Annotated in this window: 96 protein-coding genes, 1 other RNA gene and 1 pseudogene (2 of these 98 running past the window's edge); 40 read left to right on the forward strand and 58 right to left on the reverse strand. The window is 47.3% G+C overall.

Annotated elements, in window-relative coordinates; all coding sequences use genetic code 11:
- The 5 genes from ACLHR0_RS23245 to ACLHR0_RS23265 form a co-directional block, all read right to left on the reverse strand.
- A protein-coding gene (locus tag ACLHR0_RS23245; RefSeq protein ID WP_436489905.1) for a TonB-dependent receptor crosses the window boundary here: on the reverse strand, positions 1–11 show its beginning. The gene continues 2,869 nt to the left of window position 1, outside the view; the window shows 11 of its 2,880 coding nt (coding positions 1–11); its start codon is at positions 9–11; the stop codon falls past the left edge of the window.
- Between the two features lie 89 nt (positions 12–100).
- Positions 101–1,213 carry a FecR family protein gene (locus ACLHR0_RS23250; protein WP_436489906.1) on the reverse strand — a complete coding sequence of 371 codons (1,113 nt, stop codon included), beginning with the start codon at positions 1,211–1,213 and terminating at the stop codon, positions 101–103.
- A gap of 63 nt (positions 1,214–1,276) precedes the next feature.
- On the reverse strand, positions 1,277–1,882 hold the full coding sequence (locus tag ACLHR0_RS23255; RefSeq protein WP_370910262.1) for an RNA polymerase sigma-70 factor: 606 nt from the start codon (positions 1,880–1,882) through the stop codon (positions 1,277–1,279).
- A 164-nt stretch (positions 1,883–2,046) separates the two neighbouring features.
- Entirely contained in the window at positions 2,047–2,406 is a 360-nt protein-coding gene (locus ACLHR0_RS23260) for a DUF2200 domain-containing protein (RefSeq protein WP_436489908.1), read from the reverse strand.
- Between the two features lie 22 nt (positions 2,407–2,428).
- On the reverse strand, positions 2,429–3,049 hold the full coding sequence (locus ACLHR0_RS23265; protein ID WP_436489910.1) for a dihydrofolate reductase family protein: 621 nt from the start codon (positions 3,047–3,049) through the stop codon (positions 2,429–2,431).
- 93 nt (positions 3,050–3,142) lie between these two features.
- Between ACLHR0_RS23265 and ACLHR0_RS23270 the strand changes: the two genes are divergently transcribed.
- The 4 genes from ACLHR0_RS23270 (at position 3,143) to ACLHR0_RS23285 (ending at position 6,944) form a co-directional block, all read left to right on the forward strand.
- Positions 3,143–4,339 (forward strand): metallophosphoesterase, encoded by a 1,197-nt coding sequence (locus ACLHR0_RS23270; RefSeq protein ID WP_436489911.1) that lies wholly within the window; start codon positions 3,143–3,145, stop codon positions 4,337–4,339.
- Between the two features lie 87 nt (positions 4,340–4,426).
- A complete protein-coding gene (locus ACLHR0_RS23275; RefSeq protein ID WP_436489913.1) occupies positions 4,427–5,947 on the forward strand; it encodes a family 43 glycosylhydrolase in 1,521 nt (506 codons plus the stop codon).
- Between the two features lie 89 nt (positions 5,948–6,036).
- Positions 6,037–6,399, forward strand: coding sequence for a VOC family protein (locus ACLHR0_RS23280; protein WP_429047586.1), 363 nt, complete (start codon positions 6,037–6,039; stop codon positions 6,397–6,399).
- 89 nt (positions 6,400–6,488) lie between these two features.
- Entirely contained in the window at positions 6,489–6,944 is a 456-nt protein-coding gene (locus ACLHR0_RS23285) for a hypothetical protein (protein WP_370910267.1), read from the forward strand.
- A gap of 78 nt (positions 6,945–7,022) precedes the next feature.
- Here ACLHR0_RS23285 and ACLHR0_RS23290 read toward each other — a convergent pair whose 3' ends face one another.
- The 5 genes from ACLHR0_RS23290 to ACLHR0_RS23310 form a co-directional block, all read right to left on the reverse strand.
- On the reverse strand, positions 7,023–8,354 hold the full coding sequence (locus ACLHR0_RS23290; RefSeq protein ID WP_370910268.1) for a glycoside hydrolase family 71/99-like protein: 1,332 nt from the start codon (positions 8,352–8,354) through the stop codon (positions 7,023–7,025).
- A gap of 73 nt (positions 8,355–8,427) precedes the next feature.
- Complete coding sequence (locus ACLHR0_RS23295) at positions 8,428–9,117, reverse strand: DUF3823 domain-containing protein (protein ID WP_436489916.1); 690 nt, start codon at positions 9,115–9,117, stop codon at positions 8,428–8,430.
- 23 nt (positions 9,118–9,140) lie between these two features.
- Entirely contained in the window at positions 9,141–11,024 is a 1,884-nt protein-coding gene (locus ACLHR0_RS23300) for a RagB/SusD family nutrient uptake outer membrane protein (RefSeq protein ID WP_429047594.1), read from the reverse strand.
- Positions 11,025–11,035: 11 nt separating this feature from the next.
- Positions 11,036–14,176, reverse strand: coding sequence for a SusC/RagA family TonB-linked outer membrane protein (locus tag ACLHR0_RS23305; RefSeq protein WP_436489918.1), 3,141 nt, complete (start codon positions 14,174–14,176; stop codon positions 11,036–11,038).
- A gap of 152 nt (positions 14,177–14,328) precedes the next feature.
- Positions 14,329–14,454, reverse strand: a complete 126-nt coding sequence (locus ACLHR0_RS23310) for a hypothetical protein (RefSeq protein ID WP_436489920.1) — start codon at positions 14,452–14,454, stop codon at positions 14,329–14,331.
- Between the two features lie 543 nt (positions 14,455–14,997).
- Here ACLHR0_RS23310 and ACLHR0_RS23315 point away from each other — a divergent pair.
- Positions 14,998–17,490 (forward strand): hypothetical protein, encoded by a 2,493-nt coding sequence (locus ACLHR0_RS23315; RefSeq protein ID WP_436489922.1) that lies wholly within the window; start codon positions 14,998–15,000, stop codon positions 17,488–17,490.
- Positions 17,491–17,494: 4 nt separating this feature from the next.
- On the opposite strand, the gene ACLHR0_RS23320 is transcribed toward ACLHR0_RS23315, so the two are convergent.
- The 6 genes and pseudogenes from ACLHR0_RS23320 to ACLHR0_RS23345 form a co-directional block, all read right to left on the reverse strand.
- Positions 17,495–17,785 (reverse strand): DUF1330 domain-containing protein, encoded by a 291-nt coding sequence (locus ACLHR0_RS23320; RefSeq protein ID WP_429047602.1) that lies wholly within the window; start codon positions 17,783–17,785, stop codon positions 17,495–17,497.
- Positions 17,786–17,805: 20 nt separating this feature from the next.
- A pseudogene (locus ACLHR0_RS23325) lies at positions 17,806–17,877 on the reverse strand (DinB family protein); the annotation flags it as partial.
- Positions 17,878–17,934: 57 nt separating this feature from the next.
- Positions 17,935–18,774, reverse strand: coding sequence for a helix-turn-helix domain-containing protein (locus ACLHR0_RS23330; protein ID WP_429047605.1), 840 nt, complete (start codon positions 18,772–18,774; stop codon positions 17,935–17,937).
- A gap of 31 nt (positions 18,775–18,805) precedes the next feature.
- Positions 18,806–20,044 (reverse strand): RNA polymerase sigma factor, encoded by a 1,239-nt coding sequence (locus tag ACLHR0_RS23335; protein WP_436489924.1) that lies wholly within the window; start codon positions 20,042–20,044, stop codon positions 18,806–18,808.
- Positions 20,045–20,049: 5 nt separating this feature from the next.
- On the reverse strand, positions 20,050–20,391 hold the full coding sequence (locus tag ACLHR0_RS23340; RefSeq protein ID WP_429047609.1) for a YciI family protein: 342 nt from the start codon (positions 20,389–20,391) through the stop codon (positions 20,050–20,052).
- A 107-nt stretch (positions 20,392–20,498) separates the two neighbouring features.
- Positions 20,499–20,978 (reverse strand): GNAT family N-acetyltransferase, encoded by a 480-nt coding sequence (locus tag ACLHR0_RS23345; RefSeq protein ID WP_436489926.1) that lies wholly within the window; start codon positions 20,976–20,978, stop codon positions 20,499–20,501.
- A 240-nt stretch (positions 20,979–21,218) separates the two neighbouring features.
- On the opposite strand from ACLHR0_RS23345, the gene ACLHR0_RS23350 reads away from it, so the two are divergent.
- Positions 21,219–23,162 (forward strand): alpha-L-arabinofuranosidase C-terminal domain-containing protein, encoded by a 1,944-nt coding sequence (locus ACLHR0_RS23350; RefSeq protein ID WP_436489928.1) that lies wholly within the window; start codon positions 21,219–21,221, stop codon positions 23,160–23,162.
- Between the two features lie 212 nt (positions 23,163–23,374).
- Here the strand turns inward: ACLHR0_RS23350 and ACLHR0_RS23355 are convergent, their stop codons facing one another.
- Positions 23,375–23,800: an SH3 domain-containing protein gene (locus ACLHR0_RS23355; protein ID WP_429047615.1), complete on the reverse strand. Its 426-nt coding sequence runs from the start codon at positions 23,798–23,800 to the stop codon at positions 23,375–23,377.
- Positions 23,801–23,824: 24 nt separating this feature from the next.
- Positions 23,825–24,316 (reverse strand): BON domain-containing protein, encoded by a 492-nt coding sequence (locus tag ACLHR0_RS23360; RefSeq protein ID WP_370910282.1) that lies wholly within the window; start codon positions 24,314–24,316, stop codon positions 23,825–23,827.
- 197 nt (positions 24,317–24,513) lie between these two features.
- On the opposite strand from ACLHR0_RS23360, the gene ACLHR0_RS23365 reads away from it, so the two are divergent.
- The gene (locus ACLHR0_RS23365; RefSeq protein ID WP_436489929.1) at positions 24,514–25,776 is read left to right on the forward strand and encodes an alpha/beta hydrolase; all 1,263 of its coding nucleotides are present in this window, start codon (positions 24,514–24,516) and stop codon (positions 25,774–25,776) included.
- Here ACLHR0_RS23365 and ACLHR0_RS23370 read toward each other — a convergent pair.
- Positions 25,773–26,465 carry a sulfite oxidase-like oxidoreductase gene (locus ACLHR0_RS23370; RefSeq protein ID WP_429064812.1) on the reverse strand — a complete coding sequence of 231 codons (693 nt, stop codon included), beginning with the start codon at positions 26,463–26,465 and terminating at the stop codon, positions 25,773–25,775. The genes ACLHR0_RS23365 and ACLHR0_RS23370 overlap by 4 nt on opposite strands.
- A 172-nt stretch (positions 26,466–26,637) precedes the next feature.
- On the opposite strand from ACLHR0_RS23370, the gene ACLHR0_RS23375 reads away from it, so the two are divergent.
- Positions 26,638–27,666 (forward strand): sterol desaturase family protein, encoded by a 1,029-nt coding sequence (locus ACLHR0_RS23375; RefSeq protein WP_436489932.1) that lies wholly within the window; start codon positions 26,638–26,640, stop codon positions 27,664–27,666.
- Here ACLHR0_RS23375 and ACLHR0_RS23380 read toward each other — a convergent pair.
- Positions 27,654–28,754 (reverse strand): metallophosphoesterase, encoded by a 1,101-nt coding sequence (locus tag ACLHR0_RS23380; protein WP_436489934.1) that lies wholly within the window; start codon positions 28,752–28,754, stop codon positions 27,654–27,656. The genes ACLHR0_RS23375 and ACLHR0_RS23380 overlap by 13 nt on opposite strands.
- A 109-nt stretch (positions 28,755–28,863) precedes the next feature.
- Complete coding sequence (locus ACLHR0_RS23385; protein WP_079469927.1) at positions 28,864–29,325, reverse strand: cold-shock protein; 462 nt, start codon at positions 29,323–29,325, stop codon at positions 28,864–28,866.
- A 301-nt stretch (positions 29,326–29,626) separates the two neighbouring features.
- On the opposite strand from ACLHR0_RS23385, the gene ACLHR0_RS23390 reads away from it, so the two are divergent.
- Positions 29,627–32,893, forward strand: coding sequence for a S41 family peptidase (locus ACLHR0_RS23390; protein WP_436489936.1), 3,267 nt, complete (start codon positions 29,627–29,629; stop codon positions 32,891–32,893).
- 57 nt (positions 32,894–32,950) lie between these two features.
- Here the strand turns inward: ACLHR0_RS23390 and ACLHR0_RS23395 are convergent, their stop codons facing one another.
- Positions 32,951–33,931 (reverse strand): DUF6268 family outer membrane beta-barrel protein, encoded by a 981-nt coding sequence (locus tag ACLHR0_RS23395; RefSeq protein WP_436489938.1) that lies wholly within the window; start codon positions 33,929–33,931, stop codon positions 32,951–32,953.
- A 255-nt stretch (positions 33,932–34,186) separates the two neighbouring features.
- On the opposite strand from ACLHR0_RS23395, the gene ACLHR0_RS23400 reads away from it, so the two are divergent.
- On the forward strand, positions 34,187–35,527 hold the full coding sequence (locus ACLHR0_RS23400; RefSeq protein WP_436489940.1) for a DUF3472 domain-containing protein: 1,341 nt from the start codon (positions 34,187–34,189) through the stop codon (positions 35,525–35,527).
- Positions 35,528–35,580: 53 nt separating this feature from the next.
- Here the strand turns inward: ACLHR0_RS23400 and ACLHR0_RS23405 are convergent, their stop codons facing one another.
- The 4 genes from ACLHR0_RS23405 to ACLHR0_RS23420 form a co-directional block, all read right to left on the reverse strand.
- Positions 35,581–36,828, reverse strand: coding sequence for an alpha/beta hydrolase-fold protein (locus ACLHR0_RS23405; protein WP_436489941.1), 1,248 nt, complete (start codon positions 36,826–36,828; stop codon positions 35,581–35,583).
- A gap of 342 nt (positions 36,829–37,170) precedes the next feature.
- Positions 37,171–38,412, reverse strand: a complete 1,242-nt coding sequence (gene fabF, locus ACLHR0_RS23410; protein WP_436489943.1) for a beta-ketoacyl-ACP synthase II — start codon at positions 38,410–38,412, stop codon at positions 37,171–37,173.
- Between the two features lie 6 nt (positions 38,413–38,418).
- Positions 38,419–38,976 (reverse strand): TetR/AcrR family transcriptional regulator, encoded by a 558-nt coding sequence (locus tag ACLHR0_RS23415; protein WP_429047632.1) that lies wholly within the window; start codon positions 38,974–38,976, stop codon positions 38,419–38,421.
- A gap of 142 nt (positions 38,977–39,118) precedes the next feature.
- The gene (locus ACLHR0_RS23420; protein WP_436489945.1) at positions 39,119–41,500 is read right to left on the reverse strand and encodes an ABC transporter permease; all 2,382 of its coding nucleotides are present in this window, start codon (positions 41,498–41,500) and stop codon (positions 39,119–39,121) included.
- Between the two features lie 282 nt (positions 41,501–41,782).
- Here ACLHR0_RS23420 and ACLHR0_RS23425 point away from each other — a divergent pair, with 282 nt between their 5' ends.
- On the forward strand, positions 41,783–43,105 hold the full coding sequence (locus ACLHR0_RS23425; protein ID WP_436489946.1) for a cytochrome P460 family protein: 1,323 nt from the start codon (positions 41,783–41,785) through the stop codon (positions 43,103–43,105).
- Here ACLHR0_RS23425 and ACLHR0_RS23430 read toward each other — a convergent pair.
- Positions 43,102–46,311 carry a hypothetical protein gene (locus ACLHR0_RS23430; RefSeq protein ID WP_436489947.1) on the reverse strand — a complete coding sequence of 1,070 codons (3,210 nt, stop codon included), beginning with the start codon at positions 46,309–46,311 and terminating at the stop codon, positions 43,102–43,104. The genes ACLHR0_RS23425 and ACLHR0_RS23430 overlap by 4 nt on opposite strands.
- Before the next feature lie 112 nt (positions 46,312–46,423).
- On the opposite strand from ACLHR0_RS23430, the gene ACLHR0_RS23435 reads away from it, so the two are divergent.
- Positions 46,424–47,407, forward strand: a complete 984-nt coding sequence (locus ACLHR0_RS23435) for a glycoside hydrolase family 43 protein (RefSeq protein ID WP_429047641.1) — start codon at positions 46,424–46,426, stop codon at positions 47,405–47,407.
- A gap of 90 nt (positions 47,408–47,497) precedes the next feature.
- Positions 47,498–49,933: a TonB-dependent siderophore receptor gene (locus tag ACLHR0_RS23440; protein ID WP_436489948.1), complete on the forward strand. Its 2,436-nt coding sequence runs from the start codon at positions 47,498–47,500 to the stop codon at positions 49,931–49,933.
- Positions 49,934–49,979: 46 nt separating this feature from the next.
- Here the strand turns inward: ACLHR0_RS23440 and ACLHR0_RS23445 are convergent, their stop codons facing one another.
- A complete protein-coding gene (locus ACLHR0_RS23445) occupies positions 49,980–51,227 on the reverse strand; it encodes an MFS transporter (protein WP_436489950.1) in 1,248 nt (415 codons plus the stop codon).
- Between the two features lie 117 nt (positions 51,228–51,344).
- Here ACLHR0_RS23445 and ACLHR0_RS23450 point away from each other — a divergent pair, with 117 nt between their 5' ends.
- A complete protein-coding gene (locus ACLHR0_RS23450) occupies positions 51,345–52,232 on the forward strand; it encodes a LysR substrate-binding domain-containing protein (RefSeq protein WP_370910299.1) in 888 nt (295 codons plus the stop codon).
- 64 nt (positions 52,233–52,296) lie between these two features.
- On the opposite strand, the gene ACLHR0_RS23455 is transcribed toward ACLHR0_RS23450, so the two are convergent.
- From ACLHR0_RS23455 to ACLHR0_RS23470, 4 genes are all read right to left on the reverse strand, one after another.
- Positions 52,297–53,280: a hypothetical protein gene (locus tag ACLHR0_RS23455; protein ID WP_436489952.1), complete on the reverse strand. Its 984-nt coding sequence runs from the start codon at positions 53,278–53,280 to the stop codon at positions 52,297–52,299.
- A gap of 25 nt (positions 53,281–53,305) precedes the next feature.
- Positions 53,306–54,400: a FecR family protein gene (locus tag ACLHR0_RS23460; protein ID WP_429047649.1), complete on the reverse strand. Its 1,095-nt coding sequence runs from the start codon at positions 54,398–54,400 to the stop codon at positions 53,306–53,308.
- A gap of 36 nt (positions 54,401–54,436) precedes the next feature.
- A complete protein-coding gene (locus tag ACLHR0_RS23465; RefSeq protein ID WP_370910302.1) occupies positions 54,437–54,994 on the reverse strand; it encodes an RNA polymerase sigma factor in 558 nt (185 codons plus the stop codon).
- A gap of 352 nt (positions 54,995–55,346) precedes the next feature.
- Complete coding sequence (locus ACLHR0_RS23470; protein ID WP_429047652.1) at positions 55,347–56,678, reverse strand: DEAD/DEAH box helicase; 1,332 nt, start codon at positions 56,676–56,678, stop codon at positions 55,347–55,349.
- A 96-nt stretch (positions 56,679–56,774) separates the two neighbouring features.
- Between ACLHR0_RS23470 and ACLHR0_RS23475 the strand changes: the two genes are divergently transcribed.
- Positions 56,775–57,701: an NADP-dependent oxidoreductase gene (locus tag ACLHR0_RS23475; protein WP_436489955.1), complete on the forward strand. Its 927-nt coding sequence runs from the start codon at positions 56,775–56,777 to the stop codon at positions 57,699–57,701.
- A 33-nt stretch (positions 57,702–57,734) separates the two neighbouring features.
- Here ACLHR0_RS23475 and ACLHR0_RS23480 read toward each other — a convergent pair whose 3' ends face one another.
- The gene (locus ACLHR0_RS23480; protein ID WP_436489956.1) at positions 57,735–58,121 is read right to left on the reverse strand and encodes a winged helix-turn-helix transcriptional regulator; all 387 of its coding nucleotides are present in this window, start codon (positions 58,119–58,121) and stop codon (positions 57,735–57,737) included.
- A 105-nt stretch (positions 58,122–58,226) separates the two neighbouring features.
- Between ACLHR0_RS23480 and ACLHR0_RS23485 the strand changes: the two genes are divergently transcribed.
- A complete protein-coding gene (locus ACLHR0_RS23485; protein ID WP_436489958.1) occupies positions 58,227–58,934 on the forward strand; it encodes a DsbA family oxidoreductase in 708 nt (235 codons plus the stop codon).
- A gap of 327 nt (positions 58,935–59,261) precedes the next feature.
- Here ACLHR0_RS23485 and ACLHR0_RS23490 read toward each other — a convergent pair whose 3' ends face one another.
- On the reverse strand, positions 59,262–59,828 hold the full coding sequence (locus tag ACLHR0_RS23490; protein ID WP_436489960.1) for a DUF6934 family protein: 567 nt from the start codon (positions 59,826–59,828) through the stop codon (positions 59,262–59,264).
- A gap of 125 nt (positions 59,829–59,953) precedes the next feature.
- Here ACLHR0_RS23490 and ACLHR0_RS23495 point away from each other — a divergent pair, with 125 nt between their 5' ends.
- On the forward strand, positions 59,954–60,910 hold the full coding sequence (locus ACLHR0_RS23495) for an ion channel (protein ID WP_436489962.1): 957 nt from the start codon (positions 59,954–59,956) through the stop codon (positions 60,908–60,910).
- A 45-nt stretch (positions 60,911–60,955) separates the two neighbouring features.
- On the opposite strand, the gene ACLHR0_RS23500 is transcribed toward ACLHR0_RS23495, so the two are convergent.
- Positions 60,956–62,398, reverse strand: a complete 1,443-nt coding sequence (locus ACLHR0_RS23500) for a sodium:solute symporter (protein WP_429047663.1) — start codon at positions 62,396–62,398, stop codon at positions 60,956–60,958.
- A 317-nt stretch (positions 62,399–62,715) separates the two neighbouring features.
- Here ACLHR0_RS23500 and ACLHR0_RS23505 point away from each other — a divergent pair, with 317 nt between their 5' ends.
- A complete protein-coding gene (locus tag ACLHR0_RS23505; protein ID WP_436489965.1) occupies positions 62,716–63,648 on the forward strand; it encodes a bifunctional helix-turn-helix transcriptional regulator/GNAT family N-acetyltransferase in 933 nt (310 codons plus the stop codon).
- Positions 63,649–63,681: 33 nt separating this feature from the next.
- Here the strand turns inward: ACLHR0_RS23505 and ACLHR0_RS23510 are convergent, their stop codons facing one another.
- A complete protein-coding gene (locus ACLHR0_RS23510; protein ID WP_370910310.1) occupies positions 63,682–64,143 on the reverse strand; it encodes a DinB family protein in 462 nt (153 codons plus the stop codon).
- A 114-nt stretch (positions 64,144–64,257) separates the two neighbouring features.
- Between ACLHR0_RS23510 and ACLHR0_RS23515 the strand changes: the two genes are divergently transcribed.
- The 5 genes from ACLHR0_RS23515 to ACLHR0_RS23535 all read left to right on the forward strand — a co-directional run bounded on the left by ACLHR0_RS23515 (position 64,258) and on the right by ACLHR0_RS23535 (position 73,237).
- Positions 64,258–65,895: an acyl-CoA carboxylase subunit beta gene (locus ACLHR0_RS23515; protein WP_436489967.1), complete on the forward strand. Its 1,638-nt coding sequence runs from the start codon at positions 64,258–64,260 to the stop codon at positions 65,893–65,895.
- Positions 65,896–65,964: 69 nt separating this feature from the next.
- A complete protein-coding gene (gene rnhA / locus ACLHR0_RS23520; protein WP_429047668.1) occupies positions 65,965–66,426 on the forward strand; it encodes a ribonuclease HI in 462 nt (153 codons plus the stop codon).
- Between the two features lie 69 nt (positions 66,427–66,495).
- Positions 66,496–68,214 carry an aspartate-alanine antiporter gene (gene aspT / locus ACLHR0_RS23525; protein WP_436489969.1) on the forward strand — a complete coding sequence of 573 codons (1,719 nt, stop codon included), beginning with the start codon at positions 66,496–66,498 and terminating at the stop codon, positions 68,212–68,214.
- A 431-nt stretch (positions 68,215–68,645) separates the two neighbouring features.
- Positions 68,646–71,735, forward strand: a complete 3,090-nt coding sequence (locus tag ACLHR0_RS23530) for a SusC/RagA family TonB-linked outer membrane protein (RefSeq protein ID WP_436489971.1) — start codon at positions 68,646–68,648, stop codon at positions 71,733–71,735.
- Positions 71,736–71,746: 11 nt separating this feature from the next.
- Positions 71,747–73,237, forward strand: coding sequence for a RagB/SusD family nutrient uptake outer membrane protein (locus ACLHR0_RS23535; RefSeq protein WP_370910315.1), 1,491 nt, complete (start codon positions 71,747–71,749; stop codon positions 73,235–73,237).
- Between the two features lie 74 nt (positions 73,238–73,311).
- Here ACLHR0_RS23535 and ACLHR0_RS23540 read toward each other — a convergent pair whose 3' ends face one another.
- Complete coding sequence (locus tag ACLHR0_RS23540) at positions 73,312–73,875, reverse strand: methyltransferase family protein (protein ID WP_436489973.1); 564 nt, start codon at positions 73,873–73,875, stop codon at positions 73,312–73,314.
- Positions 73,876–73,970: 95 nt separating this feature from the next.
- Here ACLHR0_RS23540 and trxA point away from each other — a divergent pair, with 95 nt between their 5' ends.
- Positions 73,971–74,267 carry a thioredoxin gene (gene trxA / locus ACLHR0_RS23545; RefSeq protein ID WP_370910318.1) on the forward strand — a complete coding sequence of 99 codons (297 nt, stop codon included), beginning with the start codon at positions 73,971–73,973 and terminating at the stop codon, positions 74,265–74,267.
- A gap of 141 nt (positions 74,268–74,408) precedes the next feature.
- On the opposite strand, the gene ACLHR0_RS23550 is transcribed toward trxA, so the two are convergent.
- The 4 genes from ACLHR0_RS23550 to fbaA all read right to left on the reverse strand — a co-directional run bounded on the left by ACLHR0_RS23550 (position 74,409) and on the right by fbaA (position 78,264).
- Complete coding sequence (locus tag ACLHR0_RS23550) at positions 74,409–75,560, reverse strand: hypothetical protein (RefSeq protein ID WP_436489975.1); 1,152 nt, start codon at positions 75,558–75,560, stop codon at positions 74,409–74,411.
- A 46-nt stretch (positions 75,561–75,606) separates the two neighbouring features.
- Entirely contained in the window at positions 75,607–76,044 is a 438-nt protein-coding gene (smpB, locus tag ACLHR0_RS23555; RefSeq protein WP_079467455.1) for an SsrA-binding protein SmpB, read from the reverse strand.
- A gap of 101 nt (positions 76,045–76,145) precedes the next feature.
- On the reverse strand, positions 76,146–76,994 hold the full coding sequence (gene accD, locus ACLHR0_RS23560) for an acetyl-CoA carboxylase, carboxyltransferase subunit beta (protein WP_429047680.1): 849 nt from the start codon (positions 76,992–76,994) through the stop codon (positions 76,146–76,148).
- A 202-nt stretch (positions 76,995–77,196) separates the two neighbouring features.
- On the reverse strand, positions 77,197–78,264 hold the full coding sequence (gene fbaA / locus ACLHR0_RS23565; protein ID WP_079467453.1) for a class II fructose-bisphosphate aldolase: 1,068 nt from the start codon (positions 78,262–78,264) through the stop codon (positions 77,197–77,199).
- Between the two features lie 136 nt (positions 78,265–78,400).
- On the opposite strand from fbaA, the gene ACLHR0_RS23570 reads away from it, so the two are divergent.
- Positions 78,401–79,213 carry an alpha/beta fold hydrolase gene (locus tag ACLHR0_RS23570; protein ID WP_436489978.1) on the forward strand — a complete coding sequence of 271 codons (813 nt, stop codon included), beginning with the start codon at positions 78,401–78,403 and terminating at the stop codon, positions 79,211–79,213.
- Here ACLHR0_RS23570 and ACLHR0_RS23575 read toward each other — a convergent pair.
- The 3 genes from ACLHR0_RS23575 to ACLHR0_RS23585 form a co-directional block, all read right to left on the reverse strand.
- Positions 79,210–79,647 carry a ubiquinol-cytochrome c reductase iron-sulfur subunit gene (locus ACLHR0_RS23575; RefSeq protein ID WP_370910323.1) on the reverse strand — a complete coding sequence of 146 codons (438 nt, stop codon included), beginning with the start codon at positions 79,645–79,647 and terminating at the stop codon, positions 79,210–79,212. The genes ACLHR0_RS23570 and ACLHR0_RS23575 overlap by 4 nt on opposite strands.
- A gap of 68 nt (positions 79,648–79,715) precedes the next feature.
- Positions 79,716–80,492 carry a helical backbone metal receptor gene (locus ACLHR0_RS23580; RefSeq protein WP_436489980.1) on the reverse strand — a complete coding sequence of 259 codons (777 nt, stop codon included), beginning with the start codon at positions 80,490–80,492 and terminating at the stop codon, positions 79,716–79,718.
- A gap of 9 nt (positions 80,493–80,501) precedes the next feature.
- Positions 80,502–81,860 (reverse strand): pyridoxal-phosphate dependent enzyme, encoded by a 1,359-nt coding sequence (locus ACLHR0_RS23585; protein WP_429047686.1) that lies wholly within the window; start codon positions 81,858–81,860, stop codon positions 80,502–80,504.
- Positions 81,861–82,146: 286 nt separating this feature from the next.
- Between ACLHR0_RS23585 and bioD the strand changes: the two genes are divergently transcribed.
- The 10 genes from bioD (at position 82,147) to ACLHR0_RS23635 (ending at position 92,672) form a co-directional block, all read left to right on the forward strand.
- Positions 82,147–82,791: a dethiobiotin synthase gene (bioD, locus tag ACLHR0_RS23590; RefSeq protein WP_436489982.1), complete on the forward strand. Its 645-nt coding sequence runs from the start codon at positions 82,147–82,149 to the stop codon at positions 82,789–82,791.
- Positions 82,788–83,363, forward strand: a complete 576-nt coding sequence (locus ACLHR0_RS23595; RefSeq protein ID WP_436489984.1) for a 5-formyltetrahydrofolate cyclo-ligase — start codon at positions 82,788–82,790, stop codon at positions 83,361–83,363. The genes bioD and ACLHR0_RS23595 overlap by 4 nt, the downstream gene beginning before the upstream one ends.
- A 6-nt stretch (positions 83,364–83,369) precedes the next feature.
- Entirely contained in the window at positions 83,370–84,443 is a 1,074-nt protein-coding gene (lpxK, locus tag ACLHR0_RS23600; RefSeq protein WP_429047691.1) for a tetraacyldisaccharide 4'-kinase, read from the forward strand.
- Between the two features lie 12 nt (positions 84,444–84,455).
- Positions 84,456–87,407 carry a ribonuclease R gene (gene rnr, locus ACLHR0_RS23605; RefSeq protein WP_436489986.1) on the forward strand — a complete coding sequence of 984 codons (2,952 nt, stop codon included), beginning with the start codon at positions 84,456–84,458 and terminating at the stop codon, positions 87,405–87,407.
- A 17-nt stretch (positions 87,408–87,424) separates the two neighbouring features.
- Positions 87,425–88,396, forward strand: coding sequence for a polyprenyl synthetase family protein (locus tag ACLHR0_RS23610; RefSeq protein WP_370910330.1), 972 nt, complete (start codon positions 87,425–87,427; stop codon positions 88,394–88,396).
- A 57-nt stretch (positions 88,397–88,453) separates the two neighbouring features.
- The gene (locus ACLHR0_RS23615; RefSeq protein WP_436489988.1) at positions 88,454–90,088 is read left to right on the forward strand and encodes an amino acid permease; all 1,635 of its coding nucleotides are present in this window, start codon (positions 88,454–88,456) and stop codon (positions 90,086–90,088) included.
- A 47-nt stretch (positions 90,089–90,135) separates the two neighbouring features.
- A complete protein-coding gene (locus ACLHR0_RS23620; protein WP_370910332.1) occupies positions 90,136–90,600 on the forward strand; it encodes a DoxX family protein in 465 nt (154 codons plus the stop codon).
- Positions 90,601–90,744: 144 nt separating this feature from the next.
- The gene (locus ACLHR0_RS23625) at positions 90,745–91,794 is read left to right on the forward strand and encodes a Smr/MutS family protein (protein WP_429047697.1); all 1,050 of its coding nucleotides are present in this window, start codon (positions 90,745–90,747) and stop codon (positions 91,792–91,794) included.
- A 25-nt stretch (positions 91,795–91,819) separates the two neighbouring features.
- Positions 91,820–92,194, forward strand: an RNA gene (rnpB, locus tag ACLHR0_RS23630) — RNase P RNA component class A.
- Positions 92,195–92,261: 67 nt separating this feature from the next.
- Positions 92,262–92,672 (forward strand): DUF4870 domain-containing protein, encoded by a 411-nt coding sequence (locus ACLHR0_RS23635; RefSeq protein ID WP_370910334.1) that lies wholly within the window; start codon positions 92,262–92,264, stop codon positions 92,670–92,672.
- Positions 92,673–92,740: 68 nt separating this feature from the next.
- Here the strand turns inward: ACLHR0_RS23635 and ACLHR0_RS23640 are convergent, their stop codons facing one another.
- Positions 92,741–94,435: a S8 family peptidase gene (locus tag ACLHR0_RS23640; protein ID WP_429047699.1), complete on the reverse strand. Its 1,695-nt coding sequence runs from the start codon at positions 94,433–94,435 to the stop codon at positions 92,741–92,743.
- A 358-nt stretch (positions 94,436–94,793) separates the two neighbouring features.
- On the opposite strand from ACLHR0_RS23640, the gene ACLHR0_RS23645 reads away from it, so the two are divergent.
- Positions 94,794–95,327 carry a phosphoglycerate mutase family protein gene (locus tag ACLHR0_RS23645; protein ID WP_370910336.1) on the forward strand — a complete coding sequence of 178 codons (534 nt, stop codon included), beginning with the start codon at positions 94,794–94,796 and terminating at the stop codon, positions 95,325–95,327.
- Positions 95,328–95,686: 359 nt separating this feature from the next.
- Here the strand turns inward: ACLHR0_RS23645 and amaB are convergent, their stop codons facing one another.
- The 9 genes from amaB to panC all read right to left on the reverse strand — a co-directional run bounded on the left by amaB (position 95,687) and on the right by panC (position 106,364).
- Positions 95,687–97,213 (reverse strand): L-piperidine-6-carboxylate dehydrogenase, encoded by a 1,527-nt coding sequence (amaB, locus tag ACLHR0_RS23650; protein WP_436489992.1) that lies wholly within the window; start codon positions 97,211–97,213, stop codon positions 95,687–95,689.
- Positions 97,214–97,236: 23 nt separating this feature from the next.
- The gene (locus ACLHR0_RS23655; RefSeq protein ID WP_436489994.1) at positions 97,237–98,127 is read right to left on the reverse strand and encodes a DUF1338 domain-containing protein; all 891 of its coding nucleotides are present in this window, start codon (positions 98,125–98,127) and stop codon (positions 97,237–97,239) included.
- Between the two features lie 18 nt (positions 98,128–98,145).
- Positions 98,146–99,216 carry a saccharopine dehydrogenase family protein gene (locus ACLHR0_RS23660; protein WP_436489996.1) on the reverse strand — a complete coding sequence of 357 codons (1,071 nt, stop codon included), beginning with the start codon at positions 99,214–99,216 and terminating at the stop codon, positions 98,146–98,148.
- A 432-nt stretch (positions 99,217–99,648) separates the two neighbouring features.
- Positions 99,649–100,464 carry a 3-methyl-2-oxobutanoate hydroxymethyltransferase gene (panB, locus tag ACLHR0_RS23665; RefSeq protein ID WP_370910340.1) on the reverse strand — a complete coding sequence of 272 codons (816 nt, stop codon included), beginning with the start codon at positions 100,462–100,464 and terminating at the stop codon, positions 99,649–99,651.
- Positions 100,465–100,559: 95 nt separating this feature from the next.
- Entirely contained in the window at positions 100,560–101,447 is an 888-nt protein-coding gene (locus ACLHR0_RS23670) for a Ppx/GppA phosphatase family protein (RefSeq protein ID WP_429047706.1), read from the reverse strand.
- A gap of 44 nt (positions 101,448–101,491) precedes the next feature.
- Complete coding sequence (gene ppk1, locus ACLHR0_RS23675) at positions 101,492–103,636, reverse strand: polyphosphate kinase 1 (RefSeq protein WP_429047709.1); 2,145 nt, start codon at positions 103,634–103,636, stop codon at positions 101,492–101,494.
- A gap of 355 nt (positions 103,637–103,991) precedes the next feature.
- Positions 103,992–104,996: a lysylphosphatidylglycerol synthase transmembrane domain-containing protein gene (locus ACLHR0_RS23680; RefSeq protein WP_436489999.1), complete on the reverse strand. Its 1,005-nt coding sequence runs from the start codon at positions 104,994–104,996 to the stop codon at positions 103,992–103,994.
- A 46-nt stretch (positions 104,997–105,042) separates the two neighbouring features.
- Complete coding sequence (panD, locus tag ACLHR0_RS23685) at positions 105,043–105,387, reverse strand: aspartate 1-decarboxylase (protein ID WP_133811105.1); 345 nt, start codon at positions 105,385–105,387, stop codon at positions 105,043–105,045.
- Positions 105,388–105,500: 113 nt separating this feature from the next.
- A complete protein-coding gene (gene panC, locus ACLHR0_RS23690) occupies positions 105,501–106,364 on the reverse strand; it encodes a pantoate--beta-alanine ligase (protein ID WP_429064764.1) in 864 nt (287 codons plus the stop codon).
- Positions 106,365–106,474: 110 nt separating this feature from the next.
- Here panC and ACLHR0_RS23695 point away from each other — a divergent pair, with 110 nt between their 5' ends.
- The 4 genes from ACLHR0_RS23695 (at position 106,475) to ACLHR0_RS23710 (ending at position 111,994) form a co-directional block, all read left to right on the forward strand.
- Entirely contained in the window at positions 106,475–107,293 is an 819-nt protein-coding gene (locus tag ACLHR0_RS23695) for a glycogen/starch synthase (RefSeq protein WP_079467430.1), read from the forward strand.
- A gap of 97 nt (positions 107,294–107,390) precedes the next feature.
- Positions 107,391–108,752, forward strand: coding sequence for a DUF4270 family protein (locus ACLHR0_RS23700; protein ID WP_429047715.1), 1,362 nt, complete (start codon positions 107,391–107,393; stop codon positions 108,750–108,752).
- Positions 108,753–108,773: 21 nt separating this feature from the next.
- Entirely contained in the window at positions 108,774–110,030 is a 1,257-nt protein-coding gene (gene metK / locus ACLHR0_RS23705) for a methionine adenosyltransferase (protein WP_370910346.1), read from the forward strand.
- A 557-nt stretch (positions 110,031–110,587) separates the two neighbouring features.
- Positions 110,588–111,994, forward strand: coding sequence for a right-handed parallel beta-helix repeat-containing protein (locus ACLHR0_RS23710; RefSeq protein WP_436490003.1), 1,407 nt, complete (start codon positions 110,588–110,590; stop codon positions 111,992–111,994).
- A gap of 79 nt (positions 111,995–112,073) precedes the next feature.
- On the opposite strand, the gene ACLHR0_RS23715 is transcribed toward ACLHR0_RS23710, so the two are convergent.
- The 4 genes in view from ACLHR0_RS23715 to ACLHR0_RS23730 are tightly spaced (at most 59 nt apart) and all read right to left on the reverse strand, a layout consistent with a single transcriptional unit that may run on beyond the window.
- Positions 112,074–113,015 (reverse strand): alpha/beta fold hydrolase, encoded by a 942-nt coding sequence (locus tag ACLHR0_RS23715; RefSeq protein ID WP_436490005.1) that lies wholly within the window; start codon positions 113,013–113,015, stop codon positions 112,074–112,076.
- A 6-nt stretch (positions 113,016–113,021) separates the two neighbouring features.
- The gene (locus ACLHR0_RS23720) at positions 113,022–113,789 is read right to left on the reverse strand and encodes a prolyl oligopeptidase family serine peptidase (RefSeq protein ID WP_436490006.1); all 768 of its coding nucleotides are present in this window, start codon (positions 113,787–113,789) and stop codon (positions 113,022–113,024) included.
- Positions 113,790–113,848: 59 nt separating this feature from the next.
- Positions 113,849–114,565, reverse strand: coding sequence for a TolC family protein (locus ACLHR0_RS23725; protein WP_370910350.1), 717 nt, complete (start codon positions 114,563–114,565; stop codon positions 113,849–113,851).
- On the reverse strand, positions 114,562–115,343 hold the 3' portion of the coding sequence (locus ACLHR0_RS23730) for an O-antigen ligase family protein (RefSeq protein ID WP_370910351.1). 652 nt of this gene lie beyond the right edge of the window; only the last 782 of its 1,434 coding nucleotides appear in the window; its start codon lies off the right edge, out of view; the stop codon is at positions 114,562–114,564. The genes ACLHR0_RS23725 and ACLHR0_RS23730 overlap by 4 nt, the downstream gene beginning before the upstream one ends.

Here is a 115,343-nt window from a genome sequence, read left to right on the forward strand (position 1 = left end):
TCAAATTTCATGTGGAATTTTTTTTAATAAAAAGTAAAGGTCTGTATCAGTATGACTGAAGGTTCATCCTGCAGGATGCAATTATTAACGTGTTATAATACTACTTGCTGATGATGAAAACGCTATCCTTTTTGGTGATCGTTAAATTGTGAAGGATGGCAATTTCTTTTAAAATGTTCTCTAAAGAATCTGTTCTATTGTATTTGGCTGTAAAATATATGTTTTGAATATCCTTCTTCTTATACACTATTTGCACATTAAATAGCTGCGACAGGTGATCAAACACTTCTGACAGCAATTGATTGTTGAACTGATACCACGAACCCTCGGTATTTTCAGGCAGGGAAGGCTTATCATCAGATAACTCATCATTGATGATCTGCTCGGGAGCAGCCTTGTTGTTTAGTTTAAATGACTTCACATTGGCCGCGTTTTGATTGCCGTAAACGAACGACTGTCCTGGTAACAGGTACACATCTTCTTCCATTTTACTGTTCGATGTATCTACGGCCTTTACTACCACTTTACCTTTATATAAACGGACTATCACCTGGTTGGAATTGCCAAAAGAAGTAACGGTAAATTCAGTTCCCAATGCAGTAGTTGAGATATCACCACTGGTCACGGTAAAAGGTCTTGCCTTGTCGTGCGCTACTTTGAAGTATGCTTTACCCACCAGTGATATGTCGCGTTTATCCGTAAACGGGTCCGGGTAAGTTACTTCGCTGTTGTTCGCCAGAACGATCAAAGAGCCATCTGCTAACTGAATTCTTTTCTCTTTACCAGTCGTATTCACTTCATGCCGCACAACAAACCTTACGCTTTCCGTCTTTTCCGGTGTATGTCCGGCAACAGGATTTTCTGCGTTGTTGTTGCGGGAAAGCAGCCAACCTACACCAATTACTAAAAGGATGGATGCTGCCACAGCTGCTGCAAGCCACATGTTGACAGGCTTGGAAATTTCCCGGACTTCCACCTCCGGGAAATTTTGTTCCAAGCGATTCCACTTATCTTCCAGTTTCGTTTCATCCACCAGATATGTTAAGTCGTGCTTTAGCTCCGTAAGTTGCCAGACTTTTTTCAAATGATTAAAGTAGCGCTGGTTCTCTTCACTTGCATTGAGCCAGTTTTCAACAAATACTTTCTCCTCAGCAGTTTCCTCATTAAACAAGTATCTGACTAAAAGCTCGTCATATTGATTATTATGTTCCATGTGCGCTATATTATTTATACACCTGATGATGAATTCTTCCCTACAAGCGGGAAAAAAATATTTTTACTTTTTTAACAAGAGGCTGAAAATCAATACAATAATAAAGAGGAGAAACTTCGACAGCTTTTCCTTCAATTTGATCATAGCCCTGCTTATCTGGGTGTCCACTGTTTTTACAGATATATTTAACCGGCTGGCTATTTCCGCGTACTTTAACCCTTCAGATTTTCTGAGTTCAAATATGATGCGCATCTGTTCAGGGAGTTCTGCAATAGCGGCGTCTATTGCGGAACTTAGCTGCTTTAAATCAATACTGTTAAAGTCCGTTTCAGCAATATCTTCAGAAGTTGTTCTCAACAGATGGACTGCATACTGTTGCTTTACTTTTTCATGCCTGAGCGTATTTAAACTGAGATTGTTAACAATTTTATACAGATAAGATATTGGAGATATGTCAGGGGCAAGCGTTTGGCGGATTTCCCAAAGTTTGATGAAACCTGAATGAACAATCTCCTCTGCTGCATGAATGTCGAAGCCATATTTCAACTTACAGTAAACACAAAGAGGTGGATAATGTTGCTTAAATAACTCCTTAAAGGCAGCTTTGTCGAACCGTGGATTATCAGGAGGTACGCCATCCGGATTGTTTTGTGTGTAATTGATGCTCATTGGCAAGTGCTCACCTTTAAGTGAAAAGATAATTTGAGTATAGCGGTTGGATCGGTAAAATGTAGCTCCGACAATAATAATAAATATATATAACCTGGGAAATAAAATTTCCAAAGGCGATGTTTGGGATATCAATTTTAATGGCTTGCGAAAACAGGTAGCTTTTATTGCTGGCCGCGCAAAATTTTCTCCATCTTTCTGCCTTTCGCCAATTCATCTACCAGCTTATCCAAATACCTGACCTGTTGCGTTAAAGGATCTTCGATGTCCTCCACACGGTATCCGCAGATGACGCCTGTGATGAGGTTTACGTTGGGATTCAGCGAAGCCTGTTGGAAGAATGCAGCGAAGGTTACATTTTCTTTTATCAGCTCCTGCAGCTTTTTATTGTCGAAGCCGGTCAGCCAGGTTATCACCTGATACAATTCTTCTTTTGTTCTGCCTTTCCTTTCCACTTTTGCGAGATACAACGGATAGACGGAGGCAAATGTCATTTTTGCGATACGCTGATTGGCGTTGTCCATACTGTCTGTTTAGGGTGTTATGTTATTTTTTTAAAATAATATGTGTGGCTCTTTCTCCGTTAAATTTTTCGATTTGATGGAAGCCCATGGCGGGAATATCGATTCCTGAAAACAGGTGTTCTCCTGAACCGAGAAAAATGGGAGCGAATGCCAGGTGCATTTCGTCGATACAGCCCGCCTGTAAGAACTGGTGTATTGTTGAAACGCCACCACCGATACGGATATCTTTTCCATTTGCCGCCTTTTCAGATTTTTCGAGCGCTGCTTCAATACCGCCGGTGACAAAGTGAAAGGTGGTTCCTCCTTCCATCTCAAAAGATTCCCTTGGATGATGGGTTAAAACAAATACCGGAACATGATAGGGTGGTTTTTGGCCCCACCAGCCTTTCCATTCAGCATCTGGCCAGGGGCCTCGAACCGGTCCAAACATATTGCGCCCCATTATCCAGGCGCCTATATTTTCCATTGACTTCTTAACGAAGTCATCATCCACGCCGGTGTTTTCAACATTACTGGTCCTTTCAAACATCCAGGTGTGAAGTTCTTCGCCCCTGATACCGAGCGGATTTTCTACATCCTGATGGGCTCCTGCACCGAACCCGTCCAGGGAAACCGAAAATGCGGCTACTTTGACCTTACTCATAACTTATTTTTAAGTATTTCATAACGATGCGGTCCGTGGATAAAATATTCCTGCTAGTTGTTCGTCTACTAATTTACACATGTTTTTATCTATATGGCCAGAAGACTTTTCCTGATATTATTACTTTTCCTGATAGGCGATACTTATTTCTACCAGGCTGTTATTACACTTACACCGGATCCCGTTATCCACCTGAGCTACTGGCTGATTGATATTTTACTGATTGCCGGGATTATATCGGCGATATCTATGCTGAGGGCGCGTAAGCCGGCGCAGCGTCTGCTTTCCGGGCTAATGACGGCCATGCTGCTGATTTTCATTCCAAAATTATTCTCTTCTCCTATTTTGCTGGCAGAAGATATCCTCCGTTTGTTCCGGGGCTTCCCGCCTAGAAGCTTTTACATCAGCGAGGCGGCGCTTGCGCTGGCCGGCCTGATTTTTCTTATCATCGTTTTTGGTGTTACCCGTGGCAAGCACTTTTACAAGATAAGAAAGGAAACGATCTATTTCCCGGACCTCCCCGAGGCATTTGACGGTTTTACCATCACCCAAATATCGGACTTGCATTCCGGAAGCTTCAGCGATGCTAAAGGCGTACAAAAGGGACTTGACCTTGTAAATTCCCAGAACAGCGATTTGCTGGTGTTTACAGGGGATCTTGTCAACAACATGGCTTCGGAAATGGATCGATGGATTCCTATGTTTACGAAACTGAAGGCGCCTTATGGGAAGTATTCCGTATTGGGTAACCACGACTATGGCGATTATATCAGGTGGGACAGTAATGCGGCTAAGGAAGCCAACCTTAAACGCCTAAAGGAAATTCATGCGGAAACCGGCTTTAAATTATTGCTTAATGAAGCGGTGGAAATAAACAAGCAGGGAGAACATGTTGCTCTCATCGGGGTGGAGAACTGGGGGAAAGGCGGTTTTCATCAATATGGCGATCTGAAAAAAGCGACCGCCAGGGTACATGATAACGCTTTTAAAATCCTGATGTCCCATGACCCATCCCATTGGGATGAAGTAACGGTGGACCATGAACAACATGTACATCTTACCCTGGCGGGGCATACGCACGGTATGCAGTTTGGCATTGAACTGTTTGGTTTCAAATGGAGTCCGATAAAGTATTTCTACAAGCAATGGGCTGGCCTTTACAAACAGGCGGGTAAATATCTCTATGTAAACAGGGGCTTTGGTTTTCACGGGTTAAAAGGCAGGATTGGCATATGGCCTGAAATAACGGTGCTTACCCTGAAGCGGGCTGGCGCTGCCTTAATGCAGTAGTTTGAAGTGACGATAACTGTACGGATAATTTAGTATATTAGAATAGCGTATTCTATTTTCCGCGTTAACCGTTAATCCGCTTCGTCCATGAAAAAAAAAGCACCCTATTTGTTTGCCTGGTTATGCCTTGCACTTTGTTCCGCGTGTAAAAAAAATAATCCCGAAAAGCTGGTGGGCCATCCCCTGGCTATAGGGGCTAATGAAGTGACTGAGGCAAATTTTACTATCGAGAACACCTTCACCAATCCGCTGATACCACGGGGTGCTGATCCCTGGGTCACCCAAAAGAATGGGATATATTATTTCATGTATACACAGGGGAGCAAACTGGTGCTTTACAAAACAAGCGCCATGACCGAACTGGCTTTGGCAACTCCGCATGATGCATGGATTCCTCCACAGGGCATGCCGTATTCCAAAAACATCTGGGCGCCCGAGCTTCATGAAATTGATAACAAATGGTACATCTATTTTGCCGCCGATAACGGCACTAATGCCAATCACCGTATGTACGTGGTGGAAAACAGCTCCGCCGATCCAACGCAGGGATCCTGGGCATTGAAAGGAAAGGTTGCTGATTCGTCGGATCAATGGGCAATAGACGGAACTGTTTTTAAGCATAACGGACAAATGTATATGTTATGGTCCGGCGGCAATGCGGGCGCTGCACCGCAGCGTATCTACATCGCCCGGATGAGCAATCCCTGGACCATCACGGGCGCGAAAGTAGCCATCTCCAGCCCCACCTACTCCTGGGAAATGAATGGCAATGCCATTAACGAGGGGCCGCAGGTGATCGTCAACCCGGACGGGCGCCTGTTCATTGTGTATTCAGGCAGCGGCTACTGGGTGGATACCTATTGCCTGGGATTACTTAGTCTTAACCCGAACGGTGATCCCATGAACCCGGCGGATTGGGTGAAAACATCAACGCCCGTTTTTTCAATGAACGCCGATAGTGGTGCTTTTGGTCCCGGTCATAATGGTTTTTTCAAATCACCCGACGGTACGGAAGACTGGCTTATCTACCATGCGCGCAGTGCGGCTGGCGGGGGAGCCCGGAATGCCCGGATACAGCGCTTTACATGGAAAACAGATGGCACGCCTGATTTCGGGGTACCGGTTAAAATCGGCTCGTTTGTGCAGAAGCCTTCCGGTGAACCGGTACGGAAGATGTATACCAAAGAGAATTGGTCAATTGCCGGATTCAGCTCGGAGGAGCTTAACAACAGCAGGTTGGCTATACGAATAATAGACGATGACTCGTCTACAGTTTGGATAGCCCGCTATTCCGCACCCGCCACCAGCTACCCTGACCATTGGATTGCAGTAGACATGGGCGATACGCTTGCAGTAGATGGGTTTGTTTTTATCCAGAAGAGTGGCGACCGGAAAATAAAAGAGCTGCAGATACTCGCGGGCAATGATAATCAGAACTGGGAAAATTTGGGTACCGCTGAACTGCTTAATCTCCATCCTAATAAACAGTATTTTAATCTTCCCGCCAGAAAGCATTTCAGGTATTTTAAACTGGTGCCGGTATCAGGGCTCGACAGTCAGCCTCAACCCGGCCTGGCCGAAGCCGGTACTTTTATTATTGATAACTAGGCGAAGTTGAAATTCATGTGTAACGTTGTCGTTTTTTTACAAACAGGTAAAAACGGTCGTTTCTTATCTTTACAAAAAGCATAAGATCTATGGCAGACACACATTCTGAAAGCAAATTAAAACACGAGCAGGTACAGTATCTCGAATTCCTGTCAAAAGACATCAGCCGCGCCAAAGCATTTTATACCAAAAGTTTTGGCTGGAAGTTCACTGACTACGGTCCCGACTATACGGCGTTTGAAGGGGATTATGTAGATGGAGGATTCACCACCGGTAAACCGGTGAAAGGAACTGTGTTGGTTATCCTTTATTCAAACAATATTGAAGCAACCCAGCAAAAGATTGTAGCAGCAGGAGGGACCATTGTAAAAGACATCTTCAGCTTCCCCGGCGGCAAACGGTTCCATTTCACGGATCCTGACGGGTACGAACTGGCAGTTTGGTCTTTGTAAGCGTTTGTTCCGTTTTGTACAATTTTAAAGTTTAGGGCTATCCTAATTTTACATCGTGAAACACAAAATCACCTTTAAACTTTAAAATTATGAAACGGAATTTTCGCGGTATAAGTAAAATACTCCTCATCATGATAACCGCTACACTGTGGTTATCCCATGCAATGGCAGCGCCCAATGATACGGTACTCCGGGTGTTCAGTCAAACATTCCCGGATGCGAAATCCACCTCGTGGATGGAAGATAGCGAGTATTATATTGTTTCCTTCACCAGAAACGATACGCAATGCAGGATATGGTATGATAAAGCAGGCGCACTGGTTTATGCTTTAAGGTACTGCCAGGAGAGTGAATTGCCGCTGAGCGTGCTGCTGACGGTAAAGAAAGAGTATCATAATAAGCATATAGAAGGGGTTACAGAGCTTACCAACAAAAGCGGCGTTACATACGAGCTTTTGCTCAGTGACAACAAAAAGTGGTATGTGGTTAATTCCACTTCTAACGGTGACGTATATCTGAAATATGCGATGAAGAAACAGCCTTAGCAGATAAGGTGTTGTACCGGAAGCGCCTCGCAGGTTTACCTGCAAGGCGCTTTTATGATTTAACAGAAATGAACTGTTTTATCTGGCCGGCTTGGTGGCACTGAAGCCGCTTTCACCATGAAACCAGCGACCAGCCTGACCGGTAAGCCATAAATAATAGTCGGACGACAGATCTTTTTCAATACCGACGAACTTTTTATCGCCATGTAGTGGCAGTTCGCCTTCCCTGGCACACTTGTAAATAGCGGTGCCTTCATCTACTTCGTCAAACATAGCTACGTATAACGACTGCGCCCCGGATATCCGTGCGCCTGCCACCTGCTTCCATAAGAAGTCGCCTTTCAGCCGCGGAATGGAATTGTAGGCTGCCACGTCGTTCTTTAAATTACCCCAGCTGAAGCCCGGAAACACCAGCGGCACATAATCTACTTTATTCGTGTTACACCACTGGATATCAGCCGCCAGCTCCGCGCCGGCCACGTTGTTGTAGCTGTTGTTGTCGTACCGGCCTACGGCCCAGGGCATAATAATATCGGAACGTTTGATGAGGGAATGCAGCAGGGAAGAATTTTCTGTATCATTTTTCAGCGAGCGCCAGTAATAAGGCACACCCAGCATAATGGATACCTTGTTGCCTTTTCCTTTGAGCTTTGTTACCAGTTGATCTACATTGGCAATGGTATACTTCCTGTTATCATTGAATCCCACGCCCCAGATGGATAACAACGGTTTGCCGTTGTGCCTTACATAGGAAGGGTGCTTTTTATTGTCGAAGAGGGAAAATAACGTTTGCAGTTCATTCCAGTCCTGCTCAATATACGCCACATCTTCACTGGTGCAGCCGCTGAGGTCATACATCACGCAGATAGCGCGCTGGTACTTATTGGCCGCTTTCAGTGCATTTTCCAGCACTTTATTGAAATGCCGTTTCCCTTTCGGGTTGGAGTTTTTGATCTCCACCACAAAACGTTGCATGAAAACGCCGTCGATGCCGTAATCTTTCATCCATTTAAAGTGAAGGTCCACGCTTTCTTCATCGTAGGGACTGTACAAATATGCGTCGGTGCCATCGGCGAAGCTGAAAGGGGATTTATATTTTTTCACATATTCGCCCATGTCCGGCCAGAAATCAATTGCAGAACAACCTGGCAAAAAGCCGCCACAGCTGCCATTCTGATAATGATACCATCCGCGGTCAGACGCATCGCCTGCGGCTGCAAACCAGCCCTGGTAGCCAGCCATCACCAGGTTCTTGTAACTCTTGTACAAACAACCGGTTTCGTCATACACTACATTTTCCGTATCTGATGGAGGACCTGGAGGCGGGGTGTCAACTTTTTTTTCTTTTTTGGAACAACCGCAAGCCATGTAAAGCGCCAATACACAAAAGAGCCAACTTAGTTTTTTCATAATATTTATTTTTGAGAACAACGATTGATGAAGTCCCGCAGGGAGGCGGAACTTCATCAGTCGTTATAATGGGTTAAATATCCAGTCGAACTGCCGGGCGGTAATTAGGTTTCGCTTCACCGGCATCAATAAGCGCACCTACCCGGAAATAGTATTTGTTGCCGGGTTTCAGTATAGAACTGTTGGCAGCCAGATCAATCTCCAGTGTATATACCTGTGCCGGATCGCTTACCGCATTTAACTGTATCTCGGAGGCCACCAGGCGCATAGGTTCCCCGACCCTTGCATCGGAATGTGCATATAGCCCGATTTTCTTTACGTTGTTGATCACATTCTGTTCCAGCTTAAAGGTAGCGGTTACCTTGGTGCCGTTTTTTACAATATTTACATCCTTCACACGGATGTAGGGCGTTACCGCAAAATCAAGGGTTACCTGGCCATTGATGTTTACCACCTGCGAATCCACCGGGATAAAGTTACCCCTCACCGGTGTAACGGTATAGGTGTTGGCAAAGAGCATGGTGTTGGCGTAAGTGCCGTCGGTTTTTACGATCAGCGGTTGCGGTGTGCGGGAAGCATAACCATGTTCAATAATTTCAATGGTAGTGCCCAGGATGATGTCCTGTTCTATCAGTTCACCGCTTTTAACATCCCGGAAGCTGCCGGATAATCCTGCAGTGGGGCCATCGTAGTTATCCTTTTCACAGGACATCATTCCCAGTGCCAGTGCGGCGATGAAGAAAAAATATCTTAGCTTATTCATAATCATTTTTTTAGAATCACACATTAATACTGCGGGTTTTGGATCAAGCCATTTGAACCGATACCCGGAATAGGTCTGTAATAGGATTTAGGCTGGAATGTTTTGGTATTGGTATTAGGTACGTTTACGCGGACGAAGATGTATTTCGTGGCCGGTAATGCGCGGAGGTCCCGTAATGGTAACAGCGAGTGCAGCATCCGGTTATTGAATTCGGTATGATACTCTCTTCTGCGGATCAGGTCCCAGAAGCGTTTGTTTTCAAATGCCAGCTCTACTTTTCTTTCCCGCTGTACGTTAGCGGCGGTTAAGGGGATATCTGTAGTATGACCGGCCCTTTTACGGATATCGTTCAGCGCCTTTACAGCGATGGACGCATCACCTGTTCCGCTTTCCACAACAGCTTCCGCATAGTTGAGTAATATTTCTGCGTACCTGAAGTCAATAAAGTCGGTGGTACTCTGGTTCCATCCCGGTATAATAGGCGCGTTCTGATTCATGAATTTTTTGAAAGAGAAGCCTGTGCGGGTGTTATTGCCGCCGTAGGTATCAAAGCCGGAATACAGGCTGGTGCTGGCGGCGCCGTATGTATAATAGGTGGTGCCATTGATGGTGATGTGATCATTGGTGCGGATCACTGCGGTGCCATCCGGTTTTACGTAACCTGCCTGTATGATGATCGGGATATTTTTCCAGAGCGTAGAGGGTAATATAGCGGTTCCCCAGAGGCGGGCATCTTTATTTTTAAAGATGTCGTTGGGAGAATCGAACTGGATATACGTCCTGGAAGGGTTATAGCCGTTATAGTCTGTCACGTTTGCATCTGTAGAGGTAACAACGGGTGATGAATGACCGGGATTATCATAGCTTTCGTAAGTGTCTACGAGATCCAGCGTAGGGTTCATCCTGCCGGGATGCGGCCAGCCATTGGCGACCTGGGCGGGCTGGTACCAGATATCGTAGTTATGACCCAGGAATGCGCCGGGAAGTGTATATCCTTTTGCAAAGATGACTTCCTTATTTCCAGGGTCCTGGAACAGGAGCCGGTAATTTTCTGCTGCTGCTTCCCGGTTTGCCGGGCTAGCCGCATACAGTTCAAACTTGTTGGCATTCATAATCGCCAGGGAAGCGCTTTTACAGGCCTCATAATAACCATTGGCCAGGGAGGCTTCGAGTCCTATCAGCTTTTCATTTACTGCTTGTCCGGACATAGGCGCCAGGCTGCCGAATTTTGCAAGCGAAGCAGCATGTAATGCTACTCTCGACTTCAGCGCATAAGCCGTCCATTTGGAAGCTCTTCTGCTCACCCCATCTCCGAGGTTACTGATCGCCTGATCGCACAATTCCAAGGTATAATCCCATGTTTGCTGTTCGGTGCTCCTGGGCACTTTCAGGCTTTCTGCGTCACCGGTATATTGCTGGGATGCTTTAATGAGCGATACGCCGCCATATCTCTTTGCCAGGGCGAAATAAGCGTATGCTTTAATAAAGGCGCTTTCGCCAATTAAAGCCGCACGTTCCTCTTCACGGATCTTTAATGTTGGAATGGCATCTATCAGGAGGTTTACATCGCGGATCAGCTTATAAGCGCTCTCCCAGCAATTAAAATCACCGTCGCCAACGAAGTCGCCGAACTCGGTATGCACGGCTTCATCTGTAGCCATGGCAGGAGCGAACCCACCGTTGTTGGGATCTCCGCTGTTCCAGTTAAACCCGTTCCGGAAATAGGTAAAGTCTTCCACCGGTAACTGGTAATAGAGATTGGCCATATATATTTTCACCCCTTCCGGGTCGCCAAACAGGGCTTCTGCCTGGATTTTGTCGGTAGGCTTCAGATCCAGTACTTTATTACAGCCGGAAAAGAGGATGCCTGTCAACAGTATAATAAAAGAGAATTTATTGGTAGTCATGTTGCGTGCTTTTAGAAGTTGACGTTGATCCCGAAATTGTAATTCTTCGTGAGGGGATAGTTGAAGCCGGCGTTGAAGAGGCCTTCCAGTCTTTCGGGATCAAACGCTTTTACGAATGGATCTGCAATCGTGAAGAGGTTGAAGCCGTTGGCATAGATCCTGATCTTCTGGATGCCGCTTCCACGGAGCAGGTTGGGACCGAAGGTGTATCCCAGTTCCAGGCTTTTTAACCTGACATAGGAGGCGTCTTTTCTCCACACGGAGCTTTCCGCATACATTTTACCTACGTCGCCATTGAATCGGGAGGCTGGCCATTTGCCCGGCACCCATTCGCTGTTTGGATCATAGGGATCTGCCTTATGCCATCTGTCGAAGAAGTAGGCGGGGGTGTTACCGCGGAACGCCAGTATTTCTGCATACACTTCGCTGAAACGTACGGTATACATGGCAGAGCCCTGCAGCAGCAGGTTCAGGTCGAAGCCTTTGTAGGCGGCGCCGATAGAAAGACCGTAGTTTATTTTCGGATTTTTGCCGCTTGGATTTTGATTGTCGTTGTTACCCACGGCGCCGATGAAAGAGGGCGTCATATCTTTATCATCCACAACGCCATCATTGTTGAGATCAGCGTATTTGAAATCACCGGGCAGCTCACGGATGTTAGCCTGACCGCCGTTCTGCAAAGGCCAGTTGGCGATTTCGTCTAAATTCTGGAACTGGCCCAGGTACTGGTATCCCCAGATCACATCGTTATACCGGTAGTCGTTACCATTTCTCCATTTGTCGTAGCTGTTCTGGTAAGCGCCTCTTTCTACATACAGATTTTGTGCACGGTAGAAGTTGAAGTTGGCAGAGATATTATAGGAGAATTCACCGATGCGGTTGTTGTGCGTGATGGTAAACTCCACGCCCTGTACGCGATCGCTGTTCAGGTTTTCTTCCGGTAATCCTGCGCCAAAAGTATTGGGCAATGATACATTTCTCCGGGCGGGCAGACCGGTCCGTGTTTTCCGGTAAACGTCCGCTTCCAGTCCGAGTTTGTTGTTCCATAAACCGATATCGATGCCCAGATCGGTGGTAGTGTTGGTAGCCCAGGTGAGGTTGGGATTGGTGATACCGGGAGCCGCGGCGCCGTTGGTAAGAATTCCGTTTGCAAATTCATATCGTCCACCGCCTGAAGTGGAGAATCCCTGGATCCATTGGAAAGGCTGACCGGCATCTTCGCCCATTTTACCATGGGAGGCGCGTAACTTCAGGTTGGAGATCGCTGGTATCTTGTTTTTAAGAAAAGGTTCTTCAGAAATTCTCCAGCCGCCGGAGATCACCGGGAAGAAGCCCCATCTACTGTTGCTGGGATACGCATAGTTGCCCATGTAACGGAAGGCAAATTCTACCAGGTATTTGGATTTGTAGTCGTAATTGAAACGGCCCAGCAACGACTGGTAGGCAGATTGCCCTTCCTGGCCGGAGTTGGTCATGCCGGCTTCTGAAGCGCCATTGATCTGGTCGGTGGTATAAAAGGAATACAGTCTTCTCAGGTCCGCATTGCGGCTCCAGGATTGCTGCTGCTCAAATACGAGGGAGCTGCCGATATTATGGGCGCGGGCAATGCTGGTGGAATAATTCAGCTGTGTTTGTAACGTAAGACGGTTACCATTACCGTAGCCGTTGCTGATAGCGCCGGCGCCTACACGTTGCGGAGCCACGAGGTATTCGTCGTTTACATACGTGTAGAGATTATAAGGTTTGGATACGTCTTTACCCTGGTAGCTGTTCATGTCATAGGCTGCCAGTCCTTTTACCGAAAGTCCCTGCAGGAAAGGAAACGTGTAGGTGAGCGCGAGGGAAGTCTGCACACTCCTGTTCACGGTTTCACTGTAGCCGGTGGCGCCTCGCTGCGACAGCAGCAGCGGATTCTGATTAGAAGGGGTTACTACCGCCGGGTATTCAGGATTGCCGTTGGCATAGGGTTGTTCCGTGGGGAGGGTAACGCGGGTACCTTTAAAGATGTTGAAGAAGTTTTCTCCCGGCGCTTCTTTTTTATCGTACCGGCCGCCGATCAATACTTCTGCTTTCAGGTTTTTGGTGAGCTCCGTAGTGATATTGGACCGCAGGTTAAAGCGTTGGTAGTTCAGGTCGTTACTACGCAGCAAACCGCCTTCCTGGAAATATCCCAGGCTTACAAAGTACTGTGTTTTGTCGGTGCCGCCGGTGGCCGACAGGTTATGTTGCTGCTGGGTAGCGGCTTTCTTCATGGTTACGTCGTACCAATCGGTGGTACCGTAGCCCGGAGCCCCATCGATGTATTTTTGTAACTCTTCTTTTGTTACAAAGGGTGCGCCGGTACCTAATACGGCTGCGTCGTTGCGCATCTGCATCCACTCGGAGGCACTGGCCATGCGGGGTACGTCTGTAGGTTTCATCATGCCTACGGTACCTGAATAGTTGAAAGCGGTTTTTCCCTTTGCGCCCTTCTTCGTAGTTACGATGACCACGCCGTTGCCGGCGTTGAACCCGTAGATGGCGGCGGAAGCATCTTTCAGGAAGGAAATGCTTTCCACATCTTCCGGGTTGATACGCTGAAATTCGGAGGAGCCATCTCTTACAATGCCATCAATAACATATAGCGGCGTTCCGAAGCCACGTATATTGATCATGTTATCGAAGTTACCCGGCTCGCCGCCTAACTGGCGGACCATCAGGCCGGCTACTTTACCCTGGATCTTTTGCGCAAGGCTCACATTGGTGGAGGTTTGTATTTCCCTTGAAGTGATATTGGACACAGCGCCGGTAAGGGTTTCCTTCCGTTTGGTGCCATATCCCACCACCACTACTTCTCCCAGCTGGTCTTCGCCGGCCGACAAACTAACGTTGATGGTAGTACGGGCATTGATCTTTTCGATGGCGCCTTTCATGCCCATGAAAGAAAAGGCCAGTTCCGTAGCGCGGGCATCTACGGTGATATGGTAGATCCCTGCTGTATTGGTAGTAGCGCCGGAACGGACAGGAGCATTGTCGTTCACCGTTACGCTCACTCCCGGTATGGGGCTGCCATCTTTGGCATCCGTTACTTTGCCGGTGATGGTCCTTTGCTGGGCCAGCACACTTAACGGACAGATACATATTAAAAGGAATAGGTAGTAGATTCTTTTCATAACGTTACTATTGCATTGGATAAATTTGTTTTCGCCAGAAAGTCGTCAGGAGAGGAGTGCCTGATGATTCTTCCGGGATTACGGTGGAAAAAAATGAGTACAATACATCATATCAATACTTGATTTTGGTTAATACGCGAAACAGGAATATGCTACCTGATGGCAGGCAAGGTGATATGCACAAACGAAGCTGAAGTGTAAGGATGTTTTCTGATGGCTGGCACGCAGGAGTAAACCAACACAAACAGGTGTACTGAAAGGAATATAAGTCGCTTCATAATCGTGGAATCGTTTTGCTGCAATAAGCTGCTGCAATAAATCGGAGAGCTTCTAATAAACCGGTTAATGAACCGACTAACTGAAAAATTAATTTTCTGTAAGAATGATAACTAGTTGGTTTTCACTATATTGTAGTCGATAAAAAATAAGACAAAAAATGGGTCATCTTCAATATTTAAAAAACCGATTATTCTTTGGATTAATTTTATAATATTGCCTCAGGGATAATATGACAGGAGGATCTGTGGCTGAAAACACTGTGCTGAAAGCATCCTGGAGGTAGTTTACCTATGATTATCTCTCATCAACCAAAGTAAAAGATTAATTTATCCTGCTGGCGCAAAACAGGGCAGATGCTGTCCGCTGGTTAATTGTTTATTGTAACTGTTCACGTTGATTAAAAATTCCGACATTAATTCCACCAGCGTATTAGCCAGGAAATTATTGTAGTCCTTATTAGAATGGATCTAATGTTAAGATATATCTTATGTATATGCGGTGTGTTGTTAGCTGGCCACGGGGGGTATTGTCAATCACACGGATTGCAGTTCCGGAGCCATGAGGTGGTACAGGAGAAACGGACATCCCTTCATCTAACCCCCACTGCCCCCATATGCCTGCAACATAACACGGAAATATCCTTCGATCTTACCTTTCTGCCTTACCATGAAACTTATTTCGGGTATATCATGCGGCTGATTACCCCCACCAATCAGAGTATCGACCTGGTATATAACCAGCGGCTGGCGAGGTTGAATTTTGTTATCGGGGAAAACTATATAGGGGGGTATGATATCGACTCTGCTAAATTATTCGGGAACTGGAGCCAGGTCCGTATAAGATTTGATACAGAGCGGCAGGAAGCTTCTTTTTATATGAATGGCCGGCTAATCAGTAAAGGCAAAGGCAACTTTTCCGCCGGTACCTGTTGCAATATCTATTTTGGCGCCAACAGTTTTGAGGGATTCCAGATGCTGGATATCCCTCCCATGAATATCCGGGATATCAGGATCAGTGAAAACGGGCAGCTGACGCATTATTTCCCTTTGTCAGAAGAGAAGGGCAATGAAGCCCATGATGAGATCGGGAAAAGGGTGGCCCGCGTGGGCAACCCTGTTTGGATCAGTCCCAAACACCGGAAATGGGAAAAGGCAGTGGACTTTGACACAAAGGGCGCTGCCAGTATTGCCTTCGACGGTAAGCGGGAAGTGCTCTATGTAGTGTCGGTTGATTCCATTTATGAATTATCGTTCAGCAATATGCAGCTGAAAGGCGAAAGATTTACCCGCAGCCGTCACCTGCTGCCTCCCGGCAACCAGTCCGTTTTTGATCCGGTAAATAACCGGTTGTATAATTTTTATGCAGATGAAAAAAAGGTAAGCACATTGGATCCTGCCAAACCGGAGTGGGACGTTAACTTTACCACGGATTCCCTGACCGTATTCTGGCAGGTCAACAAGTTCCTTTCTCCCACTGACTCTTCCCTATATGTGCTGGGCGGCTACGGGCAACTGCAGTATAAAAACCTGTTGCAACGCTATCATTTTCCCAGTAAAACCTGGGAAGTGGTTCCCTACGGAGGAGAACGTCCCATGCCGCGTTATCTCACCGCACTTGGTATGAATGCGGCAAAGGATACCGCGTATATTATAGGTGGCTACGGCAGTAAATCCGGCGACCAGGGGATCAACCCGCAATATTGCTACGACCTGATGGCTTATAGCATCAGGGACCGGACCTTTCACCCGGTTTTTGAATTTAAAAAGCCGGAAAGACAATTCTGTTTTGCCAACAGCATGATCACCATACCGGGGACCAATGATTTCTATGCACTCATTTATCCAACGGATAAGTTCAATACCACCCTGCAGCTGATCAAAGGTTCCTTAAACTCCCCGGAATATCAGCTGATGGGAGATTCCATCCCTTATTCCTTTTATGACATCGCCTCTTTTGCCGACTTATATTATTGTCCGGTTAGTAAAAAACTGGTAGCCGTAACCTTATACAATTCCAAAGGGAATGTTACCAACGTGAAAGTACATACGATCTTTTTCCCGCCAAACCAGGCAGGCCTGTGGGCGGCCGTTCCGGCAACCGGCAGGACTTACTGGTGGTACCTGTTGCTGCCACTTGCGGCAGCGGGTCTTATATTCCTTTATTACCGGAGCCGGAAATCTGCTTTCCCAAAAGCCGCGGAGAGTGCCGTGCCGGCTATGGTGCCTCCTCCCGTCAGCAGCAGCGCAGCGCCGGTTGTTCCCGTACCGGAGCCACCCGCCGCTCCTTTGCCGGAGGAGAACCCCGAAATTGCTGCCATATTTCTTTTTGGATCCTTCGAAGTATTTGATGCCAACGGTCAGGATATTACGCAACATTTCACCCCGCTGCTGAAAGAGCTTTTCCTGTTACTGCTCATTTATTCCCTTAAAGACGGAAAAGGCATTTCTCCCGAAAAACTCTATAGTACGCTATGGCCGGATAAGTTACAGAAAGACGCCAAAAACAATTACTCCGTAAACATCTTAAAACTGAAAAATCTCCTGGAAAAAGTAGGCGACTACCAGGTAGTAAAAGAAGCAGGTAAATGGCGGCTTGAAATACTGAATAACTCCATCCGGGTGGATTACCAGCAGTATATCCAGCTGGTGGGCGCAAAGGCGCCTGTTAACCGCGACTGGATATTGGAACTGCTGCGCATAGCGGGCAGGGGAGCCTTTCTTAAAACAAGCCAGTACGAATGGCTGGATCATATCAAAGCAGACGTTTCCAACCAGGTGACGGACGTTATACTATCTTTTATTAACCATGCTGATATGAGTGCAGATGCAGAGCTTATTGTGCGGCTCAGCAACTGCATCTTCTTTTTCGATACACTGAATGAAGAAGCATTGGTGCATAAAAGCAAGGCGTTAATCCTGCTGGGAAGGCATGGCACCGCCAAAGATGTTTACCAGCGCTTTGCAAAGGAATACAAGGAAAGTTACGGGCAGGATTTTGAAAGGTCGTTCCAGGAAATTACGGGGCATCCGCATTGATACACTACTCCCATCCATGCACCAGCGTCATCGTACAATTTTCAGTAGAACGCCACCTAATGGCCTTTAGCGGCTGATATTCCGGGTCATGGTAACATTGCAGCGCAGCTGCCTCCGACGGGAATTTAATAATGGCAGTCATCTTCTTCACCGTTCCTTCTACAGCGATGGCTTGGAGGTCTGATGCCAGTACTTCCGCGCCATATTTATGCAATAATTGAACTACCGGCGGGCCATACTTTGCATATTCTTCTTCATTGATGATGTCGTAGCTATTGATATAATATACAGGCATATGATTTTTTATTTGAAAGATCAGTAAACGTATTCAGGAGGAACAATACCCTGTGTGCGGAGATAGACAGTCGCCTGTCCGCGGTGATGCGTTTGTTACCGCAAAATTAACCGGAAGGGGAAGCATCTGTTTAAGGAAAATTGCTCTCTTTAAGAACGCATGGCGGAGGGTGATTGGCCAAATTGTTTTTTATAGGCGGCAGAGAAATGTTCGAGGCTGTTAAAGCCTGTGGAGAATGCAATGTCGGTTACCGGTAGCCCTGTGTTGCAAAGTTGCAGCGCAGCTTGTTTGAGCCTTACCTGCAGCAAATAACTGTAGGGAGTGGCGGCGGTGATCTGTTTAAAAAGACGGTTAAAATGAAACGGGCTCATATTTCCCTGCGCTGCAAGTTGCGGAAGCGTAACATTGTCTGCATAGTTTTCATGGATAAACGCTTTCACCTTTTCTATCACCGGCAGGTAATTCCTTTTTTGTTTATCATTCAATACGGGCAGGGGATGGCGCGGATCTCCGGCAGACAACACCAGGTGGAAAAGCGCGGTCATCAGCTGCTCTGCCCATAAAGAAGGGTAGCGTGTTTTTTGCAGCAGGCTGAATATGCGCTGATGCAGGAACTCCATTTCCGGCGTAGCTTTTACCAGGATGGATTGGATGTCGGGGTTATTGAAGAACCAGGAAAAGTTGGCAGCATGTTCCATCAACAGGCCTTCACTTGCGGGTGTAAAAGAAAAAATGGTGCATTGATCCGGTATGTTGTGCACGTGCGCTACCTGGTGTTCGTAGCCGGGTTTACAGAGCAGGAAAAGACCGCTGTAAGCATCCAGCTCATTCCTGAAAACCCGGAAGCGGAAGTTTCCTTTCCGGATATAAGCAATGGAAAATGTTTCCTGGTATTCTTTTGCAGACACGGAACATTCCTGGCACCGGCACAGAAAATTATGTACGGTGCAAACGGGAGATTGATAGAGTATTTGAATATCCGCCTGCATAATATAAAGTTATCAAAAAAAAGTGATCCTGTTACAGGAGAAGCCGTTGTATTTCCTTCATCAGCGTTTTCTTTTCTGCGGTTGATTTTGTAAGATGGATGGCTTGTTGATAATGCGCAACCGCTTTTGCTGTATTGGTTTCCGCGTACAGATAACCCAGCAGGGAATGATAATGGCTGTTGTTGTGTAAGCCAAGTTTTTCCGCTTCCTGTATGCCGGCGGGGTGTCCGTAAACTTTTGCAAAGGCAAAGGTTCTGTTCAGTGCGGTCATAGGAGAATATTCAATTAATATCAGCTGGTTATACAGCTGCAGGATATGCGTCCATTTATTATGATCGGTGGGCGTGGTATGCCAGTAGGCGATGCCTGCTTCGAGGTGATACTTCGATATTTCATTGCCGGAGCAGGCATTTACGAGGTAGTAGTTGCCCTGTTGGATGAGTTCTTTGCTCCACAGGTTTTTATCCTGTTGCTCATACAGCACGGTTTCTCCTTTGTTGTCTCTTGCATCCAGCCTGGAACTGTGAAAGCACATCAGTGCCAGCAGTGCGTTGGATTGAGTGGTGTTGGTGAGCGGGTTTTCGGTGAGTATCAGCGCCAGCCTGATGGCTTCTGAGCAGAGGTCTTTCCGGATGAGGTGATTATTGGATTTAGAAAAGTATCCCTCATTAAATAAAAGATAGAGGGTTCTTAAAACAACGTCCAGTCTTTCTTTTATGGTTGCTTCCTGCAGTTGCCTGATCTGGAAGTTGTCGTTGCGCAGATTGGCCCTTGCCCGGAGCAATCTTTTTTTGATGGTCGCTGTTTTAGAAAGAAAGGCATCCGCAATTTCTTCGATGCTGAATCCGCACAGGATCTGGAGGGCGAGGCAGACCTGCGATTCAGTGGAGTTAGCGGGATTGCAAACCGCAAAAATCATGGCCAGCTGGCTGTCGCTGATAGTTTGCGGGGTGAAATCAAAGTCGGGTGCTATTTGCCATTCGCTGGCTGTAAGAGCGCCTTTTACCTGTGTTTCGAAGATGGAGAGATGTTTGAGATAATCTTTCGTTTTATTTTTTGCTACGGTGTACAGCCAGGCGGTAGGGTTTTCAGGGGTGCCCTGCACGCGCCATACTTCGGTGGCTTTCAGAAAGGTTTCGCTCACAATGTCTTCGGCTGTTTCCATATGCTTCAAGCCAAAAAGACGGCATAATACAGCCGTCATTTTGGAATATTCCAACCTGAATAATTGAGGTAAAAGCTCCGGGTGGGGAGGGGTGCTTGCTGCCATGGGCGTTAGCTTTTCTCTTCCGGTCTGAGTATGGCCCTTACTTCTACATTGCCGCCGGCTTTAAGTACCGGGTTGGCCTGGGCAAATGCCACCGCTTCTTCAATATTGGCTGCCTTTACAATCATATAGCCACTGATAAATTCTTTGATTTCCGTGTAGGGGCCGTCTGTTACCATATCGGGCTTCACGGTTTTGGCGTCGCTGGCGGATAACCGGTTTCCTTTATCTGCCAGTTTGTTTTGGGCGGCAATACCAGCCAGCCAGTTCATCCTTTCCTGTAACTGTTCGGGAGATGGGTTGTCGTGCGAGTTGGTACTGTTTCTGAAAATTAACATGAATTCTTTCATTGCATAATGTTTTATGGTTTCGTTTTAGTAACGACTGAATATTCATGAGGGGGACAAATAACTTCATTTTTTTGTCCGAAAAAAATATTTTCCATCCGGTGTGCGGATTATGCATGCTGTTCCATATCGTACCGGTGGAGTCCCGGACCATAAGCATCTTTCGTGATGCGGGTAACCACAAATCCGAGTTTCTCGAAAAAAGGATAAACGTGTTGCGTAGTGTCAAGCCTGATGCTGCATTGCGGGCATACCGACCGGATCACCTGTACGCGGTACAGGAATAATTGTCTGCCATATCCCTGTTTATGTAATGCCTGTGTGATGAGGCCCCAGGTCATTGCAGCTTCCTGTTTTGCAGTATCGATATAATAACCTCCGCAGCCGATTATCTGTTCCTGCAGGGTGGCTACATAATATTGTTCGTTGTTATTTTTTTGGGGAGATGCATACCGTGCATCCTGTTCCCGGAGCCATTCTTCAAAATCGGGTAATTCTGCCGGTGCAAAAAAGCCAGGCATATTACTTTTAAAAGCAGCCATGCAGGCTGGTTTATCGGAGGGCATATATGGTCTGATGGTCATGCTCATTAACAACGATAAAATGAATAACGGGAAGTTAAGTTTTATATACCAGCCGGAGAAAAAAGAACCGGAAGCGGAGCGGGGCTTTTATTGCTGTCAACAAAAATATAACAACAAAACACAGGCATCTTCCGGAATTATAAAAATTAATTGTCAAATTGACGATTAATAAAATAGTTTTATTATTTTTCCTGTCAGAAGTAAGCCGGCGCACCTGCCAGGCAGCTACAAAAATTAGTACGCGTTATGAAAAAGCATGTAAGAAAAGAGATCCTCTTTATGTTCTTTATTGGCTTGTTGGGTACACACCTGGCGGGTGCACAAACGAAGCACAAAGCCGGCAAAGCTATTTCCCCCGATCTGTTCGGAATTTTTTTTGAAGACATCAGCTATGCGGCAGATGGCGGCCTGTATGCAGAATTAATCCAGAACCGTTCGTTTGAGTATACACCGGCCGACAGGCGGGAGTGGCATGCTTTCACGGCCTGGGAATACGTAACAAAAGGCTTCGGCTACGGAGCGGTGAACGTGGAAAGTAAATCGCCGGTTCATCCCAATAACCCGCATTATGTAGTACTCACCATTGAGGAACCCGGCCAGGAAGGCATCGGGCTGCAAAACAACGGGTTTGATGGCATTGCCATCAAAAAAGGAGAACAGTATAACTTTTCTGTATTTACCCGGCTACTGTCGGCAACTCCTATTCCAGTGTCTGTGCAGCTGCGCGGCCGGAAAGGGGAGGTGTATGGAGAAGTAAGCATCACGGCAGATGCAAAGGAGTGGAAGAAGAGCAGTGGCGTTCTTACCGCACAACAAACAGACGATAGCGCCGTGCTGGTACTGGTGGCCAAAGCGAAAGGCAGCCTGGCGATAGATATGGTTTCCCTGTTCCCGGTAAATACTTTTCATGGCAGAACAAACGGGCTAAGAGCCGATCTCGGACAGGCCATCGCGGATCTGAAGCCCAGGTTCATGCGCTTCCCGGGAGGTTGCCTCGTGCATGGCGACGGCCTCGAAAACATGTACCGCTGGAAAAACACTATCGGTCCTGTAGAAGAAAGAAAAGCACAGCGGAATATATGGAACTATCATCAGTCGCTCGGACTTGGCTACTTCGAGTACTTCCAGTTTTGTGAAGATATTGGCGCCAAACCCTTACCGGTAGTACCTGCGGCGGTGAGCTGCCAGAATTCCGGCGGCACCTGGCGCATTGGCGGCACCGGGCAAAAGGGATTGCCACTGGAAGAAATGCCCGCTTATATCAATGAAATACTGGACCTGGTTGAATATGCCAATGGACCAGCCACCTCCACCTGGGGCGCCAAAAGGGCTGCTGCAGGTCATCCTGCGCCGTTCCACCTGGAATACCTGGCCATTGGCAACGAGGATAAACAAACGCCTGAATTCAGGGAGCGCTTTAAATTAATTGAAGCGGCTGTAAAAGAAAAGCACCCGGAAATTACCCTGATCGGAACCGTCGGCCCGGCTCCGGCAGGAGAAGACTTTGAGGCAGGATGGGCATTTGCCGACAAAAATGCTTTGCAGATCGTAGATGAACACTATTACGAAAAACCGGAGTGGTTCCTGGAAAATAAAAACCGCTACGATTCCTATAACCGCAAGAAATCCAAAGTATACCTCGGTGAATATGCTTCAAGAGGAAACACCTGGTTCAATGCCTTAGCGGAAGGCGTATACATGACCGCGCTGGAACGCAACGGCGACATCGTACGGTTATCTTCCTACGCTCCGCTGCTGGCCCGTACCGGTCATACTTCGTGGAACCCGAACCTCATTTATTTCACGGGCACTACAATCACCCGTACGCCTAATTATTACGTACAGCACCTGTTTTCAAATAATGCCGGCGATATCTGCTACCCGGATATCGTTACGCTGAATAATAATACCAATACAGGCGTATCTTGCGTGAAAGACAGTAAAACCGGTGATCTCATTATTAAACTGGTGAATGCCGGTGAAACCGGTGTATCCGCCAAAGCCAATGTGGCCGGCCTCGTAGCCCGGCATACAAATGCAGCAGTAACGGTACTTACAGAAAATGCAACGGATAAAAATGCGCCCGCAGTTCAATCTGCTACCAGTAATCTCGAAATTGACAAAGTGATTAGTTATGAAGTTGCGCCCCGCTCGGTGGCGCTTATCCGTATCCCGGCGCCGCGTAGATAAGAGCGGGTTTTGTCTTACTCAGGATTACGCTGATTATACTGATTAGCTGGATTTTTACTTTTGGATTTTAAGATTTAATAATATCTAATAATAATTAAGGGAGATAAGAGCGAATATCCGCTTCTATCTCCCTTAATCCTTTATAAAATCAAAAAAGTAAAAATCCAGCTAATCAGTATAATCAGCGTAATCCTGAGTAAGACAACATCCGCTTATTCCACCGGTTGCAGATACTGCGCATAGGCATAGCCTTCTTCGCCTGCATCTGTGCGGATCAGCCACCACTGATCGCTTTGTTTACTGATCAGCGAAACAATTTCATTGTGTGCTGCTTTTCCTACAACAGGCTGGTCGGTGCCGGGGCCCTTGCGGATATTCAGGTTAGTTGATTCTGTGATCACTTTCAGTTTAGCGCCTGCTACAGCAGTAGCTACATTGATATTCATTACTACGTCGCCGGTGAGGAAGTTGGGATCAATCTTTCCGTAGATGTTCCACAGTTGGTCCTTTACGGCGCCGGTAGGTGCTTCTCCTTCGATATGCAATACGCCATCCAGTTCGTTTACTTTCAGGTTGCTGGTGCCTGCAGCTTGTGCTGCATCAATCAGCTCTTTATATTTATCCTGTAATGCTGCCATGATTATTGTATTTAAAGAGAAAGATTATTTTACTTTTAAACCGGAAGCATCTACCTTTTTAGGCTTCAGGGCATCCAGCGCCATTTTCAGTTTTTTCCAACGGTCTGCTTTCTGTTCGCCGGTAATAGTAATTACTCCGTCTTTAACATCTGCCTGGATACCAGGGAAATCTTTCACAATACTTGCTACGGCTGTTTTCAGTGAATCGTCGGCAGTAACTTCTACCGGTGCGGCTGGCGGCGGCGGAGGAGGGGCTACGGTAACATTGTTAACAACACTCTTAACACCCTGGTTCAGCTTAACAGCAGCTTCTGCGGCATCTTTGTCAGCCTGGGTGGCAACAGATCCGGAAAGGGTTACTACGCCATCCTTCACATCTGCACTAACGCCGGGCGACGATTGTAATGCAGTGGTTACTGCAGCCTGTATGTCTGCATCCTTAGGTTTCGATTTGCAGGAAATCATGAACAATAGTCCCACGGAGAGGATCACTGTGGTCAGGTGTTTCAGTTTCATAATCATACTGAGGTTTTAATGATGAAAAAATACTTTCTTAAGTTAAGTATCTTTTTTCATCCGGCAATAAGACGGTAAGAGTTGTTTATTTTTTAATACAGACGTCCCGGTCTCTATTAATGTGATTTTAATTTTGACTGTCAGGCGTATTCAATAATTTAGGCCCAGCAAAAAATAATGCAGTAAATTCCGGACCTATGAAGAAATGGTACCTGTTATCACTCCTGTGCATCCTGCTTTGCACGGCATCTGCGCAACAAAATGATCAGATAGCGACTCATTTTTTTGAGCAGCTCGGTAAAGGGAACTGGGACGGCGCAAAAGAAAATATGGATGCCACCATGACGGCAAAGGTAACGCCGGACATGCTGAAAGGGATCTGGCAGCAGATGGAACAGTCCCATGGGAAGTGGGAAACTGTTATCTCCCTGAAAACAGCAAAGGAAGGTGCATATGATATGATACTGGCGGATAACAGGTTTGGCAAAGCCATTATCACCTTTCGTGTGGTGTTCGACACCAATCACCGGATTGCCGGCTTTTTTATTGCAGGTACCAAACTCCTGACTACCGCACTGTTGCCTTATGAAGAAACGGATACGGTGATTACTCCGGACGGTGGTATCCTGTATGGCGTTCTTACAAAGCCCGTGGAAAAACAACCCTGGCCGGTGGCATTGATCATCGCAGGTTCCGGGCCAACTGATCATAATGGTAATAATCCATTATCAGCGGCTGCCAACGGTAACTCTTATCAGCAGCTGGCAGCAGCTTTAGCGGCCAATGGCATTGCCTCTTTGCGTTACGATAAACGCGGCATCGGGCAAAGCACCGGCTTCAAAAAAAGCAGCAGCGCCACCTCACTCGACGATTTTACGGATGATGCCATCGCCTGGATAGATCATCTCCAAAAAAATACGCAGCAATTTAAAAGTGTGGCAGTTATTGGGCATAGCGAAGGGGCTTTAATAGGCCTGATGTGTGCCGGCCGCAGGAGCTTTAACAGCCTGGTATCATTATCCGGACCGGGGGAATGTATGGATAAAGTATTGCTGACACAGTTAAGGCCAATGCTGGCTGATTCGTTATATGATAGGGCGACCGTGATTTTAAATGAACTCCGGCAGGGCAATAATCCGCAGCAGGTACCGGCGGTATTAAGCACGCTTTTCAATCCTTCCCTGTATACTTTCTGGAAAAGTACTTTTCATTATGATCCCTGTACCTTGCTACCCGCTGTAAAAATGCCGTTCTTAATTATTGGCGGTACCAGCGATACACAGGTGCCACCTGTACAAGCCGATATTCTCCATCACTGTAAGCCGGGTTCGCAGCTGCTGATGATCAAAGGAATGACGCACGCGCTGAAAGACACCGCACCCGTTCCCGCAGGGAATAAGACGCCGTTACCACTGTCGCCGCAGCTGGTACCGTCGTTGGCAGCGTTTATAAAGCATTAGCTATACCGGTCGTTTCTCCAGGGGTAAGCGGTATTGGAGTAACCTCTTTCTTCCCAGAAGCCCAGCCTGTTGGCAGTGAGGAATTCAATGCGCCGTATCCACTTGGCGCCTTTCCAGGCATATAGTTCAGGGGTAATCATTCTTACCGGTCCGCCATGTTCTTTTGGTAATGGCGCGCCTTCAAATGTATGTACCAGCAGCACATCCGGTTTCAATGCTTCTTCCAGTGACACGTTGGTGGTGTAATCGTCGTATCCGTAACAGAGTATATGCGTGGCCGTGTCTTTGGGTTGTACCAGCGCGGCCAGGTCCAGCAGGCGAACGCCCACCCAGTTCATATTCAGCTTCGACCAGGTGGTAACGCAATGAAAGTCCGAGGTATCGGATGTTTGCGGCAGTGCGAGGAAATCTTCCCAACTCAAAGTCACCGGGTGTTCCACAGCACCATCGAGGACAAGCTGCCATTCTTCTTTTTCAATTTCCGGCTGTATGCCCAGGTCCAGTACCGGCCATTTATGCGTGATGGTTTGTCCTACCGGTAATACGGGCATGCCATGCCGGTTGGGATTGCCGCTGCCTTTGGGTTTATTATCGGCTACAGATGGGGTGAGCCGCATCTTCTCCTCAAAACGGGATTTGAGCTTCATTCTCGCTTCTACGATACGCTTTAGTTTATCCGCCTCTTCCATAAAGTAATTTTTGGGTCTCAGGGCATAAATATACGGATTTGCGCCTATCCGGGCGGTAGGGCCTGGTGTACCGGGCGCGGCATTATCTGAAAAAAAGTAACCGTTTGGCTATACTTTGTTCATACAAAGTTGTATATTGTACGAACAAAGTAAACTTAAATAAAGGCGCGTTATGGAGGTCATTCAAACGGTATTCAAGGAGATCATCGGGTTCCTGGGTATCTCGCAACTAATAGAAGTATGTAAAACGGGGAATTATAAGGTGCTGCTTACGTTAAACGGGATCTTCTCGGTTATCTCACCGCTGGTACCTTTTCTGCTGTTGCTGGAAATAGGCAGGGCTGTTTTTTATAAGAAATTCAAGATCGAAGACTATAAAATGCCTTTCCTGATCTTTGTAGCCAACCGGTTCATTTCCCGGTTCATCTCTATTGCGGCAGTTGCTTTCTGTATCGGGTTGCTGGAGAAATATGCGTTGATCAATACTTCCCTTAAATGGTACTGGTTTATTTATGGATATGTGATCTGGGAATTCTCTCACTTTATTTACCATTACTATGGACATAAGGTGCGTTTATTCTGGTGCCTGCACTCTACTCATCATGCGCCGCAAACCATGAACCTATCAGTTACTTATGCGCACTTCTTCCTGGAAGCGCCCTATGCAGACGTAATCCGCACCAGTATCTGCATCCTCATGGGCGTGAATCCGCCATTGCTTTTTATCATTATGTTCATCGACGGCACCTGGGGATCTTTCATTCATGTGGGTGAAAACCTGGTTAAAGACGGGCGTCTTGGCTTTCTCAATAAAATCATTCTCACGCCATCGCATCACCGGGTGCATCACGCAAAGAATCCTTTGTACATGGATACCAATTTCTGTAACCTGCTGAACATCTGGGACAAGGTATTTGGCACTTTCCAGCATGAAAAGAGGGATATGCAGATCGAATATGGTATTTCCAGGGAAATGAATCCCAATAATTTCCTGGATGTTTATTTTGGTGAATTGTACGGGTTGTGGAAAGATATACGGAAAGCGCCTGGCATAAAAAACAAGCTGTTGTACATTGTAATGCCGCCGGGATGGAGCCATACAGGGGATCATAAAACCGCGAAAGTGGTGAAACAGGCTTTCCTGGAAGAGGTGCAGCATCAGCAACCATTGCGGCAGCCCACAGCAGATCAGGTCATCTGATCAAACAGGTAATACAGCGGCGATTCTTCGAGCACCACCCGGGAATTCCCCTGCGGTGCATCGTTTTTCCATTTGATCAGCCGGATCGCGCCATCTGCTATTTCAATCCCCGTAATATCGCCATCATTGAAACAGCAACAGCCCGTATTGAAATAAGAGGGATGCGCCATTGTTTTTACCACCTGTTTACCGGCATATTCTGCTTGTCTGGCTGCTAATGCTTTTTGTAAGATGGCTATCTCGCCGGTGTCTCCCTGGGCGCGGGCTTTATCCAGTTGTTTCGTGAGCTTGTCGATATGATCCAGTGATGCAAATACCGGTTTGTGGGTGTGCCCGGAAATGAGGAAGGTTTTCTCGTACCGGATACTCCATTCGTACATCATGATATTGTGGCGGTCGGCCAGGTCAAAGGAATCGGAGAGGGTATCCATCCGGATATCAAAAAAGCGCTGTACGGGTGTCCATATAGCGGCTACAAACCATTTACTGAAAGCATTGCCATCGCTGCGCAGGTCGCCCTGGTGGCCATGTGTGAGATAAATTCTGTAGTCGTGGTCCTGGTAGCGGGTTTGCAGGATAAGTCCTTCATAAACTCTCAGTTTCTTCCCGAAGATTCCTTTCAGAAATTGCTGCCGGGGTATGGCATAATGCCATTCCAGGTCATGATTCCCGAATATCCGGAAATAACGTTGCTGCTGCAGGAACCGGGCTTCTTCCAGCAATGTGTCGCGGTTTTCCCGGATCACGGTAGCCGGCGTGCATTCCCACAATTCCTCGCAATCGCCCAGGTTAATAAATGTGTAGCCTTTGTCGTAGTAATAACGGAGTGCAGCCACATAATTGGCTTCTGCGGCCATAAAGTCGTCCGCACCATCTTTACCTCCTTTATGTTGATCGGAGAAAATAATAAAGCGGCTATGCTCGTAATCAAAAGGAACAATGAGTCCCTTTTGACGGTTGCCTTTGAGGATTTCCTCGTGAAGCTGGGATAGGGAGGTAAATACCTGGGATTTGTCCGGCTGGGAAGAAAACCTGTTTGAAAGCCAGATAACAGGACGCTGGAAGAATTTTTTCACTGGATGCGGCACGCTGTATTTTTTTAGAAAGGTGGCTGAGTACCTTACCACGCACAAAAATGAGCGATTATCAATAACCGCTCAGATTTTTTTATTTCAATAAAGCCAGACCTGTTACAGTTTAGCTTTTTACTTCTTTCTTTACGTTAACCGCACTTGGACCTTTCTGTCCTCTCTCCACTTCAAAAGTTACCTTGTCTTTTTCTTTAATAAGTTCAGTCAGCTGGTTAATGTGAACGAACACACTATCCTGTGTCTGCTGATCGATAATAAACCCGTAACCTTTGGACTCATTGAAAAATTTCACCACACCTCTGCGGATCAGTTCTGCTGGTTCCTCCGGCAATTGTCTGCCTGGTCCGAGCTGAATGTCTTCCACATTGATTTCCCTTTTCCTGCTTGGATCGGGCGGAGTAGAAGAGATATTACCATTCTCATCTATGTAAGCCATCATGTCTTCCAGACTCTTTCCTTTTCCGCTTTCTCTCTTTCGTTCTTCCTTTCTTTCCTGTTTATCCAGTCTTTGTTTCGCTTTTTTCTTTTCTTTTTCTTTTTTACCAACTGTTTCCTGGGATCTAGCCATATTTATGTATATATTTTGATACCTTACAAAGATCGGCTTTTTTTGCGTAAAAGGCCCGGAATATAAAGCAGCACAGCCTTTATGCACAGGTATTTTGCCCCAGGACTCCCCATAGCGGCTATTCTATATTTTTTGCACATTGAAAATAATTCGCATCACGTTGCAGATTATCATGATATTTTATTTGTGACCAGGGGTAATTATGGTGTCATGGGATTTCCATAGATTAGCAAATTGGTTTTAGTGCGCAACAAAATTAACCACCTGGAAGTGGACCCGTCTAAAAAAATTTAAAACGCTTATGATGAAGAAAACGGCCCTGGTTTTCCTTGCTGCTATTGCAGGAAAACAGGCAGTGGCACAGGTAGACGCCGGCCTGTTCCGCTATCCTGATGTATCCCGGTCGCAGATCGCATTTTCCTATGCCAATGATATCTGGATTGTCCCGAAAACGGGTGGCACTGCCATCAAACTGATTTCTCCACCGGGAGTGGAGGCCTTCCCGAAATTTTCCCCGGATGGCAACAAACTCGCTTTCAGCGCCAACTATGATGGCAACGCCGACGTATACGTATTACCGGTAGCCGGCGGGGTACCGCTGCGCCTCACGGAATACGGCGGCAGCGACCGCGTAGTGGACTGGACACCCGACGGCAAGCAGGTGCTTTTTGCCTCCGGCCGGGAAAGCACAAAAGAACGCTTCAACCAGTTCTACACCATCCCGGAAAATGGCGGCGCCGCCACCAAACTGCCACTGGCCTACGCAGAGTTTGGATCATGGTCGCCCGATGGTTCCAAAATGGCCCTGGTTACTCGCTCCCAGAGCTTCCGCAACTGGAAAAGGTACCGCGGCGGTATGAAAGCAGATATCCATGTGTTTGATTTTGCCAAACAACAATCGGAAAACATTTCCGCAAAAAGTGACGCGGGCGATGAATTTCCCATGTGGCACAACAACTTCATCTACTTCCTGTCCGACCGCGGCGCAGAGAAAAGGATGAACCTCTGGCGTTTTGATGTTAATACCAAAGCCTGCGAGCAAATTACCAGCTACAAAGACTATGACGTTCACTTTCCCTCCCTGGGACCGGATGATATCGTGTATGAAGCCAACGGCAAATTGTTTCTCCTGTCGCTGAACACACAACAATCTACCGAGGTGAAAATTAATATCACCACCGACCTCGCGGCACTGAAACCACGCACACAACGCACTGCTAAATATATCCAGTCCACCGCCATTAGCCCTGATGGCCAGCGTGCGCTGATAAGCGCCCGCGGCGATGTTTTCTCCGTACCCGCTGTAAACGGCTACGTGAAAGATCTTACCCGCACCAGCGGTGTGGCAGAACGCTTCCCTGTATGGGCGCCGGATGGCAAAACCATCGCCTGGTGGAGCGATAAATCAGGTGAATATGAACTGTGGCTGGCTGCCGCCGGTAAGGAAAATGAGGCTAAACAGATCACCCATTACGGCCCCGGCTTCCGCTACCGCCCGCACTGGTCGCCCAACAGCAAACAACTTGCGTTTATAGACCACGACCTGAAAATATGGGTACTGGATGTGACCACTGGTAAAACCACGGCGGTCGACAAAGCCCTTCACTATTCACCCGATGTGCTGGATGGCTTCCGTTTCAGCTGGACTCCCGACAGCAGATGGCTTACCTATAGCCGCGACATGGACAACGGCCATGAAGCCGTTTTTCTCTTCGATACAAAAAATAACCAGCGCCACCAGGTAACCAGCGGTTTCTATGATGCCGCCCGGCCGGTGTTTGACGAAGAAGGCAAGTATCTTTATGTACTTACCAACCAGTCGTTCAAACCCACCTACAGCAGTATCGACAATACCTTTATTTACGCCAACAGCACCGTGATCGGGGTTATTGGCCTGCAAAAGGAAACGCCTTCCCTGCTGGCAACCCGCAATGATGCAGTGAATGTAGAGGAAGATAAAAAGGAACCGGAAAAGCCGGCCGCCAAAAAAGGAAAAGAGAAGAAGGAGAAACCTGCGGGCGATAAGAAAGAGACGGCCACCAACATCGACCTGGACAACATGGAAGCCAGGATGGCACTGCTGCCGGTACCAGGCGGCAACTACTCCCGCCTCGGCGCCGTAAAAGGCAAAATCCTGTTTGTGAGCAGCACACCACCCAGCGACGAGGAAAGCGGCGGTGAAGCCACTTTACAATACTATGATATCGCTACCAAACAGGTAAAAACCATCATCAAAGATCCGGGTCAGTACGAACTTTCCGCCGATGGCAGTAAAATACTGGTCAATAACGGGCCCTATGGCGTGATCGACGTGGCCGAAAATCAGAAGATTGACACCGCTATGCAGGTGGACGACATGGAAATGACCGTGAACCCGGCAGAAGAATGGAAACAGCTGTTTATGGACACCTGGCGCCTGGAACGCGATTTCTTCTATGATCCCCATATGCACGGCCTGAACTGGAACAGTGTAAAAGATAAATACCTGCACCTCCTGGAAGGCGCCCGCACCCGCGAAGAAGTAAGCTTTGTGATTAATGAAATGCTCGGCGAAATGAATGCGTCGCATACGTATAATTTCGGCGGCGATATTGAAGATGGCAAGCATGAAAATGTAGGCTACCTGGGCGTGGACTGGCAGGCAGATGGTAAATACTATAAGGTTAAACGCATCATCCGCGGCGCCGCATGGAACGCTGAAGCCCGTAACCCGCTGGACGAACCCGGCGTAAACATCCATGAAGGAGATTATATCCTGGCAGTAAACGGTGAGCCGCTCACCACGGTGCAGGAGCCGTACGGCGCGTTTCAGTCGCTCGCAGGAAAAGTAGTGGAGATCACCTGGAATAGCCGCCCTTCCCTGGAAGGCGCTAAAACCGCGATCGTAAAAACCATCGGCAGCGAATACCGCCTGCGCCACCTGGCCTGGATAGAAAGTAACCGCAAACGTATTGCGGATGCCACCAATAACCAGGTTGGATACATCTTTGTGCCAAGTACCGGCATCGATGGCCAGGATGAACTGATCCGCCAGTTTAATGGTCAGTGGGATAAGGCGGCCCTTATCATTGATGAACGCTTCAATAACGGCGGGCAGATTCCCGATCGTTTTATAGAAATGCTGAACCGCAAACCGCTGGCTTACTGGGCTACCCGTAACGGTACGCCCACACAATGGCCTTCTTACGCGCATTTCGGCCCGAAGGTGATGCTGATCAACGGCTGGAGCGGTTCCGGCGGGGATGCCTTCCCTGATTACTTCCGCAAGGCAGGACTGGGCCCCATCATCGGTACCCGCACCTGGGGCGGTTTGATCGGTATCAGCAATACACCCGGCTTAATCGACGGCGGCATCATCACCGTACCATCCTTCCGCATGTTTAATAACGACGGTACCTGGTTCCGCGAAGGACACGGCGTAGATCCTGATATTGCGGTAGATGAAAATCTCGGCGATATGGCCAAAGGCATCGATCCGCAGCTGGAACGGGCCATCACCGAAATAAAGAACCTGCTGCAAACAAAGCCTTACAAGGCGCCTGCACAGCCTCCTTATGAAGTGAGATAACGGCCTTATATAACTGACCGGTGGCTGTTTGCTTTAACTAAACAGCCACCGGTTTTTTTATTTACGCGGCTGAAAATTCCATCGCAGCCCGCCACTGAAAAAGTAATTGGTCGCAAAACGATGCATCGGTTTATCCGCAAACATCTCAGATAAATTCTTCTCCTTAAAAGTAGCGCCGCTGTAAAGGATACTGCCCCCCGACGCCACAAAATCGATATGCCGGTTCAGGTGCCAGGTATTCTCCAGTCCCACACTTATTTCAGCATAACCCATCAGCCGTTTTTTATCCGGCGCATTCTCCACATCGTACGAAGAACCGCGCATACGGAATGCCAGCGCCAGGTCCGTTTGTTTATTCAGACTGCTGGATACACTTATTTTCTCCGGGAAATTAACATCTATCCTGTACCTGCCGGCTGTTTGGTACTTAATGAGCAATGCAGGCAATATCATAGGCGTGCCAAAACTATTGGTAAGCATAGCGCCTATACCATAGGAGAACCGCTTGTTATGTTGTTTTATAAATATTACGCCCCCGTTAATAAAAATATCTTCCCCATTGATCTTTTTCATATCAGTGAAAACCCCGGCAGATAACATACTCAGCATGCCCCAACGGTTACCGATACTCCGGAAATGAAGGAGCGCCAGCTGTGTTTCCAGCAGTTCTTCCGGAAAGATCCGGTGATCATAATCTTCGCTGACCAGTTTGGTATAGCTGCCGGAAGCCGCGAGGTTCCAGGTACGCACCTTTCCGGTAGCGGTATCCACCTGGTTGCTCAGCATAAATACAGCGCCGAAATTATAACGTTGCTGCGAAGTAGTGGACTTTGTTTTCACACTATCTTCCGGCCTGATATAACGGGAGGGTGGTAAGTAATCCACGCTGATCCCGATGCCGGGACCATTGAGGGAAGTGGCGCCCAGCTGCGCCCACAGGCGTTGCATAGGTGCAAAGGCGAATAAGGCGAGTAACAAACAGGTATATATTTTCTTTTGCTGCACGGGCTGTTTATGTATGCGTTGTTGATTCGTCATGAGTGATATTTATTGCTTTAGAGGAAGACACCATGCACCCCATATACCCCTATGCCTTTACCGGTATTTATTTTCGGGAGATAAAAAACACAATTGCCCCATCCCGTAAAATACAGGCGTCATTACAATGTCATAATTGGGCGGCAGTATTTCCGTATAACCATTACAGTAACTAAATTCAAGGTATACCACGTAGAAGAGCGTACGAAAAAATCTGTGAGCCCATTTGTCTTTTTTAACCAAACATACAGTGCAATGAAACCAAAATTATCGCTTGCGTTCGCATTCGGATGCCTCACCCTCGCGTCTTGTTCAAAGAACTATTTTGCCTCCGGCGAATCCCCGAAAGACAGCCTGTCACCCGCCACCGTTAAAGCTTCAGGCATTACGGATGTTGCCGTGGCATTGGGGAGTAATGCCTGGTTAACACAAAGCAGCGCAGGCGCTGCAGAAGTAGTGGTAGACTATGGCCTGGCCAACTGGACCAGCAGCAGTTCCGTATTCAGCGCTTACTTTCGCACCAGCGCTACCGGCGCCCTTCACCTCGCATTGCGCGGTAAAGTACCGGGTGGCAGCAGCCAGCTGAAAATAACCGCCGCGGGCCAGTCGAAAACTATTACCGCCTCCGGCGGCAACTACCACACCATTGATGTGGGCGATTTTAACCTAACGGATACCGGCTATGTGAAAGTCGATTTCCAGGGCGTATCCAAAACAGGCAGCTACTTCGCCGACCTGTCCGACCTGTACATCAGCGGCGCCGCCACCAGTGGCCGGCTCAACTACATTCAAACCGATGTATACTGGGGCAGGAGAGGTCCCTCTGTACACCTGGGCTATACGCCGCCGGCAGGTAAAAACGTGGAATGGTTTTATAATGAAGTAACCGTACCCACTGGCCAGGACCCGGTTGGATCTTACTTTATGTCCAACGGCTTTAGCCAGGGATATTTTGGCATACAGGTAAACAGTACTACCGAAAGAAGGGTGTTGTTTTCAGTTTGGAGTCCTGCCGATACAGATGATCCCAACAGCATCCCGGATTCACTGAAGATTGAATTACTGCGCAAAGGCCCCAATGTACAAACGGGTTCCTTTGGCAACGAAGGTGCAGGCGGACAAAGTTACCTGGTATACAACTGGCAGGCGGGAACTACTTATCGCTTTTTAACGCATGCTGTGCCGGTGGCCAATAACAAAACGGAATTCACTTCCTGGTTTTATGCCCCTGAAACCGGCGCCTGGCAACTGATTGCCAGCTTCAGACGTCCGCAAACCAATACATACCTGACCGGGTTGTATTCTTTCCTGGAAAATTTCTCCACCGAAACCGGTTACATCGGCCGGAAAGCACAGTACGGCAATCAGTGGGCAAGAGATACCAATGGCACCTGGTATGAGTTAACAAAGGCGCAGTTTACAGGCGATGCAACTGCTGCATCCCAGTCGCGTATGGACTTTGCCGGTGGCGTGGAATCCACAAAGTTCTACCTGCGCAACTGTGGCTTCTTCTCTAACTTTGTAAAAATCAATACGCCGCTTACCCGTACACCATCGGGTACTGCGCCGGTAATTAATTTTAATACCTTACCATAAACAAATAAAAAGGGGCTGTGACTGCAGCCCCTTTTTTCAAACAATAGTAACCCTCAACGTGGCGGAGTATTATTTACGCTCTCCACCTTATCTTTAATTTCCTTTGAAGGCCGGATGCTCAGCGCTTTTTTCCAGAGGATGTTGGCATTTACAGTATCTTTCCTCTCCAGGTAATAATCTCCCATACTATCATACGTATTAAAGCTTTCCGGGTAATAATCTATGTTCAGCTGAAAGAACATTTTAGACTTATCAAAATTTTTCTGTTGCAGGTGGTGGTAGCCAAATTCATTAAAGGTAGGTTCGTAGGGGCGTACCCGGTAGCCCATGTCTTTCGACAAAATATCGAAATGCTGGGTGATAAGTGTTTTTAACGAATCCACCGGGCAGCTGTCATCAGTATAGAGATAAGTAGGAAAGCGGTGATGAGGAAACAGGAATCTTAATCCGTCGTATTCTCCCACGAGCGGTATCGAGTTATGGTCATCATCTTCATAATATTTATAACTCCACCTGAGCTGGTTACCGGGGAATTTTCTCAGGAAATCGGTTAAGTTAAGAATAGCGCTGGTATGAACGGATCCCCGATCGTTATCTTTTCTTAATTGTACAGTATCCAGTCCGGGCTTCATGGTATGGGCCACTGCGAGGTAGAGGTTTTTACCTTTAAATGACTGCTGCAATTGCCTGCTGGCTGTTGCAAGCACCTGGCCTTTATTCCAGGAAATGCTCGGATCTATGGCAATATAACCGTTAAACAACGCAGGATGATACAATAGCGTGTTCACCACCATCAGTCCGCCGAGGGAGTGTCCTATCAGCGTACGGTAGGGGGCCGTGGCGTATTTTTTATCGATATAGGGAATGAGTTCTTTACCAAGGAATTCGGTGAAAGCCTCGCCACCGCCGGAACCCGGATACGCGGAGTCGCGTGTGGGCGTAAGGTCGCGCATCCGGTTACCGCCGGTATTCGGAATGCCAACAATGATCATCCTTGGCAGTGCCGTATTCCCATTAATGGCGCTTAGCTGCAGGATCATTGATTGCAGGGAGGAGAAGTGAAAATCACCGTCCAGCACATATACCACCGGGAACGCCGGCTTTGCAGAATAGCTGGTATCCGCCGAAGGCGTATAGATCCATAAGGGCCTTTTTTCTTTTAGCACATCAGAATATATGCTATCGGGTTGCCCGAAGGAAACCAGGCTTTGGCTTGTTTGTGCCATCACACCAGCACGACCACCACCGCATAGCACCAGGAAGGCCAGGAACACCAGAAATACCAGGAATATTTTTTTCATACCGGGTTATTATTTCCCGAAAGATGGAATTTTCCGGGCACGTATTTCCGGAGTTGTGATGCAGGCGGGGATTAATGTGACGGAGTGGGTGTTTTGCGTGACAAAGCGGATTTTGTCTTGGCTCAGGATTACGCTGATTTTATTGATTTAGGGGATTTGAATACTTTGGATTTTTAAATGATTTTGGGAGATATAAGCGGATCTTTTATAAGATTTTTAAATGATTTAAGAAGATATAATCGATATACCCGCTTATATCTTCTTAAATCATTTAAAAATCCAAAGTATTCAAATCCCCTAAATCAATAAAATCAGCGTAATCCTGAGCCAAGACAACCTCCGCTAGACCTTGCGGAAAACGACGATGCCGTTATGTCCGCCGAAGCCGAAGGTATTGCTCATGGCTACGTTGACCGTTTTTTCTATGGCGGTTCCCAGTACGATCTGTAAGGTGGAAGGGATGGCGGCATCCAGTTCCTGTGTATTGATAGTGGGAGGGATGATGCCTTTCTGAATGCTCATGACGCTGGCGATAGCTTCTATGGCGCCGGCGGCGCCAAGCAGGTGGCCGGTCATGGATTTGGTAGCGCTGATGTGCAGGTGCGACGGTGCGGCTCCGAACATTTTGCCGATGGCAGCTATTTCGCTCAGGTCGCCCACGGGGGTGGAGGTGGCGTGTGCATTCAGGTAATCCACTTCTTCTTTATTCAGCCCGGCGTCTTCCAATGCGAGCTGCATAGCCCGCAGGGCGCCCAGTCCTTCCGGATGGGTGGCGGTCATGTGATAGGCATCGGCGGTCATGGCTGCACCGGCTACTTCGGCGTAAATGTGTGCGCCCCTGGCTTTGGCATGTTCATACTCTTCCAGTATGAGTGCTCCGGCGCCTTCTCCCATCACAAAGCCATCGCGGTGCACGTCGAAAGGACGCGAGGCGGTGGTAGGGTCATCATTGCGCACCGACATAGCTTTCATGGCACAGAAGCCACCTACAGATGCCGATGTAATGGGCGCTTCGGAGCCACCGGTTACAATTACCTTCGCCTTACCCAAACGGATATACGTTAACGCATCCATAATAGCGGTATTGGAAGTGGCGCAGGCCGATACCGTTGTATAATTAATGCCCATCAGGCCATATTTAATGGAGATCATGCCTGATGCCATATTGGTGATGAGCTTGGGCACAAAATAAGGGCTGAAACGGGGATTAAAATCGCCGGAAACATATTCAGTAACCTGTTCTTCGAAGGTTTGCATACCGCCCTGGCCGGAGCCCCAGATCACACCGGTATCAAAAGGATCCATGGTACTGAAGTCCAACCCCGAATCTTTCACTGCCTGGTCGGCCGCTACGAGCGCATACTGCGTAAACGGGTCCGTTTTGCGCACTTCGCCTTTGTCGAGCAACGCGCCGGGGTCAAAGCCTTTCAGCTCGTGTGCAAACTGTGTGCGGAAGCGGCTGGCATCAAAGTGACTGATGGTGGCAGCGCCGCTTTTACCGGTAACAAGACTATTCCAGAAATCGGTAACATTGTTACCAATAGGGGATACGGTACCCATTCCTGTTATGACAACTCTTTTCATAGCTGGTTATTTATGACGCAGATCGTCCAACAGCTGCTCCGCAATGTGGCGGAAAGCTGATGGTCCCATCACCCTCGATAAAAGAAGGGAGGCCTGCAAATTGGATATGATAATGAGCGCACGCGTGTTAGCGGCGCCTTTAAAGTGAATGCGTTTCTTTTTCCGGCCTTCTTCGAGGCACCGGGTAAGCCAGGCGAGGATGCCGCTGGCCATTTCCTGTACTTTCGCCTGCATAGCCGGTTCCAGCGTCTCAAAATCCGGGGCGAGAGAGCCCATCAAACAGATATTGCCTTCTTTGCTGTGCCGGCGGAATACTTCCGTCAGCTTTACCAGTTGTTCTTCTTCCGGCAAACTTTTCCACTTGCTCGTTTGTGCGATAAATTTCGCAATGTCCTGGTCTACTATTTCCACGCCCAGGTCGGCTTTCGCCGGGAAATGATAATGCACCGCCGCATTTTTTATCTCCAGCGGTCCTGAAATGTCTTTGTAACTAAAGGCGTTAAATCCTTTGGTCCTCACCAGGCGGTCGGCCAGCGCCACTATTTTATCTTTTGTTTCAGACATACTTTGCCGTTTGCGGCACAAATATACTTACTTAGTAGTAAGTAAACAAATGCACGGCTTTTTTGTAATTTATTGGCTTAAAAAAAGCGGGGAGGTTTGATTTCAAACTTCCCCGCCGGAATTACTTATATGGGCAACAGTATTACTCTGCCTTTAAGCTGTTAATGGGATTCATCAGTGCCGCTTTTATACTCTGGAAGCTGATCGTGAGCAGGGCAATCAGCATGGCGGCCACACCGGCCAGCACAAATACCCAGTAATGAATAGAGATGCGGTAAGGGAATTTCTGCAACCACTGATCCATGGTATACCACGCCACCGGGAAGGCAATCAGCGCGGCAATGCCCACCAGCTTCAGGAAATCGGCAGAAAGCAGGCGCGTAATGCCGGATACGCTGGCGCCGAGTACCTTGCGGATGCCTATTTCTTTGGTTCTGCGCTCCGCGGTATATGCGGCCAGTCCAAATAACCCCAGGCAGCTGATCACAATAGCCAGCGTGGCAAACAGCCGGGAAAGCTGCTGCATCAACGTTTCATTGGTAAACATCTCGTTAAACTGGTCGTCCACAAACTGGTAAGTAAATGGATAAGCCGGATTCAACTCCTTCATCACATCGCCGATTTTATGAAGCGCTGTTTCCTTATCTGTAGCCGCATTCATGCGCACATACAGGAGGTTGGCGCCATCAGGAACACAATAGAACACTACAGGATCAGGTGAGCCATACATATTACCATAAACATAATTTTTCACTACACCGGCTACACGGGAATGAATGACAGAATCGGCGCTGAATGGTGTGTTAATAGTTTTGCCTACAGCGCTTCCTTTACCCATCAACTGTTCCAACGATTCGGTGATCAGCACATCCATGCCATTGGCAGCAGCCACCGGTTTAAAATCACTGCCGGCCACTATCTTCATTCCGGTAGTTTGAATGAACTCGGGGCTTATGCGCCGCTGGGAAACAAGGATTTTATCAGTAGGCGATTTTCCGCTCCAGCTGATATCGTCGGTGTTGTTGCCGCCGTATAAAGTAACCTGGTCCGCCAATGCGGCATTTTCTATCACGCCGGTAGCCAGCAAGGCTGTTTTAATAGCGGCAAAGTTTTGCTTCATCGTTCCCTGAAGCTGCATGGAAATAAGATTATCTTTATTAAGACCGAGATTCCGCTTCTTTACATGCTGGATCTGCTGGTAAATGATAGCCGTGCAAATGATGAGCGTAATGGAAACACTGAACTGCGCAATCACCAGGCCCTTACGGACAAAGGCGGCACTGCCGGTCTTCGACTTAATACCTTTTAACACAAAAACCGGGTTAAAGGAAGACAGGTACAGCGACGGATAGCTGCCTGCCAGTACGCCGCAAATCAGCGTAATCCCCAGCAACCAGATAAGATGCATCGGTTCATTCAGCCCCACGCTGAGGCGCTTATCTACCAGCGCATTAAATGCGGGCAGCACCAGGAATAGCAGCAGCACCGCCATCACCGCTGCCAGCATCGACATAAACAATGCTTCACCGATAAATTGCGTGATGAGTCTACTTTTTCCTGCACCCACTACTTTGCGGATGCCCACTTCTTTTGCGCGTTTTTCACTGCGCGCGGTAGATAGGTTCATGAAATTAATGCAGGCAATGAATAAAATGATCCAGGCAATCAGGGAAAACAAACGGACATACTCTATGCGGCCACCACTTTGTTTTCCGTCAGTGAACTGGTCGCGCAACCGCCAGTTGTTCATACTGAACAGGAAGGCCTGGTTAATGGCGCCGGGATTGTGCGCTGCAATGAAGTTTTGAAGTTTATGGTTGATAGCGGTCAGATCTGCATGGGGAGCCAGTTCGGCATATGTGTCAACAGAATTGGCGCCCCAGTTTTTCAGATAAGGATTTTGGTTGAAAAAGATCTCAAAAGGAGCTACCCATTCAAATTTCAGCGTGGAATTTTCCGGGATATCTTTTATTACCCCGGATACCACGTATGGCTGCGCATTATCCACCGTAATGGTTTTACCCACTACATTCTTTGTGTCGCCAAAAAATTTCCGGGCGGTTTTTTCAGTGACCACAATGGAGTATAACTGCGGAAACGGAACAGCCGCATTGCCTTCTGTAAAAGGAAGCGTGAAAATATTAAAGAGGCTGGCATCCACATAAATACCGCCGGCATACATTTTTTTATCTCCGAACGTGAATAACAGGTTGGTCGTCTGTTCTGAGGTACGGCAGGTTTGCGTAATACCCGGTATTTCTGTCTTCATCGCATCGGCCAGCAGGGCAGGCGTAGAGGTAAATGTGCGGATGTTACCATCATAATTCCAGTTTTCCCACACCTGGTATATCCTGTCTTTTTTCACGTGAGAGCTGTCGTAGGTAACTTCATCTTCTACCCATAAAAAAATTACACCGGCGCAGACCAGGCCAATGGCCAGTCCGAAAATATTCAGAAAGCTGTAGGTTTTGTTTTTCCAGAGATGTCTGAATGAGATCTTAATATAATTTTTTAGCATCATCATTTGTACACATTTGGGAGTAGTGCGACTAGCTCCGGCCAAGATAATGCCATAGCATTTTATATTGATAATGAGTTATTTGGATAATTAAGGTTGTCCGTTTTCACGGGAGAAGTGTTCATTTCCGGACAGGCAGCAGCACTTATTGCCAGGTGGCAGCAACTATATGCCCGGGTTCATTGTTAATTTATCCTGGTTCACACCCCCATTTGCCCGGTTCACCTAAAAATATTAGTTACGGTGAACAAGGGAATTTACTTTGCCATAAATATAAATGTCGACCTTATGAAACGGTATAAACAATGGAAAGTAATACTGCTGGTGGCGATTGGCTGTTTTATCGCCGTACAGTTTATCCGCCCGCGTATTACCCATCCACCCGTTACAGGCGAACCGGATGTTCCGCCGGAAGTCAGCGCTGTGTTGCGGAAGGCCTGCTACGACTGCCACTCAAATGAAACGCACCTGGCCTGGTTCGACCAGATTTCACCTGCTATCTGGCTGGTGGCCGGTCATATCACGGAAGGCCGGCGGGTGCTTAATTTCTCCAACTGGGACAGTATACCGAAAGACCAGCGAAAAGGAAAACTGTTTGAATCCCTCAACCAGATGCAGTTCAATGTAATGCCACTGTCGCAGTACACGGCCCTCCATCCCGCGGCACGCCTTACAAATGATGAGATCAGCATCCTGAAAAACTACCTGGCCACACAACTTGCTCCCCTGAAGCCAGACAGTAATAAAACCATTGCGGCCAACCTTCAATACGCCGCCTGGCATCCGGACAGCCCTGTTGTAAAAGTATTGCCCGTACCTAACGGCATCGCCTATATGCCGGAGTATAAGAACTGGGAAGCCATCAGCAGCACCCAGCGACTGGACAACGGCACCATGCGGGTCATTACCGGGAATGACATCGCCGTGAAGGCCATCCGGGAACACCAGACCAATCCCTGGCCCGACGGTACTGCTTTCGCAAAAATAGCCTGGGATGAACTTCCTGATGCCGCCGGGAACATTACTCCGGGGGAGTTTAAACAGGTAGAATTTATGATCAAAGACAGCCATAAATATGCTTCCACCAAAGGCTGGGGATGGGCGCGCTGGAAAGGAACCGCGCTGAAGCCCTATGGTAAAAATGCTATGTTCACCATGGAATGTGTTAACTGCCACCAACCTATGCGCAACAACGATTTTGTATTCACTACCCCTACGCAGCACACGGTTGCCTCACTGCCGGATACGCTGGGCCTGAAGCTAACTGAATGGAAGGTGATCACCAGCGGTATCCAGAAAGATCAGACCATGAGTACCCTGTATGGCAACGAACGGGCAGTAGCCAGTGCAAGGAAAAGAGCGGCCACTTATCCGGCAGATGCCCTGCTTACATTGGTCACCTGGAAACAGCAACCGGACGATCATTGGTTTGGCGCAGTCATTCCAGGTATCGTGGCATCTGTAGAACAGGTGCAGTTCCAGCCGGGTAACATCTCGCCGTTATATAAAAAATATAACGGTAGAAACCTGGTGGCCGACAAAACCAGTGAAGAGGAAATAAAAAGCAGGATCGCCTACATTACCCGCCAGCGGGCATCTGTAATGCCCTAAGAAGTTTTCTTTGCTTTTTTAAGGGCTATCTTGTATTTATCAGGGGTACCGGAAATGTTGATGTTCATAAAACGCACCTTTTTATCTTTATCCCGGTATTCAATTTCATCCACCTGGTCCACGTTCACCTCTTCCTGCTTCCGGCCAAAAAGCGCCTGGAAGCCTACCTGGGTCACCATCTTCATCGGGATGCGGAGGTAGTAGTTCATACTCATGTCCAGCGACTGGTTGCCCGAAACCTCAATATAGCCGAGCGACGAATTGATGTTCATATTTGGAATAACGAGCGTGCCGTTTTTCAGGGTTAGCTTATTGCGCAGGGTATCAAAGCGTACCATGCGGAGGTTCTTATCTTTAAAGTAACCGGCCATGGCCTGCATAGGACCAAAATCCAGCAGGGTGCCATTGGTGATTTCAATATCCATCTGCGATTCCGTTTCACTCAGCACCGGCGTAAGATCGGGATGCATGCGCACATAGCTTTTGATATTCCCGCTCAGTATACCTTTCAGGTTGTTGTTGAGCACAAAGTCCTGCCCGAAGTTGTCGAACTTGATGAGCAGTTTGGAGATGTCCACATTTTTGAGATAGATACCGCTCCGGAAATACAGTTTCTTAGGATCAGCTGCATTGAACATGCCACGCATGGCAATATGTCCGCCGGCAATATTCATGGCAATGGTATCTACCTTTATTTTCTGGTCTTCCCGCATATGAATATTCGCAAGCACATTTTTCAGCCACAGCTTTTTGTATTTGATCTTCTTTATATCCACCTGTGTTTCAAATTCTGAAAAAGGAATATTGAATACATTGAAGCCGGTGGCATGCAGCGAGTCGTTTTCTTTTACAGTGGTGCGCCGCGCGGGTGCTGCGCCTGCCACGGGATGGTCGCTGAAATCATAGTTCATCAGTTCATCAATATCCAGCATGTCAGATTTGAACCGGAAGTAATTGCTGCGTTTTAACTGGCGTTTGCTTTTGCCGGTAGCATAGCGCATGTTCAGGTTGAAATCGGTGCGGCCTACTTTACCGGTAAGCGTATCTACCACAATAAAGCGGTTATTGCCGTACCGTATACGCCCGGTCACATTTTCCACTTTGATAGGATGTTGTTTCAATGTGCCGGAAATATTGGCGATGCGGGCATCTATCCGTTTAAAAACAGTATCGTATTTTATGCTCATTTTACTCCGCAGCCAAACGTTGTTGGCTTCTTCATACCAATATCCCTGCGGAATAAATTTATGGCCGCGTTCACTTATCAGGTCATTTACAGCCAGGCGGTCCGACTTAAAATCGAATGCCACTTCCGTGTTTCCTTTTTTAATTTTATCAAACCAGATGAGGTAGTTATTTAACCTTCCTTTGAGTGCAAAGCTGGTGCTGTCGATGTTTCCGCTAAAGTTAGACACCCGTAAACTGGTGTCGTTGATCATCACTGCCGCGTTAAAATCATGCAGGGCGTGCGGGTACTGCTGGAATTTGGCGTACAGCTTTTCTACCTTGAAGGTGCCTTTGGGCAAAGGATTGGGATGCAGTAATTCTTTTACCGACGTTTCAAACGCCAGGCCGATATTAAACCCGGTAATTACTTCTTTGGATAAAATGGGATGAGTAGAATCAAATTTGTACAATTCTCCCAGCTGCAAACGCTTGCTGGAAGCGCTGAAATTTACGGCTACCGGTTTATCCTGCTGGTGAAACAGCGCCGGTACATCACTGACGGCGCCCTGCGCCAGTATATCGGAGCTGCCTATACGAAAAGCAATGGAATCCAGCTGCAGCCGCCCCTGCCGAATTTGCGCATGCACATTCATATTGCGTACCGGCAGGTGATAGCCGGGAATACGGAATTCAAGGTTTTTAACAGTGAGCTCACTTTGTACGCCGTCTTTCAGTTTAGCTAAACTTTCTTCCGGTATGCGCATATCCACTATTTCCCGGAAATTCATATTCAGCTTGATTTCACCGCTGATCTGTTCAAGGTCTTTGATGCCGAGGAACTCGCCCACGAAGCGCAGGTTCAGCTCAGAATATAACTGCATCAGGATTTGCGGATCGGTGAAATTTTTCATCACGAAGTTACCTTTGAATATGCCGCTTCCCGGTTTGGCGTTGAAGTTCAGTATATGCAGTTCGGATGTTTGCAGGTTATGCGCGGCGCCATTGGTATAAAACCCTTTGAAGCCGAGCTGGTCTACTTTCCGGTCGATCTTCTTATTCTGGAACCATACATTTTCGCAGCCAAAATTAAATTCCATTAAAGGCATGATGCCTTTGCCGATAGCGCCTTTGATAATGCCATCGAAAAAGACGCGGCCATCATGACGGTATTTATCCAGCATCACAGCCACGTTTGCCGGCACCATGGCCAGCAGGAGGTTCAGATCCGGTTTATCGCCTTTAACTTTCAGGTCCACAAAATGTTCGCTGACCACTCCCTGCAGTTGCAGCGAGGCCTGTTCCAGCCGGATAGTACCGGGAGGCAGGGTCAGTTGTTTTTGCTGCTTGTCGTAAACAGCTGCCAGTTTAAAGTTCAGTTGTTTGTGCCGGAAGAGGGTGGTATCGGATTTCCCGGTGATGTCTATTTCCAGCTTACTGTCCATATCGATGGCGATATGGGCGGAGTCCATCGCGAAAGCTGTTTTTATCCTATCTATATGGGTGTTCACTTTCAGGCCGGACATGCCGTCGAAATAGCTGACGTCAATATTTTTCAGGATTATTTTCTTCAGGTCCAGGCTCAGGTCTTCGCTGGAGTCGGCCGGCGCGGCAGGACCGGTACTTTTGAATTCATGGGCTTTGATCAGGTCTACATCGCCGTTGGCATAACGGGCCACATGCACGCGGCCATTGGCCAGCACAATAATGCGGGCATTGTAGCGCTGCCGGAGGATATCTGGTAAGCTGAAGCCCACGTACAGGCGTTCTACCTGGTACAGTGGCTGTCCCTGCATTTTTTTATCTGCAAAAAAACGAACGTCGTGCAGGGCAATAGAAATATATGGGAAGTTGCTGAATGGAGAAATACTACTTTTTGTGATGACCAGCTCCCCCGCAAACTGCTTATTCAATTCCTTCACCGCCATCTGCGTGAGCCGCTCCTGTTGACTGTATAAGATACCGCCGGCTATTGTCATCACCAACAAAAAAACGCCTGTGATGATCAGGAATAGCCTGATTACTTTTTTTCCCCGCTTCATGTAAATGCCTTTCTGAACGATAAAATTATGAAAAAATATAGCAGATATTTTTCATCTCTTAAGAACGGCCAGCGATTTTTATTATTTTTAACGATTCATAAAATCTGGTTACATGAAAAGATTGATAGCCCTGTTGTTGCTCGCAGGAAGTACGCATGTTACAATGGCCCAGCAGAAAAAGCTGGACAAGTTATCCGGAAACCCCGTATTCCCGGGCTGGTACGCCGATCCGGAAGGAGTGGTATTTGGTAAGGAATACTGGATTTATCCTACCTATTCTGCCGCTTACGAAAAACAGGTGTTCTTCGACGCTTTCTCGTCGCCCGACCTGGTTAACTGGACAAAACACCCGCATATCCTGGATACCGCTTCGGTGAAGTGGGCCAAACGCGCCGTATGGGCGCCGTCCATTATAGAAATAGCGAATAAGTATTACCTGTTCTTTGGCGCCAACGACATACAGAACAACGAGGAAACAGGCGGCATTGGCGTGGCGGTGGCCGACAATCCTGCCGGTCCGTTTAAAGACTATCTCGGCAAACCACTGGTGGATAAGATCATTAATAAGGCGCAACCCATCGACCAGTATGTATTTCACGACAGCGACGGGAAGTATTACCTGATCTACGGCGGATGGGGACATTGTAATATTGCACAGCTGAAACCCGATTTAACCGGCTTCATTCCCTTTGCAGACGGCACTACCTTTAAAGAAATCACTCCCGAAAAATACGTGGAAGGACCCACCATGTTCAAAAAAGATGGTAAGTACTACTTTATGTGGTCTGAAGGCGGCTGGACAGGCCCCGACTACAGCGTGGCCTACGCCATCGCTGATTCCCCGATGGGCCCGTTCAAAAGGATCGGCAAAATCCTGGAACAGGACGCCACCATCGCCACTGGCGCAGGTCATCACTCTGTTATCGGTATTCCGGAGGAAAACCGCTGGTATATAGTGTACCACCGCCGTCCATTAACCGAAAAAGCGGCTAATTCCCGTGAAACCTGTATTGACCGGATGTATTTTGATAAAGACGGTTATATCAAACCAGTGAAAATCACCCGCGAAGGCGTTACCAAAGCGGTGATCCGCTAAACATTTCCCTATTGCGTAAATAAAATTCCGGATACGATTACATTGCCGGTCTTGCCTGCTCCAATTTTGCACCATCAAAAAAAGCAAAATATGATCAGGCAAACCGGCTTAGTTTTTTTATTTATCGTACTCCTTTTTTCACCCGTGTGCCTGCGGGCAGAAGAGGAGAATGCTGGTACCATCAGGGGAAAAGTGATCACCACAGATGGTAAGCCTGCCAGTGATGTAGTCATCCTCTTACAGGAAACGAATGAAACCGCAATATCGGAAACGGATGGATCTTTCGTGTTTAACCGCATAAAACCGGGCAGTTATCACCTCACCGTAACGCTGATGGGGTACACCCCCATAGAGGAACAGGTAGTGGTAAATGCCGGGAAAACCACTACCATCAGGTTGCAGCTGGCCGTTACCAGCAAAGCCCTGAAAGAAGTAGTGGTAACCGGTAACCATAATAAACTCATCAAAACCTCCAGCTACGATGTGGCAAAAATGCCGCTGAAAAACCTGGAAAACCCGCAGGTATACAGCACCATCACGAAAGAACTGTTACAGCAGCAGGTGGTATTTTCAGTGGATGATGCCCTGAAAAATGCACCGGGTCTTACCCGTATGTGGGACGCCACGGGCAGAGGCGGCGATGGTGGCGGTTATTATAACCTCCGCGGGTTTATCACCCAGAGTAAATTGCGCAATGGCCTGGCTGGTAATGTGACCGCTAAAATTGATGCCTATAACCTGGAGCAGGTGGAAGTCATCAAAGGACCGTCTGCCACCTTGTTTGGTAACAGTCTTACTTCCTACGGCGGCCTCATTAACCGCGTTACCAAAAAACCTTACGATCATTTCGGCGGAGATGTTACCTACGCAATGGGCAGTTACGGTTTTAACCGCGTAAGCGCCGACGTAAATACGCCGCTGGACAAGGAAAAGGACGTATTACTGAGAATCAATACGGCCTATAATTACGAAGGCAGCTGGCAGGATTATGGCTTTAACAAAAATTTCTCCTTCGCGCCAAGTTTATCCTATAGGGTCAACGACCGTCTGTCTTTCCTCTTCGATGCAGAATATTCCACGGGACAGAATACCGGTTTGGGTGTGTTTTTCTTCCCGTATATGCAGCCCATGGCTGATCTGGGCACTAACCGCGCCGATGAGCTGAAGATAGATTACAAACGTGCCTATGCAAAGAATGACCTGTACCAGACTTCCCGTAATACCAATATTTTCGGGCAAATGAAGTATAAGTTGTCTGACCAGTGGTCCATGAGCACCAACATCAGCTCTACCAACAGCTTTTCAGATGGTCCTTCTCCCTATTTTTATCTCCTGTCTGACGCCGCGGCTACCGGGGTAGCTGGCGCCAAAGGAAGTAACTATATTTCGCGTAACGACCAGTTTACCGATAACAGCAGGGATCGTATCCTGGAAATACAACAAAACTTTAATGGAGATTTTAACATCGGCAGCCTGAGAAACCGTTTCGTTGGCGGATTGGATTATTTCCATCATAATGCCGACCAGTTCTTTGGTGGCGGTACCTATGATACCATTCCTTCTCACGGCGATATCCCCACCTATTCCAATTTCAATCGCCGTAACCTGGATACATTGTACAATAATCACGGTTTGGCATTTACGTTTCCTATCCGGAACCTTACCAATACTTACAGTGCCTATGTATCGGATTTGTTGAACCTGACCGATAACCTGATAATCATGGCCGCCCTCCGCGTGGATTATTTTGATAACAAGGGCAGTTACAATGATGTAAAAGGTATTTATGAAGGTGGCTACAACCAAACCGCTTTCTCTCCAAAACTGGGTATCGTGTATGAGCCTTTAAAGGACAGGATCTCCATATTCGGTAATTATCAGAACGGGTTTACTAACCAGGTAGGCACCAGTGCTGCGGGGAAAGCGTTTAAACCGGAGCAGGCCAACCAGCTGGAAGGAGGTGTGAAATTACAGTTGTTGAATGGCCGTATTAACAGTACGCTCAGTTACTATAATATCAAAGTAAAAGATGTACTCCGTCCGGATATGGCGAACCCCAATTTCTCTGTACAGGATGGAACGCAGGTGAGTAAAGGATTTGAGGCAGAAGTAATTGCCAATCCTTTCCAGGGCTTTAACATTGTGGCTGGTTTTGCTTATAATGATTCCAAATATGAGGCCGCTGCTAAAGAGGTGGAAGGAATGCGTCCCGGTACTGCTGGCGCGCCTTCAGTAGCTAACCTGTGGCTCAGTTATCGTATATCCGCCGGCGTAGCCGACGGTCTTGGTTTTGGTTTTGGCGGTAATTATGCCAGCGACAATAAAATAGTGAACGACAGAACGGTCGGTACTTTTATATTGCCATCGTACACCGTGTTAAACGGTAGTATTTTCTACGATCAACCCCGTTTCCGCGTGGCGGTTAAAATGGATAACATTACGGATAAGCATTACTGGATTGGCTATACTACTGTAAATCCACAGAAGCTGAGAAGCTTTACCGGAAGTTTGTCGTTTAAATTTTAATAAGAAAAGCCTGGGCGGTGTAGCCTCACAGTCCGGGCTTTTTCAGTTATGCTGCCACACCAGCGCGACGATCCTCCTGTATTTCGTAGTGGTGAAAGCGTAATTTTTTACGATAATAAACAAATACCACTGTAGCCACGGCGCCCGCCAAACCTGCTACAAATACCGTTAACCGCGGACCTATAAAATGTGCCAGCAGCCCGGTGAGCAAACTGCCCACGGGAATAATGCCCTGAAAAGCCATGATATAATAACTGATAGCCCTTGCGCGCATGGTGGGAATAGCGTGTGTTTGAATGTAAGTATTAATAGACGCGGTTTGCGCCATCATACCCACACCGGAAAGCGCCATAAATACCAGTGCCAGCGGCAACCAGCCCGACAGCGACAACAATAGTACGCTGAGCGAAAAAATAAGACTGGCAGTAATGAGGAGCTTTACAAGATCCTTTCCCGGCTTTAGTTTGGCCATGTAAATGGCTGCGGCAATAGACCCAAGACCAGCAGCACTTTCAAACCAGCTGAATGTTTTGGCGTCGCCATTGAAAATGTCTTTGGCAAATACCGGCATCAGGGTATTGAAGGGAATCACAAACAGGCTGCTGGCTGAAAGCATGAGCAGGAGCGACGATAAGTCTTTATCACCGGCGATATAATGAAAACCCTCTTTTAGTTCGGCCCATATGCTCCGGTCCGACCGGAGAACCGGCGGCAGTACAATTTTCATCATCCATAAAGAGATCAGCACCGGCACATAGCTCAGGAAGTTGCTGACAAAGCAGATATCTTCCCCGAAAGTACTCAGGATAATCCCTGCCAGCGCAGGCCCTGCGATGCGGGCAAAATTAGACATCGTGGAATTCAGCGCAATGGCGTTGGGGAGGTCTTCCCTTTTTTCTACCATTTCCACCATCAGCGATTGCCGGCAGGTAACATCAAAGGCGTTGATAACGCCTTGTACCAGCGATAGTAAGATGATGCCCGGAATATTATAGTAACGCAACAGGATCATGAGCGCCAATGCGCCTGCCTGCAGCATGGAAATGATTTGGGTGATCATCAGGATCCGGTAACGGTTGTGGCGATCGATATAACTGCCGGCGTATGGCGACAGGAGCAGGGAAGGAATTAAGCTTACAAAACTCACTACCCCCAGCAGCACTGCCGAGTTGGTGAGGCGGTATACCAGCCAGCATACGGCTGTTTTCTGCATCCAGGTACCTATAAGTGAAACTGATTGTCCGTAGAAGAATAACCGGAAATTCCGGGATTTTAAAGCACGAAAAGCATCCATTTAGAAATCATATTTAGGGTATTGATCCGTTATTGAACTGGTGCAAATTTCGGTAAGTGAAGTATATTTGTTAAATAGATTGTTTTAATGATATTGATTGATAAAAACGATTAGTGCATGGAACTCCGTCAACTGATGTATTTCGTGAAGGCCGCAGAAATGGCGCATTTTACAGAAGCGGCAGCGGCGCTGTACATTACCCAGTCTACTTTATCGCAACAGATCAAGCAGCTGGAAAATGAACTGGGCATGTTATTGTTCGACCGGATCGGCAAGCATGTTCACCTCACAGAGGCAGGCGGGGTTTTCCTGCTGCATGCCCGGCAAATCCTGCTCGACGTGGAGAAAGGCAAACAGGCGATCCAGGATTTGCAGAATATGCTGAGCGGCGAATTACGTATAGGCGTTACGTATGCCTTTACCTCGTTCCTGTTGCCGGCGCTGGCCACTTTCCCGGTAAAATATCCCGGCATCAAAATATTCGTGGAGTATGGTACTACTGAACAGCTGGAGAATAAGCTAAGAGCGTCTGAACTGGACCTGGTACTGGCTTTTCACCAGGATGCGTTTTACAAAGACCTCGAAACTCGTGAGCTGTTCCGTTCCCGGATTGTAGTGGCGGTGTCTAAAAAGAACAAGCTGGCAGGATTAAAAAAGATCAACCTGCAAAGTTTAAATGGTATGGATTTGATCTTTGCCTCGCGGGGTTTCAGCGCCCGTGATTCGCTGGACGAAGTGTTACAGAAGAATAAAATTCAGCCTTCGGTGAAGATTGAAATGAATGATGTGCATTCTATTTTATCATTGGTGGAGAAAGGACATTGGGCTACGCTACTTAACGAAAGGGCCTTGCTGGGATGGAAAAACCTGGTGGCCATTCCTATTGAAGGAAAGGAGTTACAACGCCGGGCATATATCATCTGGCAAAAAGAAACGTATCACAAAAAAGCGGCAGATCTGTTTATAAAGGAATTACTGAAGGAGTTGCCGCCCACAGGGAAGTAAGGCGGCGCCATATGGCACTCAGCAGCAACATAAGTGCTGCCGCCGGGTGACCACAGGTAAGGGGTTATTGTGCGGTTCGCAGTTCTGCGATATTGCATTTATAATATTTTTCAAATACATCTGACAGTTCTTCCCATCCGCTGTATTGGGTGAGACTGGCAATATGCGTGAGTGTACGGTCGGTTTCAATAAGCATTTTAAATACAAATGCCATTTTTTCCTGCAGGATCAGTTCTTCCACAGTGATGAGGAATTCCTGTTCAAATGGTGCTTCCAGGAATTCGGACGCTACGCTAAACCGGTCGCAGAGCGCTTCCTTGCAGGTCGCTTCCGCCGGATGATGAATAATATAATTGGCTATTTCCCGCAGCTTTTCGCGGTAGTGTTCCATCAGCATCAGCGAGGGAGGGCCTTGCAGGTAACGGAGATAGGTAGCGTAAAAGTCGATGGCATTACGCCGGAAGAAAACGTCTGCCGTTTCGCCCACTGCTTTGAAGCTGCGGATCCGGTGCATGATCTGGTAGTTGACTTCATTAAGATGATAAGGAGCTTTTTTAACGGGCTGTTTGTCTGCAGCCGGTTCTTTCAGATTCAACACCTTGAACAGGGGAAATTCAGAGACCAGGTGTTTCGCCGACGGCAGGTGCAGATTTACGTGAAAGTTGATCGTAAATTCCTTTTCTGTGATCAGGGTGGTGGTGTGAGTGGCGCCTTCCCGGGTATTCATTTCCTTTTTGCCCGGTTTCATCTTCATGGGAAAAGCCGCCGCATTTTCAGCAAAACCGGAAATACAAACAGGCAGACAGGCGTTGTCCGGCGCTACCGTGGTAAGTTCCACGCCCTGTTTCAGATGAACCAGGGCGTAGTGGACAGACAGTTCATTGAGCGCTATCTCCTGATCCATGATCACCCCGTTTTCATCAATATCGGCAAAGCATTTGGCATTAGGGATCAGTTGCGACTGCAGGTAGCCGGGAACCTGTTCGTAAGTGGTGCAAACTCTTTTCCCCGGATTGATCAGCAGGTACTTGGTTTTCGGTTGACTCATGGTTAATTTCCTTTGATATTGCCTGTTATTTGAAATGCAATGTACTATCCGCGGTAAAATAATAATCGGTATTTGTAGTGGCTTTTATACCTTCCAGGAGGAAGCCTATCGGTGTATTTTTATCCAGCAAACCGGTGAAGGTTCTGCTGGCAAGGTCAGGATGATCCAGGGTAGCGCGAACGCCGTACCACCGGAAGATGGCATTACATATTTCATCCAGGTGGGTATCAGAAAAGCAGTAAAGCCCTTTCTGCCAGCCCAGTTCTACAGTAGCGTTAAAAGGTTGTGTATCCAGGGTAGCGGCCTCTTTGTTGAAGATAGCCTGCTGTCCGGGTTTCATAGTAACGGTTTTTTTACCGGCTTTCATCCGCACTTTTCCGTCTACCAGGGATACTTTCACCATGCCACTGTCGTAGCTGTTGATATTAAAGCTGGTACCCAGTACTTCCACGGTGCTGTTGGGAAGATGTACGAGGAAAGGTTTACCGGCGCGCTTCGCGATATTCAGGTATGCTTCCCCGTTCAGGGTAATTTCCCTGTCGGCCCCCTTAAAGGTAGCCGGGAAATCCATGGTGGTAGCAGCATTGAGCGTAATTACGGAACCATCCGGGAGGGCTACTTCATAGCTTTTGCCGTGCGGTACTATCAATGAGTGAATGCCTTGCGGCAGGTCGTCTGATGCGTTGAGATAAAGGGTATTGTTTTTATTGGGAATCGTTTTACCGCCAATAGTTACGTTGCCGGCTGATTGGGTCAGGTTGATGGTGGGCTGGCCGGTGATTTCCAGCAGCACATCTTTATTGATGGTGGCCACCGGCGCTGGTTTGGGCGAGGCGAAAAAGTCCCATTTCCAGGCCGAAAATGCTACAAGGGCCATTACCACTGCTGCGGCTGCCCAGGGAAGTATGGTGCGGTACAGTGGCTTTTTCTGCTTAAAGTCAATCACTTCCAGCCACGGGGCAGGAGGGGCTGGGATCTGCATCATGGAAAGTTGTTCCCACTTCTCCCTTACTACTTCGTCTTCTTCGATAAGTTCTTCCAGCAATTGGTCATCTGCTGCGGAAATTCTTCCCGCAAGCTTTTCCGTCATTAGCCTGTATATTTCTTCTGCGCTGTTCATGTACACTATTAACCGTTTATTTAATCTGGCGGGGTATTAAAAAAGGATTTTTTTTAAGGATGCCCTTAAAGTTTTCAGCGCGTTGGCTACCTGTTTTTTTACAGTTTCTTCAGTGGTGTCCATGAAGGCTGCTATTTCTTTTCGCGTTTTATGTTCCTGGTAAGCCAGCCGGAATGCCATCGACTGGCGTTCCGGAAGCTGACTGATGGCGGTTTCCAGCTGCTCTTTCAGCTCGTTGTTTTCCAGCCTGCTTGGAGGAATCGTGTAGGTTTCAGGCAGCATGATTTCCTTTAACCTTTTGTTCCTGGTGGCATCTTTGGCAATTTTATTCAAACAGCGGTTACGTACGCTGACAAAGAGAAAGTTTTTGAGAGAACCGGTGGCGCTCAGGTCTATCCGCGCGCTCAGGTCCTTTTGCCAGAAGTCGACAAAAAAGTCCTGGACCAGCTCCTGGGCCTCGGTTTCGTTTCTGAGTATTGTGTATGCAGTCATATACAACCATTGACGGTAGCTCTCATAAAAATACTGGAAAGCGGAAACACTGCCCGATTTCAGTTGTGCAAGCAATTCAATATCGTTGATAGATGCACTCATGCTGGGATTTAGTTGATAATCGCAGGCCTGGCAACGGCTGCTGTTGTCAAATGGTTACTGATACGCGGTTAGGAAATACGTCAGACAGGGCAGGAAACAGCATGGCTATTTTAAGCAATGAGGAAAAACCACCCGTAAGACAACTGATTTTGATACAATAACATGCACACTACAGAATATATTCGATCAGGGGGTATGGGCGGATTTTTAATTAGAAGTAAAGTTTGTTAATGAATTGTTATTCCGTCATTTCCGGAAGCTGTCTCAGGTGTTTGAAACAGGAATAGGCAGGGGAGCAGGAGGAGGAAAACGGAGTTATTCTGTGCAGTCTGCACAAAATAACCCGCCTTTACTATTTCTTTTTGGCGCCCCTTTTCTTGGGTTTGCCATATTTCAGCATCATCTTTTCTTTGTGGGTCACCTTTTTGTTGGTCTTCATATTTTTAGCCAGCTTCTGGTGAAAAGCAGGGCCTACGTCTTCCCGCTTGGGCGCCTTTACCAGCGTATTCCGCATATGTACCTTCGGTTTTTCATCTTCCGTTAAGACATCAGAAATTACCAAGTCGTCCGGTAATGGCTGCACGGGAATGGCATAATTCATCAGGCTTTCTATCCGCGCCAGGTCTTCTGTTTCTGCGTCTTTGGTAAACAGGATAGAAATTCCTTTCTTATCAGCTCTACCGGTTCTGCCTATACGATGAATATAGTTTTCCGGTACTTCCGGCGTATCAAAGTTGATCACATGCGTTACCTCTGCAATATCCAGTCCGCGGGCAATGATGTCTGTAGCAATCAGGAAACGGTATTCGTTCTGCTGAAATTTACGGACAGTATTAAAACGGTGATTCTGTTCCTTGTTGGAGTGAATAATGCCTACCTGGCCGGGGAATTCCTTCTCCAGCTGCTCATGCAGATCATCCGCCAGTTGTTTGGTGGCGGCGAAAATGAGGGTTTTGGTCATGGTTTTATCGTCCGTGATCAGCATTTCCAGGAGGTTCACCTTTGTATAAAAGTTGGGAACCCTGTATACGATCTGGTCGATGTTTTCCAGTGGGGTACCGGTAGGCGCTGCTTCTATTCTTACCGGGTTATTAAAATGTGTTTCAATCATTTTCTCCACGTCTTCCGTAATGGTAGCGGAAAACATAAGGTTCTGCCGCTTTGGAGGCAACAGGTCCATGATATTTCTTAACTGGGTCCGGAAACCGAGGTTCAGCATTTCATCTACCTCATCAATAATAAGACGCTTTACCAGTTTCACTTTCAAGGCGCCGCTAAGGATAACGTCGTACAGGCGCCCGGGGGTAGCCACGAGAATATCCAGTTTGTCCTGCACCGCCTCCATCTGAGGATTCATATTCACGCCGCCATAAATGCCCAGCACTGACACATTCATGTAGGTAGTGAGCTTTTTAACGGATTCCACCACCTGTACTACCAGTTCCCGGGTAGGTACAATGATCAGTACAGTGGGATATTTTTCTTTCGAAAATTTAAACTGCCGTAATGTGGGCAACAGGTAAGCGAAAGTTTTACCGGTACCTGTTTGCGCAATCCCGCACACATCCTGTCCGGACATGATAACGGAAAAGGCGCGCTGTTGTATGGTGGTAGGTCTTTTATAACCTAATTCGTCTATCGCGTTTAATAATGGGGTATTCAGGTTTAAATCACCAAAAGTCATGATACTACTATAATATGAACCGCAAAGGTAAAGAATTACCAATTATGGATTTGCCCTTTGTAATTCTTATTTCAATACATTAGCATAAAAAAAGCTATGAAAAACCTCCACATACCGGCTATTAGTGTTCAAGCATATGGAGGCCCTGAGCAGTTGCAACTGCACGAGGTGCCCGTTCCGGTGCCGGCAGAAGACCAGGTGCTGATCAAAGTGGTAGCCAGCGGTGTAAACCCGATTGACTGGAAAATAAGAGAAGGATTTATGAAACATCCGTTGCCCTATATCCCGGGTGTAGAAGCCTCCGGTATTATCACTGCAGTAGGCGAGAGTGTATTCGGCAAAAAAATCGGCGATGAGGTATATGGTTCTGTAGATGGCTCCTATGCCGCTTATGCCATTGCGCAGGGCGAAGGTTTATTCCGTAAGCCACCCGGCATATCATTTGAGGAAGCAGCTACCATGGCCGGCGCCAGAACGGCCTGGGGCGCATTGTTTGATGTGGCCGGCCTCGTAAAGGGACAACGCATTCTTATTCATGCAGGCGCAGGCGGAGTGGGGCATTTCGCCGTACAAATGGCCTATAATGCAGGCGCATATGTAATTGCCACGGCCAGTGCAGAGAATCTGGATTTCGTTACCTCGCTGGGCACCAATGAAGTAATTGATTATAAGGCTGCGCCATTTGAAACCCAGGTAGCGCCGGTCGATATTGTATTTGATACTGTTGGCGGAGATACCACGGAAAGATCGCTGGCGGTGCTTAAACCCGAAGGCGTATTATTGTGTATCGTGCAAATGCCTGACGAGGAGAAGGTGGCTGCGGCAGGCGTCCGCGCGCTGTGGGGTGGCACCAAAACACTCGCTTCCATGAAGGAGGTGCATCAATTGCTGGATAAAGGATTGATCCGGCCTTACGTCCGCAAAGTATTTCATTCCCTGTCGGCCGCCGCTGAAGCACAGGAATACAGTAAAAACGGTGGTAGCGGAAGGGGAAAAATAGTACTGAAGATAGCGGAAGAATAAACGTCAGCCGGGGTCATCCTCCGGCTGATGGTATTATTTGCCGAGTATTTTTTTCCGGTGCTGAATGCCCCATTTCTGCAGGGCAATGATCACACTGTCCAGTGTAGCCGCATAAGGCGTTAAGGTATATTCTACCGATACAGGCTGTGTATCGTACACAGTTCGCTTCACCAGCTTATGCGTTTCCAGGTCTTTCAGCTCTTTGGAAAGCACCTTCGACGTTATTTTAGGAATGCTGCGCTCTATATCCCGGAAACGTTTATGACCCCGGGAAACAGCGATGATAATGGGCAGTTTCCATTTTCCGCTGATCACATCCAGCGCGTCCCTTACCGGCATAATCACTTTATGGCAATCGGTATGAGCACTGCTTTCCGCCCCGGGTCTGCCACAATCTATCGTGAGTTCTTCTGTTTTCATCTGCATACAGTTGGTTACCTTTTGTAAAGCACTTACTTTAAGGAAACTGGTTACTTTCTGATAGCAAATATATTAACTTTGTTGGTGGAACTTAAATTTAAATTAATGAAAGTAGAAATATGGTCTGATATCATGTGTCCGTTTTGCTACATCGGCAAACGGAGATTTGAAGCAGCACTGGAGAAATTTCCGGGGAAAGACGACATCACGGTGGAATGGAAAAGCTTCCAGCTGAACCCTTCCCTCAAATCGCAGCCGGGAAAAGATGTATATGACTATGTAGCAGAAATGAAGGGGCAGTCGCGCGAATGGTCGTTAACCGTACACGAACAACTGGCCGGTACCGCCCGTGAAGCGGGTCTTACCTATAATTTTGATAAAGCAGTTATCGCCAATTCTTTTGATGCCCACCGCCTTATTCAGCTGGCGAAACAGCAGGGCCTCGGCGATGCAGCAGAAGAACGCCTGTTTTATGCCTATTTTACGGAAGGTAAAGATGTGAGCGACCATGCCACCCTGCTGGAACTGGGCCTGGAAATCGGGCTGGATAAAGCTACTGTGGAGGCTGTACTGGAAACATCAGAAATGGCCGCCGCAGTGAGCAAGGATGTGGACGAAGCGCAACAACTGGGAATCCGGGGTGTTCCGTTTTTTGTACTGGACCGCAAATACGGCGTGTCAGGCGCGCAACCGGTAGACGCTTTCACACAAACACTGGAACAGGCGTTTGCAGAATGGAAAAGCACACAGCTGGTAACTACACTGGATACCTTATCAGGCCAGGTTTGTACGCCGGACGGAGATTGTCAATAGTTTGATTTTTTATAAGGTAATTGGCTGGTCGATTTTTATAGACGGGCGACTGTAATAAATAGAAATGGCGCAGGAGATTAAATCCTGCGCCATTTCTATTTATTGATTTAATTATAAAGACTTCAATATCGTCATAAAGATATGCGCTTGCTCCCTGGTTTTAATAACCTGGTTGAGTGAGCTTACCCCTCCGGACTTTAGGGTAACCTTGATTTTCTGATCTTCACATTGCTTTGCTTTGAGAAGAAGAGCATCTATTTTTTTTCTGGTTTCTTTGTCCATAATGTTAAAGATATGAAAATAAAATAAATTGATGAAATAATGGTCTTAGGGCTGATATAGTTTGAAAATGAAGTAATTATACAGCTTTTCATATGTAAGCGTAATCTCTTTTTGAATGGACTTGGGTAGTGTTAATATGTCCTCCGGATCAATTGGATGGGATGAATCTTCATCCCTTTCTTTGCGCAAAATTCTTGCGTAATAATTAACTCCGAAGATTCGGAAATACCGGGTGAGAAAATCGTAGTTGTTTTGAATACAGCGAAAATACATATAAGCCCGGGCATTGTTTGAACCATCAATTCCCAGAAAACATGATTGTTTCCTTTCCAGAAATGTCAATGCTGCCAGCACTACAGTTGAAAATACCCTGGAATGGTGTTGGTGATTGAGTTTAATCCGGTCATCAATTTCTCCGTTACTATTAATGGGCCCGAATGATAAATTATAGACATCGGGAATCAAAGGATGAACTGTATCCGAAATATGAATGCCTATTTTTGCAGTATTACCATCTTTCAGACAAGTTTCAAAGCAACAAAGACTAAAATCCGGCTTTAGTATTTCCGTTTCATAACAATCGTTAAAATTTATCTTTAAATTTAGTGCCATTACTTTCCTTTTCTGCAAGAAATCAAATTTTTACTTCCCAACTGTTAATCCCACCCAAACACGATCATCCTGATTCATTATTATCCTCGCATTTCTTCTTAGCTTTACACCTCAAATATCCATTTATGGCGCTTCTGAAAAGAATCAACCCTTTTTCCAGGCAAAACGACGACACCGGCTTTGGTACTAATGCAAATGGCTATGGCGGCCGGTTTATTAACCGCGACGGAAGCTTTAACATCCGCCGGGAAGGCCGTTCGTTTATGCAACGTTTTAATATTTATCACGCCTTATTAAGTGTACCCGCCTGGCAGTTTGCCCTGGTGATCCTGCTTTTTTATTTCTCCATTAACCTCCTGTATACCGGTATTTACTGGTGGATAGGCACGGAAGGATTTCAGGGGATTATCGGTAAAACCGGCTGGGAAAGGTTTAAAGAAGTCTTCTTTTTCAGTACAGAAACCTTTACTACGGTAGGATATGGCCGTGTTAACCCGGTGGGCGACGGCATCAACTTTGTAGCTGCCATTGAAGCAATGACAGGCTTCCTCTCTTTCGCAGTCGCTACGGGTCTTATCTATGGCCGCTTTTCAAAGCCACGCGCACACCTGTTGTTCAGCGATCATGCGCTGATTGCTCCTTACAAGGATAAAACGGCCCTGATGTTCCGCTTCGCTTCTTACAAAGAAAATCATACCCTCACCAACGTGGAAGTGCTGGTAACAGCGGGTGTCCAGGTGCAGGAAAACGGGGAGGCCGTGTACAAGTTTTATAACCTGGCCCTGGAACGAAGCAAAATTGAAACACTGTCGATGAACTGGACCGTGGTGCATCCTATCGACGAAAACAGCCCCTTCCTCGGGTTTACGGCACAGGATATGGAAGTGGCCGATGCGGAAATTTATGTAACGGTAAGAGGCTTTAATGATGTGTATTCCAATACGGTATTGCAACGCACGTCTTACACCTACCAGGAAATTATTTATAACAGGAAATTTATACCGATGTACCGGGAAAGTGATAACGGGAAAACAACTGTGCTGGAGCTGCACCACCTGAATAAAACAAAAGAATTGAAATAGTTTATACCCGGATGCAGTGATCATCACTGCATCCGGATCATATCATTAGTCTTTACGGGAAATCAGCAATAATCCCAGGAAAGTAAACAGCCCGTTGATGATCAGCAGTTCCAGTCCTATCTGGAATTTACCAAAAATATGCGACTGGTAGAGATCCACCACCAGGCAAAGCAACGGCGCAGCTACGCAAACAACCGGCACCAGCGCATCCTGCACTTTGCGTTTGGTTAAAATGCCAAAGGCAAAAAGTCCCAGCAGCGGTCCATAGGTATAAGTAGCTACTTTCAGGATAACGCCTATCATGCTTTGGTTATTCACCCATTCAAATACCATCACAAAAAGAAGGAAGATAAACGCCATCATCAGGTGAATACGCTGACGGTACTTTTTCTTTTCTGCTTCGGACCAGTCGGTGCGCTTTTGCATGTCCAGGATGTCGATGCAGAGCGAAGAGGTGAGGGCCGTCATAGCGCCGTCGGCACTGGGGAACAACGCTGAGATAAGCGCAATGATGAAGATCACTGAAACTACCGGTGGCATATGATGCAATGCCAGTTCCGGGAATAACTTATCGCCGGTGGCTGTTACCTGTTGCTGTGCGCCGTATAAATGAAGCAAACCACCCAGGAAGAGGAACAGGCCAATTACGATTACCATAATAAAAGCCAGCGATACCATGTTCTTCTTGGAATCTTTTAAAGTTTTTACAGAGATGTTTTTCTGCATCATCTCCTGGTCAAGACCGGTCATGGTGATGGTGATGAATGCACCCGCCACAATCTGCTTTATGAAAAAGAGTTTGTCGTTTGGATCGGTGTTAAAAATTTTTGTCAGCCCTCTTTCACCCATGGCGGTGAAGCTTTCACCGAGGCTAAGGTTCATGGTATGCAGGATATAACCTACACAAATTACCAGTCCGGCCAGCATACAGGTTGTTTGCAGGGTGTCGGTATATACAATTGTTTTTACGCCGCCCTCATAGGTATACAGCAATATCATAAATAAGATGATGATGGTCGTTAACCAGAAGGGCACGCCAAAACTGGAGAGGATGGCGTCCTGCAGTATTCTCACCACCAGGTATAGCCTTGCGGTAGCACCGAGTGTACGGGAAAGGATAAAGAAGGAGGCCCCGGTTTTATAGGAGCTTCTTCCAAAGCGGCTGTCGAGGTAATTATAGATAGAAGTTAACTGCAGCCGGTAATAAAGCGGTATCAGCACATAGGCAATCGTAATGTACCCGATAAAATAACCCAGGGTGATCTGCATATAGGAAAAGGCGTCGCGCCCCACCGCGCCGGGCACACTTACAAAAGTAACCCCGCTCAGTGAGGTGCCTATCATTCCAAAGGCCACCAGCATCCAGTTACTGTTGCGGTTACCGATGAAAAAGGAGTCGTTGTTGGAGTTCCGGCCTGTATACCAGGCAACTACCAGCAAAATGATAAAGTAGGCAATGACGAATGAGAATAATAATCCTGGAGACATAAATCAAAAATCAAATTTAATCAAGATACTACTTTCCCGCTAAGGAACAAAAGGACAAAAGGACAAAAGGACAAAGGTAATCAGTATATCCCTCCAATCCTGAAAAACACAAAATCCGCTTAGATCTCCCCGAATCATTTAAAATCCGCTTAGATCTCCCCGAATCATTTAAAATCCAAAGTGATCAAATCCCCCAAATCAGTATAATCAGCGTAATCCTGAGAAAGACAAACTCCGCTCAAGTTACTTGACAAAAGCAAATTAATTATTTGCTTTTGTCAAGTAATTATCTACTTTTGCCTGGAAAACAAGTAACTATGACTGTCGAATCCCCGGTTGTAGGCGATATCCGCCGCTTTAACCGTTTCTATACCGGCATGATCGGGTTGCTGAACCAGCATATCCTGGACAGTAACCTGTCGCTCTCCGAAGTGAGGGTTTTATTTGAAATAGGACAGCTTGGAAAATGTACCGCCGGGCAATTGATTGCCATCCTGAAGATTGATGGCGGGTACCTCAGCCGCCTGCTGAAAAAATTTGAAAAGAATGGGTGGCTGAACAGGCAGCAGTCTACCGCCGACGGACGTACGTTTTTTCTTTACCTCAGTGCTGCCGGTAAAAAAATGCTGGCCGGCCTGGAAGATAAATCTAACCGGGAGATCAGGCAGATCACCAATCATCTCTCCGAAAAACAACAACACCAGGTAGCCGGCGCTATGAAAACCATTGAACAGGTATTGTCTGCGCAGCCGGGTGAGCAAACTTCGGATATCCATATCCGTTATAACCTGCTGCCGGGGGATGTAGGCTACCTCATTTACCTGCACGGGCAGCTGTATGCAAGGGAATCAGGATATAACCTGGAGTTTGAGGCATATGTTTGTAAGACATTCTATGAATTTCTTCCTGCCTATAACCCGGCCAAAGACAGGATGTTCCTTGCTACTGTAAACGATCAGATTGTTGGTTCAGTGGCCATCCTGGGATCTTCCCGCCACCTGGCGCAATTGCGGTGGTTCCTTATCCATCCCGACTTCCGGGGCAAAGGACTGGGAAAGAAACTGCTGCAGGAGGCCATTGCCTTCTGTAAGGAAAAACATTATCAGAAAGTATACCTGATGACCACCAGCATGCAGGAAACCGCCATTGCCCTGTATAAGAATGCCGGCTTCCGCAAAACGGGCGAAAAATATCTGCAGCTGTGGGGACAGCAACTGTATGAACAGCGTTACGATATGGATTTATTTTAAGCATACGCAAGGTATGCCCGGATTCTTTCCCCGTTATGCATATTTATGCAGCAGTACGATCTGCCCCAGGTGATACGCGTCATGTTCCGCCAGCCCCTGTAAATAATAAATGGCCTTGTTTTCTGTTCCGGGAAAGGTGTCAAACAATTCTTTCTCCGGGAACTTCCGGATGGTAGCGGCTATTTGCTCAAAGGAATGGGTCAGCCGGTGAATAGTAGCCTGCCAGTTTTCTTCCCCATGGTTCTCCGGCATATAAAAATCAGGCAGGTCGCCATCCTGCTCCGGCGCTTCATTGTGCATATATCGCTGCACCCGCTGGTGCCAGAATATTACATGATTGACAATCTCCCAGATGTTATTGGATTCTCCGAATGATTTTACCGCCTGCCGGGCGTCAATGCGCGAAAGATGTTCCTGGAAAGTAACATCGATCCAGGGGGTGCCATTGTAAAGATTTTCAAGCGATACGGCTAAATGCTCCAGTAATAAAGACATACAATAGGATTTTTATTTTAAAAGATATCCGGCTTCAAACACCGGTAGCCTTCCCGTTAATCGTAATTTACTGAATTCTTTCCCTTATTTTTAAAGAATATAAAAACCATCGTTATGGATCAGCAGCAATTGGAAACCAACAAAAATGAAGATGCTATGCGGATGGCAATCAGCACCATGAAACAACGCCTGGGCGTAATAGAACAGGGCGGAGGAAAGAAAAGCCTGGAGAAAGTGAGACAAAGAGGTAAGCTCACTGCCAGGGAACGCATTCAATACCTCATCGATAAAGAGACCCCCTTTACCGAAATCGGCGCATTTGCTGCCTACGACATGTACGAAGAATATGGCGGATGCCCCGCAGCAGGTACCGTAGGAGGAATTGGATATGTAAGCGGCCGGCAATGTATGATTGTAGCCAACGACATGACCGTAAAGGCCGGGGCCTGGTTCCCCATGACCGGCAAAAAGAACCTGCGCCTCCAGGAAATCGCCATGGAAAACCGGCTGCCGGTAATTTACCTGGTCGACAGCGCCGGCGTATTCCTTCCCATGCAGGATGAAATATTCCCCGACAAAGAACACTTTGGCCGCATCTTCCGCAACAACGCCCGCATGAGCGCCATGGGTATCACACAAATTGCGGCGGTAATGGGCAGCTGCGTGGCCGGAGGAGCTTACCTGCCCATCATGAGCGATGAAGTGCTCATGGTAGAAGGCAATGGCTCCATTTTCCTCGCGGGTCCTTACCTCGTAAAGGCCGCCATCGGGGAAGACGCAGATGCGGAAACGTTAGGAGGCGCCGTTACCCATACTGAGATCTCCGGCATCGCCGATTATAAATTCAAGTCTGATGAGGAATGCCTCGACCAGATAAAACGCATTGTAAGCAAACTGGGTCATACCGGTAATGCCGGCTTCGACCGGATAGCGCCGCAGCCACCGGCAAAGCCCGCCGATGAACTGGACAGCGTGCTGCCGGCCGACAGTACCCGGCCCTATGATATGCTGGAAGTAATAGACCGTATTGTAGATGCCAACACACTCGACCAATACAAACAGGACTACGGCAAAAGCATCATCTGCGGCTATGCACGTATCGATGGCTGGGCAGTAGGCATTGTTGCCAACCAACGTAAAATCGTAAAAAGTAAAAAAGGCGAAATGCAAATGGGCGGCGTTATCTACAACGACAGCGCCGATAAAGCAGCCCGCTTCATCATGAACTGCAACCAGAAAAAAATTCCGCTGGTATTCCTCCAGGACGTAACAGGATTCATGGTAGGCAGCAGAAGCGAACATTCCGGTATTATCAAAGATGGGGCAAAACTGGTGAATGCCGTTGCTAATTCCGTGGTGCCAAAAATTACTATCATCGTTGGTAATTCATATGGCGCGGGCAACTATGCGATGTGCGGCAAAGCCTATGATCCACGCTTTATATATGCCTGGCCATCCGCTAAAATTGCGGTGATGGGAGGAGAGCAGGCCGCCAAAACATTATTGCAGATCCAGGTGGCTTCGCTGAAAGCAAAAGGACAGGTGATCACCCCGGAAGAAGAAGCCCGCCTGCTGAAAGAAATTACCGATAAATATTACGCACAAACCACTCCTTACTACGCCGCTTCCAGGTTATGGGTAGATGATATCATTGATCCCGCCGATACCCGGATAAGAATTGCAGAAGGTATTAAAGCTGCCAACAACGCACCGGTGGATCAGCCTTTTAGTGTAGGCGTATTCCAGGTGTAAAGAACGGAGGGGAAAGTGTTCGATCCCCTCCGCACTTTTCCTTATCTTCGCGCTTCTTTAAAATTGAACATGGCTGAACTGGTAGTATATACAGATGGTGCATCCCGCGGTAATCCCGGTCCGGGTGGGTATGGCGTGGTGCTTATATGGGGAAATGTCAGGAAAGAATTATCCCAGGGATACCGCAAAACCACCAACAACAGGATGGAACTGCTGGCTGTTATTGTTGCACTGGAAGCACTGAAGAAAGATGGCGTAACCGTCACCATTTTTACCGACAGTAAATATGTGGTGGATAGTATTGAGAAAGGATGGTTATGGGGCTGGGTAAAAATTAATTTTAAAGATAAAAAAAATAAAGACCTCTGGTTACGCTTTATCCCCTTGTTTAAAAGACACCAGGTAAAAATGCAATGGGTGAAAGGCCATGCCAGCAACCCTTTCAATAACCGTTGTGATGAACTGGCCACACAGGCCGCCGACAGCGGTAACTGGCTGATTGATGAAGGTTTTGAAAACGGATTGGCTTAAAGAATAACACACTCCTTACCGAACCAACCGGCAATCATAATTGTAATATAAGCGCAAACTTATATTCCGATGGTGCTCTCCTGGTTCACAGATACGTTGCAGAAATACCCCGAAATAGCAGTGATGCTAACCCTTCTGACAGGCTTCCTGATAGGCAGGGTACATATAAAAGGCTTTACACTCGGCACTGTTACAGGTGTTTTATTAGTGGGCATTGCCATCGGAAGCTTTCACATCAATATACCCTCAGAAACAAAATCTATTTTCTTTCTCTTCTTTTTGTTTTGTACCGGCTATGGTATCGGTCCGCAGTTTTTCCAGGGACTTAAAAAAGACGGATTGCCATTGGCGCTGTTCTCCTTTATAGTATGCTGCAGCAGTTTGCTATTTTGCTGGGGATTGGCCTCCCTGCTGCGTTTTGAAACAGGTACCACTGCGGGGTTAATGTCCGGCGCCAATACCTGTTCCGCCATTATTGGGGTGGCGTCAAATACCATCGGTGAACTTAATATTACCGACGATGAAAAGAATACGCTCATCAACCAGATCCCGGTCGCTTATGCAGTCACCTATATTTTTGGTACCGCCGGTACCAGCTGGTTCCTTTCTGTAATAGGGCCGTGGTTTATGTCTGGCAGCCGTGCAAAGCTCATCGAAGAAACCAGGGAAATGGAAGCGAAAGTAGCAGAGGCCGGTGCAGAAGGAGAGGAGAATATTACCAATGCCTACGACCAGGTGGCTTTCCGCGCTTACCTCGTTAGTGCAGAACTTACCGTTGATGGCAAAACCATCCGTGAAATAGAAAACCTACTTCACGACAAGAAAAGGTTCCTCTATATTTTACGGGTAAGACGGGAAGGAAAGCTCATGGAAACTTCCCCTGATTTTATAATAAAGCCGGGAGATATTATTGCAGTCAGTGGCCAGCGTGCAGCGGCCATTGCGTCAGTATCTTTGTTGGGAAAAGAAGTAGCCGATGAGGAACTGCTCACGTTCCCGGTACAGTCAATAACATTGATCATTACCAGCAAGGACGCCAATAATAAGCCGCTGAAAGCATTTTCAAAACATCCCGAATTTCATGGTATCAGCGTGCGTAAAATTCTGCGTTCCGGTATGGAGATGCCACTGCATGCATCTACTGTTATACAGAAAGGAGATATGGTAGAATTGGTGGGCATCCAGGAAGACCTTGATAAGGCGGTTGCGTTGTTAGGTTATAAGGAAAGCAGTGGGGTGGAAACAGATATTGTTTATCTCGCAGCAGGCATTGTGGCCGGTACTTTATTTGGCAGTTTGAGCATACATATTGGCAGTGTGCCTGTAGAGCTGAGTACCAGTGGCGGGGCGCTGATAGCAGGTCTTGTTTTCGGCTGGATGCGTGGTATTCATCCCCGGTTTGGTTACATCCCGGCTGCCTCGCAATGGGTGCTGACCAAACTGGGGCTGCATGTATTTATTGCCATTGTTGGGCTGAGCGCCAGTGAAGGATTTTTGCAGGGATTGAAAGAAGAAGGGGTCACTCTTTTCCTGGCCGGTGTGGTGCTAAGCCTGCTGCCAATGGTGCTGGCACTGTTCCTGGCGAAGTATGTATTTAAATTTCACCCGGCCATTGGTCTCGGGGCCTGCGCGGGAGCGCATGATGAATCAGCACCACTGCTGGCCATACAGGATGCCATCAACAGCAAAGTGCCCGCACTGGGATATACCGTGGCATATGCAGTAGCGAATATTACACTCACTACCTCCGGCGTCATCATCGTGCTGCTGATGCATAAAGGCAGTTGATGTTCCCCGCTCATCACATTTTTTAACAATGAAATCCACGTCTGTACTGAAAACCTGCTCTGATGAAAAATCTTTTCCTCAACATTTTTAACAATTCTTTTGTTTTTAATTATGAAAGCATATAGCTTTGCGTCCCATTAGTCTATAGGAATTATAGGATAATAGAACGGAATAATTTAAAGAATTGCTTATGGAGAATATTACCCAACCATATTGTTTAAGCAACTATTGTTGTTGCCATCATTAAGACGTAAGAAATATTTGTCTGCTTAACCACAGCAGGTTACAACGATCAATAACTGTTTCCGGAACTCCGTCTGTACCGGCGTTAAAAACAATGGGATACAAAACTGCAATGCCTGTTCAATAACAGACAGGGGCAGGTATTGCCAGGAAAAACCAGATCACTGCAAAACTCTCAACATTTTACTATGTTACAACGACTACTCCTCTTTCTACTGCTTATTGGACCCATGGCAGTATTTGCACAAACACGTACGGTGACCGGTCGTGTTTATTCCGCGAAAGATAATTCGCCCTTACCGGGTGCTTCGGTGGTGATTAAAGGCACTACCAGCGGCACGGTGAGTGATCCTGAAGGTAACTTCAGTCTCCAGGTAACTGATCCGGCCGCTACTACGCTCGTGATCCGCTACATTGGCCTGGAACAACAGGAAGTACCCATCAGCACATCTCCCATCAATGTATCGCTCCGTTCTTTGGGGAAAGACATTGATGAAATTGTAGTGGTAGCTTATGGTACTGCTAAAAAGAGTTCCTACACCGGTTCTGTCTCGCAAATTAAAAGTGAGGAACTGGTAAACAGGCAGGTATCCAGCGTTACCAAAGCATTACAGGGGCTTGCAGCTGGTGTGCAAAGCACGTCTACCAGCGGTCAGCCGGGCTCTGATGCCACCATCCGCATCCGCGGTATCGGCTCCATCAACGCGTCCGCCGATCCGTTATACGTGGTAGACGGTGTGCCTTACGGAGGCAGCCTGAATGCGATCAACCCCTACGACATTGAATCCATCAGTGTACTGAAAGATGCTGCCTCCAGCGCGCTGTACGGCTCCCGTGGCGCCAATGGCGTGGTGATTATTACTACGAAGAAAGGCAAGAAGCAGGGAAGTAATATAGACGTTCGCGTTAGTCAGGGTTTTTCAAAAAGAGCGGTCGATAACTACGACCGGGTAAGCACCGATCAGTATTTTGAAATGTACTGGGAAGCCATCCGTAACGGTGGCCTCACCAGTGGCTTATCGCCCGCTACCGCAGCCACCCAGGCCAGCAGTAGTCTTATCAGAAGGGTAGGGATTAACCCCTATGGCACCGCGTTTCCGCAGCCTGTTGGCACCGACGGCAAACTGGTAGCCGGCGCTAAAGCCCTGTGGGACGATAACTGGGACGATGCCATGCAAAGAACCGGGAAACGTACCGAAGCAGATGTGGCCCTCAGCGGCGCTACCGAAAAATCGAGGTACTATGTTTCCGGGGGATACCTGAATGACCAGGGTATTTATCTTGCTTCCGGTTTCAAACGCTATAACCTCCGCAGCAATATTGATATTGATGCCAAGAAATGGTTGAAGGTAGGACTGAACCTGAATGGTACGCACTCCGAACAGGATGCACCTCCTTCAGAAGACAGCCGCTCTGATAACTATGTAAACTATGGCCGCCTGATGTCAAATTTCTATCCTATTTATGAGCGCGACCGGGCCACCGGCGCCTATATCCTGGATGCCAACGGCAATAAGATCTTTGACTATGGCAGTTACCGCCCCAGCGCTGCCAATACAAACACCAACCTGGTGGCCACATCCGCTATCGATAAACACCGCCTTACCCGCGATGACTTATCGGCCCGCCTGTACGGCGAAGCCACCATCTGGCGCGGACTTAAATTCAAATCAAGTTACAACGCCGATTATACCGCCAAACAACAATATGATTATACAAACCCAACCCTGGGCTTTGATGCAGAAGTGGGCGGAACAGTAGAACGGTTGAACACCCGCGTATTCAGCTGGACGTTCAACAACATCTTCACCTACGAAGAAACATTTAATGAAAAGCATCACCTGAACCTGCTGGCAGGCCAGGAAGCTTATAAATACACCACTACCTTTTTAGATGGTCAGAAATCCGGCTTCTCCCTGCCAGGACTGGAAGAGCTGTCGGATGCCTCTCTCATCAAGGATCTGCAGGGATATACTGATACGTACACGCTCTCCAGCTTCCTGGGCAGGGCTGAATACGACTATGTAGGGAAATATTTCTTATCGGCTTCCCTGCGCCGCGACGGATCTTCCCGTTTCGCACCCAATCACCGCTGGGGTACTTTCTGGTCCGTGGGCGCATCCTGGAAATTAACAGAGGAAAGTATTCTTAAGAATAGTTCCTGGCTTAACCTGCTAACACTCCGCGCCAGCTACGGCGGACAAGGCAACGATAACCTCGGTGATGACGCATTTTACAACTACTACCCGCTGCTGAATGTAAACAGCAACCTTGGTGAAGGTGGTACCTATCGTCGCCAGGTATACAATCCGAACCTGCAATGGGAAACCAATCTGAACCTGAACGTTGGTGTGGATTTCAGCATGTTTGAAAACCGTTTGGGCGGTACCATAGAGTACTTCCAGCGCAAATCACAGGACCTGTTGTATTCCAGGCCTATGGCGCCTTCAGTAGGTTACTCGGCGGTAGATGAAAATATCGGCGCACTGAAAAATACCGGGGTGGAAGGTTCCATACACGCAGTGCCGGTGAAAACAAAAGATTTCAGCTGGTCCATTGACCTGAACGCTACTCACTATAAGAATAAGATTACGGAGCTGCCGCAGAAAGAAATTATCAGCGGCACCAAGAAACTCATGGTAGGTAAATCTATCTATGATTTTTACCTGAGAAAATGGGCAGGTGTAAACCAGGAAACAGGTTTGCCAATGTGGTACATCGATAATGCAGATGGCACCAAAGGTACTACCGGCAACTATTCTTCGGCTACACAGTATTATAACGGTTCCTCCCTGCCGGATGTATACGGCGGTTTCACCAACACATTTACCTACAAGGGATTTTCATTGTCGTTCCTGATGGTGTACAGTCTTGGTGGTAAAGTACTGGACCAGGATTACCTGTTCCTGCTGGGTACCGGGACCTCCGCAGGCCGCCCTTTCAGCACGGAAATGCTGAACCGCTGGACGCCCACCAACAAGGTAACGGATGTGCCTAAACTCACTACCGTACAAACCAACTGGACATCCGTTTCCGACCGGTTCCTGTACGATGCCAGCTACGCCCGCCTGAAGAGCCTGAACATCAGCTATAACCTTCCTAAATCATTAATGGATAAAGCACATCTTAATAACGTACTCGTATATGTGCAGGGAGAAAACCTGTTCACGATCTATAACCACCAGGGCCTGGATCCGGAACAATCAGTAGGAGGTACTACCTACTATCGTTACCCGGCCATCAAATCCATTTCTGCAGGTATTAATCTGAGCTTCTAAAAATTACGACCATGAAAAAGAATATATTCTTAATAATAATCGCAGCTTTGGTATTAGGCGCCTGCAACAAGGACTTCCTGGATACCAAACCAACCAATGCCGTACCCGACGACCAGGTGTTTAATACTGCCGACAACGTGGAAACGGTGATCAACGGTACCTGGGCATATATGTTTGAAGAATTCTTCACCTTTGCAGTGCCAGGTTATAAATCCATTCATCTCACCAGCGACGCCATGGGCAGCGATGTAGCGGTAACGCAATCGTATGGCCTGCGTGATTCGTATGGATATACTGAAATGACGGACAATACGAAAAACCGGGTAAATGCTTTCTGGACCATTCTTTACAAGGTGATCGACAACTGTAATAATGTAATCGCGAAAGTAGATAATGCCACCGGCGACGAGGACAAAAAGAAACGTCTTAAAGGCCAGGCATACGCCCTGCGCGCCAATTGCTACCTCACGCTCGCATCTTTTTACCAGTTTAACAGAACCGGGACAGAAAAAGCCATCCCGATCTACACGGAACCATCCGGCCCGGCCACTGCAGGAAAGGCAAAATCAACCGTAGCAGAAGTATACAAACAGGTAATCGACGACCTGCAGAAAGCGCTGCCGCTGTTACAGAATTATCAACGCAACGCTACCCAGAAATGGAAAATTGATCTCAATGTAGCCAATGGCTTACTGGCCCGTGCTTACCTTTACAACCGCCAATGGACAAGCGCTGTCACCGCTGCCGTAGCGGCCCGCAATGGTTATCCCCTGATGTCGGGCGATGATTATAACAAAGGATTCAGCGATATCAATAATGGGGAGTGGATCTGGGGACATGCACAAACGCCTAATCAAAGCAATGCCAGCTATAACTTCCATTTCCTGGATGTTTCCAGCCCGGCCTCTTACTACCAGAGCTTTATGGCAGATCCTTACTTTAAGAATTTCTTTGATAGTGCAGACGTACGTTTCCGTTTATTCGACTGGGATACCCTGCCTGACCAGGAAGGCTACCTGCGCTATAAAAAATTCCGTTTCCGTGATGCCGGCGCACTGGTGGGCGACCTGGTACTGATGCGCTCCGCAGAAATGTACCTGATTGAAGCAGAAGCCTATGCCCAAAGCGGCAACACTGTCAAAGGTGCGGAAGCCCTCAATGTATTGCGTGCAGCGCGCAACGCTACGCTTTATAAAGGCGGCGGCAGCCTGGTGGATACCATCCTGGTGGAAAGAAGGAAAGAGTTGTGGGGAGAAGGATTTTCATTGTCTGATATTATTCGTACAGGCGGTACCGTAGTAAGGAAGCCATTCCTTTCTTATAACGGGCAGGATAGCATCATCAGTGTGCCAAGAGGCGATGGTACCTTTGTAGAAGTGCCTGCACAGGGGCATCTTACACTGAAACAACCGGATGGAACACCGTTTGTGCCATACAGTAAATATTACCTCTTTGCCATTCCAATTACGGAGTTGCAGAACAATCCGAATATCAATAATTAAAGCATATAAAAAAGCCCCCGGAATTTCCGGGGGCTTTTTTTATGCTTCTATATTTTTATCGTAAAAAGAAATTGCTAATAGATCCAGGGAATAACCCGGCTGGTATGTTTCATATAGTTGGTGTATTCTTCTCCAAACTGTTCGCTCAGTACTTTTTCTTCTATGTTCATCCGGTAAGCAAATGCTATAAAAACCGGGATGAACACGATGGCTAATCCCAGCCAGTTGTTCTGCGATAACCCGAATCCCAGGAAAGATAACAGGGAACCGGCATAGGAGGGATGCCGTAATATGCTGTACAGTCCATCCTTTTTAATGTGATGGTCTTTCCGGATCGTTACATTTACGGTGAACAACCTGCCCAGCTGCGCAATGGCCACAAAGCGAAACACCATTCCCAGCAGTATAACGCTAAGGCCTATACGATTCATATCCGGGCCGGGAAGAATAGGGTAAGCTGTTTTTGCAGATACCAATACGGAAATATTGATGAACACAATGATCACGATCCAGATAAACGCCAGGCTGCCCTGGTCCTTTTTCTTCTTGTCTTCTTTGTCCTTGCCGCGGAGAATGCGGTGCAGCAGAATCTCAGACAGGAACCAGGCAAAATAGATAATAGTGGATAGCACGTTCATATGCAAATAAATAAGACGGGTTATATTGGTAATATATGTTATATTTTCTGATTTTCAAAAAGTCGTAATTTGTGATTGGAATTAAAACTTGTGCTATGGAAAACCTTCAGGCAATACTCGCTTCATCAACCCCGGTACTGATCGATTGTTTTGCCACCTGGTGTGGTCCCTGCCAGATGGTGCCGCCTATCCTGAAAGAAGTAAAGGATAAAATGGGGGAACAGATCAGGATCATCAAGATAGATATAGACAGAAACCAGCAACTGGCCGCTCAATGGCAGATTGCCAGCGTACCTACTTTGTTGCTTTTCCGGGAAGGGAAACTGATCTGGCGGCAGAGTGGGGTAGTGCCAGCACACCAGCTGATACCGCTGCTAAAGCAAAAGATATAATCTTCATTACTTCATGGATACTTCATCCATGCCTAAAACCTGCGTATACTATGGACCATCCATGCACTTCTCATGCACTTCTCATGGACTCCTCATGCACTATCCATGCACTATCCATGCACTATCTATACACTATGTCCCTTAAATCCTGTTGTAAAAACTCTGCAGATCCCCTGCCAGCTGATCATAAATAGGCCGGGTAAATTCCATAAATAAGTCTGTAGGCGGCGGTGGCGGCATATCCCGTCCTCCCATCAGCTGCTTGTCCTCATCGCTGAGGGCCCTTTCGTCGCCTTTAAAGGTACCAAACTGGTTGAGCCAGGTATAGCTGCCGGGGATGCGGTCGGTGCGCAGTAATTGCCCGTTGCCGGTATTGGTGATGCGGTAATCCAGTAACCCTTTCGATACCACCGTTTTTTTAGTGATAAAAAGTGTGGCCTTCACCGTTTTGTAGATATTGAACTCCTTACCGGTGGAGTCTTTCGTGGTACCAACCACAATTTCTTTTGAAACATCGCGCTGGATACGGTCTACATATGTTTGACCTACCACGAAGTCAAAAAAGCGCAGTTCAATATATTCATCGGGGCGGAGATTTTCATTACGAACCACCCGTTCGTCGTAAAACTGCACAAATTGGTTGATACTGCGCTGCTGAAGGTTGCGCACCAGGTAGTCGCGGAACTGATCGGCGCTGAACTGGTAATAAGGTGAGCGTACTTCAATTTCACTGACCACCACATTGATCACGCCCATCTGGTAAGCCTCATCCCGCCGTTGCTTGGTATCCCGGTAATCGGGGATCAGCTTCAGTGCGGCATTAAATTCATCAAAGGCCAGGCGTGCACTGGCTTTATCGCCTCTATCCAGCAAAGCCATGCCCCGGTCGTATCGCATTTCTGCGGCGTTTTCCTGGGCGCCGGTGATCGCATCGCGGTAGTCCTTCGGCTGCACCAGTTTAAGTGCCGCCGGGGAGCTGTGAATGGCATTGTAGAGCGTTTGCAAAGCCCTGTACTCATTCCGTATATTTTCCCACTTGAGTTGATTATTAGAGCGAAGGTATCCGTTAACGCGGTCTTCCCGCACCAGTTGCGCCTGTTTATAGGCGTCCGGCAGCATCCGCGTGGCGGTGGCATCCTGCGGTTTACGTTGCAGCTTTTTTACAAAAGCGGTAACCGCTTCGTCGTATCTGCCTTTATTGTATAATTTTTCACCTGATTTACAGGAGAGAATACAGGTGTAGAGAAGGATGGCGGTAATGCTCAGTAACGGCCTGAATGCTAGTTTTTTCAATGGGGAACTGTTTTATAAGGATATGCTTTGCCTGCCGGGGCTATGTTTATTTAAATTGTCGTCTGAGCTCCCTGTCTGCTTCCCTGGCCTTGATAGAGTCGCGTTTGTCGTGAAGCTTTTTACCTTTACCGATACCAATTTCCATTTTTGCCAGGCTCTTATCGGTAATAAACATGCGAAGTGGTACAATGGTGTAGCCACGTTCTTTCATCTTGTTTTCCATCTTTCTCAGTTCCCGCTTGGTAAGCAGCAGCTTGCGTTCCCGCAGCGGATCATGATTGGAGGAGGTACCATGCGAGTATTCTGCGATGTGCAGGCTCTTCACGTATAATTCTCCTTTGGAAAAATAGCAGAAAGAATCATTAAAGCTCACCTTGCCGGCGCGGATCGATTTGATCTCCGTACCCAGCAATACCATCCCGGCAATAAATTTATCTTCTATTGCGTACTCAAAATATGCCGATCTGTTCTTTAACTCTGCCATTTGCGCTTTAATATGGGCTGTTAGTTTTTAGCCTTCAATTGTTAGCAGATGCAGGAAAGATCCATGCCCGTACTAACAATTGAAGGCTAAAAGCTGTTTTTCTAATTTTTGAAGATGGTCAGCAAACCTGCCAACCTTGTCTTAAGTTCTTTTCTATCCATGATGAAATCCAGGAAGCCATGTTCCAGCAGGAACTCAGCGCTCTGGAAACCAGCGGGGAGGTCTTTTTTAATCGTTTCTTTAATGATCCTGGGACCTGCAAACCCGATGAGCGCGCCTGGTTCAGCAATGTTGAGGTCGCCCAGCATTGCGTAAGAGGCGGTTACACCACCGGTGGTGGGGTCAGTCATTAAAGAGATGTAGGGGAGTCTTGCATCCGCCAGCTGCGTGAGCTTGGCCGATGTTTTCGCCATCTGCATCAGGGAGAAGGCACTTTCCATCATACGGGCGCCTCCTGATTTGGAGATGACCATCAGCGGCATCTTGTGCAGTATGCAGTAGTCGATAGAACGGGCTATCTTTTCACCTACTACAGAGCCCATAGAACCCCCGATAAAGTTAAAATCCATACAGGCTACTACCAGGTCGTTTCCCAGCACCTTGCCGGCTCCTACGGTCATCGCGTCTTTCAGCCCGGATTTCTTCTGCGCATCCTTCAGCCTGTCGGCGTAAGGTTTCAGATCCTTGAATCCCAGGAAGTCGGTCGGGTATATATTTGGGAACAGTTCCTCGAACTGATTGTTATCAAATATGATCTCAAAATACTCTGCAGAGTTAATACGGTTGTGATAATTACACTTATCGCAAACATAGTAATGCTCTTTCAGATCCTTTACGGTGGTGGTTTTTTTACAGTTAGGACACTTGTGCCACAAACCATCCGGTGCTTCTTTCTTTTCACTGGTGGTGGTAGAGATGCCTTGTTTAATTCGCTTAAACCAGCTTGACATATTTTACTATTAGATTAGAAAATAGTGGTGCAAGATACGAATTATCGCATAAAGCCAAAAACATATAGGGAAAAGTATAAAGTTTAAGTCAAAAAGCAAAAAGCCATTGTAGCGGAGATAATAACATATACATATAATATATGATCACTTTTATCTCCGTTACAACAGCTTTTTGCCTTTATATCTTAAGCTGAATGCTTAATTATGCGTTCCTGTTAATACAGTTCAGATCCCTGAATGCTTCTTCCAGGCGCTTAACAAAGGTTTCTTCGCCTTTGCGCAGCCATACGCGCGGATCGTAGTATTTTTTATTTGGCTTGTCAGCACCTTCGGGGTTACCCAGCTGTCCCTGCAGGTAATCTTTCTTGGCTTCGTAGAAATCGTGAATACCTTCCCAGAATGCCCACTGCATATCGGTATCGATGTTCATTTTGATAACGCCGTAACCCAGTGCTTCTGTGATCTGGTGCTTTGGAGAACCGCTACCACCGTGGAATACATAGTAAACAGGTTTAGCTGCAGTTTTATATTTCTCCTGGATGAATTCCTGGCTGTTATGCAGGATTACCGGACGGAGTTCCACATTACCTGGTGAGTATACGCCATGAACGTTACCGAAAGCAGCAGCTACCGTGAAACGGGGCCCTACTTTTGATAAAATTTCATACGCATAAGCTACTTCTTCAGGCTGGGTATACAGCTTGGAGTTGTCCACACCGGAGTTGTCCACGCCGTCTTCCTCACCACCGGTTACGCCCAGTTCGATTTCGATGGACATACCCAGTTTGTTCATTCTCTCAAAATATTTATGAGAAATTTCAATGTTCTCTGCAATTGGTTCTTCGGAAAGATCCAGCATGTGAGAGCTGTACAGCGGTTGACCGGTTTGTTTAAAGAACTGCTCACCTGCATCCAGCAAACCGTCGATCCATGGCAACCATTTTTTAGCAGCATGGTCGGTATGCAGTACCACCGGAACACCGTAATATTTAGCTACTTCATGTACGTGTTTAGCACCGGAAACGCCACCTGCAATGTTCGCCTGCAGCTTGTCGTTCGGCATGCCTTTACCGGCAAAAAATTGTGCACCACCGTTAGAAAACTGAATAATAACCGGTGAATTTACTTTAGCAGCTGTTTCCAGTACCGCATTCACGGAGTTAGTTCCCACAACATTTACGGCAGGCATAGCAAATCCGTTGTCTTTGGCATCGTTATACAGCGCATCCAGCTCTTCGCCGAATAATACGCCAGCTCTGTATTTTCCCATACTCTGATATGTGTTTTATTTTTTAGGAAAGCAAATATAAGGAGTTAAATAGAAGATTTATAGCGAAAAGTAAGCGCTTACGTATTAATTCTACCAACAGAAAAATGTATTTTAACCGATCTCAATCCGGTTTTGTATGAAACTATTTCTGTTTTTCATCGCAGGTATATTCCTGAAAGTGTCTGCTGCTGGTGCATTTACAGCCAATGTTGCGGACTCCCTGCTATATTATACCTCCTTCGACAGCACCCGTATTCATTATACCATTGCAGGTACCGGCGCCCCGGTATTATTGGTGCACGGTTTTATTGTGAACGGGGATTCCTGGAAGAAAACAGCTTTGTACGACTCCCTGCTGGCGCATGGGTATCAGGTGATCACCCTCGATCTGAGGGGAAATGGCGCGTCGGATCATCCGCACGACAGCCTCGCTTATCTTAATGATGCGGAAACAAAAGATATTATGGGACTCATGACCCATCTTAATATTAATAATTACCAGGTAGTGGGCTATTCAAGGGGCGCTATTATTGTTTCCCGCCTGCTGGTGCTGGACGCCAGGGTGCGCAGCGCCGTGATGGGCGGTATGGGTATGGCTTTTACAGATCCCGCATGGCCGCGCCGCCGGCAGTTTTACGAGGCGCTTTCGGGGAAAAACGTGCCGGAACTGGCTGCGATGGTTAAATATGTACAACAGTCCGGACTGGATCAGCGGGCCCTCGCCATGATGCAGCTGGGCCAGCCCTCTACTACACCACAGGAGCTGGCCGGCGTGCATCAGCCGGTATTGGTTATCGGTGGGGATAAAGACGAAGATAATGATACCGGAGGCTCTCTCGCGGCCATGATGCCGGCAGGAATGCACGGCACAGTAGCCGGAGATCATAATTCAGTAGTGCGCACGGTACCCTTTGCAGAATGGGTACTCGATTTTCTGCAAAAACATTAACTAACGCTGAGCACATTGCCATCTACCTTGATGGTGTAGGCCGTCAACGCAGCGGTAGCGGGCCCAGTATTCACCGCGCCGGTAGTGGTGTACCGGCTGCCATGACCGCAAGGCGCATTACATTCAATTAATTTGGACGAATTGTTAAAGGTGGCTACGGTACAGCCCTGGTGGGTGCAGGTACTGGAAAGGGCCGTGAAAGCCGCTGCAGTATTGCCGGAGCCTGTACGGATAATGATTACCCCGTTGGAGATCCTGAAATCGCCCACATTGGTGAGGTCACTGCCGAGGTTCAATGTTAGCTTTGCATTGCCGCCGCCGGGAGGTGTGGGGTCGGGATCATTACTGCCTCCCTTGCTGCAGGCAGCCAAACCGGCTGTACATACCAATGCCAGCGTTAATCCAATGTTGGAAACAAAATCTCTTCTTTCCATAAAATGCGTTTTAGTTGATCGTTATCCTGTTTACGCAAGTGAAAAGAAGAAAGTTGCCTCGGGAACATTTAATTTTCTATCACCGATTGAAAATAGGCGGGCGCCTCAGTTAAACGGCTGCCATACCAGGAAAACATTTCACCGTCTACCAGCTGGATTCGGGCGTCCGGCAAAACAGCCTGCAACTCCGCTATATGTTTTTCTTTGAAAGGATAAGGTTCAGACGAGAGCAACACCCTGCGGCACCCGCTGCTGGCCAGCTCAGCGGCGGTAACAGCCGGATAGCGGGGCAGGAGGCCAAATACATTATGGAACCCGCATAACTGCAACATCTGGTGTATGAAGGTGTCGCCACCGGCTACCATCCAGGGATCGCGCCAGATGAAATAAGCGGTGGGAACAGCCTCCGGAAGCGGGTGCAGCGATGCAAAGCCGGCTTTGATCTGTGAAACCAGATCAGCGGCCGCTTGCACCCGGTGGGTGATAGCGCCGATACCGGCAATCATGGCATAAGCATCTTCCAATGTCTGGATATTACTCACCCACACCCGGTAATCTTTCATCAGCAGCTCCACATCAGCGGCGAGGTTTTCTTCCTTATTGGCAATGATCAGATCCGGTGAAAGCTGCCGTATAATACCAGCGTGAATATTTTTGGTGCCACCCACCCGTGTTTTTTCCCTGAACCACGTTAACGGATGTACGCAGAATTTGGTAATACCCACCACTTCCTTTTCAAGTCCGAGGGAATATAACAACTCTGTTTGGGATGGCACCAGTGAAACAATCCGCTGTGGCGGATGTTCAATTGTTATCTGCCTGTTGAGCTGATCGGTAAATAACATGCGGTACTTTTATCTGCCCAATGCCTGTATAATATCGTATTTCGTAACAATGTGGTGATTGCCGCTGTCATCTTTTGTAAGTACGGCGCCGTTTTCCCGGTTGATATATACCGAAAGCTTTTCGATAGGCGTGTCCTGGCTTACCAGCGGGAACAATGGCTGCATTACCTGGCTTATCTGCGCATCTTTCAGGTTGGCATCATCGATCAGGCGGTTGAACAACCCGTTTTCGGAAATGGATCCAATCAGTTCCCCGCCCTGGTCTACAGGTATATGTTCGATGTCATATTTTTTCATCCGGGCAATGGCTTCACTTACTTTTTCATCAGCGCTGATGGTTACCAGTGGCTGGTTACGACGGCCATTCACTACATCTTTCACTGTTTTTACATCGAGGAAACCACGTTCCAGCATCCACTGGTCGTTATAGATTTTACCTACATAGCGGCTGCCATGATCATGAAAAATAACGACTACCACATCGGTTGGCTTCAGTCCTTCTTTCAGCTGCAACAGCCCGGCTATGGCTGATCCGGCGGAGTAGCCAACAAAAATACCTTCTTCTTTGGTGATGCGTCGCGCCATCACGGCAGCATCTTTATCCGTTACCTTTTCAAATTTGTCGATCACCTTCATATCATAATTCTCCGGCACAAAATCTTCCCCGATACCTTCTGTAATATAAGGATACACTTCGCTCATATCCAGCTCCCCGGTTTCAAAATACTTCTTCAGTAAGGAGCCATAACTGTCGATCGCCCATACTTTAATATCCGGATTTTTTTCTTTCAGGTATTTCCCGGTGCCGGTAACCGTACCACCGGTGCCGGTGGCCACTACCAGGTGGGTGATTTTACCGTCGGTTTGTTCCCATATTTCAGGACCGGTTTGTTCGTAATGCGCATCCCGGTTAGCCAGGTTATCATATTGATTCACATAAAATGAATTGGGGACTTCCGTGGCCAGTCTTTTAGACACAGAATAATAGGAGCGGGGATCTTCGGGTTCCACATTGGTAGGACAAACAATTACTTCGGCGCCTACCGCCTTCAGGATATCCACTTTTTCTTTGGATTGTTTATCGGTAGTGGTGAAAATACATTTGTATCCCCTGATAATGGCCGCCAGTGCCAGCCCCATACCTGTATTGCCGGAAGTGCCTTCAATGAGGGTACCGCCGGGTTTCAGTAATCCTTTCTCTTCCGCTACATCCACCATTTTCACCGCCATGCGGTCCTTAATAGAATTGCCGGGGTTAAAAAACTCCACCTTCGCCAGCACGGTGCAAGGCAGGGAAGCCGTTACGCGGTGCAACTTTACCATCGGGGTATTGCCTATCGTTTCAAGTATATTATCGCAGTATTTCATAAAAAATGAGGTTGTATGATTACGAAAATACGGAATTGCACCGATGCGAATGTTGTCTTTCTCAGGATTACGCGGATTTTGTCTTCCTCAGGATTACGCTGATTATACTGATTAGTTTGATTTTACTTTTTAGATTTTATAAGGATTTTAAATGATTTAAGTAGATCTAAGCGGATATACCCGCTTAGATCTACCTAAATCATTTAAAATCCAAAGTGATCAAATCCGTAAATCAATATAATCAGTGTAATCCTGAGGAAGACAACATTCGCGTATATTTGCGCCAATGAGCGAAAGGATTTTTATTACAGGAATAGGTACAGGCGTGGGTAAAACCACTACCGCTGCCTGTATCACGGAGGCACTAACGGCCGACTACTGGAAGCCGGTGCAAACGGGTTTGATGGAAGGCACAGATACAGATACGGTATTATCCCTGTTGTCAAATAAGGTGTCAGTTTGTCACCCGGAAGCGTGGCGGTTGCAGGCGCCTGCCTCTCCGCACCTGGCAGCACGGCTGGAGGACTGTACTATTGATGCGGAGCGTATCCTGGAGCTGGCGGACCAGTACCAGCCGGTTGACAGGCCAATGGTAATGGAAGGCGCCGGGGGACTGATGGTGCCGGTAAATGAAGAGCTGTTTACGCTGGACCTGATAGTGGCGCTGAAAGCCAGGGTGGTGATTGTAGCGCAGAATTACCTGGGCAGCATCAACCACTCGATGCTCACGGCAAGGATGCTGCAACATACAGGCGTGCCCGTTATCGGATGGGTGTTTGGCGGAGATTATCACAGCAATGAAGACGATGTGGTAAAGTGGAGCGGGTACCCGAAAATTGGCCGTATCCCGCTGACAGATACGGTAGATAAGGCATTCATTCAACAACAGGCACAGTTGTTGTCAGCCTCGCTGCATAGTTTACTGGCATGACCACTAAAAAGGATATACGAAAACATTTCCTGGAGCTGCGGCTTAACCTGGACGAACCCACCGCCCTCGCCCTGAATGAGCGGTTACTGGCGAATGCCCGTCAGCTTGACTACAGCAACGTCAGGAATGCGCATATCTTTCTTCCTATCTCTGAAAAAAAAGAAGTGGATACCTGGCCGCTGGTAAAATGGGGGAGAACCCAATGGCCGGAAATGGAATGGGTGCTTTCCCGCTCGGATATGAAAACCGGCGAGATGAATCATTATCTCTGGAAAACCAATACCGTACTGGTGAAAAACAGGTTCGGCATCCCGGAACCGGATCATGGGGAAGTGATATCACCGGAAAATATAGACCTTGTATTTGTACCTTTACTGGCTTTCGACCGGCAGGGGCAGCGGGTAGGATATGGCAAAGGTATGTACGACCGTTTTCTGAAACAATGCCGGCCGGATGTGCGTACCATCGGCCTGTCGCTGTTTGAACCCGTTCTGCAGATAGAAGACGTGGATTCGTGGGATGTGCCGTTGCATACGGTGGTGACCCCGGATCACATTTATCAATTTAAATAAACAACAGTGCTTAAATACCTGAATGTTCTTTTATATCCTTTTTCCCTGCTGTATGGCCTGGTGATGTGGTTGCGGAACCGGTTTTACGACAAAGGGCTGCTCACTGCAGTGGAATTTGATCTTCCTGTGATCGCCGCGGGCAACCTGTCGGTAGGCGGCACCGGGAAAACCCCGCATGTTGAATATATGATCCGCCTGCTGAAGGATCATCTGAAAGTTGCCACGCTCAGCCGGGGGTACAACCGCCGTACCAGCGGCTACATCCTGGCAGATGAAAGAAGCACTGCCGCCGATATCGGGGACGAACCCATGCAGTTTCACGATAAATTCCCGGATATCAAGGTCTGCGTAGGAGAAGAACGGATGCTGGCCATTCCGCAGCTGCTCGGAGATGAGCCCGATACCCAGGTGGTACTGCTCGATGATGCCTTCCAGCACCGCTCCATAAAGCCCGGTCTTAATATCATGATCACCGATTACAGCCGATTGTTTACCCGGGATCATGTAGTACCTTTTGGCCGTTTAAGGGAAGGCAGACAGGGATATCACCGGGCCGATTGTATTATTGTATCAAAGTGTCCGCCCGCCATGAGCACGGAAGAGAAGCTGGCCCTGGAAAAAGAAATTAAACCATTGCCACATCAGCGGCTCTTTTTCACTACCTTGCAATACGGCGCCTTGTCCGATATGATCACCCATCACCCGGTGGCCGTCCCTAAATCAGCAACCGTATTGCTGGCATGTGGTATAGCAAGGCCCGAACCATTGCTCGAAGAATTGAAACGACGTTACGAACAGGTATACCTCTTGTCTTTTCCCGATCATTATTATTATACGGAAAAGGATATACTAAAAATAAAAAAGGAATGCAGCGACCTGCCCGGCACAGAAAAGATTGTCATTACCACAGAAAAGGATGCGGTAAGATTACATCTGCTCAAAGGAATGCTGGCAGAACAAAACCTGCAGATGGCTGTTATTCCAGTAGAGATTGCATTCCTCTTCGGGGAAGCAGAATTATTTAATAACTTTATTTTTGACTACATAGGCCGGCACCTGCCAGCGCCCGGTCAACAATAACTTACGACTAACATGAGTAGAAAAAAGAAAAATAAAAAAGGCGGTAATCATAACCCTAACAACCCCCAACAAAGCCATAGCCAGAAGAAGACCTTTAAAGGCGTATTGGAAGTAACAAGGTCCGGAATGGCCTTTGTGATCGTGGATGGCCTTACAAAAGACATCATGGTGAAGCAGAAAAACCTGCATACCGCCCTCGATAAAGATGAAGTGCTGGTGGATGTATTGAAAGCAGCCCATAACGAAGGCCGCATGGAAGGCATCATAACGGACATCCTTAAACGAAATAAAACCGAATTCACCGGTACCCTGCAGGTCAGCAAAAGCTTTGCTTTCCTGATCCCTGAAAAGGGATTGTTTATGCCGGATATTTATATTCCCGCCAACTCCCTCGGAGAGGCTAAAAGCGGCGATAAAGCCGTGGTGAAAATAGTAGCCTGGGGAGAAAAATCCCGCAAGCCTGTAGGTGAAATCGTGGAAATCCTGGATGCCAGCGATACCAACGACCTGGCCATGAAGGAAATCCTTATAGAAGCAGGATTCCCGCTCAGTTTCCCTAAAGAAGTAATAGCAGAACTGGATACCATCCAGGAAAATATTTCTGAAGAAGAAGTAGGTAAACGGAAAGATATCCGCAAAATCCTTACCATGACCATCGACCCGGTGGATGCCAAAGATTTTGATGATGCCATCTCTATCCGCCTGCTGAAAAACGGTTTGTATGAACTGGGGGTGCATATTGCCGATGTAAGTCATTATGTACTGCCCGGCACCGAACTCGATAAAGAAGCGGATAAACGCGCTACCTCCGTATACCTGCCAGACCGCGTGTTGCCCATGCTGCCGGAAAAGATCTCCAATGAGCTTTGTTCCCTGCGGCCGCATGAAGACAAGCTCACCTTCTCCGCTATGTTCCAGATGAACGAAAAAGGAGAGGTGAAGCAACACTGGATCGGCCGCACCGTGATCCATTCGGATCACAGGTTTACCTACGAAGAAGTACAGGAAATTATAGAAGGCAAATCTGAGGGTCCGTATAAGAACGAAGTGATGCTGTTAAACCGCATTGCTCAAACTTTGCGCAAGCAACGTTTTGTACATGGCGCCATTAACTTCTCCTCGCAGGAAGTACGCTTTAAATTGGATGAAACCGGCAAGCCGATTGGCATTGTCATTAAGGAAAGTAAAGAAGCGCACCAGCTGATCGAGGAATTTATGCTGCTGGCCAACAAAACCATTGCGGCATACGTGGGCAAGCTGCGGATTAATAAACAGCCCATCCCGTTCCCTTATCGTGTGCATGATACGCCCGACCCGGAAAAGCTGAAAGTGTTCGCCCTGTTCGCCGGAAAATTCGGGTATAAGTTCGATCTCACCACACCGGAAAGCATCGCCAGCTCCTTCAATAAAATGCTGGCACAGGTAAAAGGCAAACCGGAGCAACCGGTACTGGAAACGCTGGGCATCCGTACAATGGCCAAAGCCATTTACACGGTGAATAATGTGGGGCACTATGGTCTTGGTTTTGAAGACTACTGTCATTTCACGTCCCCTATCCGCCGTTACCCCGATGTACTGGTACACCGTGTACTGGCTGAATGTCTTGCCAACAGCGTGCGTCCCGACAAGCAAATGGAGCAGAAATGCAAACACAGCTCTGAAATGGAACGCAAGGCAATGGAAGCTGAACGCGCCGGTAACAAATACAAACAGGTAGAATACATGCAGCAGTTCATTGGTCATACCTTCGATGGTGTGATCAGCGGTGTGGCGCATTTCGGCTTCTGGGTGGAAACAGTGGATACCAAGTGCGAAGGACTGATCAGCATTCACAATCTGAATAAAAGAGAAGAATTCCAATATAATGAAGGGGAGTATTCCCTGGTGGGCCAAAGCACCGGCCGCAAGTTTCGTATAGGCGAAAAAGTGAGCATCCGCGTAGTGGCTGCCAGCCTGGCCAAACGCCAGCTGGACTACGACCTGGAAGATGAACTGACCGGCACGGGCACACCTGCTGCTGCGCCATTCCAGCATAAACGCCGGGAAGACCGCCGCGATGATCGTAAAGGTGATCAGCGTCATGGTGATCGTCGTGACGACCGGAAAAAGAAGAAAGACAAACAACGTCCGTATAAACCCTGGGAACAGGAAGGGAAAGCGCCCCACAGAGCGCCGGAAGTATCGCTCGGCGAGCCTAAACCATTACCGGTTGTTGACCAGGTGATAGTGGAAACGCATGTGGTACCGGTAACACCGGATGTACCTGTAACGCCTGCTGTACCAGTAACACCGGTACCAGCACCTGTGCATAAAAAGAAGCCGAAGAAAGAAGTGGCGGAAGAAAAACCAGCTCCTGCACCGGTTGTTGAAAAAGAAGTGGTGAAGAAAACACCTGCACCAGCGCCCGCAGTTAAGGCGCCTGTGAAGAAAGCCGCTGCTAAACCTGCACCAGCAGCAAAGAAAGCAGTGCCCGCGAAGAAAGCTGCTGCTGAACCGGTAGCAAAGAAAGCAGTACCCGCGAAGAAAGCCGCTGCTAAACCGGCCGCAAAAAAAGCAGTACCGGCGAAGAAGGCCTCTGCTAAACCGGTAGCTAAGAAAGCAGTACCGGCGAAGAAAGCTGCTGCTAAACCGGCCGCAAAAAAAGCAGTACCGGCGAAGAAGGCCTCTGCTAAACCGGTAGCTAAGAAAGCAGTACCGGCAAAGAAAGCCGCTGCAAAACCAGTAGCTAAGAAAGCAGTACCGGCAAAGAAAGCTGCTGCAAAACCAGTAGCTAAGAAAGCAGTACCTGCGAAGAAGGCCGCTGCTAAGCCAGTAGCGAAGAAAGCGGTACCTGCGAAGAAAGCTGCTGCAAAACCGGTAGCTAAGAAAGCAGTACCCGCTAAGAAGGCAGCCGCTAAACCAGCCGCTAAAAAAGCCACTGCTAAAAAGGCCGCACCAGCAAAGAACAAAAAGAGTAAAAAATAAAACACGAGCCACCAGCAATGCATTCATTCAAAGATTTAACAGCACAGTTTAGTCAGCATTTTGAAAAACAACAGTTTCCGGAACAACCCAGTAAGTTATATAATGCAGCGTCCCACATCCTGGGAATAAGCGGAAAAAGAATCCGCCCTGTACTATGCCTGATGGGGAACGAGCTATTTGATAATCTGCGCCCGGATGCATTTGAGGTGGGCAGTGCGATAGAACTTTTTCATAATTTCACTTTATTGCATGATGATATCATGGATAAAGCGCCGATCCGCCGGGGTAAGCCTACCGTTCATACGGTATATGGCGAGCCGGCGGCGATCCTTGCCGGCGATGTAATGCTCATTTACGTATATGAACGCCTGAACAAAATAGAACCGCATTATAAACAAAAGATCATATCCGTATTTAATAAAGCCGCCATTGAAGTATGTGAAGGGCAGCAGCTCGACATGGACTTTGAAGGCATGGACCCCGAAAAGGTGCAGTACGATGATTATGTGCATATGATCGGATTGAAGACCTCCGTTTTACTTGCTGCCAGCCTGCAGCTGGGCGCCATCATTGGCGGCGCCGGCGAAGGCAACCAGCAGCACATTTATTCCTTTGGTAAAAATGTGGGTATTGCTTTCCAGATCCAGGACGACTACCTCGATGCATTTGGTGATCCTGAAAAATTCGGAAAGCAGCAGGGAGGGGATATCCTCGTCAATAAAAAAACATTCCTGCTCCTGAAAGCGCTGGAACTGTGCAACCCGGAACAACGTGCAGAATTGAAAATGCTCATGGAAACATCACCCGCCGATAAAGTAGAACGGGTGCTGGCATTATTCCGCAGCTGTAAAGTGGATGAATGGGCGGAGAAGGAAAAAGAACGCTTCCAGCAACTGGCGTTCCAGAGTCTGGATAACGTGGCGGTGCTGTCTAACCGCAAGGCAGCGCTGATGGAAGTGGCTAACTACCTCTTAAACCGTCAGCAATAAGGTTCGTATTTAAATTCGCATTATATTCGCGCTCGTCTAAACGTAATTCCTTAGCCAATGTCGTCAAACTCGCTGTTTCGGAAAAAATCACTTACTGCCATTATTAAAGATGCCAAAGACGGTTTGTCGGATGGTCATGAAACAGGGGGAATGAATAAGGTGTTGAAGGTGAAAGACCTTACTGCTATGGGAATTGCGGCGGTTATCGGAGCCGGGATCTTTTCCACTATCGGGGAAGCTTCCTTCCACGGCGGACCAGGCGTTTCCCTGCTCTTCGTTATTACCGCAGTTACCTGCGGATTCTCAGCCCTGTGCTATGCAGAATTTGCGTCCCGTGTACCGGTATCCGGCAGCGCCTATACATACTCCTACGTTACTTTCGGAGAACTGGCTGCCTGGGTGATCGGCTGGGCGCTGATCCTGGAATACGCCATTGGCAATATCGCCGTAGCCATTTCATGGAGCGGCTACTTCAACAACCTGTTAAGTGGTATCGGCCTCAGTTTACCCGATTGGCTGGCCAGCAATTACGACAGTGCCACGCCGGAAACCATTGCGGCAGCACCGCATATTGCCGGCATACCCTTCATCGTGAACCTCCCTGCCTTCCTCATCGTACTGCTGGTAACCTATCTGGCGTATGTAGGTATCCAGGAAAGTAAGAAAAGCGCCAACTTTATGGTAGCCCTGAAGATCCTGGTGATCCTGTTTGTGATTGTGGTAGGCTTTTTTTACGTAAATAAGGCCAATTGGCACCCTTTTATGCCCAACGGCTTCTCAGGTGTGCTAAAGGGGGTATCGGCCGTATTTTTTGCTTATATCGGCTTTGACGCTGTGAGCACCACTGCCGAAGAGTGTGCTAATCCACAGCGGGATCTGCCCAAAGGCATGATCTATTCCCTGATCATCTGTACGGTATTATATATCCTGATCTCATTGGTGCTCACCGGTATGGTGCCGTATTATAATTTAAAGGTAAATGATCCCCTGGCATATGTCTTCACACAGGTAAACCTGCCCTGGATCAGTTATCTTATTTCTGTAAGCGCCGTGGTGGCTACTACCAGCGTACTGCTGGTATTCCAGATCGGCCAGCCGCGCATCTGGATGAGCATGAGCCGCGACGGCCTGCTGCCAAAACGCTTCAGCAAAATACATCCCCGGTTTAAAACACCTTCTTTCGCTACCATCATCACCGGTTTCCTGGTAGGTATCCCGGCGCTTTTCCTGAACCTCACCATCGTTACGGACCTGACCAGCATTGGTACCCTGTTTGCCTTTATCCTGGTATGCGGGGGCGTACTCATTCTGCCAAGAGAGGAAAAATCAGTGGTAAAACGGTTTCAGCTGCCATATATCAACGGGCAGTTCATTGTGCCCGGCATCGTGGTGCTGCTCGTTTTCCTGTTCAGCAAAGAAATCATGGCAAAGCTCTCCCCCGCAGGCGGCTGGGAGGTATGGAAACATAATATCCCCTTCTACATATTTGTGGTGGTTACCATCGCCCTTTCCTACTTCTCGCTCACCCGCAAGCTCTCCCTGATACCGGTTTTGGGGATGCTCAGCTGTTTTTACCTGATGACAGAAATCGCCCTTAAAAACTGGATCGTTTTTTCTGTTTGGCTGGCGGTAGGCTTAACCATTTACTTCCTCTACAGCTATACCAACAGCAAGCTGGCCACGAAAGCGTAAATCTTCGTAACTTCAGGGTAGCTCTTTGATCTTAAAATTTATATTTTATGAACATGCTACAACGGGTTGAACACTGGGGTGACACACATCACCCAAATTGGCTGAGTGTGGTTCGCATTCTGCTGGGGATATTTATTATGTATGTAGGCATCCGGTTTGTACAGGACAGGGACGCGCTGATTTCCATGATTAATCAAAACCCGGCTTTGGCCACACTGTCCATATTCCTGGGACATTATGTTGTATTTGCACACACGGTAGGTGGGCTATTCATTGCGATGGGACTGTTCACCAGGATCGCCGCATTCCTGAATATTCCCGTATTGCTGGGTGCTGTATTTTTTGTTCATTCTCCCACCGGGCTGTTTACAGTATACCCCGTAATGGGCATCTCCTTACTGGTGCTGTTCCTGCTGATCGTTTTCCTGATTGAAGGCAGTGGCCGCATTTCGGTAGATGACTACATGCGGCGGCATCCTGAAAAAGCAAGGTCCAGGAAGTACGCGGAATAACTTTTCTTCATATAGCCGTGCAGGTGAGTGTTACCATTTTTAATGGCAATAAGGAGCCATGTCTCCGCCGGATCCGGCAAATCTTCAAATCTCTTCCACGCATATCCCTTCAATATTCTATTTTTGCAGTTGAAGAATGCAATTATGAAATACCAAAAAGGCGACAACATCTTGTTGTTGAGTTCAAAAGAAGAAGGAACGGTTGTTGACATTGTGAATGATAATATGGTCATGATAGAGGTGAAAGGAACGTCTTTTCCGGTGTACCTGGATCAGATCGACTTTCCCTATTTCCATCGTTTTACCCAGCAGAAACTGGTCAAGGAAAAGCCCAAACTAATTCCCGGCGACGAAATCAAGGTAGACAGAAGCAAGTATGAAGTGTTTAAAACAGATAAGGGAATGTTCCTGTCTGTTTTGCCGGTATACCAGATGGATGGATATGATGAAACCGTGAAGCTGATGAAGTTTCACCTGTTTAATGATACGCCGCATGCGATGCGTTTTTATTTCCAGATATGGCTGAATAACCAGCTGGACCTGGAAATCAAGAATGAAATACATCCTTATAATCACTTTTATCTCGCTGATCTCATCTTCGAATCACTGAATGATAATCCGCGGTTTGAGTTTACCTTTTTCCTGAAGGAGCCACAGCCCAAGCTGGCCACTTCTGTAAAGAAAACCTGGAAGATCAAGCCAAAACAGATGTTTGTGCAGCTGGAGCAGCTGCGTACCAAAGCAGAAGCTACCATCACTTACCCGCTGTTCGATAAATTTCCGGAGAAAGAACCCGAGCCGCCGGCGCCGGCAGAACAACCGAAAAAGAAGGCGCCTGTTACTACTATTGGCGGCGGAAACTTCGCCAGCCTGTTAAGTAAAATACAGCTGCAGCCCGAAACATCGCTGGAGCCTAAGCACGAAGTAGATCTGCACATCGAAGCACTTGAGAAAAACTGGAAAGGGCTGAGCAATATTGCCATCCTTGCTATCCAGCTCAATGCTTTCCAACGTTACCTGGAACTGGCTATCAGTCATCATCAGCACAACCTGATCGTGATTCATGGTATCGGAAAGGGAAAGCTCAAAGACGAAATACACCAGATCCTGAAACAAACGCCGGAAGTAGCCAGCTTTGTGAATCAATATCACGCCAAATACGGCTATGGGGCTACAGAAATAACGTTTAGGTAATATTTTTATTTACCTTCGCGCTTCAACTACAAACCGTGCTATCGTTCCGCTAACTTGTTGGCGGGAAGGAAAGTCCGGACAGCGCAGAGCAACGCACCACCTAACGGGTGGGGCCTGGTGCAAACCGGGAACAGCAAGTGCCACAGAAAATAACCGTCCGCTTCGGCAGATAAGGGTGAAAATGTGGGGTAAGAGCCCACGGTGCAGGCAGGTAACTGTTTGTACGGGTAAACCTTGCGTGCTGAAATGCCATGTATACGGTCGATTGAGGGCTGCTCGCCCGATGACCGAGGGTAGGCAGATACAGACAACGTGCGAACGTTGTCGCAGATAAATGATAGCAGTCTGTCCCGGCTTGCCGGGGCAGAAACAGAATCCGGCTTACAGGTTTGTAGTTTTTTTTCTTCTCTTTTTTGATATCCTAAAATAAGCTGTTAACTTCCCGCATTATATTTAATCTATATTTTATGAATCAGAAAGATGAACGAACCTGGGGAGCGCTTGTTCACCTGGGAGGAATTATCGGGATGCTGATATTACCTACCGTCGGCAACATCCTTGGAGTACTGATCTTTTGGCTTATCAAAAAGAACGAATCTGCTTTTGTAGACAGCCAGGGCAAAGAAGCCATCAATTTCCAGATCACATTGAGCATCGCTGCGGTCATTGTAAACCTGGTCAATAATATTGTTACCGGTTTTTGGTCGCTCACCAGCTTCTGGCGCCATGCAAGAGGAGATTTTTATAACGCCTGGGGCTGGACAAACCTGCTCGGTGTATTATGGCTGCTGAATGTTATCTTTAGCATTATTGCTGCCACAAAAGCCAGCAATGGCCAGTCTTACAAGTATCCGCTGAGCGTTCGTCTCGTAAAGTAATTGTATAAAAAAAGGGCGGGAATTTTATCTTATAAAGATAAAATTCCCGCCCTTTTTTATATACTGAATCAGTTCTTTTTGATGGCTTTTACTTTTGCCTTGTGCTGTTTTTTACCTTTCACATTTTCGCCTTTAACAGTAGCCGCCAGCTTTAATGCTTCATAGGCATTGATCATTCCACCGGTGATGGACAGATCCGAAAAATTTACTTTTTCATCCGCAGCACCTGGTTTATTTACTTCCGTAATACCAGGTAATGGTGTGGCGCTTTTTTCCAGCACATATTTCAACTGCTTTGCACTGAGCTCAGGATAATAGGAGAGTACCAATGCTGCTACACCTGCTACTACAGGGCTGGCCATGCTGGTACCACTGGCGCTGCCGTATTTGTTGCCACCGGGAATGGTGGAGTAAATTTGTACACCGGGAGCAAAAAGATCCACGCTTTTCTTACCATAGTTGGAGAAAGGTGCCACCTTATCATTGCCCAGGCCGGTATTGCTGGCGCCTACAGTGATGACGTTGGAAGCAACCGTGCCATCCAGGTAATTCGGGTTGGGATAGTTGGCAACAGAGTCGTTGTTGCTGCCGTCATTACCTGCTGCATGTACCAATAAAACGCCCTTTTCTTCTGCATATTTAAAAGCCGCATCCACCCAGTCTTTATGAGGTGAAAACGGTTTACCAAAGCTCATATTGATGATCTGTGCGCCATTATCAACCGCATAACGAATGGCGAGGGCTACATCTTTATCTCTTTCATCGCCATCAGGAACGGCTTTTACCGCCATGATGCGCACATTATCGGCGATGCCATCCATGCCTACACCGTTGTTCCTGGCCGCCGCGATGATACCGGAAACGTGCGTGCCATGGAAACCAAAGGTGCCCATCACATCGTTGTTGCCGTATTTGTTGTCATTGATGTCGTCGAGGTTGTCGCCTACAATCCTTTCCCTGTTGGCATTTGGCGCTACTTCTGTGCTTTCTGCCTTACGCTTCAGTTCATTCATGTACTCATCAAACTCCATTTTGAACTCGCCGAAAGTGGCTGGTTCATCACCGGCGCTTTTCAGCAAACGGCTCATGAAATTACGTGCCAGCAGTACATCCTGGTTAGTCGTTTGAATGCTGTCCAGCTGCGCTACATTGAAATCATCCTTACCCAGGTAGGTTTTCAGGATAGATTCACATTTATTCACGTTTTCCTGGAGCTTCGACATGCTTTTGTATTGCATCTTGAACTGGGAATTAGGCTTCTCCACTTTCGATTGCAACTGCTGCCAGATGGCATATTCTTTGGAATCCTTTGCGAGTGCGGAATCCGGGTTGCCATAAAGGTTTTTATAGCGGTAGTATTCGCGGGCGGCTTCTTCAGAGTCTTCTTTCAGGCTGCTGCCGTCTTTGCCACCCAGGAAGTTCCAGCCATGAATATCGTCCACATAGCCGTTGTGATCGTCATCCTTGCCATTACCGGGGATTTCACGGGTATTGGTCCACAGGATACTTTTCAGATCCTCATGGGTAGTGTCAATACCAGAGTCGATCACCGCCACAATAACGGGCGTACTTTTCTTCCCTTTTAACAATTCCTTGTAGGCTTTTTCCGTTGACGTACCCAGTATACTGTCGGTATCGTAACTCAGTAACTGCCAGTTTTTAGGTATCTGGGGTTTACTCTGCGCTGTAGTATTTGTTGTAAATGCAGTCATCAATGCAACACACCCTGCCAGGACTGCAACCTCTCGGCTTAACAATTTCATGTTCAATAATTTTCCCTATAAAAAACAACTAAAAATATCATGATGATAAGATTAAAGGTATAGAAAAAGCGGTATAACATTAAATATTAATGATAAACGCGCTATATATTGGTTGATTGGGAGATTGAATGGGTTTCTGCCCATTCCGGGCCGCCTTTTTCCGCAGGCCATTGTTACCGGTTACTTATCCTGATTTGCTTGCCAGCCATAGCTGGTAACCACCTGTCACAATCCCTTTTGTAATTGTTGTCAGCCGTCTTAGCTTTAACCTGTTCTTATTCCTCATACCCCTCATCCGCCAGATCTACGTTCGGGATTTTTACAGGTATCGTATTTCATTTACTTAAATTTACCAATCATGTTAAAAGCTGTTCTCATGGCCACTTTGCTGGCTACCGGCACACCTGTGTCTGCCGCTGAACCTGAAGTAACCACACTCATTTTTGTGAATGCTGCGGAAATGGAATCATCACCATCAGCAGATCCCGGTTTGAGCACCACCGGGCAGGAACAGGCCAGCCAGCTGGCATCTTCCCTGGAAGGAATGGAAATTTCCGCTATCTACACTACCTATCTGAACCGTGCTGTGCAAACGGTGACACCGCTCTCTAAAGCCCACCAGCAACAGCTGGACTACTTCCGGTTAAACGGCGATCCGGAGCAAACAACCGCCACCCTTAAAGACATGATAAAGAAAAATAAGGGCAAAACAATTGTTATTTGCAGCGTTCCTGAAAATATTACTGCTATGTTGCAGCATGCGGGTGTAAAGGGCAAAATCATGAAAACACTGTATGATAAAGGATCCGGGCAGGTTTTAGTAGTGAAACACAGTGGTAATAATGCGGCAGTAGCACAAAAGTTGAATATGAATATTCAAAAAAAAGTCTAATATTTATATCCGGAAGAGTTTCTAATGGCTTCCCGCCATTTCTAACTTTTCTCATAAGCATGGTTTCCGTTTAACGAAAAGCGGGGTTCTCTAACCTCGCTACTATTTTTAAAACCTTGCCGCCGTCGGTGTATGTAGAGAAAAGCAACGCAGGTTGCAAAACATTTTTGACACGTAGTTATTTTATCAACCGCTTTTAAAAATCTGATCGGGTAGCATCTCCTGTCACGAAAATTAAAAGCTCCGGGGCAAGCGCCTCGGAGCTGGATGATCCGGAAAAATTTACAGTAAATATATTGTTGTCAGCTATCCGTTTTCAGGTATTTGTACCTGCAAAACAGATAGCTGATTTATTATTATCAGAGATCAAATTTGATGCCCTGTGCCAGTGGGAGACTGTTGGAGTAGTTGATGGTATTGGTTTGCCGGCGCATGTAAGCTCTCCACGCGTCGGAACCGCTTTCACGGCCGCCGCCCGTTTCTTTTTCACCACCGAAAGCGCCACCTATTTCAGCGCCTGATGTGCCGATATTTACATTGGCAATGCCACAGTCAGATCCGGCATTGGAAAGGAACTGTTCTGCCTCGCGGAGGTTCAGCGTCATGATGGCGGAGGAAAGTCCCTGGGGCACATCATTCTGCATGGCAATGGCTTCGGCCAGTGTGGCGTATTTCATTACATACAAAATGGGCGCAAAGGTTTCGTGCTGTACAATATCGTAGGTGTTTTCCACCGCTGCAATGCAGGGTTTTACATAGCATCCGGATTCATAACCCGGACCGGATAATACACCGCCTTCCACCAGGAAGGAACCGCCCTGCTGCTTTACCTGTTCTATTGAGTTGAGATACGCATCCACAGCGGCTTTGTCGATCAGCGGGCCTACGTGGTTGTGTTGATCCAGCGGATTACCGATACGCAACTGCGAGTAAGCTTTTACCAGCCTTGCGGTAAACGCATCATACACGCTTTCGTGGATGATGAGCCGGCGGGTAGAAGTACAGCGCTGCCCGGCGGTACCCACGGCGCCAAACACAGCGCCAATAAGCGACATATCCAGGTCGGCATCCTGCGTAATAATGATGGCATTATTGCCGCCAAGTTCGAGCAGGGAACGCCCCAAACGCTCGCCTACGGCAGCACCTACGGCTTTGCCCATCCGGGTGGACCCGGTGGCCGAAACGAGCGGAATCCGCTTGTCGTGTGCCATCCATTCACCTGCATCACGCTGACCGGTTACCAGGCAGCAAACGCCTTCCGGTACTTTGTTGGCGGCAAATACACTGGCCGCAATATGTTGACAGGCCAACGCTGTCACCGGCGTTTTTTCAGATGGCTTCCAGATACACACGTTGCCGCAAACCCATGCCAGCATGGCGTTCCAGCTCCATACTGCTACCGGGAAGTTAAAGGCGGAAATAATACCGGTAATACCCAGCGGATGCCATTGCTCATACATCCGGTGCCCCGGCCGCTCGGAGTGCATCGTTAAGCCGTGCAGCTGCCTCGACAGGCCCACTGCAAAGTCGCAGATGTCGATCATCTCCTGCACTTCTCCATATCCTTCCTGCAAACTCTTTCCCATCTCATAGGAAACAAGTTTGCCAAGATGTTCTTTATGTTCACGGAGCGCTACCCCGATTTGCCGTACGATTTCGCCTCTTTTTGGGGCCGGCCATGTACGCCATTCTTGGAAAGCTTCCTGGGCCACGGCTACCACCTGGTCATAATCTTCCCGGCTGGCGCTTCTGACAGTAATAATCTTCTTATTATTTACCGGCGAAACTGAGGTAATTTCCTCCCCGTGAGCCGGCAACCAGTGCGTGCCCGTACTGATACCACTTTGTGCCGCAGTGATGCCAAATGCTTTTAAGATGTCTTCCATTGTTGGTGTATTAATAAACTAAATTAGGAACTTTTTTTTGTTTGGGCGGCGTAGGTACTTTCAAAGATCTTATCGGCATTGCCTGCTTCAAAACCCTCACGCCGGTGTTCCCGCCGTATTTCACTGGCAGGTAAATGCGCAAAGGCAGGAAGTACCTTTCTTTCGGCAAACTCCACATAGGAGCCGGCAATGGGGAATTCCTCCCCACCGGAAAAGGTTGCGGTGATCATTCCGGCTACCGTGGCGCTTTGCAGCAGTCTGCCATCCGGACTGGTTTTAATTTTACCTCCTGAATCATTGAGATGAAAACCATGTTTTTCCAGGAACTGGTTGAAATCAGCGACCGTATTATATCCCGGGGGCAGATTATGTACGCTCACGGTAAAATGATTGAGGTAATAACGGTTATAGATCACCCAGGCGGCGTATTCGCTTTCTGCGGCCAGCACTTTGTAATCGGCCAGGGTAGGGGTTTGCCACAGTGCGCTGTGAAGGAAAGCATCCACGGCTTTGCTGTCGTCGAGGTCCAAGGCATTCACCGGGTCCGACTTCACTTCATCTGTATAATGATGAATGATGGTTTGCGCAGCAGGGCTTAATTCGGCCACCCGCAGTTCACTGATAAAAATACGCGGATATTGCGGCTCGGGGGGAGCATACCACCATGCATCCAGCTTCTTGGCCGGAAAGTGGTAGTGATCCATTTTCGTATAGCCGTAATGGAGAAAAATTTTCTCGAGCGACTGCACGCCAAGCTGTGGAACGCCCATCGTCCGGAAGGCGATGTGGTCATTTTCTATATCATCTGCCTGCGCAATAATGCCTTCCTTTATCATGGCGGCAATAACGGCTCCAACGTCCGGAACCCTTTGCTGATAGCGCTCCATCAGCCCATTTAAAACATCTTTTAACATGACATACAGCTTTTAGGGCTAGTTATAATATACCGCAAAGCGGTTGTTGATCAGGTCATTAAATGCTACATCTTCCTGGCGCAGAAAGCCATTCGCCGGCAGCAGTCCTTTTGCGTGCAGGTCTATTACTGCACAGGCAGCGCCTGCGGTGGTGAGTTGTATGGCGGTAAAGTCCCTGCCGGCCACCGCCTGGTTGTAGATCTTACGGGAATAGGAGCGTTGCACAGAGCGGCCGTTCACCATTCCGGATACAGACACAAAAACCAATACTACATCCTGCTGGGTGAAAGGTATGCTATCTTCCATAATCTCCTTCAGCATTTCTCTTTTTTTATTGAGTTTCAGCTCATTTAAAAGAATTTTCATCAGGTGGCAGTGGCCGGGATAACGTACTGTTTTATAGTCCAGGTTGTACACTTTATGGTCCAGGATTTCAGCGAGTGCTCCGAGTCCGCCGGAGGTATTAAACGCCTCATATTCCACACCATCGAGGGCGAAGCGCTCGTAGCCTTCCATCGGCATTACTTCTTTGCGTTCGCCTTCGTAGATGGCATCGCAGGGATTGCAGTATTCGTTGATCAGCCCGTCGGTGCTCCAGGTAAGGTTATACATGAGACTGTTGGTAGGAAACTGTGGCAGGGCGCCAACACGCAGCCGCACCGCGTCCAGCGAATCGAATTGTTTGGCGATATCATGGGCGGCAATACTGATGAAACCAGGCGCCAATCCGCATTGTGGCATGAAGCTAACATTGGCTTGCGCCGCTATTTCGCGGATCGCGTTGGTAGTAGCTACATCTTCTGTTAAATCAAAATAGTGGGTGTTGGCTTTAGCTGCTGCGGTAGCAATTTTTACGTTGAGGAAAAAGGGGCAGGCGCTCAGCACCATGTCCTGGTCCTGCAATGCGTCCTGCAGCGACGTGGCGTTGTTTACGTCCAGCACGGTTTTGCGGATAGCTGTGTCGGTACATTTCTGTAACAGGGCGTCGTTGCTGTCGGCCAGCGTTACTTCATAGTCGCCGGACTGTTGCAGTAAGAAGGCAGCGGTTTCGCCGATCTTACCGGCGCCAATAATCATTACACGTTTCATAATCTGTTTTGGAATTATAGTGAAGAGGGAAGCATGTGTTGCTCCCGGATAAATAATAATAAATGACGCTTCCCTAAACTACGTATATACGTTACTGTTATACACGAACCTAAGCATTTGCGGATTGGTTAAAAATAAACCAATGCAAAATCATCTGTCGTGATGAAAGTCAGTATGGCAGATACAATAGCATTACAAGCCGCTAAACGGCCTACAGGAAAGAAAAAGAAGGGAAGTGCTACCTATGGCACATGGGAGCAGGTGCTCCGCAGATAGGAGAGTAGAGAAAGCTGTATGTTTAACAGGTAGTTCATTCAACTTATAAAGTGCGAAGCGAATATAGGGAATTTATATTAAATGCAAATGACGAATTTGTATGGAGATATTAATCTCTCTACAAATCCGTCATGCTTATTATTTAATCAGTACTGATTAGTACTGTTCATTTTCATTCGGGAAATCTTTGGATTTTACATCATTGATGTATGCCTGGGTAGCGCCAAAGATCTGGTTGTAAAGGTCGAGGTAACGACGGAGGAAACGTGGTTTGAACTCCTTATTAATACCAAGCATATCATGCATGACCAGCACCTGTCCGTCTACATACCTGCCTGCACCGATGCCGATGATAGGAATTTCTACGCTTTCGGCTACGATCTTTGCCAGGGATGCCGGAATTTTTTCCAGTACAATGGCAAAGCAGCCGGCTTCCTGTAACAGTTTTGCGTCCTTGATCAGCTTATTGGCTTCTGCTTCTTCTGTGGCGCGTACGGCGTAGGTGCCAAACTTATAAATCGACTGCGGTGTAAGTCCGAGGTGACCCATTACCGGCACGCCGGCGGAGATAATGCGTTTTACAGATTCAATGATTTCTTCGCCACCTTCAATTTTAATACCGTGGGCGCCTGTTTCTTTCATAATACGGATGGCAGATCCCAGGGCTTCTTTGGAGTTCCCCTGGTAAGTACCGAAGGGCAGATCCACGATCACAAAGCAGCGTTTAATTGCCCTGACCACCGAAGCGGCATGATAGATCATCTGGTCCAGCGTAATAGGGAGGGTGGTTTCATGACCGGCCATTACATTGGAAGCGGAATCTCCCACCAGCAGGATATCAATGCCGGCATCATCAAAAATGCGGGCCATGGAATAATCATACGCAGTAAGCATGGAGATCTTTTCCCCGTCTACTTTCATCTTCTGCAGTATATGCGTAGTGACACGCTTTATTTCTTTATTCACAGACATAAGCAGTGAGCTTTTAGCATTTAGCTGTTAGCAATAACCGCAAAGGTGGTAATATAAAAAGATAAAAGGAAATGTTTTTTATGTACGGCCGGGGATCAGGAACTCACTGCGATTTCCTCATAGAGGGCATGGATAAGACCATCTGCCAGCCCTATCTTGGGTACATATATCTCCGGGGTATCAGCCCAGCGCATGATGTTTACATAGATCTGCAGGGCCGGAACAATCACGTCGGCGCGGTCTTCCCGCAGTCCGTACAGGTGAATACGTTCTTCCACGGTGAAGGCGCTGAACTCCTTGTAATAGTCTTTCAGCGTATCCAGTGAAAGGGGTTTGCCTTCTTTTCGTTTGGAGAGAGAGAATATTTTATTGATGTTGCCGCCGGAACCAATCGCAATCACGGCGCCGATGCCTTTGAGCTGATGTTTCAGGAAATCTTTCAGTTGCTGCCAGTGCGCTTCGGTAACCTGTTGTTGCAGCAGGCGGATAGTACCAATATTAAAGGACTCCTTGAAGATCTGTTTGCCTGCGCTGAAAAGCGTGATTTCCGTGCTGCCGCCGCCTACATCGATGTAGAGGTACGACTTTGTTTTATCCATGTTCTCCGCCACATGGTTTTCGTAGATAAAAGAAGCTTCTTCCTGACCGGTAATGATCCGGATATCGATGCCGGTTTGTGCTTTTACCTGCTGGAGGATGTCGATGCCGTTGCTGGCGTCGCGCATGGCAGAGGTAGCGCATGCTTTGAGGTATTTCACCTCATACACATCCAGCAGCAGCTTATAGGCCCGGATGGTATCAATAAGGTGTGCGGCCTTTTTGTCTGAAATAACATGATGGTTAAATACATCAAAGCCCAGCCGTAGCGGTACTCTTACCAGGTTTAGTTTGGTAAAGTCCATTACGCCGGCACTATTGGGCGATGCCTCAGAGATGAGCAGTCTGGCAGCATTGGAGCCTATATCAATCGCAGCTAATTTCATCTGTCAGTCGTTAGATCAAAGGGCAAAAGTATAACTTTTTAGAGTTAATGGTATTGTTTTTCGTGCAGGTATTTATAGATCTCCATTTGTGTACGGATCTTTTTATCACCGGCTTTCTTATATTCATTTTTCTGCTCGTTATCCAGTATACGGGCCTTCACATTGCCGCTCAGCTGAATATTCATAATATCGATCAGTTCTTTGCGTATAGCCGGGTCCGTTATAGGCGCAGCCGCTTCCACGCGGTGATCGAGATTACGTATCATCCAGTCGCAGGAAGCAATGTATACCTTTTCCTGGCCGCCGTGGTGAAAAATAAATACGCGGGCATGTTCCAGGTATTCATCCACGATGCTTACCGCGGTGATATTCTTTTTCCATTTTTTATTTTCCGTATAGGCGCAGCAGATACCTCTTATCACCATCTTCACGTCCACACCGGCTTTGGCGGCTTCATACAGCTTGGCAATAAGCGCTGCATCAGAAAGCGAGTTCATTTTAACAGTAATAGCCGCCTTCTTTTTGTGTTTTGCATTCTTGATTTCACGGTCCATCAGGCGAAGGAAGGTATCGCGCATGTTAAACGGACTAACCGGCAGGGTTTTGCAGCCCTCCAGTATTTTGATATCATGACGGGTGTTTTCCAGGTAGGAAAAGATACGGTTCATATCGGCAATGATAGCGCGGTTGGTGGTGAGCAGGCAGTGATCACCGTAAACCCTTGCCGTTTTTTCGTTGAGGTTACCGGTGCTTACAAAGCCGCACTGCAGCGTTTTAGTGCCGATCCGTTTTTTGATGACGCACAGTTTGGCGTGGATTTTCATATTTGGTATACCCAGTAATACTTTCACGCCTTCCTCTTCCAACCGTGATTTCCAGTCGAGGTTGGCGGCTTCGTCAAAGCGGGCGCGCAGCTCCAGCACCACGGTTACCTGTTTACCATTACGTACGGCATTCACCAGCGCATTCACTATTTTGGAATTACGGGCAAGCCTGTACGCAGTTATTTTTATAGAAGATACGTTCGGATCTATTGCCGCTTCCCTTAACAGGTCGATGATGGTATCAAACGAGTGATAGGGGAAGTGCAGCATTACATCCTGCTGTTGTATTACATGCATTACACTGGGCGCATTGAGGAACAGCGGATGGGTGAAGGTTTTACGGTGTAAATGAGGGGGGAAGATAGATTCCGGGAAATCCATAAAGTCTTTGAAATTATGGATACGTGCGCCCGGGATCAGGTTATCCTTTCCGGAAAGTCCTTGTCTGCGCATGAGATATTCCAGCAGCAGCGGGTCTATGTCCTTGTCATATACAAACCTTACCGGCTTGCCCTTGCGACGGTCTTTCAGGCCTTTTTCAATCTGGTGAATAAGACTGTCGGAGATATCGTTATCAATATCCAGTTCCGCATCGCGTGTTACTTTAATGATGTGTGCGGAGAATTTATCGTAACCGAAATAGGAAAAGATATTGGGTAAGCAGAAGCGCACCAGGTCTTCCAGCAGGATGATATCGTGTTCTCCGGGTTTGGAGGGCAGGATAATAAAGCGGGGAAGTACCGTGGTAGGTATTTCTATGAGTGCAAATTTCTGTCGTACGGAATTATCCTGTCGGGCCAGTACGATGGCCAGGTAAATAGATTTATCGCGCAGGATAGGGAACTGTTGTATGCTTTCAATCATCAGGGGAATGATGTTGGTGCGTACCTGTTCATTGAAGTAGTTGAGTACAAATTTCTGTTGCTCGCGGTTGAGTTGTTTTTCTGTTCGCAGGAAGATGTGCTGGGCTTCCAGTTCTTCCGCGATATCTTTCCATACCAGGTCAAACTCGCGTTGTTGCTCAATTACACGGGTTTGTATTTCGTCCAGTATTTTATCCGGATTTTCTTCGAGATGCATTTTACCGGCTTTGCCGAAAAACATCATGCGTTTAAGGGTGGCTACCCGGACCCTGAAAAATTCATCGAGGTTATTGGAAAAGATGCCTAAGAAGCGGATACGCTCATGGAGTGGAACGGTTTTATCGGCTGCTTCCTGTAAAACCCTGGCATTAAAGGAGAGCCAGCTGATATCCCTGGCAATCATTTTTTTCTTCTCTGCAGGGGCCTTCTTGGTTGTTTTCTTTTGTGCTGTTACATCGGGCATTGTCATAATATCAAGGTTCTCACCATTCGGCAAACGCATACGAACTTATTTACATTCAAAAAAATCACATCGTCTAAACCACGATGATACGGCTTTCGCTTTAATTGAAGTATTAAATTAAAGTTAAAGAAAATCGGGGAGATGATCGCCTTCGGCGATGCGGATTTTGTCTTGGCTCGGGATTACGCTGATTATACTGATTAATTTGATTTTATTCTTTTAGATTTTATAAAGGATTAAGGGAGATAGAAGTGGATATTCGCTTCTATCTCCCTTAATCCTTTATAAAATCTAAAAGAATAAAAATCCAACATAATCAAATCAGTGAAATCAGTATAATCAGCGTAATCCTGAGCCAAGACAATTTAAAATCGCCGAAGGCGATCCCTCCGCTCTACCCGCGTTTTTTGTTGTAAACAGGCAACGCCACCAGGCTAATGAAGCCAAGCAGGATCACGAGCACCGTTTGCGCCACCCAGATGATCCAGCCAAAGGCGAAGCCGATGGCTAACGGAATGCCATACAGTTCCAGCGATTTCTGTACCAGGGGCTGGTAGGCGCCGATACCGCCGGGGGTAACGATCATGCCCACACTACCGATCATCAGTACGGCGAGAGCGGCGCTGATACCCAGGTGGCTCGTTTCTTTCAGGCAGAAGAAGCCGATGTATACCTGCGACAGGTAGCACGACCAGATCAATACGGTATGTAACAGGAACCAGCCTTTCTTTTCCATTTTGCCGATAGAAAGAATGCCTTCCATGATACCTCTGGCGAGGGTTTTAATAGTGATGGCCACTTTGGATCGGGCAAACTTTTTCAGCAGCCAGAGTAACAGCAGCACTATACCGGTGAGGATTAAAATGCCTATGAGCAGCTGTATGCCATTGGCATGCGCTATTTTATTGGATAATGGAACAAAGATCGATTCATTGACATAGGAGCCGAGAACGTCCAGTTGGGTCAATACAGTGAGGGCCATCAGCAGAAGCAGGCAAACCATGTCTACCGCGCGTTCTGCGATCATAGTGCCTACGAGCTTATCGGCAGGTACTTTTTCATATTGCGCCAGTATCCCGCAGCGGGTCACTTCTCCCAGGCGGGGTACAGCGAGGTTGGCCAGGTAGCCTACCATCACCGCAAAAAAGGTGTTCAGGGTAGTGGGTTGATGCCCCAGTGGTTTCATCAGCAGTTTCCATCTTATGGCCCTGAACCAGTGACTGGCGATACCGATAGTCATGGTGGGGATCAGCAGCCAGTAATTGGCTTTACGGAAGGCTGTATTGATCTGTTCCCACTGTGCCGTGGTGATATCTTTGGTAAAAAGCCATATCAACAGCACCCCAATGCCGAAAAAGCAAATAAACTTAATGACGTTCTTAAGCGTTTTGGGCATCATCCAAAGTTGTTTAGGGCGTTAATTAAAAACAGGTACAGATACGGGCTTACAGTTTATTTCCTTCCTTGGGGAAAATGGCGATAGGCGTATATTTTTTAGCTTCTTCAAAATCCATAGTGGCATAGGAGATAATAATTACAATATCACCGGGGGCAACAAGACGGGCAGCGGGGCCATTCATGCAGATCACACCGGAACCACGTTTTCCTTTGATCACATAGGTTTCCAGGCGTTCTCCGTTATTTACGTTTAATACCTGCACTTTTTCATATTCGATTAAACCAGCGGCGTCCATCAGGTCTTCGTCAATCGTAATACTTCCAACATATTGCAGATTGGCTTCCGTAACAACCGCGCGGTGAATCTTACACTTTAAAATTTCGATTTGCATAATTATACTGGCTTAGCGCTATAGAGCGTTTGCAAAGCTAGGAAAAAAATATGGAAGATCGAACAGGGGATGCAGCAGTAATGCAGTGCCTGCCGCATCCCTTGCGGAATGGGCTAGAGGCTGCCCTGCAGCACCATATTATCGATGAGCCTTACGCCATCCAGCCAGGCAGCAACGGCTACAACTACCGTGGCATTTCCGGGTGGTTGATCCAGGTGAACGAGGGTGTCATTATCCAGCTGGAGGATATCTACATATTCGGGTTCGAAGCCTTGTGTTTTGAGTGCATCAAAAGCTTCATGGGCGCCTTCCATAAAGTGGAGGCCTTTCCCGAAATTGTTTTTTATGTGAAGAAGTGCCTGGTAGATGCCCACTGCCTTTTTCCGGGCGGCGGGAGAGAGGCGCGCATTGCGGCTGCTCATTGCCAAACCGTCCTTTTCCCTTTCCGTTGGACATACCACCAGTTTTACCGGGGAATGGGTAATCACCAGGAGCCGGCGGACGATCAGGCATTGCTGCAGATCTTTTTGTCCCATAAAAAGCTGGTCAGGTTGCACAATATCCAGTAACTTGTGAACAATACGACCCACGCCCTGAAAATGCCCCGGGCGGAATTTGCCTTCAAGGATAGTTTCCAGGTCGCCGAAGTCATAATGCAGATCACTTTCCAGGCCTTCCGGATACATTTCTTCCACGGATGGTAAAAAAAGTATATCTGTCGATGCATTATTTAATTTTTTTATATCCTCCTCTATGGTGATGGGATATTTTTCAAAATCTTTTGGATCATTAAACTGAGTTGGATTGACAAAGATGCTGCAAACGACCACATCATTTTCTTGCCTGGCTGCCTGAATAAGTGACAGGTGACCGGCATGCAGGGCTCCCATAGTGGGCACAAAACCAATGCTTTTGTTACTTTTTCTTACCAGGTCCAGGTGCTTCTTCAGGTCCGTGCTGCGCTTAAATAGATACATAAATCATTGCTTAAAAGGATGTTAAAACTGACAGATTGACCAATATTCCGTAAAAAATCCGTAATTTTGCAAGCCAAATTAAAAATTACTGCATTAATAATCAGCGTTAAATGTCCACAAAGAAAAGAATTCTTTTTATTGCCCAAGAGATGTCGCCGTACCTGGAATTGAGTGATTACGCGGCAATGGTCAATAAAATGGCAATTAAGTCCAATGAGGCTGGCCTGGAAGTGAGAGTGATCATGCCTAGATTTGGAATTATTAATGAGAGAAGACATCGTTTGCACGAAGTCGTAAGATTGTCGGGGATCAACATTGTGATTGACGGGGATGATTACCCGTTGATTATCAAGGTGGCTTCGCTTCCAAACGCCCGGTTGCAGGTTTACTTCCTGGATAATGAAGATTATTTTAAGCGCAAAACGGTGTTTGCCGATGAAAACGAAGAGTTTTTCGACGACAACGCGGCGAGAGCTGTCTTCTTCTGCAAAGGAGCCCTGGAAACGGTCAAAAAGTTCGGATGGCCTCCTGACATCATTCATTGCAGTGGCTGGATGACCTCTCTGATACCTATGTATCTGAAAACGGCTTATAAAAAAGAGCCGGTCTTTGCCAATTCAAAGATCATATATTCGCTGACCCCCAATACGTTCAAGGAAAAGTTAGGCACTACCTTTGTTAAGAAGGCCACCATCAGTAACCAGATCAAGGAAAAAGATATGGAACTGTTTAAGGAAGGTACCAACACTGCACTGAACAGGGGAGCAGCAAAATACGCGGACGCGGTTGTACTGGCCGGTGATAAACTGGAAAAGAAAGTAGTGGATGAAGTGAAAGCGGAAAAAGGAAAGATCATTTTGCCGTTCAAAAAAGACAACGATGATCTGGGCGATTACCTTCAATTGTATAACCAATTGCTGGGTAAATAGCCATCAAGTCCACCTTTAAAGCGTGGTTGAAGCGTATTTAAAGCGTATTAAAAGCATGTTCGGGCAGTAAAACCAATACTCACTAACAACATAACGCGTGAAGATCAATTTCAGGAACCTTAGCTTCTTAGCTATCTATATTACTCTGCTGTACGGAGCAACCGGTTGTAACAAATCCACTATCCTGGGAAGTGGCTTAATCCCTCCCGGTGATTTTGTGAATGCACAGGACACAACGCTCACAGGTATTATTGCCAATAACATACTCCGGTATGACTCCTCCATTTTAAACGGACAAAACGCTTATAACAAAATCCTGGGATCTGTTACCACTGATCCTGTTTTTGGCAGAACTCACGCTTTCGTATACACGCAGGTATCATTGCCCAAAAGTGCCTTTACCTTTGAAGGTACCGGGCAAACACTGGATTCTGTTGTGTTGTCGCTGGCCTATACCGGCTATACCGGTGACTCTTCGTCGCCTCAAACCTTCCGGGTGTACCGGATGGCCGAACCGGGATTTACGATCGACTCCAACTACGCTTATAACAAAGCATTGGCTTATAACCCCGGAGAGTTACTGGGTACGGCTACCGTTACGCCACTGTCGCTCCGCGACTCCGTAAGCATTTACGGCACCAAAGAAACTGCCCAGCTGCGTATTAAACTGAGCACCGCCTTCGGTAATCAGTTGCTGAGCCAGAAGTCGGATGGCGCTTTTGCCACAGATTCCTCTTTCCGCGCCTACCTGAAAGGTTTCGCTATTGTACCGGATACCAATCTGGGTACTAACAGGAACATGATCTATCTGAACCTGAGCAATAGCAATACCAAGCTGACGGTGTTCTATAAAAACACTACAGACGATTCGCTTCGGGCCACTATGGCGTTTGACCAGTATGCCAGCGCCCATGCCAATTACTTTACCCGTAATTACAATGGTTCCCAGGCATCGAGGTTTATCAATACCAACAACCCGAACGGGGATAGTATCCTGTTCCTGAACGCCGCACCGGGACTGTTTACGAATTTGACTATACCCGGACTGGAGAACTTCCCGAATGTACTGATCAATAAAGCTGAACTGGTAATTACACAAATAACTTCCGGTCCAAGTGATATGAATAATATATTTATTGAACCAGGAAGCTTATCTTTACGACAGTATACAAACGGTGATACCACCAAGATCCCCGCAGATTATTATACAGGAGGAGGCGCAGCCTATTTTGGCGGCACCCGCCAGGTAATTACCAACTTTGGAGGCGTACAGGTTGTTCAATACACCTTTAATCTCGCCAATACCATGCAGCGGTTTATCAGGAAACTGGACCTCAATAAGGGTTTCAGGCTCGAAGGATATTCGCCGTTATACATGGATATGAATCGTGTGAAAGTGGGTGGTAGTAACCTGTCACAGTATAATATCAAGCTCAGAATTATTTACACTAAACCATAAAACTACTAATCCCAGTTTTTTATGCCTTATTTATTTACATCTGAATCCGTTTCAGAAGGACATCCTGATAAAGTAGCTGATCAGATCTCTGACGCTTTGATCGACAACTTTCTGGCATACGACGCAAAATCTAAAGTAGCTTGTGAAACGCTTGTAACTACCGGCCAGGTTGTTTTGGCAGGTGAAGTGAAATCAGAGGCATACCTCGATGTGCAGGACATTGCAAGAGAAGTAATCCGTAAAATTGGTTATACCAAGAGTGAGTACATGTTTGAAGCGAATTCCTGCGGAATTCTATCTGCCATACATGAGCAATCTCCGGATATCAACCAGGGCGTAGATCGTAAATCTCCCGAAGAACAAGGTGCAGGAGATCAGGGTATGATGTTCGGTTATGCTACCCGCGAAACCGATAACTACATGCCACTGGCCCTCGATCTGGCACATAAACTGTTGCTGGAACTCGCTGTTCTCCGTCGTGAAAATAAAGAAATCAAGTACCTGCGTCCGGATGCCAAATCCCAGGTTACTATCGAATATTCTGATGATAATAAACCGGTAAGAATTGATTCTATCGTGATCTCTACCCAGCACGACGACTTTGATGAAGATGAGAAAATGCTGGCAAAGATCAAGGAAGATATGATCAAAATCCTGATCCCCCGCGTAAAAGCACAGCTGAAACCGGAATTGCAAAAACTGTTTGAAGGTTTCGATATCAATCACCATATCAACCCAACCGGTAAATTTGTAATCGGTGGTCCTCACGGTGATACCGGCTTAACCGGCCGTAAAATCATTGTAGATACCTACGGTGGTAAAGGTGCTCACGGTGGTGGCGCTTTCTCCGGTAAAGATCCTTCCAAGGTAGACCGTTCCGCTGCTTATGCAACCCGTCATATCGCTAAGAATATGGTGGCTGCAGGTGTATGCGACGAAATACTGGTACAGGTATCCTACGCCATCGGCGTTGCTAAGCCCTGCGGTATTTATGTAAATACCAACGGTACCTCCAAAGTGAAACTGAACGATGGCGAAATCGCTAAAAAGATTGAAGAGATCTTTGACCTGCGTCCTTATGCGATCGAACAAAGATTGAAACTGCGCAATCCTATTTACAGCGAAACCGCCGCCTATGGCCACATGGGTCGCGAGCCTAAAGTGGTGACCAAAGTATTCAACAAAGGCAAGAAACACGAGAAAAGTGTGGAAGTTGAGCTGTTTACCTGGGAGAAGCTGGATTATGTTGATAAAGTAAAAGCAGCTTTCGGCTTGTAATCACTCCGGAAGCATATATAATTACAAAAGGGCCGTTTCAACTTTTGAGACGGCTTTTTTGTTTAGAGCCTTGTACCTTTTTTATTCATTCGTGCCTCATTTTTTCACATTCCCCTGATGTGGGAAAAGTTTTTCAATTTTATTAAAAAAAGTTCAAAAAAAGTTACATATTACTGTTAAAATTATAGTATATTTAATAGTAATATTATTGATTGGCCTGCGTTTCAGGACTGGCAAGCGCATTATGGGCTCGGTCTATTTCGGAATAAATGCATAAGGGCTTCAGTGGTTTTCCAGAAATCCGTTATAACTCATATAGCCCTGTTTCTGGCGTATAATATTTCGCGGAGGACGTCCGTTAAGATGCTGTTTTATATCCAAAAATCTGGATATTCGCAGCCATAAATTAAAATGGACCGTTAAATTGTTTCCGGAGACAATTGTATGCAGTGCATTATTTATTGAATGACCGAATCCATATCACTTGAATCAATTTGCAATTTACCAATTGGGTAATTGTGAGCTTTTTATTGAAACCATATAATATCTGAAAAACCATGAGGCACTACATCACCGCACGATTGTCTATGTTTACATTCGTATCCTTTGCCCTGGCTTTAGCGATCACAACAGAAAGTTGCAACAAGGATCAACTAAGCCAGGTATTACCAGAAAACAATCCAGCTGAAACAGCCGTAAAGCCTACTGTTGGCGGGAAGCAATACACACTTGTTCCCGACAAGGATGGCAGATTAGTAGTGGATGGAAGCATCTACAAAGCAGGAGAAATTCTGAATCTGAAAGGAACATTTTCTGCCGTCGTTTTTAATAACCTGAAAGGCGCGTCAGGCAGCCCTATCATTGTTAAAAATGCCAGCGGCACCGTAGTTAAAATAGGTAATCCATCCTGGAGCGGTGGTTCCTGGGCTACAGCCATCAGTTTCGTGAACTGCCATTATGTGAAAGCAGGTGGTGAAAAATCAAAATCCGAATTTGTAGTAGAAGGAAGCACCCAGGCAGGCAAGGAAGCGTATTTCGACTTTACGCTGAGCCAGCATACCGATAATTTTGAAATCGCCAATGTTACCATACATAACGGCGGTACAGGCATATGGGCTAAAACCGACCCGGTAAAGGGCGACTTAAGCACCCAGTATCCTAACTCCTACATGGACAACCTGCTCATCCACGACGTGGCGATCAGCGGTACCAACAACGAAGCATTTTATATTGGTCATACCGCCCTTTACTGGAACCTCACTGCCAACGCACCTTACTATGGTGATCCGTCAGGGTTTACCAGCGGCCAGCAGTACGTACAGCCCATTAAATGGCGTAATGTAAAGATCTATAATAATTCTGTTTCAAATGGAGGAGCAGATGGCATCCAGACTGCAGCCATCGACAAGCTGGAAATATATGGCAACACCGTTACCAGCTGGGGCGGTCAGCATAATTCAGGTCATAACGGCGGCATCCTGATTGGCGGCCGTACCACTAATACCAACGTCCACGATAACTATGTGCACGATGGATGGGGTGAACTGATCCAGTTTTACGGATCTGGTGAAAATGGCGCAACGCACATTATCCGTAATAACCTGTTAAGAGATAACCAGGGAGATGGGGTGAGCCTGAGAGGAACTGATAAAGCAGTGGTTCAGATCACCAATAACACCATTGCAAGAACAGGTGGCGTGTCTCTCCGTATTAACGGTTATTTCGGTATGACTGCTGCGCAGATCGTGAAAGATAACGCGTTCATTCAACCACGTGTAAGTGGCGGTACAATTGCGCCTAACGCTTACATATACACTGAAAATGGCGCCTCTGTTATAGAAGGAACAGGCACAGAAGCCAATTCCAAATTTGTATCAGTAGCAGCAGCTGGTGTGGACACCAACAATTTCTATCAGCCTAAATCCGGTTCAGCATTGCTGACCACCGGCTATAGAACAAACTAATCCGTACTATTCCGCAACAGGCGATAATAAAACAGCCGCCCTGGTTATCCGGGCGGCTGTTTTCTTTTTTCACCGGGCATTACTTTTTTTCTTCGAGATACTTCCACATCATTTCATTCACTTCCTGTGGTTGTTCAAAATGAGGCATGTGCCCGGCGCTGTCTACTTCATGTACTTCTAAAGTTGGGTATAAAGCAGTATAAGAACTTAATTTCTCTTTGGGGAAAAAGGGGTCTTGCTTACCATAGATGAGTAACATTTTTCCGGCGGGTATTTTTTCCAGTAAATAAAGCTGGCTCTGATTCAGCATATGCATCCAGGACGATAGCGTGATGCGCTTGTAACCCCTGAAATTCATAAAATATTTTAACCGCTCTGCGTAGTTGTTGAACAGTGGCTGATTCACAAACTCTTTCCGCTGATTTTCCACCGAACGGGGATACCAGTATCCACTCATTAAAACGTCTCTTACAACCGGGATGTGCAACAGTTTGCTGGGTTGAAGATCTCCGCTGGCAGCTGGTCCGAGCAATATAATCTGTTTCACCCGTTTGGGGTGACTGGCCGCATAGTCCAATCCTATAGGCGCTCCCATGGACATAGCGATCATATCAAATGGCTGACGGAGCTGCAGTGTATCCAATAAAGCGGTCAGTTGCTCCCTGTACAGGCCGAGATCATAGGCTGTTTCCGGTCTGTCGGAATAGCCCCTGCCGTAAAGATCATATGAAAGCACCCGGTAACCTTTGGACAGGAGATAGGGAATATTGTATTTCCATACCTCCATGCCGCTGCAGCCGCCTCCGTGGATTAATACCAGCAGCCGGGCAGTGTCGGGGCCAGCCAGGCTATAATGTACATTTCCCTGTGCCAGGCGTATAAACTGCCCCGGGGCAGATTTACGCGTACGCTCATTAAGCGGCGCGGTTTCCTGCCCTTGTTTGATGAACAGGAAAGCCGCTGTCAGCAGCAATATAATGCCGCCCGCCAGTGATAATATCCATTTCATGCGCCTGGACATACCTGGTTATCTTTTGAATTGCAACAGCCACTCGTAAATATTCATACCATCTTCCCGGTAGGAAGGGTTGTAATATTGTTCCCAGCAGCAATGTTTATGATCCCCGATGCTCAGTTTGGTGAGTCCTGGTTTGTATTTGTTGGTACTGTCCGCATAAAGTTTACAGTTGCCAAGAAACACCGGTTCATCACTACCACCGAAATACCACACGTGGATATTGTTCTTGGCAGTTATCTGAAAGTTTTTCAGGTTCTCTGCATCGATAGTAGCCGGCGACATGTTCACTGCAGCAGCCACCCGCTTTGCCGTTCTTTTATCGGTAACGGCCATTCCTACTGACCATCCGCCTGCACTGTATCCTGTGATATAAATACGGGAAGAGTCAATCGGATATCTTTTCAATACATCCGTAATGGCAGCATCCAGGTGTTCCGGGCCAAGCGACCAGCTGGTGGCCAGGGGCGCCAGCACAATAAACTCATATTTCTTGCCGTCCACTTTATTGACAGCATCAATATTCTTCCCTTCGTGCATTTGCCTTGCTACACCCTGTCTGAAGATCTTGGTAATATCAGTACCGGCGATACTTCTGCCATGAAGACAAATAAGCAACGGGTATCTTTTCCCGCTTTTCAGATTGTCCGGCAGCTTCAGCAGCGCTGGAATATGGTGCCAGGGCGTAATCTGTACCTCAACCTGTTTAAATGGTTTCAAGTCCTGTGCAGACAATAACGCCGTCTGCAGCATTAGCGTGATAATAAGAAATACTCTCATTCTTGATTTTAATTTTCAGTAATCCGCATTGCCGGATACGATGTTCACAATCCCCGATATTATAAATGCAGCAACACTTCTTCCAGCGAGGTACCGATAATTGCTTCCAGTACCAGCTTCGATTGTCTTACATCTCTTTCAAGATTTACCTTACGCACCATTTCTGCATTATAGATGCGGTAAGCATCATTCAAACCTTCCACAGCGGTGTTTTGATCTCCTTTGGAGAAACGCTGTTCCACCTGTTTGTAATGATTGTAGGAGTCTTCCAGCAAAGGCATTTGCAGCTCATATAACTGTTTGTTTGCTGCATAATCTTCATAGGCACGCAATACAGCAGATTTTAAGGCCAGCTTTTCGCCTTCTTTCTGCTGCTCGAACACTTTCCCGTTCGCCTTTGCAGTTTTTACTTCGTTAGGAATGCTGATCAAATGACCAAGTGGCACATTGACACCAAAGTTATACCTGGGGTATAATGTGTTGTTGCTGGTGGTGCCGCTTCCTTTTATGGTAAATTCATTCAGGTTACCTGAAGCGACGATCATGTCCAGCCAACCGGCTTTAGCCCTGTTTTCATCGTATTTTGTAATCTGTTTTTTTATGTCCAATGCTTTGATCTGCGGATTTTCCATGGCAAGTTCCACCAGTCTTGCTTTTAGCCTGGTCACTGTCGGCAAATCTGCTGGCAGGCGCAGCACAATACTGGTATCGGCTCTTTGCGCCTTTGCCATTGTACCTGTTAATGCTACTAATAAAAAGAATAGTACTCGTTTCATGTTGTGATATTTGGAGATGATAATAAATATTTTAATTTTATAGAGATGCCGTTAAGGGCATAATAAAGCAACGCTGATTCAATAAGGCCGGACGATTCCTGTGCGTAAATACTTACTACCAGCGCGAACATCACACATAGGATGACCAGTGTAAACTGCTTTTCCACTTCTGTTCTGCTGGCAAAATAATTGGCAACCATATATTGCATTACCAGGTAAATATTGACCATGATCAGTATTAAGCCTATCCATCCCTGCTCCAGCGCCGTACGTAAATAACCGCTGTCGGGGGGAAAGCCATCCAGCTCGCTGCCCGAACCCGGTTCGCAGCTGAGAAATCCGCCACCGATAGGATGGCTGTAGATATAAGGTTGTATACGATGCCTGTTCACTTCCCGCACATTCAGGGAGGCATCCTCTGAACCGGAAAAGGCCGTTCTCATCCTGATAACTGTTGAGTTGCCGTGAAACGGCCCAAACATCAATACCAGGAAAGCAAATACAAATACCAGCGCACCAATCACTGTATTCCTGTTCCGCAGGTTTACAAACAACATGATGATAAGCCCCATCGGAACCATGATATAAGCCGTACGGGTACCGGAAAAGCCCAGTGCCATAAACTGAAGTGCCAGCGATATCAGCAGGAACACTTTTTTGGGTACTGATATCATTTTATTGGAGCTGGTGAGCAGTACAATATTCATGATACAGCCGCAGGCCATGATAACACCAAACACCGCAGGATCCGATACAAAGGAGAAAATCCGGATACCGG

It is taken from the genome of Chitinophaga sp. ARDCPP14 (assembly GCF_051362515.1).
Lineage (GTDB): Bacteria > Bacteroidota > Bacteroidia > Chitinophagales > Chitinophagaceae > Chitinophaga.

Excerpts from the sequence above, each read along its gene's own strand:
- ACLHR0_RS23435 (WP_429047641.1), top strand. The coding sequence starts at position 46,424 with ATGAAAAGATTGATAGCCCTGTTGTTGCTCGCAGGAAGTACGCATGTT.
- ppk1 (WP_429047709.1), bottom strand. The coding sequence starts at position 103,636 with ATGCGTTTGCCGAATGGTGAGAACCTTGATATTATGACAATGCCCGAT.
- ACLHR0_RS23445 (WP_436489950.1), bottom strand. The coding sequence starts at position 51,227 with ATGGATGCTTTTCGTGCTTTAAAATCCCGGAATTTCCGGTTATTCTTC.
- panD (WP_133811105.1), bottom strand. The coding sequence starts at position 105,387 with ATGCAAATCGAAATTTTAAAGTGTAAGATTCACCGCGCGGTTGTTACG.
- ACLHR0_RS23385 (WP_079469927.1), bottom strand. The coding sequence starts at position 29,325 with ATGGCTAGATCCCAGGAAACAGTTGGTAAAAAAGAAAAAGAAAAGAAA.
- ACLHR0_RS23495 (WP_436489962.1), top strand. The coding sequence starts at position 59,954 with ATGGCGCTTCTGAAAAGAATCAACCCTTTTTCCAGGCAAAACGACGAC.
- ACLHR0_RS23440 (WP_436489948.1), top strand. The coding sequence starts at position 47,498 with ATGATCAGGCAAACCGGCTTAGTTTTTTTATTTATCGTACTCCTTTTT.
- ACLHR0_RS23295 (WP_436489916.1), bottom strand. The coding sequence starts at position 9,117 with ATGAATAAGCTAAGATATTTTTTCTTCATCGCCGCACTGGCACTGGGA.
- ACLHR0_RS23485 (WP_436489958.1), top strand. The coding sequence starts at position 58,227 with ATGAAAGTAGAAATATGGTCTGATATCATGTGTCCGTTTTGCTACATC.
- ACLHR0_RS23255 (WP_370910262.1), bottom strand. The coding sequence starts at position 1,882 with ATGAGCATCAATTACACACAAAACAATCCGGATGGCGTACCTCCTGAT.
- ACLHR0_RS23365 (WP_436489929.1), top strand. The coding sequence starts at position 24,514 with ATGAAGAAATGGTACCTGTTATCACTCCTGTGCATCCTGCTTTGCACG.
- ACLHR0_RS23470 (WP_429047652.1), bottom strand. The coding sequence starts at position 56,678 with ATGACTTTTGGTGATTTAAACCTGAATACCCCATTATTAAACGCGATA.
- ACLHR0_RS23535 (WP_370910315.1), top strand. The coding sequence starts at position 71,747 with ATGAAAAAGAATATATTCTTAATAATAATCGCAGCTTTGGTATTAGGC.
- ACLHR0_RS23415 (WP_429047632.1), bottom strand. The coding sequence starts at position 38,976 with ATGTCTGAAACAAAAGATAAAATAGTGGCGCTGGCCGACCGCCTGGTG.
- ACLHR0_RS23430 (WP_436489947.1), bottom strand. The coding sequence starts at position 46,311 with ATGAAGCGGGGAAAAAAAGTAATCAGGCTATTCCTGATCATCACAGGC.
- ACLHR0_RS23370 (WP_429064812.1), bottom strand. The coding sequence starts at position 26,465 with ATGGAAGAGGCGGATAAACTAAAGCGTATCGTAGAAGCGAGAATGAAG.
- ACLHR0_RS23420 (WP_436489945.1), bottom strand. The coding sequence starts at position 41,500 with ATGATGATGCTAAAAAATTATATTAAGATCTCATTCAGACATCTCTGG.
- amaB (WP_436489992.1), bottom strand. The coding sequence starts at position 97,213 with ATGGAAGACATCTTAAAAGCATTTGGCATCACTGCGGCACAAAGTGGT.
- ACLHR0_RS23680 (WP_436489999.1), bottom strand. The coding sequence starts at position 104,996 with ATGATGCCCAAAACGCTTAAGAACGTCATTAAGTTTATTTGCTTTTTC.
- rnhA (WP_429047668.1), top strand. The coding sequence starts at position 65,965 with ATGGCTGAACTGGTAGTATATACAGATGGTGCATCCCGCGGTAATCCC.
- ACLHR0_RS23280 (WP_429047586.1), top strand. The coding sequence starts at position 6,037 with ATGGCAGACACACATTCTGAAAGCAAATTAAAACACGAGCAGGTACAG.
- ACLHR0_RS23285 (WP_370910267.1), top strand. The coding sequence starts at position 6,489 with ATGAAACGGAATTTTCGCGGTATAAGTAAAATACTCCTCATCATGATA.
- ACLHR0_RS23670 (WP_429047706.1), bottom strand. The coding sequence starts at position 101,447 with ATGAAATTAGCTGCGATTGATATAGGCTCCAATGCTGCCAGACTGCTC.
- ACLHR0_RS23335 (WP_436489924.1), bottom strand. The coding sequence starts at position 20,044 with ATGGCAGCAAGCACCCCTCCCCACCCGGAGCTTTTACCTCAATTATTC.
- panB (WP_370910340.1), bottom strand. The coding sequence starts at position 100,464 with ATGTCTGTGAATAAAGAAATAAAGCGTGTCACTACGCATATACTGCAG.
- ACLHR0_RS23330 (WP_429047605.1), bottom strand. The coding sequence starts at position 18,774 with ATGCAGGCGGATATTCAAATACTCTATCAATCTCCCGTTTGCACCGTA.
- ACLHR0_RS23275 (WP_436489913.1), top strand. The coding sequence starts at position 4,427 with ATGAAAAAAAAAGCACCCTATTTGTTTGCCTGGTTATGCCTTGCACTT.
- ACLHR0_RS23425 (WP_436489946.1), top strand. The coding sequence starts at position 41,783 with ATGAAACGGTATAAACAATGGAAAGTAATACTGCTGGTGGCGATTGGC.
- ACLHR0_RS23720 (WP_436490006.1), bottom strand. The coding sequence starts at position 113,789 with ATGAGAGTATTTCTTATTATCACGCTAATGCTGCAGACGGCGTTATTG.
- ACLHR0_RS23455 (WP_436489952.1), bottom strand. The coding sequence starts at position 53,280 with ATGAGTCAACCGAAAACCAAGTACCTGCTGATCAATCCGGGGAAAAGA.
- ACLHR0_RS23715 (WP_436490005.1), bottom strand. The coding sequence starts at position 113,015 with ATGTCCAGGCGCATGAAATGGATATTATCACTGGCGGGCGGCATTATA.
- fbaA (WP_079467453.1), bottom strand. The coding sequence starts at position 78,264 with ATGGGAAAATACAGAGCTGGCGTATTATTCGGCGAAGAGCTGGATGCG.
- ACLHR0_RS23360 (WP_370910282.1), bottom strand. The coding sequence starts at position 24,316 with ATGAAACTGAAACACCTGACCACAGTGATCCTCTCCGTGGGACTATTG.
- metK (WP_370910346.1), top strand. The coding sequence starts at position 108,774 with ATGCCTTATTTATTTACATCTGAATCCGTTTCAGAAGGACATCCTGAT.
- ACLHR0_RS23655 (WP_436489994.1), bottom strand. The coding sequence starts at position 98,127 with ATGTTAAAAGATGTTTTAAATGGGCTGATGGAGCGCTATCAGCAAAGG.
- ACLHR0_RS23305 (WP_436489918.1), bottom strand. The coding sequence starts at position 14,176 with ATGAAAAGAATCTACTACCTATTCCTTTTAATATGTATCTGTCCGTTA.
- ACLHR0_RS23310 (WP_436489920.1), bottom strand. The coding sequence starts at position 14,454 with ATGAAGCGACTTATATTCCTTTCAGTACACCTGTTTGTGTTGGTTTAC.
- ACLHR0_RS23625 (WP_429047697.1), top strand. The coding sequence starts at position 90,745 with ATGAAATACCAAAAAGGCGACAACATCTTGTTGTTGAGTTCAAAAGAA.
- fabF (WP_436489943.1), bottom strand. The coding sequence starts at position 38,412 with ATGAAAAGAGTTGTCATAACAGGAATGGGTACCGTATCCCCTATTGGT.
- trxA (WP_370910318.1), top strand. The coding sequence starts at position 73,971 with ATGGAAAACCTTCAGGCAATACTCGCTTCATCAACCCCGGTACTGATC.
- ACLHR0_RS23350 (WP_436489928.1), top strand. The coding sequence starts at position 21,219 with ATGAAAAAGCATGTAAGAAAAGAGATCCTCTTTATGTTCTTTATTGGC.
- smpB (WP_079467455.1), bottom strand. The coding sequence starts at position 76,044 with ATGGCAGAGTTAAAGAACAGATCGGCATATTTTGAGTACGCAATAGAA.
- ACLHR0_RS23450 (WP_370910299.1), top strand. The coding sequence starts at position 51,345 with ATGGAACTCCGTCAACTGATGTATTTCGTGAAGGCCGCAGAAATGGCG.
- ACLHR0_RS23610 (WP_370910330.1), top strand. The coding sequence starts at position 87,425 with ATGCATTCATTCAAAGATTTAACAGCACAGTTTAGTCAGCATTTTGAA.
- ACLHR0_RS23660 (WP_436489996.1), bottom strand. The coding sequence starts at position 99,216 with ATGAAACGTGTAATGATTATTGGCGCCGGTAAGATCGGCGAAACCGCT.
- ACLHR0_RS23340 (WP_429047609.1), bottom strand. The coding sequence starts at position 20,391 with ATGAAAGAATTCATGTTAATTTTCAGAAACAGTACCAACTCGCACGAC.
- panC (WP_429064764.1), bottom strand. The coding sequence starts at position 106,364 with ATGTATCTATTTAAGCGCAGCACGGACCTGAAGAAGCACCTGGACCTG.
- ACLHR0_RS23270 (WP_436489911.1), top strand. The coding sequence starts at position 3,143 with ATGGCCAGAAGACTTTTCCTGATATTATTACTTTTCCTGATAGGCGAT.
- ACLHR0_RS23480 (WP_436489956.1), bottom strand. The coding sequence starts at position 58,121 with ATGAAAACAGAAGAACTCACGATAGATTGTGGCAGACCCGGGGCGGAA.
- ACLHR0_RS23390 (WP_436489936.1), top strand. The coding sequence starts at position 29,627 with ATGATGAAGAAAACGGCCCTGGTTTTCCTTGCTGCTATTGCAGGAAAA.
- ACLHR0_RS23695 (WP_079467430.1), top strand. The coding sequence starts at position 106,475 with ATGTCCACAAAGAAAAGAATTCTTTTTATTGCCCAAGAGATGTCGCCG.
- rnr (WP_436489986.1), top strand. The coding sequence starts at position 84,456 with ATGAGTAGAAAAAAGAAAAATAAAAAAGGCGGTAATCATAACCCTAAC.
- ACLHR0_RS23595 (WP_436489984.1), top strand. The coding sequence starts at position 82,788 with ATGACCACTAAAAAGGATATACGAAAACATTTCCTGGAGCTGCGGCTT.
- ACLHR0_RS23475 (WP_436489955.1), top strand. The coding sequence starts at position 56,775 with ATGAAAAACCTCCACATACCGGCTATTAGTGTTCAAGCATATGGAGGC.
- ACLHR0_RS23710 (WP_436490003.1), top strand. The coding sequence starts at position 110,588 with ATGAGGCACTACATCACCGCACGATTGTCTATGTTTACATTCGTATCC.
- ACLHR0_RS23540 (WP_436489973.1), bottom strand. The coding sequence starts at position 73,875 with ATGAACGTGCTATCCACTATTATCTATTTTGCCTGGTTCCTGTCTGAG.
- ACLHR0_RS23510 (WP_370910310.1), bottom strand. The coding sequence starts at position 64,143 with ATGTCTTTATTACTGGAGCATTTAGCCGTATCGCTTGAAAATCTTTAC.
- ACLHR0_RS23260 (WP_436489908.1), bottom strand. The coding sequence starts at position 2,406 with ATGGACAACGCCAATCAGCGTATCGCAAAAATGACATTTGCCTCCGTC.
- ACLHR0_RS23640 (WP_429047699.1), bottom strand. The coding sequence starts at position 94,435 with ATGAAATTGTTAAGCCGAGAGGTTGCAGTCCTGGCAGGGTGTGTTGCA.
- bioD (WP_436489982.1), top strand. The coding sequence starts at position 82,147 with ATGAGCGAAAGGATTTTTATTACAGGAATAGGTACAGGCGTGGGTAAA.
- ACLHR0_RS23635 (WP_370910334.1), top strand. The coding sequence starts at position 92,262 with ATGAATCAGAAAGATGAACGAACCTGGGGAGCGCTTGTTCACCTGGGA.
- ACLHR0_RS23375 (WP_436489932.1), top strand. The coding sequence starts at position 26,638 with ATGGAGGTCATTCAAACGGTATTCAAGGAGATCATCGGGTTCCTGGGT.
- ACLHR0_RS23570 (WP_436489978.1), top strand. The coding sequence starts at position 78,401 with ATGAAACTATTTCTGTTTTTCATCGCAGGTATATTCCTGAAAGTGTCT.
- ACLHR0_RS23530 (WP_436489971.1), top strand. The coding sequence starts at position 68,646 with ATGTTACAACGACTACTCCTCTTTCTACTGCTTATTGGACCCATGGCA.
- ACLHR0_RS23575 (WP_370910323.1), bottom strand. The coding sequence starts at position 79,647 with ATGGAAAGAAGAGATTTTGTTTCCAACATTGGATTAACGCTGGCATTG.
- ACLHR0_RS23580 (WP_436489980.1), bottom strand. The coding sequence starts at position 80,492 with ATGTTATTTACCGATCAGCTCAACAGGCAGATAACAATTGAACATCCG.
- ACLHR0_RS23500 (WP_429047663.1), bottom strand. The coding sequence starts at position 62,398 with ATGTCTCCAGGATTATTATTCTCATTCGTCATTGCCTACTTTATCATT.
- aspT (WP_436489969.1), top strand. The coding sequence starts at position 66,496 with ATGGTGCTCTCCTGGTTCACAGATACGTTGCAGAAATACCCCGAAATA.
- ACLHR0_RS23615 (WP_436489988.1), top strand. The coding sequence starts at position 88,454 with ATGTCGTCAAACTCGCTGTTTCGGAAAAAATCACTTACTGCCATTATT.
- ACLHR0_RS23355 (WP_429047615.1), bottom strand. The coding sequence starts at position 23,800 with ATGGCAGCATTACAGGATAAATATAAAGAGCTGATTGATGCAGCACAA.
- ACLHR0_RS23395 (WP_436489938.1), bottom strand. The coding sequence starts at position 33,931 with ATGACGAATCAACAACGCATACATAAACAGCCCGTGCAGCAAAAGAAA.
- ACLHR0_RS23585 (WP_429047686.1), bottom strand. The coding sequence starts at position 81,860 with ATGAAATACTGCGATAATATACTTGAAACGATAGGCAATACCCCGATG.
- ACLHR0_RS23505 (WP_436489965.1), top strand. The coding sequence starts at position 62,716 with ATGACTGTCGAATCCCCGGTTGTAGGCGATATCCGCCGCTTTAACCGT.
- ACLHR0_RS23250 (WP_436489906.1), bottom strand. The coding sequence starts at position 1,213 with ATGGAACATAATAATCAATATGACGAGCTTTTAGTCAGATACTTGTTT.
- ACLHR0_RS23490 (WP_436489960.1), bottom strand. The coding sequence starts at position 59,828 with ATGGCACTAAATTTAAAGATAAATTTTAACGATTGTTATGAAACGGAA.
- ACLHR0_RS23645 (WP_370910336.1), top strand. The coding sequence starts at position 94,794 with ATGTTAAAAGCTGTTCTCATGGCCACTTTGCTGGCTACCGGCACACCT.
- ACLHR0_RS23265 (WP_436489910.1), bottom strand. The coding sequence starts at position 3,049 with ATGAGTAAGGTCAAAGTAGCCGCATTTTCGGTTTCCCTGGACGGGTTC.
- ACLHR0_RS23290 (WP_370910268.1), bottom strand. The coding sequence starts at position 8,354 with ATGAAAAAACTAAGTTGGCTCTTTTGTGTATTGGCGCTTTACATGGCT.
- ACLHR0_RS23725 (WP_370910350.1), bottom strand. The coding sequence starts at position 114,565 with ATGAAACGAGTACTATTCTTTTTATTAGTAGCATTAACAGGTACAATG.
- ACLHR0_RS23345 (WP_436489926.1), bottom strand. The coding sequence starts at position 20,978 with ATGAGCATGACCATCAGACCATATATGCCCTCCGATAAACCAGCCTGC.
- ACLHR0_RS23465 (WP_370910302.1), bottom strand. The coding sequence starts at position 54,994 with ATGAGTGCATCTATCAACGATATTGAATTGCTTGCACAACTGAAATCG.
- ACLHR0_RS23400 (WP_436489940.1), top strand. The coding sequence starts at position 34,187 with ATGAAACCAAAATTATCGCTTGCGTTCGCATTCGGATGCCTCACCCTC.
- ACLHR0_RS23320 (WP_429047602.1), bottom strand. The coding sequence starts at position 17,785 with ATGCCTGTATATTATATCAATAGCTACGACATCATCAATGAAGAAGAA.
- accD (WP_429047680.1), bottom strand. The coding sequence starts at position 76,994 with ATGTCAAGCTGGTTTAAGCGAATTAAACAAGGCATCTCTACCACCACC.
- ACLHR0_RS23460 (WP_429047649.1), bottom strand. The coding sequence starts at position 54,400 with ATGAACAGCGCAGAAGAAATATACAGGCTAATGACGGAAAAGCTTGCG.
- ACLHR0_RS23300 (WP_429047594.1), bottom strand. The coding sequence starts at position 11,024 with ATGACTACCAATAAATTCTCTTTTATTATACTGTTGACAGGCATCCTC.
- ACLHR0_RS23620 (WP_370910332.1), top strand. The coding sequence starts at position 90,136 with ATGAACATGCTACAACGGGTTGAACACTGGGGTGACACACATCACCCA.
- ACLHR0_RS23405 (WP_436489941.1), bottom strand. The coding sequence starts at position 36,828 with ATGAAAAAAATATTCCTGGTATTTCTGGTGTTCCTGGCCTTCCTGGTG.
- ACLHR0_RS23515 (WP_436489967.1), top strand. The coding sequence starts at position 64,258 with ATGGATCAGCAGCAATTGGAAACCAACAAAAATGAAGATGCTATGCGG.